We start from the raw sequence: 114,450 nt of genomic DNA, 5'->3' as shown, positions 1-114,450 counted from the left end.
ACGGCCGCCTCGGTGGCGGACTCGATCGCTTGGGTCTTCACGCGGAGCGGCTCGTAGACGCCCTCGGCGTCCATGTCGATGGTGTCACCCGTGTAGGCGTCCAGTCCGGCAGCGGTGTCGCCGCCGTCGTGAGCGCTGCGCAGTTCGACCAGCGAGTCGATGGGATCGAGTCCCGCGTTCTCGGCCAGCGTGCGCGGGATGACCTCGAGGGCGTCGGCGAACGCCTCGACGGCCAGCTGTTCGCGGCCGCCCACGGAGTCGGCGTAGTCGCGAAGCGAGAGCGAAATGTCGATCTCGGGTGCGCCGCCGCCGGCGAGCACCTTGCCGTCCTCGAGGGTCGTGCGGACGACGCCAAGCGAGTCCTCGACGGCGCGGTCGATCTCGTCGATGACGTGCTCGGTGCCACCGCGGAGGATCAGCGTGACGGCCCGTGCGTCTTCGACATCCTCGACGAAGATGCGCTGGTCGCCGGCGATCTCCTTCTGTGCGACGCTGCCCGCGGCACCGAGGTCGTCCTCGGTCAGGTCGTCGACGCTCGAGACGGGCGACGCGCCGGTCGCGCGAGCGAGCTGGGCCTGATCGCTGGATTTGACGCGACGGACGGCGATGATGCCTTCCTGTGCGAGGTAGTGCTGGGCCATGTCGTCGATCCCGCCGTCGACGAAGACGACGTCAGCGCCGACGTCGGCGATCTGCTCGGCCATCTCGCGCAGCTGGGCCTCCTCCTGCTCGAGGAACTGCTCGAGCTGGTCCGGGTCGGTGACGTTGACTTCGGCGTCGATCTCGGTCTCCTTGATCTCGAGGTCGCCGTTGACGATCGCGACGTCGGCATCCTCGGCGAAGTACGGCATGTTCTCGGAGACGCGCTCCTTGTCGACGATGACGCCTTCGACGAGCTCGGAGTTCTCGATGGAGCCGCCGACGACCTTCTCGACTTTGATGTTGTCCGTGTCGACGCCGTCGTCGTCGGCGACCGCGCGAACGGCCTCGACGATGAGTCCGGAGAGCAGGTCCTTGGCGTTCTCCGCACCCTTGCCGGTCATCGCCGTCGCGGCGATCTGCTCGAGGATCTCGGTATCGTCCTCGTCGACATCGATGGCGATCTCCTCGAGGGCCGCGGTGGCTTCCTCGGCGGCCTCTCGGTACCCCTGAGCGAGGGTGGTCGCGTGGATGTCCTGATCCAGGAGGTCCTCGGCCTGGCTGAGGAGTTCCCCGGCGACGACGACGGCGCTGGTGGTGCCGTCACCGACTTCCTCTTCTTGGGTCTCCGCGACTTCGACGATCATGTCGGCCGCGGGATGGTCGATCTCCATCTCCGAGAGCAGGGTGACGCCGTCGTTCGTGACGATGACGTTGCCCGAGGAGTCGACCAGCATCTTGTCCATCCCCTTCGGGCCGAGCGTCGTCCGAACCGATTCGGCGACGGCCTTCCCGGCCTGTACGTTCATCGACTGCGCGTCCTCTCCGGAGGTTCGCTGGCTGTCCTCCGAAAGTACGATAAGGGGCTGGTTGCCCATCTGCTGTTGAGCCATAGTCACTCGAAAGATTGATTGCTATTCTATATAAACCTTTTCCTATCGGATCGGTAGGAACAGTCGAGGTGGCCCCTGTCGTGCGTTTTCGATCGGACGACCGTTCGGGTATTTATACCGACATAGCCCGAGAAACGGCGGATAGATGACTCGTTGCTGGGGATTCAAACGGGAATCAGATAGCGATGAAAAAGCGGTTCGGACGATCGCCTCACTCGAGGACGGTCGCCGGAATCAGCGACCCGACGAGATCGAGACGAGGAGACGGGGTCAGGACTGGCCGCCGGGGAACCGGTGGTACTCCATCCCCTTGTGTTTCATCTCGTTGTGTTTCTCCTCGAGGAAGGAGTAGACCGCGCCGTGGGGCGCACCGTCCAGCAGCATCTCGGCGGCGCTGCGAACGGCGTCGACCTCCTGTGGCGCGCCGATGATACCGAGCGTCGAGCCGTAGATGACGACGTCGGCACCGGTCAGCTCCTCCATCAGTTCGCGGGTCCGGCCGCCCTCGCCGATGAGCCGGCCCTTCTTGCGTTTCATGTCGGTCTTGTTGCGCGAAGCGGCGTCGATATCGACGACGTCGAACAACATCATGTCGTCCTCGAGCAGCCGCAGGGCGTCCTCGGGCGCGAATCCGCGGCCGATTGCGCGAACGATCTCGGGGCCTTTGAGGCCGAGCACGGGATCGCCGACGGTCTCGACGGCGACGGAGCCGTTCTCCGAGTCGATGTCGAGTCGCACTTCGGCTTCCGCCTCGATCTCGCGCATCGTCTCGCCACCTTCACCGATGAGAACGCCGATGCGGTCCTGCGGAATCTTCACGTGCTGCATACTGCCCGATACTGGCTGGGTGAGGTTAAGCGCTTGGTCCGCGAGCACTGGATGGGGCGTGGCACCGACGCACGTGCACGGTTCACGCCGAAGCCGACACTACTCGCGGACCGAACGGAACCGCACCGACTCCGAGCGCGTGTCGACGATTGCGACGGTTCGATCGTCGTCGGACTTCGGCAGAAAGTGCGCACCCGGGTTGAGCACGGTCGTCCGCCCCGAGTCCGAGTGTTCGCGCTGGTGGTGGTGGCCATAGCAGACGAAATCGTACGTCTCGCCGGCCGCGACCGCCTCGACTTCGGCTTTGCTCTCGCCGTGGAGCACTGCAAACGAGAGCCCGTCGAACTCGAGGTCGGCGAACCGCCCGTGAAGCTGACTCTCACTACCGAGTGAGTCGAACGCGGCCTGGAGGTTCGCGACGTCGCCGTCGTTGTTCCCGAGGACCCCGTGGAGTTCGAAGGCCTCGAAGTACGGGACCATCAGCGGAGCGACGAAGTCACCACAGTGGATAACGATTTCGACGCCCTCCTCCTGAAAGATCTCGGTCGCCCGTTCGGTCGCCTCGGCGTTGTCGTGCGTATCCGAGATGATGCCGATGTTCATGTACGTTCCCGCGATGGCGATCCACTAAGGCGTTCGGGGAAGATGGGGAGCGCTCCTGTGTGGATTCGGAACTACGTTTCGAGCGACGGCACGCCGGCTCGCTCGAGTGCGAGTCGCCGCTCTCGGTCGGTCAGCCGGTAGGGCTCGAGGTCGGTCTCGAGCGAGCCCAGTTCCGCGCGCCGGCGCTGGTGTGCGTCGAGGAACTCGGTAATCCGATCGATGGCGATTTCCTTCAGTTCGCCGCTGAGGAGGTCGCCGGACCGGTACTCGGTCGCGATTCGCTCGAGGTCGGCGTCGTGGGGTTCGAAGAAGTATCGGAGGTACTGGAACGGGACGTCGACGGTCGGATCACCGCCCGTCTCGCGGTGGTCCTCGAGGGTCGCCCGGCCACCGGTGTAGGCGTGGGTTCGGATCGTCTCGGCGACCGCGTCGGGACCGGCGGTGAGTTCGATCGACGGCGCATCGCCGGAGGAACTCATCTTCCCGGGCCCCTCGAGACTGGGAAGGAATCGTCCGAGCAGGGCACCGGGTTTGTCGACGGGGAGCGCCTCCTTGGCAGCGATATCGCGACAGACCCGAACGTGGGGATCCTGATCGACGGCGATGGGAACGAGGGTCGGCTGCCGACCGTCGACGAGTTGCGGGAGCAGGAGGTGAGTCGCCTGTACGGCGGGATAGAACTGCAAGCCAACGGTATCCTGCTCGCCGTAGACCGCCTCGACCGTCGCCGGGGTGAGATGCTTCGCGAACCGAACGGCGATCGGGTAGATCACGTCCGCATCGGCGGTGTCGACGACGATCCTCGTCTTTTCGGGATCGAATCCCACGGCGAGCACGTCGCGGAGGTTCTCGCGGGTGTGTTCGCCGATCGCCGCGAACGACTGCTCCTTCGCGAGGAACTTCTCGTCGTCCGAAAGCGGAACGAAGACCGTCGCGCCGGTCTCTTCCTGAAACCGCTTCGCGAGATAGAGCGGTAAGACGTGGCCGAGGTGCATCGGTCCCGACGGCCCCCGCCCGGTGACGATCGCGTGTGGGGCTCCGGTTTCGGCGGCCTCGAGATACCGGTCGACGTCACGGCCCGCGTAGAACGTTCGGCGACGGAGCAGTGGGTGGTCGGGAAAGCGAGCGATCTGCCCGTCGGTGAGCCGATCGGCTCCGAACTGCTCGAGGAGTTTCTCGTAGTCGACCTCACCCTCGACGGCGTAGGGGGTGACGGTGAACTGGTCGGCGGACGGATTCGAGTCGGTACGGTCGGTACTGTCTGTGGGTTCGTCTGGCGCTGTCATTCGTGTCGGTCGGTTGTGGCGGCTGGAAGACGATTCGACGAAAACGAGCGGAGGGAGCATCCGTCGCCGGGGGCGACGGGTTAGGCCGCGTCGCCCGCCGCGACGATACTGTCCGCTCTCGAAGGGGCCTCCCAGCGCCACTGCCACCCGAGAGCGGACGTCACTATCGCGCTCTTTTCAGCCGACAGCAAAGAAGATTTCGGCGGGGCCGTCGCCGGGTCGAATCACTCCCCGGACGGATCCGGCTCCGGACTCGTGACGAACTCGAGGAGATCGTCGTCAGTCACCTCGAGCCCCTGCCGCGAGAAAAAGCCCGCCACGTTCCGGCAGTCCCGCTCTAAGAACTCGCGGCTGTTGGGGTGGTGTACCGTGACGGCCTGGCCGAGATCGATGAACACGAGTTGCCCCTCGGTCTCGTCGAAGACGACGTTGTACTCGCTCAGGTCGCCGTGGATCAGGCCCGCCGAGTAGAGCCGGCGCATGTACTCGCGCATGACCTCGTAGGCGGTTTGCGGGTTCTCGATGTGGACCTCGCCGAGCCGTTTCGCGCGACCCTCGGCGTTCCCGATGTACTCCATGACCAACACGTTGCGCTCGGTCGCGAGTGGCTCCGGAACCCGAACCCCGGCAGCCTGTGCCCGTCGAAGATTCGCCAGTTCCTTTTTCGTCCACGCGAGCACGACGTCTTTCTTCTGTCCGCCGAGCCCCTCGAATCGGGGATCCCCCTCGAGGTAGTCCCGCATCTGCCGGAAGTTCGACGCGTTGATCCGGTAGATCTTGACCGCGACCTCGCGGTCGTCGCCCAAGGCGTGGTAGACGTTGGCCTCCTTGCCCGTCGAGAGCGGCCCGCCAAAGGCCTCGACGTAGCCGTCCTGGACCAGCTTGTACAGCGCCGCGAAGGTCGCGTCGTCGAACACCGACTGCTCGACTTTGAACTGGTCTGCGTCCTTGATGCGTTCCTCGAACTGTTCGAACTCGCGGTCGCGCTTGCGGGCGATCCGATCCGCTTCGGTATCCGAGACGTCGATCTCCTCCCACTCGTCCCCCGGGGTATCGACTTCCTCGAGGTCGACCAATCCGAACTCCGTTCCCTGTCCCATCTACGACGCCATAGGTGGCCTGACGGGTAAAGTGCTGGGTGTCGACGGACGGTAGTAGTTGTCGACGATCTCGAGGACTTCGTCCTTGGTGACGTACTCGGCCTCGCCTTTGGCCGATCGCTGGATCTGCATCTCCGACCCCATCCGATTGATCGTCACCGGGCCGTCGGCCATCGCCTGCTGGGCTGCCTCTTTGGCTTCCCGCTCGAGTCGCGGATCGGGATCGATCTCCAACTCGGCGTCCGCTTGTGGCATCATGCTGACAACGGTCCTGTTCTGGTGATGGACACGAGGAAGACCGACCATTCTAACCGATTCTACGTATGTTGCAACGTGTGAATACAAAGAATTACTGGAACGCCTTGGCGTTCGGGTTATGCAATTCGGGATAGAAGTCGATATAGTCGTAACCGCGAGCAGCCATGAATCGGCCCATCCCGATCACCTGAAACTCCTCTGGTGGGTGAACACCCATCTCGACGAACGAATCTCGAATCTGACAGCGCAGGTAATGATCCATGAAGGACTTGAAATACTCGAGATCCTGCGGATCGATCGGCAGCAGTTCGATAACAGTGTCCGGGTCGCGCGCCGCCGGTGCGAGGTGGTCGTCGACGACCGCTAACTGTGCACCGTCGGGATACTTGACGTAGAGATCCGATGTCTCGTCGATGTAGGCTGCATCGCTGAGATTAAGGCCCGAATCAGCGGCCTGAGCCGCGAACTCACCCGAGAACTCTCCCCACGACTCGAGTTCGTGTTCGGATACGTCGGCGAGGTCGATCTCGGCAGCCGACTTCGTAACGTCGAGGTCGTGTTTCGACGCGAGTTGCGTTCCAAGGTCAGTTTCCAGCGGGTCTATTCCGAGATAGATATTCTTGCAGTAGATGCACGGATCGGTCGCTCCTGAGGGGACAGTCATCGCCGGCGAGGTCCCGCTTCCTTCCTCGAACTCGAGTTGCTGATAGAGGTCGCCGAATAGGTCCTCGAATTCGGCACTGTCCATCTCGTTGATTGCTTGGCGAACGGCGTCGATTCGAACCGGGTTCTCGGAAGCCGGGACAGTGTCATAGCCACGTTCGACGAAGACATAATACTGGGCGAATCGACATGCCTGATTTATCCGCTCTTCTTGTTCATCCGTCGCTTGTTTTGGTTCTGGGTAGTCCGACTCGTGATACTTGATTTCACCGTCGAATTCGAGCTCGATTACGTGCTCCACATCATCGTTATCAATAACACTCAGGCCAACACGCTCATCATTTTCACCGGTGATTAATCCATCCATGTACAATTACCTCCGACTTGCACCAACATTTTGTGATTGACCCTCATCTGGTCGGCGTCCCTGTTTCTTCAGTTCGTTTATTTCTTCTTCGAGTTTCTGATATTTCTGATGAAGATCTGCAACAGACTCAGCGTGTTCTTTCGGGAGCGCATAATCGGTTACCTGTTTAGCCATGTCGCTGGCCGCCCCGCCAAGGAGTTCGCCGCCGAGGGTTTCGCCGATCTGGTAGCCAGTGGCAACGCCTGCACCCGCCCCAATTGGCCCGGCGAGACTCCCGACGGCTCCCCCAAGGAGAGCACCGAGGCTTCCACCGCCGACCTTCCCGACGATTTTTCCACCTGCACCGGCCAGCGAGCCGATCGCACCCTTGGTCATCGCCTGGGAGAGATCGCTCCCGACCGATTTGGTGTTCTCCCAAGCGTCCCTCATCTTGCCCAGGAATCCACTGCTCTCAGCCGAGCTGCTAGACTGCTCGAGCGATCCACGCGCAGTATCGCGTTCGGGACCGGCCGCAGTCGGATCGGATTCGGCCTGCTCTTCGACGTGGCCGCGATAGTAGTTGTCGACAATCTCGAGGACCTCGTCCTTGGTGACGTACTCAGTTTCGCCTTTGGCCGATCGCTGAATGTGCATCTCCGATCCCATCCGGTTAATGGTCACCGGGCCGTCGGCCATCGCCTGCTGAGCGGCTTCTTCGGCTTCCCGCTCGAGTCGTGGGTCGGGATCGATCTCCAACTCGGCATCCGCTTGTGGCATTATGCTGCCCTCCTTACTGCAGTTTTGCTGCGTGACATGGGCCAAGTCGTGTGTGAGCGGATGCCGTCTCGACTGGCAGACAGGGATCATTCTTATCCCAGTAGCTGCTGTTCTTCGGGGTCGTGATATCGGGGATATATATCCAGAAGTTTGTAGGCGGCTGTCGCTTCAAGTCGGCCGTTACCGAGCACACGGAATGTCTCGGGCGGTTCAACACCCATTCGGACGAAGCAATCTCGAATTTGGCATTTGAGATGGTGATCGAGGTACTTGCGGAACTCCGCGAGTGGGCCCGGATCGATCGGCGGTAATTCGATTAGTGTGTCAGGTTCGCGCTCGAACGGATCAGTGTCCGGCTCGGCAGTATGTTGCTCGCCACCATTGTCGAGATACGACGTATAGAGCGTTGAGACGGCGTCGATATACGCGCCGTCGGCGAGATCGATCTCTTCCTCGTCGGCCTCATCGACGAGATCTGCGGCGAATGATTTCCAGTCAGCGATCGCGCTCGGAGACAGTGCGTCCAGCGCTTGCTCTTTGACCGATGTCTCCGATAGCTCCAGTCCGTAGACCGTTGCCATATCCTCGGCCTCGGCGGCTACGTCCGTCTCGAGCGGATCGATCCCGAGATAGACGTTCTGGCGGTAGAGAACGCTGTCAGAGTCGGCTGCCAGCGGTGGAACAGGGATCGGTCGTTCGGCGTCGTAGTCGTAGTAACTCCGCAGCTGGCTGTAGAGGTCGCCGAACAATTCCACGAACCGGTCGTCGTTGAGGTCCTGAATAGCGAGCCTGACAGCGTTAATGCGCTCCGGATGGTCCGTCGACGGCACCGTATCGTATCCCTGCTCTGCGTAGACGTAATATTGAGCGAACTTTCGAGCTTGCTCATTGTATTCGTTTTCCTCAGAAGTCCGGTTTTGGGGATTATCAGCATAGGATTCGCAGTGGTGAGCATAGATTTCACCGCTGTTTTTATGCAGTTCTATATGATGTGATGCGCCATTGTTATCAACAACCTCCACGCCAATATCAACGTCATCTTCACCAAGGAATTCTGCGTTCATACTTATCAATCCCTAAACTTTGTATTTCCGCCGTGTTCAGACTCCCCAAGGAGTTCGTCGACCTTCTCCTCAATGAGTTGTTCAAGGAAGTCTCTGGCTTGGTTGCCTTTCTCGGCGACGAAATTCGTTCCCTTGTCGTAGGCCTTGGCAGTGAGCGTCTTGGTTACGTCACCGGCCATCCCCTTAGCCATTTCTTGCCCCACTGCAGCACCACCGACAGTACCGAGGCCAGGTGAGACCATAGTACCAGCAACGCCTCCAATCAAACCCCCTACCGCACCGACAGCACCCTGTGAGAGCGCTTTGCCGACGCTGTCCATCACCGACTCCTCGCCCGTGACGATTTCCTCGATCGATGACACCCGATCCTCGAGTTGTTCCACCGTCTGTGCGAGTGTCATCTCGTCATTTCGGGACGCAGCCTGCTCACGGCCATTCTGGAGTTGCTCCGCGTCGGGCATTCGCTGGATGTGCATCTCCGACCCCATCCGGTTGATCGTCACTGGCCCGTCAGCCATCGCCTGCTGGGCTGCCTCTTTGGCTTCCCGCTCGAGGGAGGGATCAGGATCGATTTCCAGTCCACTGTCTTCCTGGGGCATCATGCTGACATCCGCGCCGGTCTGCTGGCGGACGTGAGTCAGTTCGTGCGCGAGGATGTGCTGGCCCTCCAGCGATTCAGGGTCGTACTCGCCGTGATTGAACGCGATGTGATTCCCGACGGTGAACGCTCGCGCGTTGATCTCTTCGCAGGCCTTCGCGGCGGTCGCGTCGGCGTGAATGCGTACATCGCCGAACGAATCGCCCATCCGGTCTTCCATCGCCCGCTGGATTCCGCCCTCCAGTGGCTGGCCTTTCGACTGAATTACCTCCCGAACCGGATCTGGAACGCCCGCGTTCCCGGCCGGGCTGGTATCGCTGGCGGCTTTCTCGCTGCGCAGGACCGAACGCCGGTTCTGGCGTTCGATGTTTCGAGGTACTTCCGCGGGCCGCTCGGCCTGACGCTGTCGGAACGCCTCCATCGTCTGCGGATTCCCCATGTCCTCGGTAGTCATCCCTTCGTCGACCCACTGCTGGACCTGGGCGAGCCCGTTCATCTTCTCCTGGCGCAGGAGCTCCGTTTTCGTCTCCTGATCTTCGATCGCCATCCCGAACCTGTCTTCGGCCGCTTCGTCCGTCGGCCCCGACGACCACGCTCCGGTTCCCGAGCCACCCGACGCAGCCCTCTCCGATCGCTGTGCGATCTGGGCGTGCGTCGTGGCACTCGAGGAGTCGGACTCGGCCTCTGCTCGAGTATTGGTTCTCTCGCACGAAAGAGGGGGTTGCGTGAGCAGGACGGTATCGAGACTAGCCTCGATCATCAGACCCGATTATGAAAGGAGTGGAGTGTGATTACCGTCCTGTTTGTGGAGCTCTGGATACATCTCGAAGTGGTCGTAACTACGGGCATCGTGGAACTTGCCGAAGCCGAGTACTTGGTACTCTTCCGGTGGGACGAGACCCATCTTGATGAAGCAATCCCGTACTTGGCAACGGAGGTGATAATCGAGATGATCCCGCAACTCGTCGAGATTGCTCGGAGCGTATGGGAGCAGTTCCAATCGCGTGTCGGCTTGGCGGTTCATCGGGTCGTTTGCCTTCTGAACCTGATGCTTGCCACGAGCATCGGGATAGCCGACGTGAATCCCAGAGACGGCACTGATCGTCAGGTCGGGATCAAGCCCCTCACGGTCGACGATATCCACGAGGTCGTCACCGACAGCTTTCCAGCGGTCGATATCCGAATCGGATAGCTCCGACACGGGTTGCACGTCGCTGTGGTTCTCGAGACTCAGCCCGTGAGCATTTGCCAGCTCCTGAACGCGATCACCGACTCGTTCGTCGTCCAAGTCGATCCCGAGGTAGATGTCTTGTTCGTAAACCACCGCGTCGGGGCTACGGACATCGGCAGGGAGATCGACCGGGCGCTCGACGTTTTCCTGATGACTTTGTAGTTGCTTGTGCAGCGCTCCAAAGTATCGCTCGAACTCAGCGTCCGAGAGGTCGCCGATCGCTCGTCGAACAGCGTCGATGTAGGTCGGATTATCTACGTGTTCGACTGTATCGTAGCCCCGTTCGGCAAACACGTAATATTTGGCGAATCGCCGTACCTGGTTGTTATGCTCGTTCTCTTCAGATGTCCGCTTGCTGGCTCTAGCCGCGTACTCATCACACTGGTGATGTTTGATTTCACCATCGAATTCCATTTCGATGCCGTGCTCAGCACCGTTATTATCAAGAAGATTAACACCAACGCGCTCATCATTTTCGCCAGTGATGACAGCCTTCATTGTGTAACCTCACCCATATTCAACACACCCTCTGAGCTGTCGGCGTGATCTTTCCTTTCCTCAATGAATTCCTCGTACATTTTGGCCATGTCGAGGTACATATCCTCGATCATCTCGGCTTTTCCACCGGGACGACCGTCCGCCAGGGTGCCAACGGTTTCCTTGGCAACGTCTCCAGCTACTGCACTCGCCATGCCAATGAATGCGCCTCCGGCTCCAGTTATGGCTGCGCCGGGGCCCAAAATTGATCCCACAGATGCGCCAGCCGCAAAGCCAGCCACTCCCTTGGCCGCAGCACCCTTCAGATCAAAGCCTTCGGGAGCACCTGGGGTTGCTTCAAGCATCGTTTCCATGATTTGTGATTGGCGATTTTCCAACCCCTCGACCTGATTTTGTAGGTCTTCGACGGCTTCGTACAACATTCCGTCGCCCTTGGCAGACCGCTGGATATGCGTGTCTATCCCCTTTCGGTTGACCACGACAGGCCCGTCTTCGAGCGCGTTCGTCGCTGCGTCGTCGGCCTCCCGCTCGAGTCGCGGATCAGGATCGATCTCCAACTCGGCCTCTTCCTGCGGCATCATGCTGACCTCGGCCCCGCCGTTTTGCTGTTTGACGTGGGCGAGTTCGTGCGCAAGCAGATACTGGCCCTCGGGCGAATCGGGCTCGTACTCGCCGGAGTTGAACACGATGTCAGACCCACACGTGAAGGCTCGAGCGTCGATCGCGTCACAGGCCGCCGCCGCTTCCGAGCCCGTGTGAATCCGCACGTCCCAGAAGTCAGCATCCATCCGCTCGTTGAGTTGCGTGGTCAGGTCGGGATCGATCGGGTGGCCCGATTTCTCGAGAACCTGCTGCACTGCAGCCTGAGCACCATCCGAGGCTCCCGACGCGGGGGCGCTCGAGCTCCGTTGCACAGCCGCGCTATCTGCGCTAGCCGTTGCAGTCGCGCCACCTTCCTGCCGGTACTGGGCCATTGCCTCGGGGTCGCCCATCGCCTCTCGAGGGATTCCCTCGTCGACCCACTGCTGGAACTGCTGGCCGTGGCGTTCCTCTAGGCGCTGGAGGTGAAGCAGTTGATCGTGGCTGGTGATGTCACGGTTGTACCGTTGCTCGGCCTCTTCCTGCTTGAGGCTAGCCCCGCTGGCGGCGGACTCGCTCTCGGAGTCCATCCCCTGTTGTGCGAGTGCCGCCGCGGACGACGTCTCGTCAGTCTCTGATCGACTTGACCAAATTGCCACGAATCGTTCTTGTATGATATTCCTATATAAGTATTATAAATCTTGATAGAGATGGTACAAAAGAAGACCGCAGGGACCGAGAATGGAGAGTCGTATCGATCTCTAGAATGGCGATTCAACGGGACAGTGGACTCCAATCTCCTCGTTTTCCATTAGATATAAGTCACAACCACCGGAATATTTGGCTGGAAGTCAGGCTCCAGCGGGGGCATACGAAAGTGCCCCGGGTGCGGGAACACCCGAGACTGGCTTCCAATCCCCGACACGGGATTTGAAAGCCATGTTTCGTTTACTCCTACCGAGACATAAACGTCTCGCACGACGACAGTATCGTACACGACGAGCCGCCGCGCTCGAGTGGCCACATCGACAGCAGTGGTACGTCCGGAGAAACCAATGAGCGAGGACGATACCGACGAATCGTCCGGACTCGGCGATCTGACGGTCGACGCGGATTCGATTGCCGCCAGCAACTCGCCGGCCGGACGAGAGCCACTTCGGTGTCCCCACTGTGACACCCTCATCGGGCTGATCGTTAGCTACGGCCCGCTCACGCACAAAGCGACACCCTGTGGCTGTCCCGTCTCTGCGGAGTTCATCCCGGGGAAAAGGAGCGACTCGAGGTAAGGGATTGAGGGTGGCGACACCCGTTTTGTGTCGTGAGCCGAACTCGAGGCAGCGAGTCAGCCGTGTCTTAGACCTACACAGAAGGTGAGATGGCATTTCTCTAGAAATCAGTGGAACGCCTCGGCGTCCGGATTGTGAAATTCGGGATAGAACTCAATATTGTCGTACCGCCAGGTAGACATGAACCGACCCATCCCGATCACCTGAAACTCATCTGGTGGATGGACACCCATCTCAACGAACGAATCCCGAATCTGACAGCGAAGGTAGTGATCCATGAAGGATTTGAAATACTCGAGATCCTGCGGGTCAATCGGCAACAGTTCGATGACCGTGTCTGCGTCGCGCGCTGCCGGCTCGAGATGGTCGTCGACAGCTGTCAGATTTGGTCCGTTCGGATACTTGATGTAGAGTTGAGAAGTCTCATCAATATACGTGGCCTCACTCAGGTCGAGGTCAGTCTCTTCTACACGACCAGTGAATTCGCCGGCATATTCTGCCCACGTATCAAGCTCATCCGCCGAGACGTCAGTAAGATCGATATTGGCGGCCGATTGGTCGATAGCAAGGCCGTACTCGTCGGCAAGTTGCCCACCAATATCTGTCTCGAAGGGATCAACTCCAAGATAGATGTTCTGACAGAAGATACTTGAGTCAGTAGCTTCCGGTGGAACAGTAATTGCAGGTGAGGTGGCGTTGCCCTCCTCGTAAGCGAGTTGCTGATAGAGGTCGCCGAAGTGGCGTTCAAATTCATCAGCGGTCATCTCGTTGATCGCCTTCCGGACAGCGTTAATTCGAATGGGGTTTTCAGCCGCTGGAACCGTATCGTATCCTCGTTCAGCCAAGACGAAATATTTTGCAAATCGACGGGCCTGATTTACTCGCTCATTTCCTTCCTCTGTTCGATCAGTTGGATCGTCGGGATAGCCATCTTGGTCATGATAATATATTTCACCGTCTCTCTCCAACTCGATGAGATGCTCGACACCATCGTTATCAATTACGCACAGGCCGACCGCAACATCGTCTTCCCCAGTTATTGACACCTCCATTTTCAATTACCTCCCGAGATACTTTGGGAAAGACCACGTGAGCGACCCCCTCCAGTCGCCATCTGTTCATTCTCCAATTGTTTGACTTTCTCTTCAAGTGCTTGGTATTTTTGCTGAAGATCAGCAACAGACGCAGCGTGTTCGTTTGGTAAGGAGTAGTCGGTGAGCTGTTTGGCCACGTCGCCGGCGGCTCCGCCGAGTATCTCGCCGCCCAGCGTTCCGCCGATCTGGTAGCCAACAGCAGCGCCCGCACCGGTCCCAACCGGCCCGGCGAGACTCCCGACGGCTCCCCCGAGGAGAGCACCGAGGCTTCCACCGCCGACCTTCCCGACGATTTTTCCACCTGCACCGGCCAGCGAGCCGATCGCACCCTTGGTCATCGCCTGGGAGAGATCGCTTCCGACCGATTTGGTGTTCTCCCAGGCTTCCCTCATCTTTCCAAAGAATCCACTACTCTCTGCCGAGCTGCTAGACTGCTCGAGCGATCCACGCGCAGTATCGCGTTCGGGACCGGCCGCAGTCGGATCGGATTCGGCCTGCTCTTCGACGTGGCCGCGATAGTAGTTGTCGACAATCTCGAGGACCTCGTCCTTGGTGACGTACTCAGTTTCGCCTTTGGCCGATCGCTGAATGTGCATCTCCGATCCCATCCGGTTAATGGTCACCGGGCCGTCGGCCATCGCCTGCTGAGCGGCTTCCTCGGCTTCCCGCTCGAGTCGTGGGTCGGGATCGATCTCCAACTCGGCATCCGCTTGTGGCATTATGCTGCCCTCCTTACTGCAGTTTTGCTGCGTGACATGGGCCAAGTCGTGTGTGAGCGGATGCCGTCTCGACTGGCAGACAGGGATCATTCTTATCCCAGTAGCTGCTGTTCTTCGGGGTCGTGATATCGGGGATATATATCCAGAAGTTTGTAGGCGGCTGTCGCTTCAAGTCGGCCGTTACCGAGCACACGGAATGTCTCGGGCGGTTCAACACCCATTCGGACGAAGCAATCTCGAATTTGGCATTTGAGATGGTGATCGAGGTACTCGCGGAACTCCGCGAGTGGGCCCGGATCGATCGGCGGTAATTCGATTAGTGTGTCAGGTTCGCGCTCGAACGGATCAGTGTCCGGCTCGGCAGTATGTTGCTCGCCACCATTGTCGAGATACGACGTATAGAGCGTTGAGACGGCGTCGATATACGCGCCGTCGGCGAGATCGATCTCTTCCTCGTCGGCCTCATCGACGAGATCTGCGGCGAATGATTTCCAGTCAGCGATCGCGCTCGGAGACAGTGCGTCCAGCGCTTGCTCTTTGACCGATGTCTCCGATAGCTCCAGTCCGTAGACCGTTGCCATATCCTCGGCCTCGGCGGCTACGTCCGTCTCGAGCGGATCGATCCCGAGATAGACGTTCTGGCGGTAGAGAACGCTGTCAGAGTCGGCTGCCAGCGGTGGAACAGGGATCGGTCGTTCGGCGTCGTAGTCGTAGTAACTCCGCAACTGGCTGTAGAGGTCGCCAAACAAGTCGTCAAACCGGTCGTCGCCGAGATCCTGAATAGCGAGCCTGACAGCGTTAATGCGTTCTGGATGGTCCGTCGACGGCACCGTATCGTATCCCTGCTCCGTGTAGACGTAATACTGGGCGAACTTTCGTGCTTGTTCGTTGTATTCGTTTTCTTCTGGAGTGCGGTCAGCTGCTTTGGTAGCGTACGCATCACATTGATGGAATCTTATGTCACCATTAAATTCCATCTCAATCCGATGTTTCTCACCGTTCTGGTCGGTCACATGAAGGCCAACACGGACATCATCTTCGCCAGTGATTTTAGCGTCCATAGTTAGCTAAGCCCCCGTGAGTCACCGCCATAGTCAGATCCATCGAGAGCGTTACTAACCTTTTCCTCGATAAGTTGTTCAAGGAAGTCTCTGGCTTGGTTGCCTTTCTCGGCGACGAAATTCGTTCCCTTGTCGTAGGCCTTGGCAGTGAGCGTCTTGGTTACGTCACCGGCCATCCCCTTAGCCATTTCTTGCCCCACTGCAGCACCACCGACAGTACCGAGGCCAGGTGAGACCATAGTACCAGCAACGCCTCCAATCAAACCCCCTACCGCACCGACAGCACCCTGTGAGAGCGCTTTGCCGACGCTGTCCATCACCGACTCCTCGCCCGTGACGATTTCCTCGATCGATGACACCCGATCCTCGAGTTGTTCCACCGTCTGTGCGAGTGTCATCTCGTCATTTCGGGACGCAGCCTGCTCACGGCCATTCTGGAGTTGCTCCGCGTCGGGCATTCGCTGGATGTGCATCTCCGACCCCATCCGGTTGATCGTCACTGGCCCGTCAGCCATCGCCTGCTGGGCTGCCTCTTTGGCTTCCCGCTCGAGGGAGGGATCGGGATCGATTTCCAGCCTGCTGTCCTCCTGGGGCATCATGCTGACATCGGCCCCGGTCTGCTGGCGGACGTGAGTCAGTTCGTGCGCGAGGATGTGCTGGCCTTCCGGCGATTCAGGGTCGTACTCGCCGTGATTGAACGCGATGTGATTTCCGACGGTGAACGCTCGCGCGTTGATCTCTTCGCAGGCCTTCGCGGCGGTCGCGTCGGCGTGAATGCGTACATCGCCGAACGAATCGCCCATCCGGTCTTCCATCGCCCGCTGGATTCCGCCCTCCAGTGGCTGGCCTTTCGACTGAATTACCTCCCGAACCGGATCTGGAACGCCCGCGTTCCCGGCCGGGCTGGTATCGCTGGCGGCTTTCTCGCTGCGCAGGACCGAACGCCGGTTCTGGCGTTCGATGTTTCGAGGTACTTCCGCGGGCCGCTCGGCCTGACGCTGTCGGAACGCCTCCATCGTCTGCGGATTCCCCATGTCCTCGGTAGTCATCCCTTCGTCGACCCACTGCTGGACCTGGGCGAGCCCGTTCATCTTCTCCTGGCGCAGGAGTTCGGTCTTCGTCTCCTGATCTTCGATCGCCATCCCGAACCTGTCTTCGGCCGCTTCGTCCGTCGGCCCCGACGACCACGCTCCGGTTCCCGAGCCACCCGACGCAGCCCTCCCCGATCGCTGTGCGATCTGGGCATGCGTCGTGGCACTCGAGGAGTCGGACTCGGCCGACCGTGATGATCGATATCCCATGCGTGTTGTTCTTGCTGTTGCATTTCTCCACCACCACCATAAATATTGTGCGTGGGTATATTCATACAAAACAAGCTTCGATCAACTGGTTCTGCTCGCTCGACCAAAAATAGCTATTAGCCTATACCGGAATTAATATACTCTTCAGAGCGGAGACGGATTCATGGGCTACGCGACGACACAGGAACACCTTCTCGCGGAACTCGAGCGGATCGATATGATTCTCGATCGCTACGAGAGGACGATGGAGTCCGGGGACCCAAGGAAGTCTGCACCCGATGACGAGGAACCCAACGCGGCGACCATGGCGACGGAGCCAAAGAGCCTCCAGCTTGCATTACCCGAGGGCGACCGCCGTGAGATCGACGAATTGACCCAGACCATCGAGCAAAACTGCGAGGACACTGGTGCCGACATCACGTTGCGCCTACGAGTTCTCGAAGAGCGGTTCGATCTCTCGCGTCGCCACCTCGACGTACTCCTACTCGCACTCGCTCCGCGACTCGACGACACCGTCGCAGCCCAGTACCAGCATATCCAGGAACACTCGGCTCTCCCCAGCCTGACGGTAATTCTTCTCGAGAAACTCTTCGGTCGGACCCCCGAAGAACGCCTCGCGGCCGGCGCGCTCGTCGCCAGTAATTCACCCCTTCAGGAACACGGGCTACTCACCGTCAACTCACCGCCCGAGGGGTTTCCCTCGGAACGCGGCCGCCAGTACACCGTCGACGACCGCATCCTCGAGTATCTCAAAGGTTACGACGGCATCGATCCGACACTTGAGGCGGCCATCGACGCCCACAGCCCGGCTGATCTCGACGAGCACCTGACCGAGACGGCCGCCGAGGCCACGCTCGAGGACCTGCTGATCGACGACGACGGTCGCGCAGCGCTGGCATCGCTGCCCGACGGCGAGGACGGGACCGGCCGCCGGTTTTACTTCTGTGGCCCGCCCGGGTCCGGCGTCGACCGGGCCGTCGAGGCCTGCTGTCGGGCCGAACGCTATCTGCAGGCGGATCTCCGGGCCGTCCTCGCCGCCGACGCCCTCGAGGCGCTCGTCCGCGAAGCGACGATTCAGGACGTCCCGGTCCAGCTCGTCAACGCCGACGAGGCTACCGTCGCCGACCGGCAGTCCGACCACTCCCTCGAGGGGGTCCTCGCTCGCTTCCGCGCGTTCGACAACGACCTGTTCGTCACGGGCGAGCAGTCGTGGACGCCCGCCGAGAGCCGGCGGGCCAGCGTCGACGCCATCCACGAGTTCGACCGTCCCTCGATCGCCCTGCGCCGCCAGTTCTGGGCGGCCCGTGCCGACGACCTTCCAGCCGACCTCGAGCCCGAGACGATGGCCAGCACGTTCGATCTCACGCAGGGCCAACTCGAGGCGGCGCTTGCGACCGCCGATTCGCTCGCCGGCGGCGACGACCCCACCCTCGAGGACGTTCGGGCGGGCTGTCGCGCCCAGTCCAGCAGCGAACTCGCGGAGCTCGCCCAGCACGTCGACCCCTCGAAGACCTGGGCCGACATCGAGGTCGACGAACGGACCGAGCGCCAGCTGGGGAAACTCGAGACACACGTTACGAATCGGGGCCTGATCTACGACGACTGGGGGTTCAGGGAGGCCGACGGCAACGCGGGCATCGTCTCGCTGTTCAAGGGCCACCCTGGAACCGGCAAGACGCTGGCGGCCGAGGTGCTCGCCAACGCCGTCGGCATGGCGCTGTACAAGATCGACCTCTCCACGGTCGTCTCGAAGTACATCGGCGAGACCGAGGAGAATTTAGAACGGATCTTCCGGGCCGCCGAGCAGTCAAACGCCATCCTGCTGTTCGACGAGGCGGACTCGATCTTTGGCGACCGGGCGGAGGTCAGCGACGCGACCGACCGCTACGCCAACGTCGAAGTGAACTACCTGCTCCAGCGAGTCGAAACCTACGACGGCGTCATCTTCCTGACGACGAATTACGCACAGAACATCGACACGGCCTTTACTCGCCGTATCACCCACTCGATTCGGTTCGACGAGCCCGACGACGACACGCGCGAGGAGATCTGGAAGGGGATCTTCCCCGACGACTGCCCCCTCGAGGGGATCGACTGGGAGTGGCTCGCGGCGTTCGATTACAGCGGCGGCACCATCGAGAAACTCGCCAAACACGTCGCCATCTACGTCGCCGATCGGGGTGAGGACACCATCACCATGCGCCACGTCGTCGAAGCCCTCGAGGAGTACAAACGGGATCGAAACAGCCGCATCCGCGAGCAGGACTTCGAACCCTACCTCGAGTACCTCCAGGGACCGACCGAGCGGGAAGCCAAAGAGCGACTCCACCGGGAGCGACACGGCAACTAGGGACCACAGACTAGAGTCGCAACTGACAGTCATTGCACACCCGATCGCACGACAGCATTGCGATCAGTGTGTAAATCGTTTCATACGGTTTGCTGTCCCGATTGACCGGTGGGACCGTAGGGCGGTCCCGGTCCCACCGGCACTGACGGACAGGAGACCGTTTCAGTTGCGACTAGAGCCGCTTGGCAACAACCCGTTCGAATATATCTTCCGAGTGGTAAAATTAATAGCACAGCGCCATCATTGCAGTAGCACTCAGCCGATGACATACAGCGCCATCGCGGACGTCAGCAACGTGTTGGTCGAACTCATCAAGACGAACGCCGGCGCACGGAGTCCGCTCGATCCGAACGGGATCGAAGTGGCCTCCCCCGCCGATATCGACTCCCTCTCGAGCGTCGATGTCGTGCTCTACCCGTATCAGATCGAAACGGACGCCGCGATGGGATCGGTTAGCCGAACGACCGACGGGCAGTCGCGTCAGGATCGCCCGCTGGCGCTGTCGGTCCGGTATCTCGTGACCACGTATGCCGTCGACGACGGCGGCGAGGACGACGACGAGGGGCAGACCGATCCCGTCGAACGCCAGCTCCTCCTCGGAGCGGTCCTCCAGTTGTTTCACGACAACAGTCGCATCGACCCCGGCGACGCGCCCGCACCGCTCCTCCAGGAGCAGCCGCTTTCGATCTCGATTACCGACGAACCGCTCGAGGAACTGCTGTCGCTGTGGTCGCAGTTTCCCGACGCGACCCACCAGCCGTCGGCGACGATCGAAGTGAGTCCGGTCGTCATTCAGTCGCTAAACGAGGAGGAGTTCGTCCGCGTCGAGGAGCGTGAAACCAGCGTCGGCTGGCGATCGGAGGAGTCGGACGACGACTCGGCCTGACCGGGGAGTGATCCAAACGGGGAGGAAGCCGACGACCGCGAGCTGACAAACAGGTCGCCTACAGCAACTGTACGTCGTCGATCTCGAAGTGTCGGTTCGCGAGGGTCCGAGCAGCGTCGATCGTTCGGCCGTCCGTTCCGATCGCGACGCCGTGGTCGTCTTCCGCGACCTCGACGTAGGCGACGGTGTCGTTGTTCTCGCTGATCGTGACGTTGTACACCGCCGCCGGCGCGAGCGCGTTCGCGACGAACGTCTCCGGTTCGTCCGCGCCTTCGACGAGACGGACCTGTGCGTCGACCCGGTCCTCGAACCGCTGTACCGTCCGACCGCCGGGACCGATCGCTTCGCCCATCCCGCCGCGCTCGACGACGATCAGGAGCCTGTCACCGTCCTCGGTGACGAGGCAATCGCGGCCGTCGACTCCCGTCACGTCCTCGAACGCAGCGAGATACTGGCGGGCGTCGTCGTCGAGGGTAACGCCCATCGATCAGTCAGCCTGACTGCTTCCGGAGGTAGTCGACCCCATCCGGAGGTCGACGTCACCGGTACCGAGCTTGATCGGCTTGCCGACGATGACGTTCTCCGTCACACCATCCAGATCGTCGATCTCGCCGTGGATCGCAGCATTGAGCAGGTGGTTGACGGTCACCTCGAACGCAGCCCGGGCGAGGACGGAGTCTTTCGACCCCGAGATGCCGTGGCGGCCGATCGACTCGATCTCGCCGCGGTTGGTCATGATGTCCGCGACCAACATCAGGTGGCGGACGTTGACGTCGTCCAACCCCTGCTCGGCAAGCGTATTGTTCGTCTCCTCGATGATCGCTTCGCGGGCCGCCTCGATACCGAGGTTCCGGTGGATCTCGTGGATGTTGTTACACGTCGTCCGCGAGGCGTCGACGCCCTCGATCTCGAGGACGTCGCCGAAGGCCGATCCTTCGGTGTAGAGGACGAACTCCTCGCCGTCCTCGAGTTCTTCGCGGCGGATGACGACCCGCGAGACTTCCTCGATCCCCTTGAAGGTGATCTCACGAAGCTCCTCGACGAGCTGGAGCAGATCCCGGTAGGAGGGTTCCTCGGGACCGAACTCGATTCGGGTCCCCTGCCGGGTCGTGTTGACGCCCAGCGAGTCCTCGATGATCTCCGCGACTTCCTCGGCGGTGATCATTCGCTCTTCGAGGGTGTCCTCGTTGAGCGCGATCTGGACGCGCATATCCGCGACGTTCGTCGACACGTCGCCAAGCGCGAGGATCTTGGTCGCCTCGATGTTCCAGACGACCTCGTGGGCCTTCTCGCGCTCGGTGGCGTACTCGCCCTCGAGGTGGACGGTCATCATCGGCGTATCCGGGGTCTTCCGGGCGTCGACCAGTTCGATGAGCCGGGGCAGCCCCTGGGTCACGTCGATCTCCGCGACACCGGCGTAGTGGAACGTGTTCATCGTCAGCTGCGTTCCGGGTTCGCCGATCGACTGGGCCGAAACCGTCCCGACGGGGTCGAGCGGGTCGACGCGCGTGTCGAGATAGCGAGTCTCGACGGCCTTCGCGAGTTCGTCGGCCTCTTCGACCGTCGCACCCGCACGCGCCTCGAGCGTCTCGTAGACCTCGTTTTTGAGCCGGCGGGGCAGGTCGGTGTCCTCGACGACCGCGATCGTGTCGTCGTCGACGTCGTACTCGACTTCAGTCATCGGAGCTCACCCCCGTGCCCTCGGCGAGACGATCGTCGGCGTGTTCGGAGAGGTTCGTCGGCCGCGGCTTGGAGCCGAGGAACTCCTGGCGTTCCTCCTCGGACTCGAACTCGGAGTCGAGCACGCGGCTGGCGATGTGCTCGACGTCGATGTCGTTGTCCTCGTCGGAAGAGACCTTGACCGGCGAGGTGCCGTCCTCGCCGAACTCGAACTGGACGATCGTGTCCGAGGTGTCCCGAACCGTGCCGTCGTACTGGGTCTCGAGTTCCGAGAGGGCGTTGATCAGCCGACGCTGCAGGTAGCCGGACTTCGACGTCCGGACTGCCGTGTCGACCAGGCCCTCGCGGCCGCCCATCGCGTGGAAGAAGAACTCCCGCGGGGTCAGGCCGCTCGTGTAGGAGTTCTCGACGAAGCCGTGTGCCTCCGCCGAGAGGTCGTTGGGTTCGTAGTGAGAGAGGGTCCGATCCTCGTAGCCGCGATTGATACGCTCGCCACGAACTGCCTGCTGGCCGACCGCGCCGGCCATCTGGGTCAGGTTGAGCATCGACCCACGGGCACCGGAGTTGGCCATGACGACGGCGGGGTTGTCGTCCTGGAAGTGCTCGTCGGCGATGTTACCGGCGTTGTCACGCGCACGCGAGAGCGTTTGCATGATCTTCATCTCGAGGGTCTCGTCGATCGTCCGGCCGGGGAGGCTCTCGAGTTCGCCGCGTTCGTAGGCTTCGATCAGTTCTTCGACGCGGTCGTTGGCGTCGTCGATCGTCTCGTCGATGCGGGCCTGGGCCTCCTCGGGGATGGTCTCGTCGTCGATCCCGATCGAGAAGCCAAAGTGCATGATCGCCCGCATCGCCAGCGTCGAGACCTCGTTGACGAAGATCCGGGCGCGGGTGTTGCCGTAGACCTTCGTGATCGTGTCGACGATCTCGCCGCCGAACTCGCCGACCTCGTCCTCGGCGATCGTTCCCTGGAGGAGCTGGCCGTCCTCGACGACGACCTCGTCGCCGACCGTCCCCGTGAACTCGAGGTTGAGATCGTCGGGTAACAGTTCGGAGAAGACGTCGTAGCCGGTCCAGAACGGCTCGCCTTCGTCGTCGATGCCGCTGGGTTCGGGGAGTTCGTCGATCCGGGTCGCTCGCAGCAGGTCCAGTGCCTGCGTTTCGTTGAATCGGGGGTTGTCGTGGGTCAGGAGGTACATCCCGGAGATGTGGTCCTGAATGGCCCCGATGATGTTCTCACCGAAGCGGGGCGAGAGCATCTGTTCCTGGACGCGCATGAGGACGCGCGCTTCGGCGCGGGCCTCCTCGTTTTGCAGCGCGTGCATGTTCATCTCGTCGCCGTCGAAGTCGGCGTTGTACGGCGGACAGACGACGGTGTTCAGCCGGAACGTCTTGTAGGGCATGACCACGACCTCGTGGGCCATGATCGACATCCGGTGGAGCGACGGCTGGCGGTTGAAGATGACGATATCGCCGTCGATCATGTGGCGGTTGACCTCCCACCCGGCTTCGACCTTCTCGGCGAGTTGTTCGCAGTTCTTCTCCGTCACCTTCAGCCGACGGCCGTCCGGCCGCCGGACGTAGTTCGCGCCGGGATGACCCTCGGGACCGTTCGAGACGAATCGGCGAGCGTCCTCGAGGTTGCGCTCGGTGACGTTCATCGTCTGGGTCATCTCCTTGGCCACGCGGTCGGGGACGCCGACCTCGTTCAGGCTGAGGGTCGGGTCCGGCGAGATGACGGTCCGAGCCGAGAAGTTCACGCGCTTCCCGGACAGCGAGCCACGGAAGCGGCCCTCCTTGCCTTTCAGGCGCTGGGAGAGGGTCTTGAGCGGCCGTCCGGAACGGTGTCGCGCCGGCGGCGTGCCCGAAATCTCGTTGTCCATGAACGTCGTGACGTGGTACTGGAGGAGTTCCCAGAGGTCCTCGATGATCAGCTGGGGCGCGCCCGCTTCGCGGTTCTCCATGAACCGCTGGTTGATCCGGATAATGTCGACCAGCTTGTGCGTGAGGTCGTCCTCGGAGCGTTGGCCGTTGTCCAGCGTGATCGACGGCCGCGCGGTGACCGGCGGGACGGGGAGGACGGTGAGGATCATCCACTCCGGCCGGGAGCGTTCGGGGTTGATCCCCAGTACCTCGATGTCCTCGTCGGGAATGTTCTCGAACCAGTCCCGGATGTCGCTTGGCATCAGCTTGTTCGTGTCCTCCTCGGTGAGATCGATGTCTAAGGCCTTCTCGATGGCCTTGCGCTGACTCTCCCGCGGCCGGAAGGAGCCCGAGAGGATCTCGTTGACTCGAGTGAGTTCGATCTCGGTCTGCTCGGCGAGTTCGTCCGGCGTCGTCCGCTCGATGCCTTCCTCCTCGTCTCCCTGCATCGCGCCGGCGATGCGCTGGGAGTACTCGCTGGTGAGGACCTGCTGCACCTCGTAATAGGTGGTCGGCTTCTCGTGGTCGATGTCGTACTGGATCTCGCCACAGAACGGACACCGATCCTTCTTGCGGGCCTGCCGGATCGCGGCCTTGGTCACGTCGTTGAGATCCCGGCTCAGCTTCCGGGACTCCTCGAGTTGGTCGTGGAACTCGCCGCGCTCGTCTTCGGTCAGGAGCAGTCGCGAACACTCCCGGCAGGTTCCTCGCAGGAGTCGCCGAATGAGCTTCGTGAAGCCGACGTGGATGACGGGGGCGGCCAGTTCGATGTGACCGAAGTGGCCGTTACAGGAACCCGAGTGCTTCCCGCAGGTCTTGCACTCGAGGCCGGGGTCGATCACGCCCAGCCGCGGGTCCATCAGCCCCATGTCGATGGGGAACCCGTCGTCGTCGTAGGTGTCGGCGGTGATGATCTTCGTCGCGCTCATCTCCCGGTACTCCTCGGGCTCCATGAGCCCGAAGGAGATCCGTCCGATGTCTTTTGGTGTCGTATCTTGCATGGGTTAGACGGCGTCCTCCAGTTCGAGTCGCGGTGCGATACCCAGCGCCTTCATCTCGTCCAAGAGGAGCTTGAACGCGTAGCTCATCTCGATCTCGTGGATATCGGTCTCCTCGTCGCAGTTCGGACAGTAGACACGCCGTTGTTCGACGTTTTCGACCGCGCTCATCCCACAGTTCGCACAGATGTGGATGAACTCGCGGTCGGACTCGTCGAGGAGTCGTTCTTTCAGCGTCATGGCCGCCCCGTGGCCGATGAACACGTCGCGTTCCATCTCCCCGATACGGAGCCCACCCTCGCGGGCGCGCCCCTCCGTCGGCTGTCGGGTCAGCACCTGCACCGGCCCGCGCGAACGGGCGTGCAGCTTGTTCGAGACCATGTGGTAGAGCTTCTGGTAGAAAATGACCCCGACGAAGATCTCGGCGTCGATCTTCTCGCCGGAGATGCCCGAGTACATGGTCTCCTTGCCGGCGGAGTTGAAGCCGGCGTCCTCGAGCCCCTGGCGGAGTTCGTCCTCGTCCTCGCCGAGGAACGGCGTCCCGTCGACGCGTCGTCCCTCCATCGAACCGAGTTTGCCGCCGATCATCTCGAGAATGTGACCGACGGTCATCCGCGACGGCAAGGCGTGGGGATTCAAGACGAGGTCGGGGACGACGCCCTCCTCGGTGAAGGGCATGTCCTCCTGTGGCGCGAGGTGGCCGACGACCCCCTTCTGACCGTGTCGCGATGCGAACTTGTCCCCGAGTTCGGGGATCCGCTCGTCACGTACCGAGACCTTCGAGAGCTTCGAGCCGTCCTCGCCCTCCATGAGGGTGACGGTGTCGACGATCCCGGATTCGCCCGAGCGCATGGTGACGGAGGTCTCCCGTCGCTTCTGGGGCGAGAGGCCACCCATATCGTCGGGCTCCTCGAGGAAGCGCGGCGGGCTCGTCTTGCCGAGCAGGACGGAGTTCTCGTCGACTTTCGTCTCGGGGTTGACGAGACCGTCCTCGTCTAAGTGGTTGTAGGCTTCCTCGCCGCGGGCACCGCGAACGTCCTGGCTCGGAATCTCGAAGCGGTCCTCCTGTCCACCGGGGTAGCGGCGTTCCTCGCCCTCGTAGGTCCGGAAGAAATGCGAGCGTGCGAGCGCGCGCTCGACGCTGGCCTTGTTCATGACCAGCGCGTCCTCGATGTTGAACCCCTCGTAGCTCATCACGGCGACGACGAAGTTCTGGGCCGCCGGCCGCTCGTCGTAGCCGATCTGCTCGGTGGTCTGGGTCTTGACCATCGAGAGCTGGGGGTAGTGCAGCAGGTGCTGGCGTGTGTCCGGCCGGATCCGGTAGTTCGCGCTCGGCAGCCCCAGCGACTGCTTGATCATCCCTGCCCCCATCGTAATGCGGGGGCTGGCGTTGTGCTCGGGGTAGGGGATCATCCCCGCACCGATCGAGAAGATCAGCGACGGGTCGATCTCGAGGTGGGTGTGGTTCTCGGTCAGATCGTCCTCGTCGACGGCGACGAGGATGTCCTCTTCCTCCTCGGCGTCGATAAACTCGATGTAGCCGTGATCGACGAGATCCTCGAACTCGAGGTCGCCCTCGTGGAGCGCCTCGATCTCCTGATCGGCGATGCGGGGTTCGCCGTCCTCGACGACCAGCAGGGGTCGTCGGGCCCGTCCCGCGTCGGCGTTGACGATCACTTCGCGGGTGCGATCTTTGACCGAGACGTTGACCATCTCGCTGACGTCGCCGATGCGTCGTGCTTCGCGGATCTGTTCTGCGAGTTCGTGTGGATCGGGGTGTGTCCCCACCAACGACCCGTTGACGTAGACTTTCGCCTCTCGTTGTTGGCTGCTCATGATTTAGTCGTCCCCTGACGCTGCCGTTCGTTCGATCCCTTCGAGGCCGGGAATGCCCTCGACCCCCATCGATGCGAGTTCGCGTTTGAGTTCCTGTTCGTCCTCGACGTTCTGTGAGAGCTCCATCGACTGCGCGAAGTTCTTCACGAGACCACAGTTCGGTCCCTCCGGCGTCTCCGATGGCCCGATGCGACCCCACTGGGTCGCGTGCAGGTCCCGCGCTTCGAAGTGGGGCTGGCTCCGCGAGAGCGGGCTGCGAAGACGGCGCAGGTGTGAGAGGACGCCCATGAAGTCCGTTCGGTCGACCAGCTGGCTCACGCCCGAGCGGCCGCCGACCCAGTTGCCCGTCGCGATCGGGTGCTCGAGTCGCTCGGTCAGGACGTCCGATCGGACGACCGTGTTGACCGAGAGCTGGCGATTTCGCATGTTCGCGCGCTCGAGTTGGTACTTGACGTCCCGGGCTAGTTTGTTCAGCGCGGTCCGGAACAGGTCTTTCATCAGGTCGCCGCTGACCTTGAGCCGCTTGTTCGCGTAGTGGTCCTTGTCGTCGGATTCCCGCCGCCCGAGCGCGAGTTCGAAACAGGCCTCGGCCATCCGACAGAGGTAGTGGGCCTTGTTGATGCGGACGTCTTCCTCCTCGACGCCGTCCTCGTGGAGATGGGGGAGGAGGTAGCGGTCGATGACGTAATTCGCACGCTTGAGCTGGTAGTTCTTCCCCTGGCCGGAGGCGACGCGTTTGCCCAGTTCCTCGATGGCCTCTTCCTCGCTCTGGACCTCCGCTTCCTCCAAGTTCTCGAGCATGTACTTGACGACCTCGGGGTCGTTCGAGACCTTGTGGACGATCTCCTCGTCCGACTCGAGTCCCAGCGCACGCACGAGCGTCACGAAGTTGATCGAGCCCGACACCGAGGGGAACGACACCTCGAGCAGTCCCTCGCGGTTCCGTTCGCACAACACGAGAGCGCGGTAGCCCCGGCGCTGGGAGAAGGTCTTGGCGACCTGAATCTCGTCGCCGTACTTGCTGTCGTATTCGGCGAGGATCTTGTTCGGCGCGAGGTCCTCGCTGGTCATCAGCACCCGCTCGGAGCCGTTGACGATGAAGTAGCCGCCGGGATCGGCGGGGTCCTCGCCGATCTCGATCAGTTCCTCGTCGGAGAAGCCGGCGATGTTACACTTGTCGGAGCCGACCATGATCGGCATCCGGCCGATCTTCGTCTCGGTCGAGTCGACGACCCGCTGGTCGCCCTCTTCGCCCTTGACGATCGACATCTCCATGAAGACGGGCGCGGAGTAGGTGATGTTCCGGAGGCGGGCCTCCTGCGGGTACAGCAGTTCCTCGGAACCGTCGGCCTCGCGGACGCGGGGCGTGACCACGCGAACGTCGCCCAGTTCGACGTGGACCGGTTCCTCGCCTTCCTTGTCCCCGATGTCCGTGTCGATCGTCGCCTTCTCGTCGACGACCTCCTGCATGCCTCGATTGAGGAAGGCGTTGAACGAGCGGTAGTGGTGTTCGGCGATCCGTTCCTTCGAGAAGTATTCGCGCGAGATCTCTCGTCGTTTGTCGCGATTGAGTTCCGTTGCCATTTATTCCACCACGAGTCGATAGATGATTGATTGGTCGGTCGTCCGCGAGTCCCGGACGATCTTGATAACGTCGCCGATTTCCGCCTCGTCCGGCAGGGCGGGATCGGTACGCTTGATCTTCGGTAAATCTGTACGATCGATGTTGTATTCCTCGAGCACGCCCTCGAGCGTCTCCTCCTCGAGGATGGTGTGCTCCGGAACGAGTTCGTGTTGGCTTACGTCTACCATGTATTGGGATGGGTGTGCGTGTCGGCTATTGGGAGAGAAGCGGCTGTCACGGGATACTACAGGCAGGTAGCGTCGGGAGGCATTTAACGGTTACTAACTCGAGGCACAAGCGGAGCTATCCGGCCGGGCGGACCTGACCGGAACCGTCGATCACACTCGAGAGTATCCGGTTCTCCGTTATATTCCTTGTGGGCCATGTGATCTGATGACATAGATGACGGGCGAGCGGGCTCGAGACGGCGATCGTGGCGCGGCTGCCCGTACCACACGGTGTCCAATTGAAAAGCCTTAATACCACTACCGGGTAACGATGTGTTGAAGCCCGGGTGGTGTAGTGGCCCATCATACAACCCTGTCACGGTTGTGACGCGGGTTCAAATCCCGCCTCGGGCGCTTTTTCGAGGAGCAAACCGACGAGCGAAGCGAGTCGCCGGTCCTCGAAACCCGAACACGGGATTTGAACGACGGAACGAACGAGCGAAGCGAGTGCGTTCAGGTCGGTCAAATCTCGCTTCGAGCATACAGCTATAAGATGTCTGATAGAGAGTCGTATTCGACGCAATCGATCGACGCTGGCGGATTCTTCGTTCGGTGGGGAGAGAATATGTCACGGGACGATAAGAACGGTCGCGGAGCAAAACCCTTAATACCATCAGCGGGAAACGAAGAGTTGCAAGCCCGGGTGGTGTAGTGGCCCATCATACAACCCTGTCACGGTTGTGACGCGGGTTCAAATCCCGCCTCGGGCGCTTTTTCGAGGAGCAAACCGACGAGCGAAGCGAGTCGCCGGTCCTCGAAACCCGAACACGGGATTTGAACGACGGAACGAACGAGCGGAGCGAGTGCGTTCAGGTCGGTCAAATCCCGCCTCGGGCGTCTTCTTCAGCGAACAAGTCGACGAGTGCCGCGTGGCGCGTACTCGGCACCGTGAGCGCCCTCGAGGGCGGGACCGGGAGACGAGAGCGGTCGCCGATCGGAGGATCGAAACCGGCGGGTTTTACGCCCGCGAGCGCAACGTGACGAGCATGAGCCACGAGGAGTTTCCGACGGACGAACCCGCCGTCGTGACCTGTGGGTTGCCATACGCCAACGGCGACTTGCACATCGGTCACCTGCGGGGGTATATCGGTGCAGATGCGTTCAACCGCGCGCTGGGGACGCTGGGCCAGGACTCGATCTACGTCTGTGGATCGGACATGCACGGCACGCCGGTCGCGGTCAACGCCGAACAGCAGGGCGTCGATCCCGAAGACTTCGCGCTGGACTGGCACCGCCAGTACGAGGAGACGTTCCCCAAGTTCAACGTCGACTTCGATAACTACGGCCACACCCACGACGAGACCAACGTCGAGACGACCCAGGAGATCGTCCGCACGCTGGACGAGGAGGGTCACATTTACGAAAAGGAGATCCAGGTCGCCTACGACCCGGATGCGGACCAGTATCTCCCGGACCGCTACGTCGAGGGGACCTGTCCCTACTGCGGCGAGAAGGCCCGCGGCGACGAGTGCGACGAGGGCTGTCAGCGCCACCTCGAGCCGGGCGAAGTCGAGGACCCCACGAGCACGATCACGGGCAATCCGGCCGAATACCGCGAGCGGACCCACAAGTTCTTCGAGGTTTCCGAGTTCGCCGACTTCCTCACCGAGTTCCTCGACGGCCTCGAGGGAACGTCGAACGCGCGCAACCAGCCCCGGCAGTGGATCGAAGACGGCCTGCAGGACTGGTGTATTACGCGGGATATGGACTGGGGGATCGACTATCCCGGAGACGATGACGATGGCGACGACCTCGTCCTCTACGTCTGGGTCGACGCCCCGATCGAGTACATCTCGAGTTCGAAGCAGTACTCCGAACGCGTCGGCACCGACGAGTTCGACTGGGAGCAGGTCTGGACGGGCGACGGCGAGATCATGCACGTCATCGGCCGGGACATCATCCAGCATCACGCGATCTTCTGGCCGGCGATGCTCGAGGGTGCAGGCTACAACAAACCCCGCGGAATCGCCGCGACCGGGTTTATAACGATCAACGGCAAGGGGCTCTCGACGAGCCGGAACCGAGCGATCTGGGCGAAGGAGTACCTGGACGAAGGCTTCCATCCGGACTTGCTGCGGTACTACCTGACGACGACGGGCGGGCTCCAGCAGGACGTCGACTTCTCCTGGGATGCCTTCCAGGAGACGGTCAACGGCGAACTCGTCGGCACCGTGGGCAACTTCTGGTACCGCTCGCTGCTCTTTGCCTACCGCAACTACGAGGGGACGCCGGAGGCGGACGTCTCCGCGGAAGTCCGAGAGCGAATCGAGGGCGCGATCGGCGACGTCCGCGAGAGCGTCAACGACTACTCCATGCGCGGCGTGGGCCAAGCGGCGACCGGGCTCGCGCAGTTCGGCAACGAGTACATCCAGCGCAACGAGCCCTGGAAACTCACCGACGACGACCCCGAGCGGGCCGCGCAGGTCATCCGCGACTGCGTCCAGATCGCCAAGGCTGTCGCCGTCCTGCTCGAGCCGATCACCCCCGACAAGGCCCAGGCGCTGTGGGCACAGATCGGCGAGGACGGCGACGTTGCGGACGCCCACCTCGAGGACGCGCTCGCGGCTCCGCCGCGGAGCTTCGAGGAACCCGGCGAACTCTTCGAGAAGATCGAGGACGACCGCGTCGCGGAACTCACCGCAAAGCTCGAGGACCGCGTCGAAGCGGCCTCCGACGACGCGGAAACCGAAAGCGACGACACCGGCGGGGACGAATCCGACGGTATGACGGACACGGAGGATCTCGAGGCGCTGACCGAGGATCGAATCGGTTTCGACGAGTTCCAGGAGCTGGACATTCGTGTCGGCCGGGTCGAATCGGCCGAAGGGATCGAGGGCGCGGACGACCTCGCGCGCCTCGAGGTCGACATCGGCTTCGAGACCCGCCAGGTCGTCGCCGGGATCAAACAGCTCCACGATCTCGACGACCTGCCGGGGACGAAGTGCGTGTTGCTCGCGAACATGGAACCGGCGGAGCTGTTCGGCGTCGAGTCCAACGGCATGATCCTCGCTGCGGGCGAGGAGGCGGACCTGCTGACGACACACGGTGACGCGAACGTCGGCGAGAAGATCAAATAGCCGCCTCTGCGACTCGAGGATCGGACGTGTACCTCACATCCAGGTCGTTGTACCGCTCTCAACTCGAGTAATCGGCCGGTTTTGCGTCGGACGCTGGCACCGATCAGTGTCTTCGCCGCGATCGTCGTCGAGGGAATCGGAGGCGTTGCGCTGCTCGGGGCCGTCGGACTCGTGGAGACGGCGTTCCAGGTAGTCGATCTCACGAGCATCGACCTGCACTTTCAGGAGTCCGACGGCCCCGAGCGGGCGACCAGGGCCTACGCGGTCCTGATGACGGCCGGACTCGTCCTCTCGGGGTTGTGGATCGGCGAGACGGACGACGGGACGAGCGGCCGGGCCCGAGACAGGAACTCGAAGACGAGTAAGTGATCATCTTTTAGAGGCTGCTGGCGCTAGTCTTCGACATGAGAAACGCAAAAGTCGTCTGCACGCTGGGGCCTGCCTCGAGCGACCGGGAGACGATCCGGGAGCTCGCCGCGGCCGGCATGTCCGTCGCGCGGCTGAACGCGAGTCACGGCAGCCGCGAGGATCGTGCGGCACTCATCGATCGGGTCCGCTCGGTCGACGAGGAGCGAACGGAGCCCGTCGCGGTCATGCTCGACACGAAGGGGCCGGAGATCCGGACCGCGCCGTTGCCCGAGGGGGAGACAGTATCGCTCGAGGCCGGCTCCGAGATCCGGTTCGTCGAGGGCGAGGAGGCGACGCCCGAGACGGTCGGCCTCTCGGTGTCGATCGACGCCGTCGAGCCGGGAGATCGCGTCCTGCTCGACGACGGACTGATCGAGGCGACCGTCGTGGGACACGAGGGCGACGCGGTCCGGGCGCGAATCGATACCGGCGGCGAGTTGAGCGGGCGCAAGGGCGTCAACGTCCCCGGCGTCGAACTCGATCTCGACGTCGTCACCGAGCAGGACCGGCTGGACCTCGAACTCGCCGCCGAGAAGGGCGTCGACTTCGTCGCCGCGAGCTTCGTCCGGGACGCCGAGGACGTCTACGAGGTCGGTGAGGTCCTCGAGGAGCAGGGCGTGGATATCCCGATCATCGCGAAGATCGAACGCGCCGGCGCAGTCGAGAACCTGGACGAGATCATCGACGCCGCCTACGGCGTGATGGTCGCTCGCGGCGATCTCGGCGTCGAGTGTCCCATGGAGGACGTCCCGATGATTCAAAAGCGGATCATCCGCAAGTGTCGCGATGCGGGTCGGCCGGTCATCACGGCGACGGAAATGCTCGACTCGATGGTCCACGCCCGCAGACCGACGCGGGCCGAGGCTTCGGACGTCGCCAACGCCGTTCTCGACGGTACCGACGCGGTCATGCTGTCGGCCGAAACCGCCGTCGGCGATCATCCCATCGAGGTCGTCGACGCGATGGACAGCATCATTCGCCAGGTCGAAGGCTCCAACGAGCACGCCGAGTTGCTCGAGCAGCGCGTCCCGGCATCGGGCGAGGCACGAACCGACGCACTGGCTCGGTCGGCACGATTCCTGGCGCGGGATATCGATGCGGACGCCGTCGTCGCGGCGACGGAATCCGGGTATACGGCGCTGAAAACGGCGAAGTATCGCCCGGGCGTGCCGGTCGTCGCCTCGACGCCGAATCAGTCGGTTCGCCGCCAGCTCGCCCTGACCTGGGGCGTGACGCCGCTGTATGCCAACGTCTCGGGGCAGGGGGCCGGCGCAGTCGTCGAGAACGCAGTGCAGGCAGCCCTGAACGCCGGCGTCGCCGCAAGCGGGGACACCGTCGTCGTCCTCTGTGGGATGATGACCGAACTCGAGGGAGCGAACACGACGAACATGCTGAAGGTCCACGTCGCGGCCGACGCGCTGACGACCGGGCAGGTCGTCGTCGAGGGACGGACAACGGGCCCCGTGGTTCGGATCACGGACGGCGATCTCACGGCCGTTCCCGAGGGTGCCATCGTCGCGGTGCCCGCCGATTTCGACGCGGAGTTTACGGGCGACACGAGTCGGATCGGCGGCATCGTCAACGCCGAACGGGGCATGACCGGCTATCCGGCGCTGGTCGCCCGCGAACTGGGGATCCCCATGATCAGCGATGCGGACGTGACCGAACTGGCCGACGGCGAAACGGTCACGGTCGACGCCGAACGCGGCGTCGTCTACGGCGGGAGGATCGACGACCGCACCGAACGAGCCTGAACCGCCGCGATCGGACCGCGGGTTTTTGATCGCGGGCCGAGTACGACCTGCTATGACGGACGACCCGTCCGAGAACGATACCAGCGCCGACTCGAGGGGAAACGAGTGGGGCGTGGCCGACGACGATCGGATCCCGCTCGATCTCTCCGGTTCTGACGACGACGTCGGGACGGCCGACGACGGACCGATCGAGGACGACTACGCGCCAGAGGCCAGTTCGACGCCGATCGAGTCCGGCGATCCGGACCTCGAGAACGCGCTGTTCGTCGTGTTGGGTGTGCTCAGTATGGTGCTCGTTATCGTGCGGCTGATCACGATTCCGCTGTAGCAGTTCTTCGTCACCGAGGTGAGACATGACGGCAGCGAGCACCTGCTATGGGGAATCGCCACGCCTTCTTCAGGCGGTTCGTTCCGAAGCCCTCGGGCATAGTCGTGGCGCGGCTCACGGGTCCCTTCGGTCACCGCTCGCACAAAAATCCGGCCCAAAAACGCTGTTCGCTCGTCGCACTCGCCCACAGCCCTCAATCGTGTCGGAAGGATCGCTGACCCGTAAACGCCATCGCCATGCCGTGTTCGTCCGCAGCCTCGATCACGTCCTCGTCGTTGACCGAGCCGCCGGGCTGGATCACCGCGTCGATGCCGGCCTCGGCAGCCTCCTCGATGCCGTCCGGGAACGGGAAGAACGCGTCCGAAGCCATAACCGCGCCCTCGGCGTCTTTCCCCTCCGCGTGCTCGTCGGCCTTCATCGCTGCCAGTCGGACCGCGTCCACGCGGGAGACCTGCCCCATCCCGATGCCGACCGTCTCGGTGCCCGTCGCGAAGAGGATCCCGTTCGATTTGACGTGCTTGAGCGTCTGCCACGCGAAGACCATCGACTCGAGTTCCTCGTCGGTCGGTTCGCGCTCGGTGACGATCTCGAGGTCGTCGGCCGAGATCGACTGCAGGTCACGCTCCTGTACGAGTCGGCCGCCGACGAGGGGCTTCTCGGTGAAGCGCTCCGTCCGTTCACCGATTTCGCCGACGTCGAGGACGCGCAGGTTGTCCTTCTCGAAGAGGACCTCGAGGGCGTCGTCGGTGTAGCCGGGTGCGACGACGACCTCCTTGAAGGAGTCGATGACCTGCTCGGCGGTCTCGACGTCGCACTCCCGGTTCAACGCGACGATCCCGCCGAAGGCGCTCATCGGGTCCGTCGAGAGGGCCTTCTCGTAGGCCTCGGCCAGCGAGTCGGCGGTCGCACAGCCCGCCGGGTTGGTGTGTTTGATGACCGCTGCGGCGGGCTCGTCGAACTCCTTGATCAGGTTCAACGCACCGTCGGCGTCGTTGTAGTTGTTGTAGCTGAGTGCCTTCGCACCCTCGTTCAACTGGTCGGCGTGGACGACGCTTGCCTCGTCCGTCGTGTAGTCGGCGTAGACCGCGGCGTCCTGGTGGGGGTTTTCCCCGTAGCGAAGCGTGTCCGCGCGGTCGTCGGAGACGAGTCTGCGGGCGGGCAGACCGTCGTGATCGTCTCCGTCGGTGCTCGCCACGTCGGCATCGACCGATACCTCGCCCGCCTCGAGGTCGACATCCAGCGCACCCTCGGCGAACCACCTCACGGCTCGTGGGTAGGCGCGGAACTCGCACTCGTAGAGAACCCGATCCTTCAGGGTCTCCTCGTCGTCGCTTTCGTAGACCGGGATCGGCTCCTGCGTGACGATCGGACCGGCGTCGACTCGTTCTTCGACGACCGCCCCGTCCTCGTCGGTCGCGTCCGTGACGACGTGGACCGTACAGCCCGTCACCGAGACGCCCGCCTCGAGCGCGTCGCCCCAGGCGTCCATGCCGGGGAAGGCGGGCAGCAGCGCGGGGTGGACGTTCAGCGTCGTGGGTGCCGCGTCGAGGAACGTGTCCGAGAGGATCCGCATGTAGCCGTCCAGGCAGACGAGGTCGAACTCGTAGCCCGAGAGGGCCTCGAGCACCCGCTGCTCGTGCTCGCGGCGACTCAGATCGTCCGCGAGCGGGACGACTTCGGTCGCGATTCCGCGCTCGGCGGCGGCCTCGAGCACCGGTGCGTCCGCGTCGGTCGCGAGTATCACGACGAACTCGGCTCCCCCCGGCTCGCGGTCGGCGATGTTCAACAGGTTGCGCCCTCGGTTGCCGGCCATCCCGGCGATTCGCGTCATGGTCGTACCCCCGCCCGCGAGGGGCAAAGTGGTTGCGGTCTCGGCCACCATAATGTGCACGACCGTGTATAATTACAGCAATATTCGAGACCTGATTCGGAGAGGTATGCACGCTCGTGGCGTCGAACGCTCTCCGTTTCGATACGCTTTTGCAACGGCCCGGACGAACGACCAGTATGACCGAGATCGACGCCCTGTACGCCGTCTCGCCGCTGGACGGTCGGTACGGCGGCCGGACAGCGCCGCTGTCGCCGTACGCGAGCGAGGCCGCGCTCATGCGCGCCCGCGTTCGCGTCGAAGTCGAATATCTGATCGCGCTGGCCGACCTCGAGGCGACGCCCCTCGAGTTCGACCTCGACGAGCGCACCCACCTGCGGGGACTCTATCAGCACTTCGCCGAGGAAGACGCCCAGTTGATCAAGAAACTCGAGACCGAGGGCCACGCCGAGTTCGAGGCGACGAACCACGACGTCAAGGCCGTCGAGTACTTCGTCCGCCACCGGCTGCCCGACGACAGCGACGCGTCGGCCTGGATCCACTTCGGGCTGACCAGCGAGGACGTGAACAACCTCGCCCATCGGCTGCTGGTCCGCGACGCCGTCGACGAGGTGTTGCTACCGGAGCTGTACGACGTCCGCGACACGCTCGCCGAGATGGCTCGGGAGTATCGGGACCTTCCGATGCTCGCCCGCACCCACGGCCAGCCCGCGACGCCGACGACCTTCGGGAAGGAGATGGCCGTCTACGCCGCGCGACTGGCCCGCGCGACGGGCCGCATTCGGCGGGCGACCGACGACCTCCGGGGAAAGCTCGGCGGCGCGTCCGGCACCTACGCGGCCCACCACGCCGCCTACCCCGACGTGGAGTGGCAGGCGTTCGCTCGAGCGTTCGTCGAGGACGGTCTCGATCTCGAGTTCGAACGCCTCACCACGCAGGTCAACCCCTGTGACGATCTCGCGGCGCTGTTCGACGCCGTCCGCGGGGCCAACACCGTCCTGCTCGACCTCGATCTGGACGTGTGGCTCTACGTCTCCGACCGCTATCTCGGCCAGGAGGCCGTCGAGGGCGAGACGGGGTCGTCGACGATGCCCCACAAGGTCAACCCGATCGACTTCGAGAACAGCGAGGGCAACCTCTCGAAGGCGAACTCGGATCTGACCTTCCTCGCCGATTACGTCACGACCTCGCGGCTCCAGCGGGACCTCTCGGATTCGACGGTCAAGCGAAATATCGGGGGGGCCTTCGCCCACTGCCTGATCGGCTACGGCAAGACGGCGTCGGGGCTCTCGAAGGTCGTTCCAAACGAACGGGTCATGCGCGAGGACCTCGAGAACACGCCGGAGATCATCGGCGAGGCCGTCCAGACCATCCTCCGACGCGAGGGACAGGCCGACGCCTACGAGCGCGTCAAGGCCGTCACCCGCGGCAAGGACGTCACGCTCGCGGACTTCCGCGAGCTGTTCGACGACCTCGAGGTCGACGAGGGCGTTCGCGAGGAACTCAACGCGCTGACGCCGGCGGGCTACACCGGCGTCGCGAGCGATCTGGTCGACGACCTCGAGTAGACGGGTTCCGGCGCGATCCGCGCCGTCCGCCGCGTCGACGAAACCGGTAGCAAAATCACGTTTCAGGGCCAATATCGGCCGCTATCGGCGGTTTCGAAGTCGAACATCGTACTCACACGCGGTCGAGATTCGATCCAGGGCCTCCCTGACGGATTCCATCGTTTCTGCGTCGGGAAACCGTAGTTCGGACGGCCGGCGACGACCGAGCAATCCTCCGAGTTGTCGGCGTATTCGCGTCGATATCGATCCGTCCGGGGTCGACCAGGTGAAGACGGCGCTCAGGTTTGTCTCGTCGAACTCGATAGCCGCGACAGCGTCGAGATCGTACGCCCGAGACCGCGTGGACCCATCGATGACGAGCTCGACGCCGGTCGTGCCTGCCCGCAACTCGTACCGTCGTTCGCCGGCGTTCCAGGAAATCATGTCCGATCGGGCGACCAGGCACGCCTCGTCGAGCGAACGAACGGCTCCTCGTAACTCGGCTTTCGTGGTGGCATCGATGCGCCGGAGGTTGACGTTTCTGACGTGCACCTCGTCCGGCGTCGAGTGATACCGCCACTCGTCGTCGTCGACGACCAAAATCTGTTTGACGTCGTAGAGACGCCACGCCGGCTCCGATTCGGGCGAAATCGAGAACGGGGCCATCGCCGCCCATCCGTCGCCCTCGAGCGATCGGTGGAACTCGGTTCCGAGGTTCGGATCCCACAGCCGACGTTCGTCTGACACCCGCCGGAAGTCGGTTCGAAGCGCCTCGAGCGCCGCTGGGGCGCGAGCGTCGAGTTCGTCTTCCCACACGAGGACGCGAAGCGCCGTTCCGTGCTCGAGGGCCCACTCGAGGACCGCGTTTTCGGCCTCGATCAGTCGAACGTTGTAGCTCCGATCGGTCGGTCCCCTCTTTCGCACGAGGAGTCTGTGTGTCCAGTTCGACGGATACGGATCGAATTCGGATGTCATTGTGTCGAGGAGAAACGGCCGTTCGTCATGTCGCCTGCTCGTCGCTGTTCGGTCGTCATGTTCCTACCGCCATACGTGTAATTCTTAAGGGGCCGAAATGCAATCTCACCACGGTTCGAGCGTGTACGTTCCTGCCGAGATCCGTCCGGGAGAACCGGTTCGGGGACCACACCGACGGCCGGCGTGGTCAGTCGGTCGTGTCGATACCTGTGGCCTCGTTGACCGGACACTTCTGGGTCGTCCCGATCACGAGAAAGACGACGCCGGTGAGGAACGCGATACCGCCGATCACGAGGCCGACGGGGTAGCCAGTCAGCGCAGCGACACCGGCGAGAACGGCCACGATACCGACGACGAGACGCCCGAGACGGTCGATTCCGCCGTCGTTCTTTTGCATCCCGTTCACCCCACGTCGAGTTGGACGGTTATTGACAAAAACAGTTCGTTCGTCGTCGTGTGATCTATCGGGATCGCAACCGTACCAGATCCACCGGAACGGAAGTCGGTCCGTCTCACTCGAGCAGGTCCGCGAGCGTCGCCTCGAGCGCTCGTGCCGCCTCACGAACCGCTTCGACCTGTACGTACTCCCGCGGTGCGTGTGCGACGGCCCCGTCCTCGTCCGCGAGGACGCCGGGACCGAAGACGACCGTCGGGGCGTCGGCCGCGAAGTAGGAGGCTTCCGTCGCCGCCGTGAACGGACGCACCTCTCCGCCGGACGCGTCCGCGAGGGCGTCGACGACCGGTGCGTCGGGATCGGTATCCCACGCCTCGAGGAACGGCGTCGGCCGGTCGGTAAACCGGAACTCGAGGGCCACGTCGTCGGGAACGGCGGCCCGCAGGTGTGCGGTCAGTGCCTCGTGGAATTCCTCGGCCGTCTCCGGCGGCACGCTCCGGCGGTCGACGGTCAGTGCGGCGTCGGCTGGCACCTGATTCGTCGCGTCACCGCCTTCGACGACGGTCGGGGTCAGCGTCGCCGCGCCGAGTTGCGGGTGGGCCGGCGGCGCGTCCGCGCGCTCGCCGAAGGTCCGGACCGCCTCGAGCACCCCTTCGAGGGCGGCGACGGCGTTCGTCCCGGTCTCGGGTTCGGCGGCGTGAGCGTTCGCTCCCGACAGGTGGATCGTTCCCTGGAATCGGCCCTTCGCAGCCGTGCAAACGTCGAGACCGGTGGGTTCGCCGACGATTATTGCGTCCGCGCCTCGAGTGGGTGGGTCGTCGCTCGAGGCCAGCGCGTAGGCACCCGTCGAGAGCACTTCCTCGTCGGGCGTGATCGCGAGCGTGACGCGGCCGTCGGTCGGCTCGACCGCGAAAAACGCCGAGAGCAGGGCCGCGAGCGGTCCCTTCGCGTCACAGGAGCCGCGACCGCGGATGACGGGCCCCCCGTCGGCTTCGGGCGCGTCTTCGTCACGCTCGGAGGGAACGTGCGGCGAGACCGTGTCGATGTGTGTATTCAAAACGACGTGCGTTTCAGCCTCGTCCGTTGGGACGCCACGGCTCGCCACCACGTTTCCGGCGTCGTCGGCCTGTGGGTCGATGCCGCGGGCCTCGAGCGTCTCACAGAGGAACTCCCGCATCGGCCCGATGTCCTCGTGGGAGGGGTACTGGACGGCGGTCTCGAGGAAGGTGATCAGGTCGAACGCGTCGGCGCTCCCGGCGTCGGTGGCGGAATCGGCGTCCGTCACGGCTCGACTGGTGATCGGACGACCACTTCGCCGTCGAACTCGTGTTCGACGGGGCCGGCGAGCGTCGGCCGCCCGCGGTCGTTGAAGCTCACCCGGAGGTCACCGCCCGGCGGGCTGACGGCGACCGGATCGGCGTCGGTGAGGCCGAGACGACGCGCCACCACGGCGATGGCGACCGCGCCGGTGCCACAGGAGTCGGTCTCGCCCTCGACGCCGCGTTCGTAGGTTCGCTGGCGGAAGCCGCCGTTTCCGTCGGGACTCGCCACGCAGACGTTCGTTCCCTTCGGGAAGGCGTCCGCGTAGCGGACCGGCGGCGCGATTTCCTCGAGGTCGACGTCGTCGACGTCGTCGACGAAACTCACCGCGTGAGGGACGCCGGTGTTGACGACCGAGACCTCGAGGCCCTCGATTTCCTCGCGGAGGACCGGCTCGTCGGCGTCGACCGGAACCGCTTCGGGATCGAACGTGAGGTCGGTCATCTCGACGACGACGTCCTCGCCGTCGTGTTCGGCGCGTAAGGTGCCCGCCTGCGTATCGATCATCACGCTGTCGGTGCCGGTTCGTTCCATCGCCCACTCGGCGGCACAGCGAGCGCCGTTACCGCACATGGGTGCCGTCGCGCCGTCGGGCTGGAACAGCGTCATCACGACGCGTGGCGGGTCGAACTGCTCCTCGAGGGCGAGAAAGAGGATCCCGTCGGCACCGACGCCGTCGTCGCGGTCGCACTCGCGTTCGGCGAGTGCCCCCCGATCGGGGACGTGTTCGTCCGCGTGGATGATTAGAAAGTCGTTGCCGGTGCCGTGGTACTTCTGGAATGGGACAGTCATCGTACTATCGTACTAGGTCGTTGTCGGAATCGCTCGCTCGGGGGTCGTCGGTCTTTCGGTCCGCAGCGGAGATCCGTCGTGCCTCGCGTTCCGGTCGCGTCACGTCCGCGACCGTTTCGCGGCGGCGAGCGAGTCGAACGTCGCCGTCCCCGCGGACGACGGACGCGGGTCGGGGTCGGGAGTTGTACTGGTTCGCCATCTCGTAGCCGTAGGCCCCCGCGTTGCCGATCGCGAGGATATCCCCACGTTCGCTTACTGGTAGTTCACGGTCAGCACAGAAAACGTCGCCGCTCTCGCAGATCGGACCGGCCACCGTCTGCGGGACGGTCTCGCGCCCGCCTTCGCCGCTCGAGGCGGCCGCATCGGCCGCCAGGTTCCGGATCGGATGGTACGCGTCGTACATCGCCGGCCGGATCAGCGTCGTCATCCCCGCGTCGACGCCGACGACGGTCGTCTCGCGGGCGTCCTTGACGGTGTTCACCTCGGTGAGGAGCACGCCCGCGTCCGCGACGACGTAGCGGCCGGGTTCGATCGTCAGTCGGGCGTCGACCGCGCCGAGAGCGTCCCGGATGGCGTCCGCGACCGACTCGAGGACCAGTGGCTCCTCGTCCTCGCGGTAGGGCACGCCGAAGCCGCCGCCGACGTCGACGAACTCGAGGTCGCCGACTGCCCCTGCGACGTCTCTTGCGAGGTCGCCCATCCGCGCGACGAACTCCCGGTGTGCGTCGAGTTGGTCGCTCGAGACGCCCGACCCGACGTGGGCGTGGATCCCGACGACATCGAAGCCGCGGTCGGCGGCGTCTTCGAGCACGTCGACCGCGCGCTCTGCCGGGACGCCGAACTTGGCGGCCGCGCCCGTCCGCACTTTCTCGTGGTGGCCGGCACCGATCCCCGGATTCACGCGGAGACAGAGTCGACCGTCGTAGCCGCGGTCGGCGAGGCGATCGATCGTGTCCGCAGAGCCCGCAGTGACCGTCAGCGCCGGGTGGTCCCCCCAGGCGTCGACGATCCAGTCGAGGTCACCCGCGGGCGGATTCACGGCGGTGTAGTGGATCTCCGAACCCGACGCGCCGGCCTCGAGCGCCCGCTTTACTTCCCCGGCGGAAGCACACTCGAGGCCGGCTCCCGCCTCGCGTAGCGTCGAGAGCACGTCGCCCAGCGCGTTCGCCTTCACGGCGTAGAGAACGTCGGCGTCCGGGAACGCGGCCACGAGTCGCCGGTAGTTCTGGCGGACGCGCTCGAGGTCGAGGACGTACAGCGGCGAGCCGTACTCCTCGGTGAGGGTCCGTAGTTCGGCCGCGTCCCACTCGGAGAGGCGGCGGATGGACGATGAATCCGCAACGTCAGTCATTATCATGTCCAACTCACCGTGAGGATTCAAGGGTTTGGGTTCGTGACCGTCCTTCCGACGACGTGTGGACTCGAGCCACTGAACCAGCCACGACAGCCGCGTTCGAGGGTGGCAGAGAAGTCTTCCGACGATGCTGGTGACACCCCACGTCCACGGTGAACCGGTCGGTCAGTGTAGTGATAATCGAACCGAGTCACACGCCGATTGCACAGCCGTTGTCCGATCGGGTGTGCAGTGACTTTCGGTGGCGATAGGTCTGTAAGTGTCCTGTCGAGAGGTCTATCACACCGCGGTGAGTCCACACGGATTCTCGCCTTCAACGCCCCTGTCCGCGATCGAGAATACGATCAGTCCGGATATGAAACGATCCGATCGGATTTGGCTTCCATGCATTATACGGGCGTCGGACTATCCCTGTGAGAACCTTAGTTAGTTCGATGACACAGGATGAGCGCGTCTCCCGACGGCGAATACTCGAGCTAACAGGTGTCGCGACATCGACAGCGTTCGTCGCCGGCTGCGGTGGCGGCGGTAATGGCGGCAACGGTGGGAACGGCGGCAACGGTGGGAACGGTGGCACTGACGGTGGCGGCGTGGAGATCGATCCCGGCACGCAGATCGAGTTCGACGGGCAGACGGCCGGCTGGCTCGGCATCGCACCCGACTCGATCGCGGACGCGGAGAACCCGACGCTCATCCTTCAAGAGGGTGAAACCTACGAGATCGGCTGGACGACCGGCGATGGTGCCCAGCACAACATCGAAATCCGCGACGAAAACGACGAGGTCATCGACGATCTTCAGACGGAGGTCGTCACCGAACCCGAAGACCAGTGGCTCGAGTTCGAGGCCAGCAGCGAGATGGTCACGTACATCTGCGAAATCCACCCGACGACGATGATCGGCGACATTCAAGTCGGAAGTGACGGCGATGCCGGCGACACCACTGGCGGGAACACGACTGGAAACGAGACCGGAAACGAGACCGGAAACGAGACCGGAAACCAAACCGGCTAACAACGGCTACATCGACAGATCGCGGCAGTTGTCGGGGTGAAGTTGTAGCAGAAGAACTCGCTTCTATGAGGGTGGCGTTCGTTACTCTTGGCGGCAGATTTGCTACCGAGGTGCTGGTAAGCGCTACGCTACTATACTCGTCACTGTCGAGAGGGCCGGGGCAGGCTGTAGTGACACGAGAGATGATGATGGCGGTTTCCCAGTGTGCCCCGGCAGAGGGCGTACGTCGTTACCAGCTATGGCTCTGGTACTTACAAGGACATGGTCGGTTCCCCAGCACCGGTTGTAATCCGGTGGCGTTCTCACATCCCGAGTAAAATCGGCATCCGGGCGTTCGATCGCTACACGCCGCTTTCGGCTGGAAACGTCTACTCGCGCAGCGCGTCCTCGCGTTCGGTCGCCTCGAGCGTCTCCGTCTCCAGATCCGTGGCGACGACGGCGGGCTTGTACGCGCCGCCCTCGAAGAGGTCGTGATCGCTGATCGAGGACTCGACGAAGCGGGTGAAGGCGCGGCGGTCGGCGGGCAGTTCCCCATAGAGGACCTCCTCTTCGACGAGGTCGTAGACCGGGATACGGGGCGTCAGGAGCGTGTTCTCGCCGACGACGCTGTTCTCGCCGACGACGAACCCGCTGGTGACGCGACAGCCCGCGCCCAGCGAGACGTCGTCCTCGACGATGACCGGCGCGTCCTCGACGGGCTCGAGCACGCCGCCGATGAGGGTGTTCGCGCCGAGTTTGACGTTGTCGCCGATCTGGGCACAGGAGCCGACCGTATCACAGGAGTCGACGAGCGTGCCGTCGCCGATGCGAGCGCCGATGTTGACGAAGGCGGGGCTCATCAGGATGCAATCGGAGCCGATGTTCGCGCCGCGGCGGACGACCGTGCCGTCGGGCGTGTTGCGGCTCCCGCGAGTGCCGTAGTCGCTCGAGTCCGCCAGCGGCAGGACGTCGTTGTACGTGACGCCGCCGTACTCGCGGGGCTCGGTCGCACGGAGGCCGAAGTTGAGCAGGATGCCCTGCTTGACCCACTCGTTTGCCTCCCACTCGCCGCCCCGTTTCTCGGCGGCGCGGACCTCGCCGGACTCGAGGGCGTCGAGGAAGGCCTCGAGGGTCGCGTACGCGTCCTCACCCGCGGTGTCGGCGCTGATCTCGTCGTTTCGCTTGCGCTCCCACAGCTCGTCGATTTCGGTTTCGAGTGCGCTCATTCGCTGATCACGTCCGCGAAGTCGTACCAGCCTGCCTTCTGTCCAGCGATCCAGACCGCCGCATCGACCGCGCCAGCGGCGAACACGCCGCGATCCTCGGCGCGGTGCGTGAGACGAACTTCCTCGTGGTTCCCCGCGAGGACGATCTCGTGTTCACCGGTAACGTCGCCCGCCCGCAGCGCGTGGACGCCGATCTCGCCCGACTCGCGGGGAGCCTCGCCCTCGCGGCCGTGCGTGCGCTCGGTGAACTCCCCGTTCGCCTCGATCTCCTCGAGTAGCCGGTTTGCGGTGCCACTCGGGGCGTCGCGTTTGGCGTTGTGGTGGGTCTCGACGAGCTCCACGTCGTAGCCCTGCAGGTTCCGGACCGCCTCGCCGACGACGTTGACCAGCGCCTGCACGCCGCGGGCGAAGTTGGGCGCGTGGAGAGCGGCGATATCCTCGCTGGCGTCCTGGAGGGCTTCGAACTCGTCGTCGTCGAAGCCGGTGGTGCCGGTGACGAACGCGACGCCGGCGTCGGCACAGGCCAGCGCGTAGTCGGCGGCCGACTCCGGCCCGGTAAAGTCGATCACGACGGTCGGCTCGCGATCGACGAGCAGCGAGTCGAACTCGGCTGCGGGCTCGATTTCGATACCTGCGACGGTCTCGCCGTCGGGCTCGCGGTTGACCGCGAAGACGACCTCGCAGTCCGCCCGCCCCGTCGCGGCGGCGATCACTTCTCGGCCCATCCGACCCGTTGCACCGGTGACGCCGATCCGCGTCGTCATCGATCACCCTCCGCATCCGCGAGTTCCGTCGCGTCGCGCTCGAGGTCGGCGAGGACTGCCTCGAGGTCCGCGCGGTACTCCTCGGCGAGTCGGGAAAGCGGCGAGCGCATCCGAGCGGGGCCGTAGCCGCGGATCTGCATGGCCTCTTTGACCGGGATCGGGTTGGTTTCGACGAAGAGTTCGCGAACCAGCGGTCCGAGTTCGTGATGGATCTCGCGGGCGCGGGCGTAGTCGCCGTCGAGTGCCGCACCGACCATCGCACAGGTTCGCTCGGGCTCGATGTTCGCGACGACGCTGATCGTGCCGGTGCCGCCGACCGAGACGGTCGGCAGCGTGAGCGGGTCGTCGCCCGAGAGGACGGCGAACTCCTCGTCGGTCGTTCGCTCGACGATCTCGCCGATCTGCCCCAGGTCACCGCTGGCGGCCTTGTAGCCCGCGATGGTCTCGTGGCTCGCGAGTTCGACGACCGTGTCGGGCTCGATGTTTCGACCCGTTCTCGAAGGCACGTTGTAGACGATCTGGGGCAGATCGACGGCGTCCGCGATCGTCCGGTAGTGGTCGATCAGTCCGCGCTGCTCGGGCTTGTTGTAGTACGGCGAGATGAGCAACAGGCCGTCCGCGCCCGCGTCGGCGGCGCGTTCGGAGAGTTCGAGCGCCTCGCGGGTGTTGTTCGAACCACTGCCGGCGATAACCGGGACGTCGTCGACGGCCTCGATGACCGCCTCGACGACCTGGACGTGTTCGTCGTGGGTCAGGGTCGCCGATTCGCCGGTCGAGCCGACGGGGACGAGCCCGTCGACGCCAGCCGCCTCGAGGCGCTGGGCGTCCGCTTGCAGTGTTTCGAAGTCGATTCGTTCGTCCTCGTCGAAGGGCGTACACATCGCCGGGAAGACGCCCGAAAGGTCGATAGCAGTCATGTGTTTGGTATGCGTTGGGTCGTGTGTTGGTCCCCAATCGGTAGGGTGTATCGGTTCCGATCGGTGGCCGATCAGTGGTCAGCCACGTGGTGAGAGTCGTGTGCGGTCGAACCGTACCCGGGACGGGGTGCCACGCCCGCCGCGAGCACACTCACACACGTTTGCGTTTGGTAAAACGAGGGCAGACGTCGCTCACGACGGAGCCGACGGACGGGTGAGCGACGTGGCGCATACCCGATACAGGGAACCGAACTGACTTATCCGTTATGTCTTCGACCGAGCCGACCGGCGTCCGTGTGAATCGACCGCACTGATTGCTACCATTCGACATACGATGTCGCGTCATTTATCCCGGCTCGTTACCTACAAGTATCTATGACAGATTTCGGACTGAAAATACGGATGGTCGTCGTCGGAACCATTCTGTTTGCCTTCTACGTCGGGGCGGCGACGGTTCTCGCCCTGATGTTCGGCGTCAGCCCGCTCCTGATTCTCCCCGCCGGCATCGTAATCCTCCCTGCGATCCAGTACAAACTCGGGAAGTGGATGGCGCTTCGCGGTGCCGAGGAGATGCCAGCGGAGGGCCAGTATCGAGACGTCCACCAGATGACCGAATCGCTCTCTCGTGACATGGGCGTCGACAAGCCGACGCTGATGGTCATGGACATGGGCGTCCCCAACGCCTTCGCCGTCGGCCGAAAGGGTGCCGGCGTCGTCTGCGTCTCGACAGAACTCATGCAGTTGCTCGAGCGCGACGAACTCGAGGGCGTCATCGCCCACGAGATCGCCCACATCAAGAACCGTGACGTGATCACGATGGTCATCGGCCAATCCATCGGGATGATGGTCGGCTACGTGGCCTACTTCGCGGTCCTGATGGGTGGCGAGCGGAACATCGGCACCTGGATCCTCGCGATGGTCGCCTCCTCGCTGGCGAACATGCTCGTGATGGTCTTCGTCCTCGCGATCTCGCGGTACCGCGAGTACGTCGCCGACGACGACGCCCGGCAGTACATCGGGAGCGGCGATCCCCTCGCCCGCGCACTCGAGAAGATCTCCAGCGGGTCCCAGGGCCGCGAGTCGACGGTCAACGACAACATGAACGCGCTGTGTATCTTCAACGCCGACAAGAGCCTCATGGCACAGCTGTTCGCGACGCATCCGCCGACCGAAAAGCGCATCGAGAAGCTCCGAAGCTAACGCCGTCTGACACGGTAAACGACGACGATCCGAACGCCGCGATTTTTTACGGTCGCCCGCGACACGCTAGTACGTGACCGAAATTCACCCGGGTCAGCGCGTCGCCGTTCTCGTCGACGCCCAGAACCTCTATCACACCGCACAGAGCATTCACAGCCGGAATATCGACTACTCCGCGTTGCTCGAGAAGGCTGTTCAGGACCGCCAGCTCACGCGCGCGATCGCCTACGTCATCCGCGCGGAGTCACCCGAAGAGGAGAGCTTCTTCGAGGCGCTGGTCGACATCGGCTTCGAGCCGAAGATCAAGGATATCAAGACGTTCGCCGACGGGACGAAGAAGGCAGACTGGGACGTCGGCATGAGCCTCGACGCGGTGACCCTCGCGAACCACGTCGATACGATCGTCCTCTGTACGGGCGATGGCGACTTCTCGCGGCTCTGCTCGCACCTGCGCCACGAGGGCGTCCGCGTGGAGGTGATGGCCTTCAAATCGTCGACGGCCGAGGAGCTCATCGCTGCCTCCGATTCGTTCTTGGACCTCGGCGACCGACACGAAACGTTCCTCCTCTAAGGTGCGAGCCGGGACTCGGTGTCGAACGGTCCGGGAAATCGCGCTGATCGATCCCGAAGTGCGTCTCGAAAACTGGACACCGCTGTTGTCCGGAAACCACGCGACCACAATTGTTGCCGTCGGACACGGTGGAATCCGGGGCACGATGCAGGACTGCTCGCGTCCCGTCTCGGACGGGGGAGATCCCGGCCCAGCCGAGACATATCAATTCGGACCGGACGCAACTTATGATCCTGCTCGAGGTACGACGGACCCATGGTCGGGCAGAGAACGCACAACGAACGGGAGACGGGAAACGGACAATAGATGTGCACGCGCTTGGTGTATCTCGGCCCCGAAGAGATCGTCCTCACGGGTCGGTCGATGGACTGGCACAGCGAGATCGGGACCAATATCTGGGTCTTCCCACGCGGACTGGAGCGAACGGGCGAAGTCGGTCCGGCCTCGATGGAGTGGACTGCCGAGTACGGCAGTGTCATCGCTTCCGCGTACGATATCGCGACGACCGACGGGATGAACGAGGCGGGGCTGGTCGCGAACGTCCTGTGGCTCACCGAATCCGACTACCCCGAGTGGGACGGCGACACACCCGGACTGTCGATCTCGCTGTGGGCACAGTACGTCCTCGACAACTTCGCGACGGTTGCGGAAGTGGTCGAGAACCACCGAAACGAGGAGTTCGTCGTCGTATCCGACGAAATTCCGGACGAAGGCCGGTTCGCGACCCTGCATCTCTCCATCTCGGACGCCACGGGTGACAGCGCCGTCCTCGAGTACGTCGACGGCGAGTTAACGATCTATCACGATCGGGAGTATCAGGTGCTGACGAACTCCCCGCCGTTCGACCAGCAACTCGCACTCGACGCGTACTGGTCGGAGATCGGTGGCACGGTCATGTTGCCGGGAACGAATCGCCCGGCCGATCGGTTCGCCCGTGCGAGTTTCTACGTGGACGCGATCCCACAGACCCAGGACCGTCGAACCGCAACGGCGAGCGTCTTCGGCGCGATCCGCAACGTCTCCGTGCCCTACGGGATCAGGACGCCGGACGAACCGCACATCTCCTCGACGCGCTGGCGCACGGTCGCCGATCATCGGGACCGACGCTACTACTTCGAGTCGGCGCTCTCGCCGAACGTCTTCTGGCTGGACCTCGACGGAATCGACTTCCATACCGATACCGGCGTTCGATCGCTGTCGCTCGGTGAGAACCAGACGAACGTCTTCGCTGGCGACGTCGCCGACGAACTCGTCGAAACCGAACCGTTCGAGTTCCTCGGCGTCCCCGCTCCCTCGAGTTGATCCTATCGGAGCTACTGCAAGTCACTGCACACCTGATCGCACGACAGCTGTCCGACCAGTGTGTGAATCGTTTCAGCGCCTCCGATAGCAGTCACGGCGGCCTCTACCGATCTTGCAGTCGGGACAGCGCTGGCGGGCCCACCGGAACTCACTCCCGTTGACTGCGCACCGTTCCGTCGCAGAGGAACGGGCCCAGAACTCCTGCCCTCGTTCGCCGAAGGACTCCCCCGACAGCACCGCGGCGGTGAACTCAGAAGTCGGCCGGCTGGCGGCGCTGCCAGAGCCCGATCACCAGCGCGTACCCCGTGACGAGCAGCGTCCCACCGGTCAGAAGATAGACGAACGGCCCCGAGACGGACATGGCCGGGCCGGCGAGGGTCAGGGCGCCGAGAGCGAGCAGGGCAACCCCGAGACCGATTTGCGTGACATCCATGCGATGTCGGTACTACCGAATCGATTCCTATAACGTTCACCATCTCCGTCCGTTCAATTGAATGAGAGGTATCCGCTTCGCCAGCGGTCCCGTGCTGACGCCTGCTCAGCCGGGACGGAACGTCCGTTCGGCTCGTCGCTCAGGCCGAAAGAGAGCGGGCGCGCCTCGAGGGTATCGATGGAACGCCCCTCGAGCGACGGCCCATCGCCGGGCGAACTACTCGATGTCGATCCGTTTCGAGTCCTCGCCGCTCGAGGCTTTCGGCAATCGCACCGTCAGGACGCCGTTCTCGAAGCCGGCGGCCACCGCCTCCTCGTCGACCGGTTCGGGCAGACGAATCCGCCGACTCGCCGACGTTTCCGTTCGTTCACGGCGGATATATCGACCCTCGGCGTACTCGGCATCCCCGGTCCGGGTGGCCTCGAGTCGTAGCGTGCCGTTCGAAAGCGTCAGGTCGATGTCGTCGGTCTCGTAGCCGGGCAGGTCGGCCATGACGACGTACTCCTCGTCCCTGTCGGCGACGTCGACCGGCACGGATCCCGGTACTTGCAGCCCGCCGGCGGTCATTCCCTCCTCGACCTGGCGACTGACGCGGTCGAGCATCTCCTCGATATTGTCGAACGGATTCCGTCGCATATCCGACTGTAGGTTCCCGAGGGGGATAAATTCTGCCCGCCGAACAACGACAGAAGCCAAGCGTCAGTCGGGAAGCGTCACGACGCCGTCCTCGAGCGCGTCGAGCAAGAGGTCGCGCGCGTGACCGTCCGGGTCGACGCCCTCGTAGACGGCCTCGACCTCGCCGTCGACGAGCAAAAAGGTCGTCCGCGCCGTCTTGCCGTCCCGCAGTTCGACGCCGAAGGCCTCGGCGATCTCCGCGGTGGGGTCTGCGAGCAGATCGAACTCGAGGCCCGCCGAGTCACAAAAGGACCGGTGGGAGTCGACGTCGTCGGTCGAGACGCCGTAGACGTCGACGCCGGCCTCTCGGTACGTCTCGTACTCGTGCTGGAACTGATTCGCTTCGATCGTACAGCCCGGAGTATCGTCTTTCGGATAGAAGTAGAGGACCGTCGGTTCCTCGAAGGCAGGCGTTACGTCCTCGCCGTCCTGATTCCGTGCAGTCACAGTCGGTGCGTCGTCGCCTGGGGCGAGTGGCATACTCGTGCTACTGGGAGCGCGGAAAAACGGTTTGTGGTCCGCTGTGGGCGGTCGCCCCCCGTCGCATCGCCTCACAGGTGGAACGGTCCGTAAGTATCCCGCCGTGAGTTACAGCGCGTGAAGAATCTCCGGACGTATTAGAGGAGGGGCGTGGTAGCCGTGCCTGCAGTGTGCTCGTGTCCGGGTTGGGGTAGTGGGTATCCTTCAGCCTGTGCAGGCTGAGACGCGTAGTTCGATTCTCGCACCCGGACTGTTCCGCCGCCGGAGTCGTCAGCCGCGGAGTTCCTCGAGTGGACAGTTACAGGGACGACGCCGTAGCAACGTTTCGATCCAGCACAGGTCACGGTCATTTCTGCCAACATCGGTCGTATTATGCCGGCGTTTGCCCATGATCGCGTATGGAAGATATCGTGCTTCACACTGGTACAGAACATCCCGACCTCCTGTGGATCCTCGTTCCGGCGTTCCTCTCGTTCGTGGCGGGGCTGGGCGTCGTCGCCTACGCCGACCGGCTCCGCGAGTGGGTCCGTCCCGAGAGCAGTCCGACGACCGAATAAGCCCGCCGGATTCACGCTCGAACGACGGTCGGACGCTACACTACCGGTTTCCGATTCGCGGCTGATCCGGTCCGAAGAACGACTCGTCTCGTTCCCTGTCGCTATTCGACGACGTGCTCGGTATCGTACGAGCCCAGCCGCCGAACCCACCCCTTCTCGGCGAGGTCTTCGAGTTCCGCGATCGCCTCGTTCGTTCGCGACTCGTAGAGCCCGGCCTCGAAGTCGATGTGGAAGACGTAATCCCCCAGTCGCTGGCCGCTCGGGCGTGACTCGACGCGGGTCAGGTTGATATCCCGATCCGCGAAGGGCTCGAGCAACTCGAGCAACAGGCCGGGGTAGTTCGCGTTCGGATAGACCACGAGCGAGGTCTTGCCGCCGCCTTTCGACCGCTCCTCGGCGGGTGCGATGGCGAAGAACCGCGTCGCGTTCGAGTCCTGATCCTGGATGTCCTCGGCCAGCACCTCGAGGTCGCCGTCCGCGTTCGCGGGGTGGCCGATCCCCGCGACGGCGGCATCGTCGCGGGCGAACTCGACGCCCTGCGCCGTGCTCGCGACGGCCTCGAGGGTCGCGTCGGGGTACTCGCGGTCGAGGTAGGACCGACACTGGGCCAGCGCCTGGGAGTGGCTGGCGATCGTCTCGAACGTCGGCCCCTGTGCCAGCAGGGCGTGTCTGATCGGGGTGACGATCTCCCGGACGACGGCGACGTCGTAGTCGGCGATCGCGTCGAGGCTCTCGGTGACGCTGCCCTCGATGCTGTTCTCGATCGGGATGACGCCACGGTCGTACTCGCCGCCGGCGACGGCGTCGACGATCGCCGTCACCGACTGCCGGAAATCGATCTCCTCGTCGTCGGCGATCGCGCCCGCCGCTCTGTGGGAGTAAGTTCCTTCGGGTCCGAGGGTAACTGCAGCCATTACCCTCCGATAGCAGGGTACGAGTCAAAAGACCGTCGGGTCTCGGACCGCTCGAGTCGATGGAGACCGATCAGTCGTCGGTCGGCGCGCCGGCCCCGCGCCCGCTCGAGACGAGGAAGCCGTCGTCGGTCGCGCGAGCGGCGACGTGGGGCTGGAACACCCACGCACACAGCACGACGATCGGGACCATCGTCGCCGCGACGGCGGAGTAGCCGGTATGGAGGGTCGGCATCACCGGGGCGGCGTAGACCAGCGGATAGACGATTCCGCCGACCGTCCCGACCCCGCCGACGACGCCGGCGACGCTTCCCGAACTGTCGGGGAACATGGCCGGCACCTGTGCGAAGATGGCTCCCTCGGCGAACGCACAACTCATCCCGACGACGAAGCCAGCCCCGACGGCCAACAGGACCTCGCCGGTCGATCCGGCCAGACTCATCCCGATCATCGCGAGCACGATGAAACACAGCGTGAGGAAGGTCCACTGTTCACGGTACTGGCCCGTAAAGACGGGCAAGACGTTCTTCTCTTTGCGGGCCAGCAGGTCACTGACGTAGCCGCCGATCGGTCGCAGGAGCCCGGCCGCGACGGAGAACGTCGCCGCGAACGTACTCGCGAGGACGAGGTTGTCGGTGTTGAACCCCTCGCGGTAGTAGGTCGCGAGCCAGCCGTTCATCGAGAGCTCGAGGCCGAAGCTCATCACGTACGCCAGTGCGAGCACGACCGTCCCGTAGCGCGTGGCAGTGTGGAGCCACTGTTTGAGCGTCGCGCTCTCGGCGGTCGCCTGTCGGCGCTCCTCGGACTTGGCGGCTTCACCGATCGTGTAGTAGACGATCGCCAGCAGGATCGAGACGATCCCGGTGTAGAAGAAGGCTGCTCGCCAACTCGTGTCGAAGATCGGGCCGCTCCAGCCCTCGGTAAACACGCGCGGGAGAACGAGCGCACCCCCGGCAGCACCGGCGTTGCCGACGCCGGCGTAGATCCCCTCGGCCGTTCCCAGTTGTTCCTCGTCGAACCACTCCGAGACGTGTTGAATACCGATGACGAAGGTGATACCCGCCGTCGCGACGATCAGTCGCGTGACGAAGAAGACGGAATACGACTGGGCGAAAGCGCTCGCGATGGAAAACACGCCCACGTAGGTCAAAACGATGGCGAACACCGTCGGCGCACCCCAGCGATCGGAGAGCCACCCGGTCAGGATCCGGCCGAACGGCGCGAGCCAGATCGCCGCACTCGCCAGGATCCCGATCTCCGCCAGCGAGAGACCGAACTCGTCGGCCATCGGCCCCGTGAAGGGTGCAAAGGAAAACCAGATCAGGAACGAGAAGTTGAACCCGATCGTCGCCAGCACCAGCGTCCGCCACTTGGTCATCTCGATCACGGCTGGTCACCACCGGTCGGCCGTAAAATAGAGAAACACGTTTCTAAACCTGTTTGCGCAAATCTCGATTCGAATGTTTTGGTACTTTGGAATATAGACTCGATTACAAACCCTAGATCGGCCTCTACTTCGACGTTCTCCCACATATTTCACTCGAGTGATCCGCCGACTACCGTATAAACCTACTTATTAACACCCTCCCAACCAGTAGGAAGGATCATCACAAATACACCCAATATTATGGCCTTTATCTTCCGTACAAATACCCCAATACCGCGTATAAAATCAAGAGATCGAATCGAATCCCAGTATATAGAAATATTCGGTCGGTTCTACCCAGCACCACCCGATCACGACACCGAGTCCGGCCACAGTGTTTCCGACCGAACGGACTCATCCGGACCGCTGTCAGTCAGCGCCGGTCACTCGGGGCAGAGGATCGCCTCACGCCTCGAGGAGGCGCACTGCCATCGCTCGCGGGTGACTGCGCGCCGGAGAAATCTACCGATCGGACGACTTACTCTTCGAGGTGTTCGATCCCTTTCTTCGAGACGTTCGCCTCCGTGATTTCGCCGGGCATCCAGTCGGGCTTGTCGTCGGGAGCCGTCTCCTCCCACGCCCAGCCGTCGTAGATGTGGACCTTGTCCGTCCCTTTCTCTCGTAACCGGAGCTCGACGCGGTCGGCATCGTCCTCGCTCGAGCCCGGCTCGAGGCGTCGGGCCGCCTTGAGCGCCGCCTGTCGGGGCGTGTTGCCCGAGAAGACGCTCGACTCGTCACCGCCCGATTCGCGCAGTGCAAAGTTTCGTTTTCCGTCTTCACGTACCATGATCGTGGCCTCCGTGTCAGACCAGCACACGATCCGACATAAAGATATCCCCGAAAACCGACCGACTGCGCCGGTATCTTTAAGTGTGGTGCGACCGGCGTTTTCTCGGAGTACGCACAGTCAGTGGTCGCCGCCCTCCCGGAATCATCGGGCGATCGGCGGCTGACGGCATGCGTTCGCTACGGCGTCGAAAACACTTAAGTATATCCTACGGCGAAGTTCGGAATAGAATCCCGCGATGGTACGGAAAAAGAAGCTGAGTCCAAGCGGTGCGAAAGACGACGACGGTAACTACCACAACGTCCACCTCAACCTCCACGAGGACGAACTCGAGGTCGCGGGCATGGATATCGGCGACGAGGTATTCGTCCGGGTCCGGGACGGCAAAATAATCATCCAGAAAGCGGACGAAGACGACGTCGAACACGAATTCTAACCACTCCCAGCACACGGTTCTGACTTCTTCTCCGTCTCGTATTGGCTGCCATCACTGCGTACCGGCACGGTCCCACAACGGGTCGTGAGTGCGCCGGACATTCCACACTACGGGATCGAGAATCAGCCCTGCGGCCGAGATCTCCACGTGGACGGGTCCTCGAGACGCGCTACTGCTCGTGGCCCCGATCCGTCGCGCTTTTGGCCCGCCGGACCCGATAGTCGATCGACGAATGGCCCGGTATCACATCGAAACGTACGGCTGTACGTCCAATCGCGGAGAGAGTCGCGAGATCGAGCGGCGACTCCGCGATGCGGGTCACCACCGGGTCGACGGCCCGGACGAAGCGGACGTCGCGATCCTCAACACCTGCACCGTTGTCGAGAAGACCGAACGCAACATGCTCCGGCGGGCCGAGGAACTGGCCGACGAGACGGCCGACCTCTTCATCACGGGCTGTATGGCCCTCGCACAGGGCGAGGAGTTCGCCCGAGCGGACGTCGACGGGCAGGTGCTCCACTGGGACGAAGTGCCCGAAGCGGTCACCAACGGCGAGTGTCCGACGACGACGCCCGACGCCGACCCCATCCTCGACGGCGTCATCGGCATCCTCCCCATCGCGCGGGGCTGTATGTCCGACTGTTCGTACTGCATCACCAAGCAGGCGACCGGCAAGATCGACTCGCCCTCCATCGAGGAAAACGTCGACAAGGCGCGCGCGCTGATCCACGCCGGCGCGAAGGAGATCCGGATCACCGGCCAGGACACCGGCGTCTACGGCTGGGACGAGGGCGAGCGCAAGCTCCATCGCCTGCTCGAGGAGATCTGTGCGATCGACGGCGAGTTCCGCGTCCGCGTCGGGATGGCCAACCCGAAGGGCGTCCACGGCATCCGCGAGGAGCTGGCCGACGTCTTCGCCGCCAACGACGAACTCTACGACTTCCTGCACGCGCCAGTCCAGTCCGGAAGCGACGACGTGCTCGGCGACATGCGCCGCCAGCACCAGGTCGAGGAGTACGTCGAAGTCGTCGAGACCTTCGACGACGCGCTCGACTACTGGACGCTCTCGACGGACTTCATCGTCGGCTTCCCCACGGAGACCGACCACGACCACGCGCAGTCGATGGCCCTGCTTCGCGAGACCCGTCCGGAGAAGATCAACGTCACTCGCTTCTCGAAGCGGCCCGGCACCGACGCCGCCGAGATGAAGGGGCTGGGTGGGACGATCAAGAAGGAACGCTCGAAGGAGATGAGCGAGGTCAAACGCGAGATCGTCGCCGACGCCTACGCGGACATGGTCGGCGAGGTCCGCGAGGACTGTCTCGTCGTCGAGGACGGCACCGCCGACTCGGTGAAGTGTCGCGACGCCGCATACCGCCAGCTCATCGTCCAGAACGCGAGCGACTACGGTCTCGAGCCCGGCGATTTCGTCGATCTCGAAGTGACTGCCCACGAGACGATGTACGCGTTCGGCGAGCCGGTGTAGGGTCGCGCCGTCGGCACTATATCGGTGGAGATCGATCCTCAGTTCCCGGGAATAGGGTGAGATAGCAAAGTAAGAGCACATCGAATCGTGACGTATGTGCGAGACAGCCGATCAACCGACCCGGTGTCCGCGGATCGAACGGGATGGAGAGATCGGGTGTAACCCCCATCGGATCATGGAGTTGCTCAACGACGACGACGCGCGAGCGGTGTATCTGTTCGTCGAGGAGCCGGCGACGGTCCGTGACATCTCCGAGGCGCTCGACATCCCGCAATCGACGACGTACAGAAAGGTCGAGAGCCTCACGGAGGCCGGCCTCATCTCACAGCTCAACGACCGCTCGCGGACCGGTACCCCTGGCCACTACGTTCAGGCTATGGATCGCGTGTCGGTGACCTACGACGACCCGCTACGCATCGAGTGTACGTGCAACGGAAACGTCCTGTACTGTGAGCCCTGACGACCGCCTCGTCGGGGTTTCGGTGGCGAGCAACTCGAGCGGACGGCACCCAAAGCGGTCGTCCCCCGGATTACAGGTCCGCGACGGCGTCTTCGATCTCCTCGCGTGGAAGCGGCGAGATCCAGTCGTCCGCGACGAAGACGTACTGTACCTCCCGGTCGGCATCGAGGACGAACGCGGACCGCCAGGGGGTCGAGACGTTCGCCATGTGTGATCGGTCGGCGAGCAGGTCGAGTGATTCGCTCACGTCGCCGTCGACGTCGGCGAAAAACCGGAAATCGGGTCGGTCCAACCAGCGAAGGAACTCGTTTTGCGCGTAGGGGCCATCGCGGCTCACGCCGAGTATCGGAACGTCCTCGAACTCGTCCCAGCCGGCCCGAACGAACTGCTTCCACCAGTTCTGTGCGATCGCGCTGAACGCGAATCCGGTACAGATGACGACGCCCCCTCGAGCGCCGAGCGCGTCGGAGAACGCCGTGGAACGAAACGTCTCGCCGTCACACAAGAGCGCCTCGAAGTCGGCAACGGTCTCACCCTCTGTCGGTGGCATACGCGAGGATGCGCCCGCGGGGACAAAAAACTCCGTTCCGCGGCCGAACCGACCGCCGAGAGAGTGCCCGCGGCGGCACATACCCTTTTGACGGCTGGGCCACTACCCATAGCCATGTTCACGCTCTACCGCCTAGAAGGCTGTCCGTACTGCGAACACGTCGTGGATCGACTCGAGGAACTCGACGTCGACTACGAGAGTGTCTGGGTCGAGGGACTCCACTCGAAACGCAACGAGGTCAAACGCGTCTCGGGCCAGCGGCAGGTGCCGGTCGTCGTCGACGAGGACAGCGGCGTGACGATGGCCGAATCCGAGCGGATCCTCGATTACCTCGAGACGACGTACGCCTGAGACGGTTTGCTGTAACGATGTCCCCGGTGACCCCACAGCCGGGTCGTGGAGCCGCCAACACTGACTGACAGCGGTCCGTCCGAGCGGCAGTTACTCGTCGCCGTCCTCGAGACTGTGCGGATCGAGTCCCGGATCCTCGACCGCGGGTGCGCCGATCGCGAGGACGACGCCCTCCTCGTCACCGACGTTTCGATGGCCGTGGCCGATCTCCGGTTTGGCGATCCAGAACGTCCCCGGTCCGGCCTCGACGTACTCTTCGTCCCCCGAGCGACCGAGCTTCAGCGAGAATTCGCCCTCGAGGACGTAGTACAGTTCCTCCTGATCGGCGTGGGCGTGATACTGGATCTCGTCGCCGGGCTCGAAGTACCAGAGTTTGAGGTTGAGCGCGTCGGTTTCGAAGAACTCGTCGAGCGCGCGGATGCGTAGATCCGGCGGAATTTCGTCGACATCGGAGAGGTCGGTCATCGGTACGTCCTCCGTCTGCACCACTTCGTACTCCATGCTATCTTACCACACGAAAACGATCACCAAAAACCTCCCGTTGCCCGCTCGACAGACCGGACCGACGATTCGTCACTCGAAGACGACGGCACTAGTCTCGTCGGGGACGGTCGCGCCCACCTGGGCGGCGAACGCCTCGTGGACGTGGTCGTACGTCGCTTCGAGCGCCTCGACGATCACCGTCGTCTCACCGAGGACCGGCATGAAGTTGGTATCTCCCTGCCACCGCGGGACGATGTGCGTGTGGAGGTGGTCGTCGATCGAACCACCGGCCCCATCACCGAGGTTCAAGCCTGCATTGAAGCCGTCCGGCTCGAGTGCAGCGTCAAGTGCATCGAACGTTCGTTGTTTCAAGCGGGCATGATCGAGCAGGACATCGTCGTCGAGCGCTCCGTACTCGCCGGTGTGAGTGTTGGGTATCACCATAAGGTGGCCAGGATTGTACGGATAGTTGTTCAACATGACGAACGCGTGTTCGCTTCGTGCGACGATCAGGTTCTCCCGATCGGCATCCCGCTCGGGCAGTTCACAGAAGACACACTCCTCGATGTCGGAATTCTTTTCCTCACGCCGGATCCACTCGATTCGCCACGGTGCGAACACTTGCTCCATGTATACTCCCTCTCGAGGGCGTCCTAAAGCGTTTCAGTCCGCTATCGACCGTCACCAGTAATGGTAATATCATCCATAAAACTATGACACAGTACCCCATAATTCCGACGAGAAGACACCAAAAAGCCATCTAAACGGTATAGAGCCATCTCAGTCCGTTTCGCGGATAAGTTAACGCCGTATTGCGATTTTGGCGACCACGAGGAAAAACGAAACGGGGATTTAATAGAGGGATACCGCGAGTAATACAGCAATGGCAACGACTGACGACTCTGTTAACGGGATGACCGAGCACTGCGAGGAATGCGACTTGGAAACGCTCCACGAAGTCTCGGTCCAGATCAGGACCGAGAGCCTCAAACAGGAGAACGCACAGTTCTCCCGCGAACCCTACCGCGTGAGCGAGTGCCAGCGGTGTGGCAACCGTTCGAGCCAACGGATGAACAACGCTTGAGTCTTCCGCGTGACGGCCGTCGACAACCAGGATCGTCCTCGTTGCTCGGTCTTCCGTTCTTTCGAACGATAGTAGCGGTTCGACACTCTCGCCAGTACTGTGAAAATCGGGATCAATACGGCCCCGAAGAGTCGCCGAAACGCCGCGTCGGATTACAGGTATCGACGAGTAAAACGCCGGTCAGTCGCGACGATGATCACTCAGTCGTGACTTCACAGCCACTCTCGGTAATGATGATCGTGTGCTCTTTCTGACTGACGAGGTAGCCGTCGTCTTCTTTGAGCACCGGATAGCCGTGGACGATGTCGTTGCGCTTGAGCCGACGCAGGGCCATTTCGGGACGATCCGTCTCGAGCCATCGGGTCGCGAACGGCAGCGTACGGAACTCCTCGGTGATCTGGTCGAGGGCATCGCGGGCCTGTCTGTTGCGGACGGTTCCCTCGCGCTCGAGCGAGAAGATCTCCTCGCTGGCACCCTCGGTGACCTTGCCGCCGCCGTCGGTCGCGAACGGCTCGATCGCGACGACGTCGCCGACTTCGAGCGTCGTCCCCTGTGAGACGGCGCGATTCGGGATGTTCGGGCTCGTGTGTTGTTCCCAGTGGCCCAGCCCGTGACCGGTGAGGTTGACGACGGGGTTGTAGCCGTAGCCGTCGATCACGTCCTCGATTTCCGCGCCGATCTCACCGGTGTCGATGCCGGGCTCGATGATATCGAGCGCTGCCTCGAGGGCCTGTTCGGAGGCTTCCGCGAGTTCGGGATTGCCCGAGAGATCGACCGTGATCGCGGTGTCGGCCAGCCAGCCGTCGACGTGGACGCCGATGTCGAGGTTGATCATCTCCTCGCCGAAGGTCGTCTCGTCGTCGATCGACGGCGTCGCGTGGGCGGCCTCCTCGTCGATCGAGATATTGACGGGGAACGCGGGTTTCGCGCCGAGTTCCCGGATCCGGTCTTCGGCGTACTCGGCGACCTCGAGGTGGCTCGCGCCGACCTCGACGCGTTCGGCGGTTTCTTCGCGCACCTGCGCGAGGATCGCCCCCGCTTCGCGGTGTTTCTCGTACTGCTCGGACTCGAGGTCCACCTCGGATTCGGCCATGCCCGGAGGTTAGATAGGTCGACAAAAAGAGGTTCCGTCTCTCCGTCGACCGGTGTCTGTCGGTCGGTTCTCGGGGTCAGTGGCTCTCGGACCGTCCGTCGACCCAGTTACACTCGGGGCAGGCAGCGACTCCCTGGACGTTCGACAGCGTCACGGTACAGCGTGGACACTGGCTGGCAGCGTGCTGTGGCGCTCGAAGCATGATCGATGAAACGGGTACGTCAATAATAAATATACTCCACGACGATCGTCGAACACCAACGGACGGCCGGTGTTCGTCGAGCTTCGAAAGCGCAAGCAGTGAACGAAGAGTCGCTGCGACGGCGCGACCACCGGGCCCGTACCTCAAGGAGTGTATGATCCGTTTCAACGCGTCCTATACGGACGGGTGACGCCCGACCGTTCACGAACGAAACGGCACGAGGGTCCGTGAAACGGTCGACACGAGTTATACTCACTCCGGTCCGACGTCGGATCGGCGTGAGAAACGCCACTGATCCGGGTCTCGAGAGCCGCGATCGCGACACGCGAGACCGAGGACGCGACCGACATCCCGGCGGGTAGATCACCCCGGTCTCGAGTCGCGGTCAGCGGCGGTTTGTCGCGCCGAACGTGCCGTGTTCGGCGCTCCGGAAACTGCCGATTTTGCGACGAACCATCCCCTTATTTGACGGTTTTTATATGGCCCCGGAAGAGCTTTTCCCCGAATTCGCCGCGTCTACCGGCTGTTTTCGGCGTTCGACGAGGAAACGGCCCGAATGGGTATCGTTCAATTTTTGCCGAGCCGCGAAGGAAATGGTAGACCTTTTACCCCCGTCGAAGAACCGTACAGACGAGATGAGCTACGACAAGATCGAGGTCCCCGACGAGGGGGAGCAGATCACGCTGAAAGCGGGTACCGAGGACGAACTCGAGGTGCCTGACAACCCGATTATTCCGATTATCTACGGTGACGGTGTCGGGAGCGACGTCGGTCCCGCCGCACAGAAGGTCCTGGAAGCCGCCGCGGAAGCGACCGGCCGCGACATCAACTGGATGCGACTGTACGCCGGCGAATCCGCTCGGGAGAAGTACGACGAGAACCTGCCACAGGAAACCGTTGAAGCGATCAAGGAACACCGTGTCGCGATCAAGGGTCCCCTGACGACCCCCGTCGGTGCCGGATTCCGTTCGCTGAACGTCGCCCTGCGGAAGAAACTCGACCTCTACGCGAACGTCCGACCGACCTACCACCTCGACGGCGTTCCGTCGCCGGTCAAGAACCCCGGCGAGATGGACATGGTCACCTTCCGTGAGAACACGGAAGACGTCTATGCCGGCATCGAGTGGGAGGCCGGCACCGACGACGTCCAGGAGGTCAAGGAGTTCGTCGAGGACGACATGGGCTTCGACAGCACCATCCACGACGGCCCCGTCGGCATCGGCGTCAAGCCGATCACGGAGTTCGGGACGAAGCGCCTCGTCCGCCGCGCCATCGACTACGCCTTAGAGCACGACCGCGACTCGGTCACGCTGGTCCACAAGGGCAACATCATGAAGTTCACCGAGGGCCAGTTCCGCGACTGGGGCTACGAGGTCGCCGAAGAAGAGTACGGTGAGGAAGTCATCACCGAGGACACGCTCTGGGAGGAGAAAGACGGCGAAGCGCCCGACGACGCGGTCGTCGTCAACGACCGCATCGCGGACAACATGCTCCAGCAGATCCTGACCCGGACCGACGAGTACGACGTCGTCGCGACGATGAACCTCAACGGGGACTACATGTCCGACGCCTGTGGCGCACAGATCGGTGGCCTCGGCATCGCCCCCGGTTCCAACTTCGGCGACGGCCTCCTGCTGGCCGAGCCCGTCCACGGCTCCGCGCCCAAGTACGAAGGCCAGGACAAGGTCAACCCGACCGCCATGATCCTCTCGGGCCGCATGATGCTCGAGTACCTCGGCTGGTCCGACGCCGCCGACCTCGTCCGCGACGCCGTCGAGGAGACCATCTCCTCGGGCAAGGTCACCTACGACCTCGAGCGCCAGCTCGAGGACGCCGAGAAACTCGCCACCAGCGAGTTCGCCGAGGAAGTCGTCGACAACATCGAGAAGTTGGCGTAAGCCGGCTTCTCGCCCGCTTGCGGTTTCGCCGCAAGAACATCGAGATGCTCCCGTAGAGATTGATCGTTCTTTCTATTCGGCCTCGAGCGAGTCGTCTACCGAGTCCCGTTCGAAAGGGACGCCGTGTTCCGTCGGGTGTCGAGACGCTGTCGAAGTCGTGGCCGTCGTGCTCGTGCCGAACCGCGGCGTTCAAACCGCTGGCTCGCGGATACGAGGATATGAGCGACGAGCACGATCACGGTGGCGACGGCGGCGACGAGGACGGTCACCACGGCCACGATCGAGAGACGTTCGCACACGACCCGATCGGCCACGCCGAGGTTCGGGCCGGAATGACGGTCGGCGAACTCGCCGACGAGTACGGTTCGGCCGGCGTCGGCGCGGCGAACCTCCACGAGGCCGTCGACGTGACCGAAGCGATGTTCGACGACGACGTGACCGTCTTCTTCGGCCTCGCGGGCGCGATGGTGCCGACGGGAATGCGGGCGATCGTCGCCGACCTGATCCGGGACGGCTACATCGACGTCCTCGTCACCACGGGTGCGAACCTCACGCACGATTCCATCGAGGCCATCGGCGGCAAACACCACCACGGTGCCGTCCACGCCGAAGGCAAGACCGAACGCGAACACGACGAGACGCTCCGTGACGAGGGCGTCGACCGCATCTACAACGTCTACCTCCCACAGGAGTTCTTCGCGACCTTCGAATCGCACCTCCGCGAGGAGGTCTTCCCGGTGCTCGAGGAGGAAGGCGTCGTCCCCATTCAGCGACTCACGGCGGAACTCGGCCGCGCCAACGCCGAGATCAACGAGCGCGAGGGCATCGACGAGGACGCTGGCATCGCCGCTGCAGCCTACGAGAACGACGTGCCGATCTACTGTCCCGCGATTCAGGACTCCGTGCTCGGCCTGCAGGCGTGGATGTACTCCCAGACCTCGGGCTTCTCGCTCGACGCGCTGGCGGACATGACCGGCCTGACCGACATCGCCTACGACACCGACGAAGCCGGCGCGTTCGTCGTCGGCGGCGGCGTCCCCAAGAACTTCACCCTCCAGACGATGCTCGTCACCCCCGGCGCGTACGACTACGCCGTCCAGTTGACCATGGACCCCAAACAGACCGGCGGCCTCTCCGGCGCGACGCTGGACGAGGCCCGCTCGTGGGGCAAACTCGAGAAAGACGCCGACAACGTCTCCGTCTACGCCGACGCGACGATCACGCTGCCGCTCGTGGTCGCAGCGGCTCGGGACCGACTCGAGGAGTAGTGCGCCAATCGTATCACCCAAACTACTTTTTACGCGCCGACAGGAACGTCCGTCCATGACGGCGATCGTCTTCGATCTGGACGGAACGGTACTTCACACCGACCGGGAGTACCGGGACCTGCTGGCGAACGCGATCGCGGACGTCCGAGGTGACGCCCCCGCGGAGTGGCTCGAGACCTACGACGAGGCCTTCTTCGAGCTCTTTTCGGCGTGCGACCCCGACCCGATACGGCGGGCGTTCGCCCGGATAGATGGCTGTACGGATCCCGAGCCATACGTGCGGGCGCTCCACGAGCGGGAAATCGAGTCGCTGTCCCCACCGGAGAACGCTCACACCGACCTCGAACGGCTGGCCGAGTCGTTCGAACTCGGCGTGCTCACGAACGGGCTCCGCGAGTGGCAACTGGCGAAACTTCGGGCACACGACCTTGAGGCGTATTTCGACGCGGTGGTCGCCTCCTACGAGGTGGGGGCACACAAGCCGGACGCGGCACCGTACCGGACACTCGAGGAGCGACTGCCGGCGGCTCGGTACGGAATGGTCGGAGATAGCGAGAGCGACGTCGACGGCGCGAAGAACGCCGGCTGGTCCGCACACCGGTACGAGGGCGGCGAGTTCGGAGCTCTTGCCGCGGATCTCTTCCAGCGGTGATCCACGACGGGGCCCCACCGTTCCGGGCCGGCGTCAGTACGTCTGATAGGATGCCGACCCGATATCGATCCGGACCAGCGTGTTGTCGGCGTGGGCGTCGGGGTCCGCGTCGTACTTCTCGTTGATCCGGCGACGAGCCGACGCGGTCTCGGTTGCGTCGTCGACGGCCGTTGCCGTCCCGAGCAGCGTCACCATCCACTGAGTCTGCCCGGCCTCGTCTTTCTGTACCGACAGCGCAACCCGCGGGTTCTGCCTGATATTCGCCAGCTTCCGGCCCGTCGTCACGATCTCGACGCACCCATCCGCGTACCGATACCAGACCGGCGCGACGTGCGGGCGTCCCTCCACGCTGGTCGCCAGATGGGCCATCAGGGGTTCACTCTCGAGAAGTCGCTCCGCCGTCCGTGGTATCGTCGACACGCTCGTGGTACCGTGGGGCAGGAGTAAAAACAGCCGCCGTGACGATGCCAGTGGGCCAACACGACGGGATTTCGACGGACGAGCTGCCATACCGTTTATCACTATGCAGTGCCTGTACGTCACGTATTCGAGACTCCGCGCATGACTAAGCAGTCCGCCGCTTCGGGGCCACCCTCGACGGACGGAATCAGTGTCGGCTACGTCAGTGACGACCCGACAGCGACCGAGATTCCGGAGGCACTCGAGGGGGCCAACGACCGGCTCACAGTCGAATCGATCAGTGACGATACAGCCCTCGAGGGCGTCCGGACGAATCGAATCGAGTGCCTCGTCGGTCGGACCACGGCCGACGATGCCCATCGGTATCCGTTGCTGGACCGCGTTCGCGAGGAAGATTCGCGGCTCCCCGTCTTCCTCGTCACCGACGACTGGGACGAGGCCGCTGCCAGCGCCGCACTCGAGGCCGGAGCGACCGGGTGTCTGGCCGAATCGAGCGCCGTTCAGGGGAGCCGACTCGCGACGCGGATCGAACGGGCGGTCGAGCGGGTGACCCGAGGGAACGAACGCGAGGCCACGCTCGAGCGAATCACCGGTGCCTTCGTCTCGATCGACGCCGACTGGGAGTACACTTACGTCAACGAACAGGCCAGCGACCTGCTCGAACGGCCAGGGGACGCACTCATCGGAGCGTCGGTACGGTCGGTGTTTCCCGACATCGTCGACAGCGAGATCGAGCACCAACTCGATCTCGCCCTCGAGGAGCAACTCCCAGTCACGTTCACCGAGTATTTCACACCCCTCGAGCGCTGGCTGGAGATCCGAGCCTTTCCCTCCGAAGACGGCCTCTCGATCTTCTTTACCGACGTCACCGATCGAATCCGGGCCGAAGCGGAACTCGAGGCGAACGTCGCCACACTACAGACGCTCTACGATATCTCGACCAGAACCGACGCCTCGCTCGGGGAGAAGCTCCCGGCCCTGCTCGACCTCGGCTGTGACTACCTCGAGCTTCCTTACGGGTTCCTGACCAGGATCAACCTCGACGAGCGGACACAGACGGTCGTCGAATCGCGGAGCGATCACCCGCTCTTACAGACGGGGGAATCCTGCCCGCTCGCCGAGGCCTACTGCCGGAAGACGATCAAGACCCACGAACTCGTCACCGTCGCGAACGCACCTGACGAGGGCTGGACCGGCGATCCAGCCTACGAGCTGTTCGAACTCGGGAGCTACGTCGGCGCGAAGGTGACCGTCGACGGGGCCATCTGGGGGACCCTCTGTTTCGCCTCGAGGGACCCCCGCGACGGGAGCGGCTTCTCCGAGGCCGAACGGTCGCTGGTCAAACTGATGGCCAAGTGGGTCAGCTACGAGACCGAGCGCGAACAGTCACGGGAGACGCTCGAGCGCCAGAACGACCGGTTACAGGCGTTTACCAGCGTCGTCTCCCACGACCTGCGGAATCCGTTGAACGTCGCACAGGGCTCGCTGGCACTGGCACGGGAGGGCGATCGGTCGCAACTGGCGGAGTGTGAAGCGGCACTCGAGCGGATGGAACAGCTGATCGACGAACTCCTGTCGCTGGCCGAGCAAGGGGCGACGACCGCCGATCTCGAGCCGGTGTCGGTCCGGGACTGCGCGACGAAGGCCTGGTCGATGGTCGACACCGACGAGGCTGCCCTGGACCTCGAGGCAGCGCCCTGGATTCGGGCCGATCCAGACCGGCTCCAACAGTTGCTCGAGAACCTGTTCCGGAACGCGCTCGATCACGGCGTCCCCGAAGGCGAGACCAGCGCCGAACTAACGGTCTCGGTCGGCCCCTGCGAGAACGGGTTCTACGTCGCCGACACCGGAGCAGGGATCCCCGACGACGTCCGCGAGACGATCTTCGACATCGGCGTGACGACCGACGAGGACGGGACCGGGTTCGGTCTCGGCATCGTCAAGCGGGTCGCCGACGCCCACGACTGGGATCTCGAGGCGACGGCGAGCGAGGCAGGGGGCGCTCGCTTCGAACTGACCGGCGTTGCCCGGCCACGCGACGAGCGCTGATACGGTTTGCTGTCCCGATGTCCCGGTGGGACCGCAGGCGGTCCCGGTCCCACCGGCACTGACGGACAGGAGACCGCATGCGGGAACTCCCCCAGCCCCCGCTCTCGTGACGCGAACTTTTTCACCACACCATCCATACCCCCGGCCATGTCACTGACTGCGGGCGTCGTCGCGGTCCAGGGCGACGTCGAGGAACACGCAGCCGCCATCGAACGTGCCGCCCAGGACCACGACCGCGAGGTTACGGTCCGCGAGATCCGCGACGGCGGGATCGTCCCCGACTGCGACCTGCTGGCGATGCCCGGCGGCGAATCGACGACCATCTCCAGGCTGGTCCACAGCGAGGGGATCGCCCCCGAGATTCGGGATCACGTCGCCGCCGGCAAACCGCTGCTCGCCACCTGTGCCGGCCTGATCGTCGCCTCGAGCGATGCCGGGGACGACCGGGTCGACGAACTCGAAGTGCTCGACGTGAGCGTCGAGCGCAACGCCTTCGGCCGGCAGAAGGACAGCTTCGAAGCACCGCTCGCGGTCGACGGGCTCGCGGACCCCTACCCTGCAGTGTTCATTCGTGCGCCCGCCATCGACGCGGTCGGCGACGCCGACGTACTGGCGTCGTGGGACGGCCGCCCGGTCGCGGTCCGTGATGGCCCGGTCGTCGGCACCTCGTTTCACCCCGAACTGACCGCCGACAGCCGGATTCACGGCCTAGCCTTCTTCGAAAACGAGGCCGCAGCGGTGCCGGCGCTCGAGGACGCGCAGTAGTCGGCCCGGCGCGCAAGGGTGGGGCGAGACGGCGACTGATTTATACCGGCACGCGATGTGCTGCAGGAACATGTCGAGCGGACACGACGCCCCAGCGTACGAGATAGCTGCCGACGACGAGACGGTTCACAGCGCGTGGGACAACGACCTCGATCCGGTGCGGACGATCGAGCCCGGCGACGTTGTCCGCTTCACGTGCAGGGACTCGACCGGCGGACAGTTCGGCCCCGACTCGACGGTCGCCGACGTCGCCGACCTCGACGTCGACCGGGTCCACACACTGACTGGCCCCGTCGCGATCGACGGTGCCCGCACGGGCGACGTCCTCGAGATCGAACTGCTCGCGGTCGACCACCGGGGCTGGGGGTACACGGTGGTCCTCCCGAGCGAGGCGGAGCTCGGGCTTTTGGCCGACGAATTCCCGGACCCGTCGCTGTACGTCTGGGAGTTCGACGGTGATGTCGCTCGGTTCGCGAACGACATCGCGGTCCCGCTCGATCCGTTTCCCGGCGTTCTCGGCGTCGCACCCGCCGAGGACGGCACTCACGAGACGTTCCCGCCGCGGTCGGTCGGGGGGAACATGGACATCAAACAACTCACGGCGGGCTCGACACTGTACCTCCCCGTCGCGGTCGACGATGCCCTGTTCAGCGTCGGCGATGGACACGCTGCCCAGGGGGACGGCGAAGTCTGCGGGACCGGAATCGAGGCTCCGATGGACGTCACCTGTCGGTTCGACCTCCGGTCGGACCTGTCGATCGACCAGCCCCAGTTCGAAACCTCGGGCCCGTTCACCTCGAGCGGCCGGGACGAGCCGATGTACGGGACGACGGGGATCGCGGACGACCTGCAGGAGGCCGCCAGAGACGCCGTCCGCCAGATGATCGACCACCTCGAGACCGAACGCGGCCTCGAGCGCAACGAGGCCTACATGCTGTGCTCGGTGGCCGTCGACCTGAAGATCAACGAGGTGGTCAACGCCCCGAACTGGGTCGTCTCCGCGTACCTTCCGGACGGGATCTTCCCCGAGGACCGCCGCGGGTCGGCGTGACGACCGGTGGTACACATTTATCCGTCGGGGCCGTACCGACGATATGCGTGGGTATCGACACCCCGAAAGAGCGAACGACCGAGACACCGGGACGCAAAGCGAGCGACTCGAGGCGGCTCCCCCGTGCCTCGGGCGGACGAGAGCGTGATGACGGACTCGTCGGCGGGCGGATTTCGCGACGGTGAGCCGGTCGAACGCGACTCGGACGAGAGCGAGTCGCGGCGGCCGCTTCCGGCCGACCTCGCGAGACGGTTCTTCGACGCGTGTCCGGTCAGCGCCGTCTTAATCGATGCGACGGGCGAAATCGTCCACGCGACCGACCGCGCCGCGGAGACGCTCGGACTCGCACACGAGGACCTCGTCGGCCGACCGTACGATCCGTCCGAGTGGGGCCTTTACTACGACGACGGAACGCCCGTTCCCGTCGACGACCACCCCGTCACGCGCGTCTTCGAAACGGGCGAACCGGTCGTCGGGTTCGAACACTGGATCGAACGCACGGACGGCGGCGAGCGGTGGTTCTCGAGCAACGCCGCGCCCCTGTTCGACGAGGACGGCACCGTCGAGTACGTCGCCATCGCGTTCGAGGACGTGACCGCGCTGAAGCGAGGCGAGAAGCGCCTGACCAGCGACCACGTCCGGCTGCTTGAGTTCCGTGCGGACGAATCGGCGGTCCCGCCTTCGCTGCGGGTCGAGGACGAACCGACGTGGATCGACATCGATTCCGTCGTCTCACTCCCCGACGGGACCACCGTCCAGTATATGGGGACGGCGGATCTCACCGCGAGCGACTTCGTCACCGCCACCGAAGAAGTGCCCCACTACCTCGACGCGCGGCTGCTCAGTTCGGTCGACGGCTACAATCGCATCGAAGCCCACTCGGAATCGGAGACGGTCGCCCACGTGTTCTCCGCGCTCGGCGGCCGTCCCCGCGAGATCGTCATTGCGTCCGACGAGGTCAGGTTCCGCGGCGAACTTCCCGGCGACGTGGATCACCGACAGGCCGGCGACGAGATCCGGCGGTTCCACCCCGATGCCGAACTGGTCGCCGAGACACTCGTCTACTCGCCCCAACTACTCTCCGACATCGTCGCGGACGCGCTCACCGACCGACAGCTGGCCGCGCTCGACGCCGCGTACTTCAGCGGCTACTTCGCCACGCCGCGGACCAGCACCGGCGACGAGTTGGCGGATCGGTTCGGCGTCACCCGCCAGACGTTCAACCAGCACCTCCGCAAGGCGGAGCAGACCGTCTTCCAGCACCTCTTCGAGAAGTCCGGCGCGGAGGGCCACTGACTAGTCAGCGTCATCCCTTAGGACGACATCTGTGCTACTAGAGTTCAATGAGTAACGATACAGCCCGCTCCAGCCCTTCTCCGTCTCGACCGGCCGGTGATGACAGTTCGGAGTTTGACGGTCGACTCGACGACGGTTCCGACACGATCATCCTCGAGATCGTCGAAGCCGTGGCGGCCGTGACGAACCAGGAACTCGTCGCGATGTCGCCCCTCTACGACACGGTCGATCCCGAAGCGCTCACCGACCTCGTAACGTCCGCTCGAGACCAGTCCGTCGACGTTTCCTTCTCCTACGAAGGCTGTCGGGTGACCGTCTCGAGCGACGAGTGCGTCGTCGTCGAACCGACGGAGCGCTGAACCCGTCAGCACCCCCGGCTCGACCCAAGCACCCAGGGGCTCGCATCCGCGCCTGTCCCGATTACTCGGTCTGGCCGAACCGATACGACAGTCGCGCGGGGCGGTTGCACTCCGGGAGAGTTGTGGCACCATGGGTCGAAACCACACCGGTGTGGCAGCCACGTCTCGGGTGTGCCATCACCCAGGGCATTTCAGCGGATACTCCCTGCAGCGGCGTGGATCAGGATTTCCGTTCCCCGCGTCGACGATCTATCACACCGCCGTTTGTTGGACGAAAACCGTGCTGATTGGCTCGAGGACTGGGATCCACTACTCCCGAACAGCGAACCACCTCCAGCCGCTGGACGCGCACGCCCGTCTTTCTCATCCGCTGAATCCCCAGTTCGTCGCCCGCTATCACGCGCTGGGCGGTCTCCTGGGCTTCGCGCTCTAACTGTGGATCCGGATCGATCTCGAGACCTAAATGCTCCTGTGGAAGCATCGACACCGCGCCGCCAGTTTGCTGGCGCACGTGAGCTAACTCGTGAGCCAGTACGTGCTGGCCCTCCGGCGACGACGGATCGTACTCACCGGAATTGAACGCGACGTGATTCCCGACGGTGAACGCTCGAGCGTTGATCTCATTACACGCCTGCGCGGCTCTCGGGCCGGTGTGAATACGCACGTCGCCCAGCGAGTCGCCCATGCGGTCTTCCACTGCCCGCTGAATGGACGTATCCAGCGAGCGACCGGGCGAGGAAATCACGTCCCGAACGCCCTCCGGAACCCGTGTCTCACCTGCCCTCCCCGTCTGTGCCCCACCTTCGGCGCTGCGCTGAAGTGCGCCCGAGGTTCCTCGACTCGAGTGGGTGCCGAACCGAGGACCGCTGGCTGTCCGAGACGCCCCCGTTCCGGTCGTTTCTTTGAGTCGCTGAACGCGCTCCGAAGCGCCCAATCCGCCGGTCGACTTCGGCCCGAGACTCGAGTCGGTTTGTTGTTTCAGACGCTGGAGGCGTGCCGCACCATCCAGCGCCCCAAGCGAGCCCGAAGCGTGCTCCGACTGTGAGGAGTCGCGGTGGTCTTTCAGCCGCTGCACTCGCTCCGCCGTCGACCCGAGCGAGCCCATCGACGCGGGCATCTCTACCGAGCCCGCCGCTGTCGTCCCGTCGTCGCTCGTTCGGTGCACTGGCACCCTCGAGTCAGTGGACTGCTGTCGCCAGCTCGAGGGTATCCTCGTCTTGGTATCCGATATTAAACGAGAGTGTTTCGGCGGATATCCCATCGGGTTCCTTCCTTCTCAAATGAACTGTAGTATAATGTAAATATTGTGCGATATTGATTTGAAGGAGTTTGCATCCATTTATCGTAAAAATAGGCCCGCCAGAGATCCTCAGTTGCTACTATAGTCAGGGAGAATAGCGGCTTACGTAGATCACTCGAGTGCCAACCAGAAACCCCCGAGCCGGTCACCTGCTGAAGAGCGCGCCCTTGATCTGATCGTACAGAGACGTCTCGCTGGTCGGATCGACTAATCCCCCGAGTTCCGCTTCCGAGACCGGTAGTTCGGGCACGAAATCGTGGCTGTAGCCGGGGATAGCAGCGTCTTTGTCGTAGTATTTCGGATAGCAATCGAAGTGCTGATATTTCCCGGTAAAGCGGTACTGGCCGGGACCCAGGATTTTGTACGCTTCAGGCGGTTCCAGCCCCATCCCGACGTAGCAATCCCGAATCTGACAGCGGAGATTGTAGACGAGGTAATCCCGGAACGGTTCGGGGGCCACGAACGGCGCAGGCGACACTTCCACGCACGCATCGGGGTCGCGGTCGGGAGCCTCGCCGTGACGAACGGTCGTTCGCTCACCTCTCGCGACGTAGTAGGTGATCAGTACGCCCGAGACTGCCTCAATTTTGCCAGCCTCGTCCAGATAGATCTCCTGCTTGTACAGGACCGCATCGTCCGTTCCGATCTTGTCCGCGGGCAGGTCGAACGGGCGGGAGATTCCGGCGGTATCCACGTTCGGATCGTTACGGTAGTGGCTCAGGCTCTGAGCTAACAAGTCGCCGAATAGCTCGTCTATTTCGTCACTCGAGAGGGCCATGAGAGCCTGACGGACGTCCTCGAATCGGTCGGGGTTCAGATCCCACGAAGCAGTGTCGTACCCTGTTTCTTGGGCGACATAATATTTCGCATAGCGGCGGGCTCTGGAGAATGCCTCATTTTGTTCTCTGGTTCTATCTGAGGGATCATCGGGTATTTGATCTACTAAGTGGTGGATAATTTTGCCTTCAATATTCAGGCCAAGCTCATGTTCTCGTCCTCCACTATCCGTTAATAGCACTCCAATTCCTTCTTCGTCTTCCCCGAGAATGGTGGCGTTCATGTGTTATCTCAACCCGTTGAACCAACCGCTCTTATCTTGCATTTCTTGCTGCGTTTCGAATTCCTGATCGGTATTAAGATCGAGTAAGTCTCGGAGACGCTTTTGTATTTCGCTGGCAGTGGTATCACCGAATTTCTTCGCAAAAACATAGCCGATAGGCATTCCGGCAAGTCCGCCGACGATGGTCCCGGTCGGCCCAGCGAACGATCCCGCCATCGATCCCGCTTTCCAGCCTTTGGTAGCGCCCTTGAAGCCACTACTCATCGAATCCTGTAGCAGACTTGCGGCGTCGATATCGTTCGCCTCGATGTAGGCCGGTAATTCTTCCGCACTGTCAACTTGCTCGACCAGATCAGCCAGTTGGTCGCGCGTCAGTCTGTAGGTCTTGGTTGTGAGGTCGTCGACTGTCCCCTCGACGAAACCCGACCCCTCGTCCCTCGACAACCGCTCCACGTTCGATGGCCCCGAGTTCCAATCCTTTCGCTGGACGTGGACGTCAGTAGTGGCCATCCGCTGAATGCCCAATTCGCCACCCTCCATGACCCGCTGGGCCGTTTCCTCGGCCTCACGCTCTAACTAGGGATCCGGGTCGATCTCGAGGTCGAGATTCTCCTGGGGGAGCATCGACACTGCCCCGCCGGTCTGCTGGCGCACGTGCGCTAACTCGTGGGCCAGCACGTGTTGGCCCTCTGGTGAACTCGGATCGTACTCGCCGGCGTTGAACGCGACGTGATTCCCGACGGTGAACGCTCGAGCGTTGATCTCATCACACGCCTGTGCGGCTTTCGGGCCGGTGTGAATCCGTACGTCGCCGAGCGAGTCACCCATCCGATCCTCTACTGCGCGCTGAATAGACGTATCCAACGAGCGGCCACGCGAGGAAATGACGTCCCGAACCGAATCGGGAACCTGCGTCTCACCGGCTGGGTTCGTGTCCCGACCAGCTGTTGCACTCCGTTGCAGCGATTTCGGAGTGCTTCGCTCGGCTTCCCGGCGTTCACCGAGAGGACGATCGCCGATAATCGGACCGGAAACCGGTCCGGTTCCCTCTCTCACCCGCTGAAGCAACTCCGTCGACGAGTCCATCGCACCCATCGATTTCGGGGTGGTCGTCGGCTCCGCCGACGCCGTTTCCTCGGCGCTCGTCCGCTGTATAGAAGCGTCTGAGGGACCCAGTGTCCCTGTCGCCTGGTCAATATGGTTCAGGTGTGACAGATCCGACTCGACCTCGTCGTCGGATCGCCCCGCCCGCGAGGAGTTCCGTCCCATCGTTTTGATTTACCAGTACTTTCGCTACCTCGATGATAATATTTCCCATCTATTGGCCTAGTAAATTTTATCTCGTCTCGCCGTCTTGGCTCGGGTACTCGCTCGAATGTCCTACGCGAATACACGTGCGCATCTCATAGCCGAACTCGAGCGGATCGAGTCGCTGCTCCGGGCGTACGACACGATCACCGAAACGGTCCCTGCGAGTGACGATCCGCCTGCTGTTGGCGAGGTCGAGTTAGCACACGAACCCGCCCGACTGTCGGTTGGGCTCCCGACCGACGCGGCGGAACGCCTCGCCGAACGTGCGGCCGAGATCGACCGCCGGTGTTCGGAGACGGCCACAGAGAATTCGTTCCGACTCAAAATCCTAGCGGAGCGCTTCGATCTCTCTCGTCCTCATCTCGACGTGTTTCTGCTGGCGGTTGCGGCCGAAATAGACGCTACCTACCAGACGATGTTCCGGGAACTACACGACGATAGTGACATTACCCATCCCACAGTCGAGTTGATCGCCGATCTATTCTCTCGAACGACCGACCAGCAACTCGCGGCTACTGCACTCGTCGCCCCCAGTTCCCCACTCCGCCAGCACGACCTCGTAACCCTCTCCGAACCCGTCGGCAACAGCCGCTCCCATCAGCATCGCCTCGTGACCGTCGATCCGCGACTGGTGTCGTATCTCGAGGGTCACGTCGACCTCGACCCCGCCCTCGAGCGGGTAGCCGACCTCCCTCCGCCCGATCGCACTCTCGAGGACCTCCAGCTCGAGCCACCACTCCACGACCGACTCGAGCGCATCGAATCGGAACCCAGCGGCCGCTACTATTTCCACGGGCCGGACGCCGACGAGCGCGACGCGGCGATCGAGGCGCTGGCGGACGACCGGCTGCTGCGTGCCTCGCTGCCGGCCGTGCTCGAGGCCGACGCGCTCGAGGGATTCCACCGGGAGGCACTCCTGCAGGACTGTCCCGTCCACCTCACCGACGCCGACGCGCTCGCCGAGCGGGGCGTCGAGTACTCGCTCGAGGACGTGTTCGACCGGTTCGACGACCTCCAGGCGGACCTGTTCGTCACCGGGACCGAGGAGTGGCACCCGACGGGGACGACCGTCGGGATCGATTTTATCGTGGAGTTTCCCCGCCCATCGATCGACGCACGTCATGCGTTCTGGGAGGAACGAGCGGACGAGCTACCCGCGGACGTCGATCCGGCGGTACTGGCAGGAACGTTCGAGCTGACCCGGAGCCAACTCGAGGCGGCGCTGGCGACGGCCCGGTCGCTGGCCGACGGGGAGCCGACCGCTGGGGACGTCTACGAGGGCTGTCGCGCACAGTCTGCGGACGGGCTCGACGAGCTCGCCCAGCGGATCGAGCCTGCATACGACTGGACGGACATCCAGCTTCGCGAGAAGACCGAGCGCGAGCTCCGGCTGATCCGCGATCACGTTACGGGGCAGGCACGCATCTACGGCGAGTGGGGGTTCGCGGAGGGTGGATCGCGCACCGGCGGCGTCGTCGCGCTCTTCAAAGGGCCGTCGGGGACGGGAAAGACGATGGCCGCGGAGGTGCTCGCCAACGACGTCGGGATGGCGCTGTACAAGATCGACCTCTCGACGGTCGTCTCGAAGTACATCGGCGAGACCGAGGAAAATTTAGAACGGATCTTTCAGGCCGCCGCCCAGTCGAACGCGATCTTGCTGTTCGACGAGGCGGACGCGGTCTTTGGCGACCGCGCCGAGGTCGCCGACGCAACCGATCGCTACGCCAACGCCGAGGTCAACTACCTCCTCCAGCGCCTCGAGCGCTACGACGGCGTCGTCGTGTTGACGACCAACTACGCCTCGAACATTGACGACGCGTTCGGGCGTCGGATCGACCACTCGGTGTGGTTTCCAAACCCCGAACCGCCGGTCCGCGAGGCGATCTGGCGGGCCGCGGTCCCCGACGACGCCCCGACCGGCGACCTCGAGTACGACCTCCTCGCGGAGGTCGAGCTGACGGGCGGTCAGATCTCGAAGATCGGGCGGCTGGCGGCGATCATGGCCGACGACCGTATCGGAATGGAACAGATCGTGCATGCGATCGAAGACGAGGTTACCTCGCGGCTCCTGTACCCGATCGAGACGAGCGAGTACCGCCACCACCTCCGAAGCGTCGACGTCGAGGAGGAGTCCGACGACGACGAGGCGTTCGACGAGAAGGCAGGTGAGCGCTCGCCCGAAGCGGTCGTCCGGCTGTTTTTCGACCTGCTCGCCGACGGCGACGGCGACCGCGCCCACGAGCTGTACCACTCCCGGACGCTAGCCGAGGAGTTCTCGCCCAAAGAACAGCTGATTCTCTCGCATGGCGAGCTCTCGATCGTCGGTGAGATCGACCGCGTCCGGGACGACCACGACCGCGTCGTGGTGGAACTCGAGCAGGAGCTCAACGGCGAACGAACGGCACAATCCTACGAACTACGGCCCGAAGAGGGTGCCTGGCGGATCTTCAACGTGCAGCGTGCACGCGAGGATATCGTCGTCGATCGATGAGTCGTAGCGTCGACGGTGGAGTCGATCGATCCGTCGTGGAATCGACGAGTCACTGACGCTCTCGTCGGCTCCGACCCGACGGGACCGCGAGCGGGCCGTGCATGCATTCGCGACCGGACATGTTTTCTCCCTCCTTCCCAACGGTATGGGTATGCAGGCATCCATCGACGCGGTTCGGGTCGCAGGGACGCCCCAGGGCCCGGTTCCGGTGGTCGTCCTCGCCGTCGAGGGGGAAGACGACGTCGTACCGATCTTCATCGGCTTCAACGAGGCGACCAGCATCGCCCGTGGACTCGAGGCCGAAGATATCGGACGGCCGCTGACTCACGACCTCCTGCTCGACGTCATGGAGGAACTGGGGAGCCGGATCGACCGCGTCGTCGTCACCGAGATCGAGGAACGCGACGCCGGCCAGGGTGGGACCTACATCGCCGACATCCACCTCGAGACGCCCCGCGGCGAGACGGTCGTCGACGCCCGGCCCAGCGATTCGCTCGCCCTGGCTGCCCGAACCAACGCCCCGATCGAGGTCAGCGAAGCGGTTTTCGCGGACAGCCGAGACGACAGCGAGAAGTTCGACGAACTCGAAGACATCCGCAACGTGTCGGGTGACATCTAGATGGACGAGACGCTCGCAGAACTGTTCGCCGTGATCGAGGATCGGAAGGAACGGTTGCCTGAAGATTCCTACACCGCCTCGCTGTTTACCCACGAGAAAGGCGAGAACGAAGTACTGGAGAAACTCGGCGAGGAGACGACCGAACTCGTGCTGGCCGCGAAAGACGACGACCGCGAGGAGATCGCCCACGAGAGCGCCGACATCGTCTACCACTTGCTCGTCTTGCTCGCGATGAAGGACGTGGAGCTGTCGGATCTCGAGGCGGAACTCGAGGCGCGACGCTGACGCGAAGGGACGCTCAGACGGTCTCCTGTCCGTCAGTGCCGGTGGGACCGGAACCGCCCTGCGGTCCCACCGCGACAGCAAACCGTCTCAGTCGAAGCCACTGATCAACGTCACCAGCCACTGGGCTGGATCCGGCCGGTCACGCACCTCGACGCGGTCGACCCACTTCACCCACTGAAATCCCCTGCGGCCGGGTGCGACGAGGCGGAGCGGCCCGCCATGGCCGTGGCTCAACCGCTCGCCGCCGACGTGGGTCGCCAACACGGCGTCGCGGGCCTCCTCGATCGGTAGCGTCCACCGGTAGCCGGTCACGGAGACGAACCGGACGTGCGTGGCGTCCGCCTCGGCGTCGACTCGCTCGAGCAGGTCTCCGACTCGAATCCCGCTCCACCGCTGGACCGTGTACCAGCCGCTCGTACAGTCCAGTAGCGCTTCGCGCTCCGCGTCGGGTTCGAGCGCGCCGAACTCGAGGTCGATCGGCGACGCGACCAGTCCGTCGACGGACAGTGCCCAGGCGTCGCGGTCGATCGGATCGGGGTCGTCGGCCACCCACGAGGTGACCGGGAACGCGGCGTTCCCCGCCCCCTCCCGTGGTTGCGAACCGGTGAATCGGCGGTCGCTACCGCCGGTCTCGAGGACCGCGTTCGCGAGGCGCTGCAGACGAAGGACGACGGCACTGGCGACGACCAACCCGGCAAAGCGGACGGCCGTCCGCCGCCCCTCGAAGTCGACCCGTCGCGGGGGCCGGAAGCGAGTGGACAGGTGTGCGATCAGGAGGGGAACGAGTGCGAGACCGAAGCCGACGTGGACGGAGAGGAGCGTCCAGTAGGCGATCCGGACGTCGAGCCCGGCAACCCAGAGGAATCCCGTCGACAGCGCCCCGAGGGCCGCGACGGCGGTGAGTACGGAGACAGCGGTCGACGGCATCCAACGGTCACGATCGAGTATCCGACGCCGAACGCGGTACAGCTTGAACGCGAGCAAGGCGACGATGGTCACCCCCGCGATGCGGTGGAACTCGAAGACCGGCCACCCCGACGGTCGGCCGACGGTAAAGGAAAGCAGCCCGCTCGCGACCTCGAGGCCGACGAGGACGAACAGCGACCAGTCGACGAGCCGCGGTGCCGGCTGGACGCGGGCGAACACCGTGCGGAGTCGCTTCCCGCTCATCGGTCGACGTACGGTCCGCGGACAGAGAAACCCCTCGGAGACGCCGTCGAACTCCGTGCGCTCCGCGATCGCGGTCGACTTACCGGCCGTCGACACTCCCAGAGACGGAGTGGTGAACGTGGCGCTCGCGGACCTCGAGAGATGGCGCTGCCGTAACCGAGACAAGAACGCGCCAAAACGGCCGGCGACGGGTTACGTGTTCGCGCGAGGACGGCCGAGTGCGAACGTGTACTTTCATTGTGGGGTAGGTTCCATACTCACTCATTGTGATAGCGACAGGTCGGTGGCCGAGCCGACCGCGAACGGAGTGACGGCACGTGTCCGACGATTCCACCACCGACGACGCCGGCGGCGGGGCCGACTACCGGCAGGTCTCGTTCGTCGCACTCGCGGTACTCGCACTCGTACTGGCTGCCGCGTTCGCACCCGGAATGACCGGCGGAACCACCTCCGGGTCGGAACCGGGGTTCGATTTCGACTTCGATTTCGATTTCGACCCCAGTACCGACGGCGGCGGGGACGACGTCGACGGCGGTGGCGGCGGTGAGAGTGACGACTCCGATGACGAGCCCGGCGAGGGGTTCGACTGGCGGCGATTGCTCGAGTTGCTCGACATCGGCGGCGACGAGGGCAACGGAAACGGCGAGACGGAGACGGAAGTGGATCCCCAGTGTGTCATCACGCTGGACCGGAAGCCGGTCCCCGGACGGGAGGTCACGGCGACGATCTACGACGACGGCGAGGCGCTCACCGACGCGCCGGTCTGGTTCGAGGACCGAAAGGTAGGCGAGACTGACGGAAACGGACGGGTGACCGGCGAGGTTCCGTACGTCGAAGAGCTGGTCATCCGCGTCGGAGGGACGACCGATCCGACGTGTCGAGCCGGAACGGGCACGTCGATGCGATCGACAGTGGCTTCCGGAGTCGGCAGCCAGCAGCCGGCCAGCGTGAGCGGACGTTCGAGCGAACTGACGGCGATGGCAACACCAGCGAGTGCGGGTTCGGGAGCGGCGGCCGCAGCCTCGGCAGCGTCGACGACGGGTTCGATGGCCACGCCGGACCAACCCAGCGTCCAAAGCGAGACGGAGACGAACGCCACCAGCACCTACGAGGTCGAGGGGGAGGTCGACCTCGAGGTCGAGGGCGATCCCTATCCCGGGGAGCCGATCACCGTCGAGGCCACCATCGAGGGGGAACCGATGAGCCAGGCGGCCGTCTCCGTCGACGGGACCGGCGTCGGCGAGACGGACGAAGACGGGCGGGCCACGGTGACGGTCCCCGACGACGGGGCCGACGCGTTCGAAATCGAGGTCGCCCGCGGCGAGTTCGCAGGGACGACGACCGTCGACGTGTTGGTACTCGAGGCGACGCTCGTCTCCGACGGACTCCTGCCGGTGCCCGGGAGCGACGGCGCAGTCGAAGCCACGGTCGGCGGCGAGCCGGTCGACGGGGCGACGGTAACCGTCGACGGCGAGTCCGACGGAACGACGGGGGCAGACGGCCGATTGGCGATCGAACTCCCGCGGGATCCGACGACGACCGTGACGGTCACCACGGAGCGACAGACTGCACGCACGTCGGTGGTCGGAACGTACGGCGTGAACGCGCTGTCGATCGCGCTCGTCCTCACCGTGCTGGCAGCGCTCTCGTTCCGGATTTACGGCCGTCGCGGCCCCGTCGCGGTCGTCGGAGTCACGGCGGCGCTGCTGACGGTGCTCGTCGTCGAGGCGGTTTACGGGGCGACGGCTGCGCTCGCGGTACTCGGCATCGGCCTCCTGCTCGGCCTCGGCGTCGTCGTGGGTCGGGCCGGCTGGAGTCGGCCGAGCCGCCGGGATCTGCCATCGATCCGCGACCGGCTGGAGCGGCTGACGTCGTGGCTCGTCGGGTTCACAGTCGGCGTTGTCGAACGGCTCGAGGCCGCCCTCGAGTGGGGGTACTCGCTGGCCGGGGCCGTCCGGGAGTGGCTCGAGTCGCTGCCCCGGTCGGGACGAGCCCTCTGGGCACGGTTCACCGCCTGGCTTCGGGGGCTCCCCACTCGGACGGTTGCAGCCGGCTTCGGGGCCCTCGTCCTCGTCGCGGGCGGCTACGTCGTCGACGGCGGGCGGGGGGCGGCTCTCGTCGCTGTCGCGCTCGCCGTCGCCGGTGTGGTGGTGCGCCGACGCGACGAGACGGAAACGGAAGCCGAACCGACGACAGCGGACGAGGAGACGGCCGATTCCACGGCGACGGAGACGGCTCCCGATCACTCGGGAGACGAACGGCGCTCGTTCCGCGAGCTGTGGCGGGCCTTCGCACGCCGGGTCGAACCGGGGCGCTGGCGAACCCGGACGCCCGGCGAGATCGAGCGCCGTGCCCTCTCGAAGGGGTATCCACGGCAGCCGGTTCGCGAGCTGACGACGCTCTTTCGCGAGGTTGAGTACGGCGGTCGGCCGCGCTCGAGCGGTCGTCGCGAACGGGCGGCCGACGCCTACGACGCGGTCGAGCGGGCTCGAATCGGGGACGAATCCACGGAATCGGACGCCGAAGACCGGCCGGAGTCTGCGACCGAACCGGCGTCGGCCACGGAGGGAGAGCCGTGAACCGACGATACCAGCTCGTCGTCGCCCTCTTGGGGCTGACGGTCGTCGGGATCGGGACGGTACTGGGCGTCGGCGGGGCCGGCGGATCGAGCGCTGCCGGGGCCCTCGTCGTCGTGCTCGCGCTGGTCGCGCTGGGCATCGGTCTTTGGAAGCTCCGTGGGACGCCCGGATCGGGCGGGGACGCGCCGACGGTTCCCTGGGCGGCCGACGATCGGTTCGCGAGTCCGGCACCCGAGCGGACCACTCGCGATCCCGCCCTCTCGAGCGACGCGCTGGCGGGAGTGATCGAGGCAGCCGGCGAGGAAGCCCGCAACGCGGGGGCCGTCGCCGACGGCCTCGAGGTCGTTCGGCCCCCGCTCCGGGAAGCACTACTGGACGCGCTCGAGCACGGGGGGTGGTCGCGGTCGGAGGCAGCAGCGGCGATCGCGGACGGGAGCTGGACCGACGACGAGGTCGCCGCCAGCGTCCTCGCGACGGAGGTCGCCCCGCCGACCCGGCCGTTCCGTGAGCGCGTGCGTGCGTGGCTCTACCCCGAACGCGTCGTCCGACGGCGAGCACATCGGGCGACGAGTGCGGTCGCCGAGGTCGCCGACGAGGCCCTGCCGACGGTGCCGGGCCAGACCGCACCCCGGAACGTCCCCGTGTTGCAACCACGGCTCGAGGAACTCCAGCGCGGGGCCGACGGGCGACTGCAGCGGGCCATCGAGCCGCGGGCGATCGCTCGCGGCCCACGGCCGATCCGACCCCGAATCGACGACGACCTCGAGCATGCGAGTGAGAGACCGGCCGATACCGAACGGGACGGAGACGGCCCGGCTGAGGATCGGGAGGTGACCGACGCGTGATCGACCGACAGGTACGCTGGCGAGGGGCCATCGCGGCGACGGTCGCGCTCGCCATCGCCGGGGTCGCCGACGGAAACCCCGTTCTCCTGTTGGGTGCGGTCATCCCGCTGGTCTTCGTCGCCGCCGGCTCGCTGTCCCGCGTTCGAGTCCCCGAGGGGCTCGTCGCGACCAGGACGGTAACGCCGACGCCCGCACCCCCTGGCCAGCCCGTCACCGTCACGCTCGAGGTAACCAACGACTCCGATCGGACGATCACGGACCTCCGAGTCGTCGACGGCGTTCCCGGGGAGCTGGCCGTTCTCGAGGGATCGCCCCGGGCCGGCGGGACGCTCGAGCCCGGTGATCGGATTCGCGTGGAGTACCTCGTGGTGGCCCGCCGCGGCGAGTACGCGTTCGAGCGGCCACAGTGTCGCGTTCGCGGACTCGGGGCGAGCGCGATGGCGACGACGGCGCTGCCAGTGTCGGGCGATCGGTCGGTCGTCTGCCGACTCGACGCCGACGCGCCGCCGATCGAAGAGGACGGCACACAGCGCGTCGGACAGCTCACCGTCGACGATCCCGGCGAGGGGCTCTCGTTTCACTCGACCCGCGAGTACCACCCCGACGACCCCGCGAACCGCATCGACTGGCGTCAGTACGCGAAACGAGGGACGCTCGCAACGGTCAGGTACGAACGGCAGGTCTCGGCGACCGTCGTGTTGGTCCTCGATGCACGCGCACCCAACCGCGTCGTCGCCGGCCGCGGACGACCGACGGCCATCGAATACGGTGCCTACGCGGCGACCCGTGCGCTGACCGATCTGCTCGGCCACGGCCACGACGTCGGCGTCGCCGTCATCGGGCTGGACGGCCCCGGGCCGGCCGGCTGTTACTGGCTCGAGCCCGCAAACGGCCCCGAACAGCGGACCCGCGCGCTCGCGCTCCTTCGTCAGGTGATCGACGAGGAGCCCCCGTCCGCCCGCGATGCAGGCACACGCCGCTCCGGTGGCGGTCGGCGCGGACACACCGGCGAGCAGGTTCGCAAGGTGCTCGAGCTCGCACCGACGAGCGCACAGCTCGCGTTGTTCTCGCCGCTCCTCGACGATCCGCCGGTGAACGCGGTCGAGACCTGGCGGGGCGCGGGACTGCCCGTCGTCGTGCTCTCGCCCGACGTCGTCCCGGCGAACACCGTCAGCGGCCAATACGAGCAGACGCGACGACGAACGCGGCTGGCCCGCTGTCAGGCCGCCGGTGTGCGGACGGTCGACTGGCGACGCGGGACGCCGCTGCCCCTCGTCATCGAGCGCGCCTTCGCCGCCGACACGCGGCTCTCGAGTGCGCGACTCACCGGGGGCACCGCGAGCGGAAACGGACCGTCGGATACCGATCAGCCGGCCCCGGAGGGGGGAGCCGCCGGCCAATCGAGCGACCACACCCGGTCGGAACGGACCGCCGATCCGCCGATGCGGTCGGGAGGTGACGACTAGATGTCCCTGGCCGGCCCCCGCCTCGATCGGCCGTCCGCGATCGGCGACGAGGGACGACCGCGGGCGGCGAGCCTCTGGATCGCCAGCCTGGCCGTCATCGTCGTCGTCGGCGTCGTCGGCGTCGCGATCGACCTGGCCTCGCTGTTGCCGACCCTCGGACTGGTCGTCGGCATGACCGTCGCGGGCGTGGGCCTGCTCGAGCGCGACGGGTTCGTCAATCAGGTCGTGGCCCACCTGTTCTTGCTGACGTTTGGCTCGGCGTTCGCACTGGCGGTGCTCGCGGCCCCGTTCGTCTCCCGCGTCGGACTCGCAGTGAGCGGGTCCGCGCTCGCGCTGGCCGGGATCGCGGCGGCCTGGGCCGACGTCGGCGGCGACACGCTCAAACCCGCCGCGATCGGAAGCGCGATCAGCTACGTGTCGATGCTGTGTGCGGCCGTACTGGCGGCAGTGCTGGCCGTGATCGTCTTCTTCGGATGGACGGTGCTGACCGGAATCGTCGGCGTTTCGACGCCGGTCGCCTCCCTCACCGGGTTCCTCATGATCGTGGCCGCCATCGGCGGTGCCATTGGGCTGGCGCTGCGATGGCTTCCGATTCGACAGTTGACCCGGCGGGACCGCCGCCCCGCGGTCGAACGCCGACTCGCGATCGTCCGGCGACGCCTGCTGTATACGGTCGCCGGGTCGGTCGCTGCGATCGCCGGGATCGCGGTCCTCGTGATCGCCGGCGTCTTCGAGGGAGCGATACGCAGCGTTCCGGGACTTGCAGTCGCCCTCGAGGCGTTGTCCTCGCCGTTCGTCGTCTGGCCGATCGTCGCGGTCGGCGTGGGAGCCGTCGGCCTCGGCGTGGTCGCCGTCGGGTTGCGACGGTTCACGCGGCAGGTCACCGCGGAAACGACGCGCCGGACCGCCGCGATTACCGTCGGCGTCGTCCTGTCGCTGCCCTTCCTCCTCGGACTGGCGCTCCTGATCGCGAGCAGCGGTGCCGTCGTCGGTCCCTTCCTGCTCGGGAGCGTGCTTCTCGTCCCGCTGTTGCTGGGACCGCTGGCGTTCCTGGCCGTGATCGGTGGCAGCGTCGCCGCCGTGGGACTGGGGCTGCTCCCCGCGCGGGCGACCGGACCGGCGATCGCCGCAACGGGGCTGGTCGTCGCTGCCATCGGCCTGGGGCGGGCGAGCCCGCTCGTCGTCTTCGCCTGCATCGCCACAGCGGTCCTCGTCTGGGATACCGCGACGTTCGGCCTCGGCGTCACCGCCGAACTCGGCCACCTCCCTGATACCCGCCGGCTCGAGCTGTTCCACGGAACCGTCGCCGTCGGGATCGCCGTCGCCGCCGTGGTCCTCGTGACCGGGCTCGAGTTGCTCCGGGCCGGCCTCTTCGGCAGCGCCAGCGCGGCCGGCGCTGCGGTCGTCGTTCTGGGTGCGTTGCTCCTGTTGGTGCCGTTGCGCGGCTAGCCCCGTTCCAGCCGTCGACTGCAGGGCCGGCGGGGAGCAGACCGCCGGGTTCGACCCCCCAGTGCAGGCGTTGACAGCCACTAGCACTGCCACGCGGCATCGACACCGGATCGGCTCGGACCGAGACGCCGGCGCGGGTCGAGGGGAGGGTTCTTGGGATTCTAGGGGAACTATCGGGTATGGAGGAAACGAACGTGACGCCCGACGAGGCCGCTCGCACCGTCGAGCACGTCGTCGAACGGATCGAAGAGGCCGCAGTCGTCGACCGGCAGGTGCTCCACGCCATGCTGTCGGCGGTGTTGGCCCGCGGGCACGTCCTGCTCGAGGACGTCCCGGGAACGGGGAAAACGGTCACCGCGCGGGTGATCGCCGAATCGATGGGGTTGGCGTTCAAACGGATCCAGTTTACGCCGGATCTGTTGCCCTCGGACGTGACCGGCTCGACGATCTACGACGATTCGACCGGCGAGTTCGAGTTCGCGAAGGGGCCGGTCTTTACGAACGTCGTGCTCGCCGACGAGATTAATCGCGCGCCGCCGAAAACCCAGGCCGCCCTGCTCGAGGCCATGGAGGAACGGCAGGTCAGCGTCGACGGGACGACCTACGACTTGCCCGACCCGTTCGTGGTCGTCGCGACCCAGAACCCGATCGAACAGGAGGGGACCTTCCGCCTGCCCGAGGCCCAGCGCGACCGATTCAGCGTCAAGACCTCGCTTGGCTATCCGGATTTCGACGGCGAGATGGGGCTGCTCGAGCGGCGGGCGAACCGCCGGTCGCTCTCGCCGAGCGTCGATCCGGTCGTCCGCTCGGACGCGGTCCGCCTCTTACAGGGGCTCACGGAGGAGGTGACCGTCGACGAGAAGGTCCGCCGCTACATCGTGGAAATCGCACGGAAGACGCGGTCGGACCAGCGGGCCGAGATCGGCGTCTCCCCCCGCGGCGTCCAGCGCGTCTTCGAAGCGGCCCGCGCCGCGGCGCTCATCGACGGCCGCTCGTACGTGACACCGGACGACGTCAAACGGCTCGCACAACCCACGATGGCCCACCGGATCGTGCTCACGACCGAGGCGACCGTCGAGGGCGTCGACGAGAGCGCCGTCGTCCGTCACGCAGTAACCGCCGTCGACGTGCCGGCCGTCGCGCCGGGTGGGGACGACCCCGAGCCGCCGACCGAATCCGAAACCACGGCCGATGACCCACGGAACGAGACTCCGTCAGCGGACCCACGTGACGAGCCGTCGTCGAACGACTCACGGGACGATCCCGACTCGAGTTCCGAACGACAGGGCGATCCGCGGATGGGCGATTGATTCACCAGCAGCGACCGCGACAGCCGTGTGTGCTTGCAGCCGCTCGTAGTAGCTTGATGTCGGTCACCGGCGTCCGTACGATGCCATGGCGTTCCAACAGCTCGAACACGCGGACGATCACATGCAGGACTGTATCGACAACTGCCTCGAGGCCGCCCAGGTCTGTGAGTGGTGTGCCGACGCCTGTGCGGAGGAGGGCGAATCGATGGCGCGGTGTATTCGGCTCTGTCGGGACGTGGCCGATATCGCCTCACTGCACGCGCGGTTTATGGCCCGCAACTCGGGGTATCACGCGGAACTAGGCGAACTCTGTGCGGACCTCTGTGAGGAGTGTGCCGAGGAGTGCGACCAACACGACCACGACCACTGTCAGGCCTGCGCCGAAGTGTTGCCCAAGTGTGCCGAGAGCTGTCGTGAGATGGCCTCGGCCTGATACGGTTTGCCGTATCGATGTCCCGGTGGGACCGCAGGGCGGTCCCGGTCCCACCGGGACTGACGGACAGGAGACCGTCTGAGACCGAACGCCGATCGATCCAGGTCGCGTCGACATCGGGGACTCGTCGAACGGAGACGAACCGCGACACGGGAGACCTCGTTCGATTCGAAAACGGTCGATTCGGTGGTGACACGGCGAAAACCGTCTCCGAACGAGTCGGGACGACGCTCCGGGAGACGCTTACGTCCCGTGGTCCCAGCTGTCCATGTACTCGTGCTGGGTGTCGGTCAGCGAATCGAAGTCGACGCCTTCGGCCTCGAGTTTGATCTCGGCGATCTCTTTGTCGAGTTCGTCGGGGACGTCGTGGACGCCGGCGTCGTATTCGTCGCCGTTCTCGAGCATCTCGCGCACGCAGACGGCCTGAATACCGAACGACTGGTCCATGACCTCGACGGGGTGGCCAAGCGAGACGGGCGCGGCGAGGTTGACGAGCCGTCCCTCGGCGATGACGTTCAGTTTGCGACCGTCGGCCAGCTCGTAGGCCTCGACGCCGTCGCGTGCTTCGTAGCGGTCGACCGCGAGGTCGCCGAGGGCCTCGAGATCGATCTCGATGTCGAAGTGGCCGGCGTTGGCCAGCAAGACGCCGTCTTTCATCTCCTCGAAGTGCTCCTCGACGATGACGTCCCGGTTGCCCGTCGTCGTCAGGAAGACGTCGCCGACCTCGGCGGCCTCGGCCATCGGCATGACCTCGTAACCCTCCATGTGGGCCTCGAGGGCGCGCCGGGGTTCGACTTCGGTGACGATGACGTTGGCGTTCTGACCGGCGGCCTTCTTCGCGACGCCCTTCCCGCAGTAGCCGTAGCCGGCGACGACGACGTTCTTGCCGGCCCACGAGAGGTTCGTGGTCATGGCGATCGACGCCAGCGAGGACTCGCCGGTGCCGTGGACGTTGTCGAACAGGCGCTTCATCGGCGTGTCGTTGACCGCGAAGACGGGATACTCGAGCGCGTCGTCGTCGTCCATCGCGCGCAGGCGGTGGACGCCCGTGGTCGTCTCCTCCGCGCCGCCGACGATGCCGTCGATCAGTTCGGGGTAGTCCTCGTGGATCGCGGCCACGAGATCCATCCCGTCGTCGACGGTGATCGTCGGTTCGTGTGCGATGACGGCCTCGATCGCGGCGTAGTACTCCTCGTCGTCGACGCCGCGTTTGGCGTAGCTGGTGATGTTCTCGTGCGTATCGAGCGCCGCGCTCACGTCGTCGTGGGTCGACAGGGGGTTACAGCCCGTGACGGCGACCTCCGCGCCGCCCTCCGCGAGCGTCTCGACGAGGATCGCCGTCTTCGCCTCGACGTGCATCGCCATCCCGATGCGCTCGCCCGCGAACGGCTGCTCGGCGACGAACTCCTCGCGGACGTGCTCGCAGATCGGCATGTGTTGGGCGGCCCAGTCCATCTTCCGGCGTCCCTCCTCGCGAGCCGACTCGAGGTCGTCTAGCTGCTCGCTGATCGGGGGATACTCGGTGTCGGTCATGGATCGATTGAGTGCGAGCGTGGCAAAAACCCTACCGAAGCGACCGCGGGAGTCGAAACGGAGGGGTCGAAAGAACAGTACCGAAGTCGTGGTGGTCGCTGGCGCGGATCGGGATCCAAACGCCGCGGCACACCCGTCTTCGACGCCGGCGAAGACCGTGCCTCTGACAAGCGCGGTGTCGTCGCCCGGCGTCGTCGAACGCGGGTGGACGCGGCGATCAGCGGTCGTTAGTTGGGTCCGGCGTGGTCCGGCGGGCCGCCGCCGTTTCCGTTGTTGCCGTTGTTGCCGTCGTCTTCGTCGTCATCGTCGGCCTCATCGTCTTCCTCTGCCTCGTCATCATCGTCGGCCTCATCGTCTTCCTCTGCCTCGTCATCATCGTCGGCCTCGTCGTCTTCCTCTGCCTCGTCATCATCGTCGGCCTCATCGTCTTCCTCTGCCTCGTCGTCATCGTCGGCCCCATCGTCATCCTCTGCCTCGTCGTCTTCCTCTGCTTCGTCGTCATCGCTGGGCGGACCAGCGTGGGATGGTGGACCGCGTTCGTCATCGTCTTCGTCGTCCTCGACATCGTCGCCGTCCTCGTCGTCATCGCTCGGCGGGCCAGCGTGGGACGGTGGACCGCGTTCGTCATCGTCTTCGTCGTCCTCGACATCGTCGCTGTCCTCGTCGTCATCGCTCGGCGGGCCAGCGTGGGACGGTGGACCACGTTCGTCGTCTTCGTCAGCCTCGTCATCGTCGTCGCTGTCCGTTTCGTCGTCGCTCGTCGAGTCCTCCTCGTCGGTCACGTTCTCGTCGGAGTCGTCGTCGGTTTCGTTGTCGACGAGATCGTCGTCGGTTTCGTTGTCGTCATCGATCGGCGGGCCGGCGTGATCCGGTGGACCCGCGTGGTCGGGTGCGTTACCCGGGTTGTTCGCAACGACGAAATTCGCGACGGCTATTCCGCGCGGCCCGTCGGATTCGTTGTCGGCATCCTCGACGAACGACGAAACGAGCGAGCCGAAGTTCGACGCGTCGTCGGTCTCGTTCCCGTCGTCGGTCTCGTTCCCGTCGTCCGTTTCGTTCCCGTCGAGTACGTCGTCAGTCTCGTTCCCGTCGTCCGTTTCGTTCCCGTCGAGTACGTCGTCAGTCTCGTTCCCGTCGTCCGTTTCGTTACCGTCGAGTTCGCCGTCGGTCTCGTTCCCGTCGTCCGTTTCGTTACCGTCGAGTTCGCCGTCGGTCTCGTTCCCGTCGATCTCCTCCTCAGCGGGCTCCGTTTCCTCGATGGAATCCTCGTCGATCGTGACTGCCGTATCGGTCACGTTACCGTCGTCGGTCGACGCGGTGATCGTCACGTTGACCGACTCGTTTGGCGCTGACAGGACGACCGTTCCGTTTTCGTCCGTCGAGTAGCTCCCCTCGTCCACGTACGACTCGTTCTCGAACGCGGTTACGTCGACGGTCGCGTTCTCGATCGCGGTTTCGTTCGTTTCAACCGTGACCACGATCGCGTCGCCATCGTGGTCGAACTCCGTTGTGAGGTCGCCGTCGCCCGTCTGCGCTGCCACTGTTCCCAGTGGCGCGAGCGCGGACAGGACCATCGCGGCAACCAGTGCCATTGCGAGTAGTCGGTGATGCTTCATCCGGTCGAGACATTCACGGAATCTTGAATAAACCCCCACGGATGTTCTCGCCGTTCGCGCCGCCACAAAACGATCCGAGAATAGTTTAAAGCGTTTATCGACGGTCCTGAGTGTTTATATCGATTCGAACAGTCGATCATTCAGAGCGGCACCTGCTTAGGTGTCGACCCGTTCGACCAGCGACGTCGCCGCCTCGAGCGCTCGCTCCCGAACCGCCGCTTCCTCGAGCGTCAGCACCTCGCGGTCGCGCATGAGCACCTGCCCGTCGCAGACAGTGTGGCGGACGTCGGCCGCTGTGGCCGCGTACGCGAGGTGACTCACGAGGTCGTGGCGCGGCGTCAGGTGGGGTGCCTCGAGGTCGATCACCGCGAGATCGGCCGGCGCTCCCGCCTCGAGGCGGCCGGACGCGAGGCCGATCGCGTCGGCGCTCCCCCGGGTCACCATGTCGACGGTCGCCTCGGCGGAGACTGCACTCGCATCGTCGGCGGCGAGTTTCCCGAGCATGGCCGCGTCGCGGGCCTCGTCGAGCATCGAAAGGTCGTTGTTCGAGGCCGCGCCGTCGGTCCCGAGGCCGACGGTGACGCCCGCGTCGAGCATCCGTTGAACGGGGGCCATCCCGCTTCCCAGCTTCATGTTCGAGGCCGGGCAGTGGATCACGCCGGTCCCGGCTTCGGCGAGCAGTTCGATCTCCCGGTCATCGACGTGGACGCCGTGAGCGATGAAGTCCTCGGGCTCGAGCATCCCCCGATCGGCGGCGTACTCGAGGGGGCGCTGGCCGTGTTCCTCGACGATCGGCGCGACCTCGTTTTCGGTCTCGTTGGCGTGGTAGTGGATCGGAACGCCCGCCTCTCGGGCTTTGGGAACGAACTCCTCGAGATACTCGCTCCCGACGGTCGTCAACGAGTGGGGTTTGAACGCCGTCGAGATCCGGCCATCGGCCGCGCCGTCGTACTCGCGGGCGATCTCGAGGCTCGTGTTCGCGTCCTCGCGGGCGACCTCGTCGTCCTTCCCGACGGTGACGATGCCGTGGCCGAGCCGCGCCCGGATGCCGGCCGTCTCGACCGCGTCGGCGACCTCGGGCACGTGGAAGTACATGTCCGCAACGGCAGTCGTCCCCGACTTGATCAACTCGAGTAGGCCCAGTTGGGCACCCGCGTGGACGTCGTCGGCCGTTAGTTCCCCTTCCGCCGGCCAGATGTCCTCCTGGAGCCACGCCTCGAGGGGTTTGTCGTCGGCGTACCCCCGCAGGAGCGTCATGGCGACGTGACAGTGGCCGTTGACGAACCCCGGCATCACGAGCGAGTTCGCGGCCTCGAGCGTCTCGTCGGCGTCGTCCGCGAGGTCGGGCCCGATATCGCGGATCTCGCCGGCGTCCTGATCGACCAGTACGTCCGCAGCCGTCACCGTCAGGTCAGGTCGGAGGACCTGCCCACCGGTGATCGCAAGCGTGGTCATTGGCACACAGTTCTCGTCGGGCGGCCTTATGGTGTCGATTCACGGGCGGGCGAGGCGGGTGTCACGGGGTGTGACTCGAGGGGGGTCACCGGGACGTGTGCCGAGACGAGTCACTGGATTTATATCTTCTGTCGGAGACGTATCCGTATGGACTCAGGGTTAGAGCGCGAGGGGAAGCGCCGCGAGGGAGGGTATCCTCCCCAGGTCGCCCTCGCAGACGCCTGGAGCGAGCACAGGCGGTACGTCGGGTTCGCCGCCGGCCTGTTCGCGTTCGGGATCGTGATCGGCGTCGTCCTCATGCTCGCCGGCTACAACCTGCTCGAGATCATCCAAGAGCTGGTCGGGGAGCCGCTCTTCCCGGATATCGGCGGTCAGAGCCGGCTCGAGCTGGCGCAATTCTTGCTCGTGAACAACACCCGCGCGTTCCTGCTGTCGATTCTGGGCGTGGTGACGCTTGGCCTCCTGACGGTCTGGGCGATGGTATTCAACGGGGTCATCGTCGGAAATATCGGCGCGTTCATCACCAGGGACGTTGGCCTCGATTACATCCTCGTCGGGTTGCTCCCCCACGGAATCTTCGAGCTGCCGGCCCTCTTCATCGCCGCCGGCGTCGGGTTCCGGTTGCTGTATCGGTTCGGCCAGCGGATTCGCGGCAGCCGAAACGCGGTCTTCACGAAGCCCTACCTCTACCGGACCGGGATCCTCGTTCTCGTCGGCTGGCTGCTGCTGGTCGTGGCCGCCTTCGTCGAAGCCTTCGTCACGCCCGCGCTGCTCGAGACCCTGTTCGCCGAACGGCTCGAGCAACTCGGCACGTCGTCCTGAGACGGTTTGCTGTCCCGATTCCCGGTGGGACCGCAGGGCGGTCCCGGCCCCACCGGCACTGACGGACAGGAGACCGTCTGACTCACCGCGCAGCAGTCGACCCACCGTTTTGCCGACTTTCGGAACCGCTGAACGATACGAACGGATCCAATCATCCGACCCCTTTTTCGCCTCATACTGACTGTCGCCGGATATGAACGGACGGACGATCCAACTGATACTCGTTGCGACCCTCGTCGCCATCGCCGGCTGTGCCGGTGGCATGGGTGGGGGCCTGAGAACCGATTCGGCAGACGACTCGTCCGTGACGGACTCGAGCGCGGGAACGGGGACGGCCGCGTTCTACGTCAGCGACGAGCCGAACGCAATCGACGATTTCGAACACCTCAACGTGACGATCACGGAAGTCGGCTTCAAGAAGGGCGGCGAGTTGTCCGACGGTTCCGACGGGGACGCCGAAACCGAATCCGAAGCCGACGACGCTGAAAACGAGACCGACGGCGAGCGGGAAGAACGGACGGAAGGCGACCAGAAAGCGGACGATGAGAGAGACGAGGAAGGGGACGAGTGGACCGAGTACGACGTCGACGAACGGACGGTCGACCTCACCGAACTGAAGGGCTCGAACGCGTCGATGATCGACGAATTCGAACTCCCGGCCGGCGACTACGAGACGGTCTTCATCTACGTCAGCGACACCGAAGGCGTCCTGACCGACGGGAGCACGACGAGGGTGAAACTGCCGAGCAGCAAACTCCAGCTGGACAGGAAATTCACCATCGGCGACAACGAATCGGTCGACTTCGTCTACGACATCGCGCCCCATAAGGCCGGTAAGAGCGGGAAGTACATCCTCAAGCCGGTGATCAGCCAGAGCGGAACGGGCGACGACGTCGAGATCGACGATGTTGGCGAGGAAACGAAAGACGAGGACGACGAGAAAGGCGACGGCGACGGTGACGGAACCGGTGAGGCCAAAGCGGACTCGCGAGACGACTAACGCGACCACCGTCGCTTCGATCGACGCCGCGGCGACGACCTCACCATAGCGGCGACCGACAGACACCGAGTCCCACGATGCGATCGAACGCTGGTTTTCGAGCGGATCGACGGACTGCCGGACGCCCGATCAGCGCCGGAGCCGACCGAACAGTTCGTAGTCGTGATCCGGCGTGTACCGGCGGAACAGCAGGCTGTTCGAGAGCACCGACACCGAGGACAACGCCATCGCGCCGGCCGCGAGGACCGGCTGGAGCAAGCCAAGCGAAGCCAGTGGAATCAGCGTCGTGTTGTAACCAAGCGCCCAGACGAGGTTCTGCTTGATCTTCGCCAGCGTCGCCTCGGAGATCCGAATCGCCTTCACCACGTCGAGCGGATCGTCTCGCATCAGGGTCACGTCGGCGGCCTCGATGGCCACGTCCGTCCCCGAGCCGATCGCCGTGCCGACGTGTGCGACGGCCAGCGCCGGCGCGTCGTTGACGCCGTCACCGACCATCATCGCCTTGCGGCCCGTCGACTGAATGTCCTCGACGGCGTCGGCCTTGTCTTCGGGGAGAACGCCCGCCCGAACGTCGTTCGGATCGATTCCGACCCGCTCGGCGACGGCACGGGCCGTCCGCTCGTTGTCGCCGGTGATCAGCATGACGTCGAGATCGCGTTCTCGCAGGGCCGCGACCGCCTTGGCCGAACTCTCCTTGACGGTGTCGGCGTCCGCGACCACGCCCGCGACCGCGCCGTCGACCGCGACCAGCATCGCCGTCTTGCCCTCCCGCTCGAGGCGTTCCATCTCCGCTTCGGCGGGCGCGGGATCGACGCCGTTGGATTCCAGCAGCCGCCGGTTGCCGACCAGCACCTCGCGGCCTGCGACGGTCGTCCGGACGCCCTGTCCGGGGACGTTCTCGAAGTCGTCGGGGTCGGTGAGCTCGAGGCCCCGCTCTTCAGCGCCCTCGACGATGGCCTGCGCGAGCGGGTGTTCGCTGTCGCGCTCGGCGCTGGCAGCGAAGCGGAGGACCTCGCTCTCGTCGAGCGACTCGCGGGTCACTACCGCCCCGCCGTCGGCCGCCGTCTCGCCGCCGTCCGCCGCGGCCGCCTCGCCCTCGAGCGCGACGACGTCGGTCAGCGTCATCTCGCCGGTCGTCAGGGTGCCGGTCTTGTCGAAGACGACGGTGTCGATGTCCTTCGCGCGCTCCAGGATGTCACCGCCCTTGAACAGGACGCCGTTTTGCGCGCCGAGGGTGCTGCCGACCATCGTCGCGGCGGGCGTCGCCAGCCCGAGCGCACAGGGACAGGCGATGAGGACTGCGGACGCGAAGACGACGACGGCGAACTCGAACGTCGAGAGGGTCACCGGACCGCCGCCGACCAGCCCCCACAGCGGGAGCGCGCCGACGATGCCGGCCAGCACCTCGGGGAAGAGGTACCAGACCAGCGCCCAGAACGCCGCGTTCAGGATGACCGCGGGGACGAAGTACGCCGAGATGCGGTCCGCGAGGTTCTGGATCTCCGGCTGCCGCGACTGGGCTTCCTTGACCGTCTGGACGATCCCCTGCAGTGCCGTGTCCTCGCCGACCTTCGTCGCCTCGACGACCAGCACGCCGTTCTCGTTGATCGTCGAGCCGATCACCTCGTCGCCGCCCTCCTTCTCGACGGGGACGGACTCGCCGGTCACCATCGACTCGTCGACCGCGGACTGGCCGTCCACGACGACGCCGTCGGTCGGCACCTTCTCGCCCGGCCGAACCTTCATCCGGTCGCCGACCGCGACGTCCTCGAGTGGCACCTCCTCTTCGATACCGTCCTCGTCGACCAGCGTCGCCGTCTCGGCCTCCATCTCGAGGAGCTTTCGGAGGGCGTCGCCGGCCTGGCCCTTCGAGCGGGCCTCGAGGTAGTTGCCAAGCGTGATGAACACGAGGATCAGGGCGGCGGTGTCGAAGTAAACGTCCCCCGCGATCACGTCCAGCAAGACGACGAGGCTGTAGACGTACGCCGTCGAGGAGCCAAGCGCGATCAGGACGTCCATATTGGCGGTCCGGTTTTTGGCGAGCGCCGTATACGAGTTCGTGAGGAACTCGCGCCCGAGCACGACGTAGACGGGCGTGGCGAGCAGGAACTCGATCCAGCCGAACCTGACGCCGAAGACGTCCTCGGGAACGTACGCACCTCCGAGCAGGAACTTGTCGGCGAGGAAGAACAGGAACGGGGCCGACAGGACGGCACCGAAGATCGTCAGCCGGAGTTGCTTGCGGATTTCGGCCTGCCGGGCCGCGTCGCGACGGTCCTGGTCGGACTCCTCGCCGCCGTCGTCGCGGACGGGCGTGTAGCCGGCCTCCTCGATCGCATCGTAGAGCGACTCGAGCGAGACGGCTCCGGGATTGTACGCGACGGTTGCCTCGTCGGTCGCGTAGTTGACTTCCGCGTCGATGACGCCCGGCACGGACTCCAGTGCCGACTCGTTCGTCTCGGCACAGTTCGCACAGCTCATGTCCGTGATCCCGATCGAGCGACTCGCGCGGTCGGCGCTGTAGCCGGCGTCTTCGATCGTGTCGTAGATCTCGGCGAGCGACACCACCTCGGGGTCGTACTCGACCGTTCCCTCGTCGGTGGCGAAGTTGGCGGTCGCCTCCGTCACGCCGTCGAGGGACTCCAGGGCATCGCTGATCGTCTGCGAACAGTTCGCACAGCTCATGCCCCGAATGTCCAGCCGTGCAGTTCGGGTACTCATTACTGGCTAGTAGGGGCTCCCGTCTTACCCCCTTTACTGGTCACAAGTCAAAGCTCATCGAGCGTCTTTCTTTGGAATCGAAACTCAGGCACCCTCCTCGAGTCGATCGTATCGGCTCTCGAAGCGACTCTCGCAGGACGAACAGCAGAAGTGATATACCTCGCCGTCGATGCGGGTCGATTCGCCCTCGTTGTCGACGGTGTTGCCACACTCCGCGCAGGTGAGCGCGAACGCCGTTCCGTCGAGCGAGGGCGTCCACTCGGCGTCGTCGACCAGCGTCACGTCGTACTCGACGGCCTCGGCGGGAAAGAGTCCCTCGAGCCACTCGTGAACCCGCTGGATCTGTGCGCGAGCGTAGAACCAGACATCGCCGTCGGCCGTGACGAACACGTGTTCGACCGCGTCGGCGTCCATGACGGCCGTTTTGCAGTCGCTGACCGTCTCCGCGGGTACAGTCGCTTGCACGAATATTGGGACACCCGCCCGAAGTTGAGACTGGTCGACGGCGACGGTAAAGCGCTCGATGATCCCGGTCTCCTCGAGGCGCTCGACGCGGTCGGAGACCGCCGGCCCGGAGAGGTCGACCGCCTCGGCGAGCTCGCTGTACGGTCGCCGCGCGTCGTCGCCCAGCAGTCGCAGGATTTCCATGTCGGTTTCGTCGAGATCGCGCATAGCGCCCCGTTGTGCCCGACGATCAAAGAGCGTGGCGGAAATTTCTTTGGAAGTCAAAGCACATCCCGCAGTTGATATAGCGTCGAAAGCAGTAACGCACAAAGAACGGGCTCTCGTATACTCTCGTATGAGTCAGACCATTACCGTGGAAGGAATGTCCTGTGAACACTGCGAGCAGACCGTCGGCGACGCACTCGAGGACGTCGCGGGCGTCGAGTCGGTCGAGGTCGACCGCGAGGCGGACCGGGCCATCGTCGAGGGCGACGTGAAGACTCAGACGCTCGTCAGCGCGGTCGACGACGCCGGCTACGACGCGTCGGCGTAGAGAGCACTCGAGTCGCGGGGACGTTCGTATCGCGACGGCGACGGACACTGCCGCCCGATCCGTGGGTCCGGGATCGATGCCGGAACCCGTCGGAAAACGCCCGTGTTACAGCGACTGACTGCCAGCGGCGTCAGTGATGATCGTGCGACGAGTCGGCATCCGAAACGCGTGGCGAGTGCGCCGCGAAGTCCGCCGGAGCGTCCTCGAACGCCCGCTTACAGGAATTCGAACAGAAGTGATAGGTCTCGCCGTCGTGCGTGGCCGTCGGGCCGTCGTCGTCGGTGCGCATCCCACAGACCGGATCACGGTACCCGCCGGGGGCACCGAGGCCGCGACGGTACACGTACAGGAGGAACCCGGAGAGCCCGAACGCGACGAGATTGAGGTAGAAGGTGTAGTTCACCTCGAAGTACCGCTGCTCGGTCGCCGTCTCGCCGCCGGCCAGGTTCGGGACGATACCGAGCGCGTCGAAGAGCAGTTCCATGAGAAAGCCAGTGAAGGCCATCGTCACGAAGAAGACGCCGAGGATGTACAGCATGACCGTCCAGCCGTAGTACTTCCGGTAGACGTTCAACACCGGAATCGTGATGAGATCGGCGTAGACGAACGCGATGACGCCGGCGAAACTGATCCCGCCACCCCAGAGGGCGACCGCGAAGGGGACGTTCCCCATGCTCCCGACGAAGCTGATGACGGCGATCGCGACGCCCATGACCGCGTTCTCGGCGGTCACGAGCAGGCCATCGCCTTCGAGAAAGAGCGCGTTCCAGACCCACTGCGGGACGAAGACGATGACAAAGCCCGAGACGAGAAACCCCGCGACGACGTCCGTCCAGATCATCGACCACTCCTTGCGGTACTGATTCCCGAGTTTGTACCAGCCGCCCCACGACCGGAGGTCGTCGTGCCACGCGCCGCTGCTTGCCGTCTGCTGCCGATAGGTTTCGAGACAGCCCTCGGAGCAGAACCGCAACGTTTCGCCGCCGTCGGTCACGATCGCGTGTTCGTCCGATCCCTCCATGCCGCAGGTCGGGTCCGTCATCCCGCCGCTCTCGCGGTCCTCGCGCTCGAGTTCCGCGCGGACCTCTTCGAACAGCGTCTCCGGAAGGGTCAGGCGGACGATGACGGCCATGACCGCGATGAGGACGAGTCCGCCGAGGAGTTCCGCGACGAGGAACTCCCACCCCAGCAGGAGCAGGATCATCAATCCGAGTTCGACGATGAGGTTCGTCGACGCGAACATGAACGCGAGGAAATTGACCGCGTGCGCGCCCTTCGCGAACAGTCCCTTGCCGATTGCGACGGCACCGAAGCTACAGCCGCTGCTCGCCGCGCCGAACGCCGTCGCCTTCGTCAGACTCGAGAGGTCGCTCTCCCCGAGCACGCGTGCCATTCGCTCCTTCGAGACGTAGACCTGCACGAGACTCGTAATCGCGAGCCCCATGATGATCGCCCACGCGGCCGTCCAGAGGAAGCCGACGCCGATCCGGAGCGACTCGAGGACGCCCTGGACGAGTGCTGGTTCCATGTGTAAGACGTCGTGGGAATCGGCTATTGCGATTTCCCTTGGAAAACCGGTGGGGTTCCCGGTCCGAAACGACGGAGTCGAAAGCGGTCGCCGAACCGCGCTTCGGTGGCACGGTACCGACCGCCCGTCGGCGTCTCAGCGCCCCGTTTCGGGGATCTAAGCGGTGATTCCGGATTTCCAGCATCGTCCCTTTGTGGCCGCCTCGCTTCGAAACCCCGATCGGGCGGTGAACGCCACACTGTGACATCGACGAATCGCGGTTCGATAACACCAGTTTCCGGGAATAGAACTGTGAAATTCGAAGTGGGGTCGACGCTCAAACATTGGATTCCAAGTGATAATCGCATTGAGTCACGAGCCCCTATCTCTAGCCGGAGGCGGACCGTTCCGTCACCGGTGAGAACTCATGGCAACTGACACACGCAACACGCGACTCGCCACGATCGTCCTCGTCGCCATCGGTGCCCTCGTGGTACTGCCGATGGCGTTCATGGGGTTCGGAACGATGGGATTCGGCCCGATGATGGGCGGCATGTGGGGCCACGGCATGTGGGGCGGCGGAACGGCACCCGGCTGGCTGCCGCTCGCAGCCGGTCTGGTGCAGCTCCTGTTCGTCGCCGCCGTCGTCGGCGGCGGCTACCTCGTCTACCGGGCGATCGCCGGGACGGACGGCACCGACCGGGCGCTCGAGGAACTGCGGGCGGCGTACGCTCGCGGCGAACTGAGCGACGAGGAGTACGAACAGCGGCGAAACGTGCTCGAACGAAACGAGTAAGCGGGGGCCGATGTCCAGCACTAGCACGGCGGTCGCTGGTCCCGAAGGACCCGCGGTCCCGCGGTGGCTCGAGCGGTATACGGCGGTCGGACTCGTCGGGCTCGTCGTCGGGACGGGGCTCTGTCTCGCGGCGCTCGTGACGAACCCGGTCCCCGACCCGTCGTTTCCGTGGCTGACGCTGCCGCCCTCGCTCCGGCTCCCGATCGAACAGCCCCGCATCGAACACTGGCCGGTCAGCTACACGGTCGGGATCTGGCTGTGGATCGGCTGTTTCCCGGCGCTATTTTTGGCCGGCTACCGGCGGTGGGGCTCGCGGTTCCGGCGCGGGGCCGACCTGTGGCTCGTCGGCCTCCCGGCGCTCGCGATGCTCGGGTGGACGACCTACTGCCGGTTCTTCTGGCCGACACTCGAGCCCGCGACGTGGAACGCGCCGTCGTACACGCTGGTCTGTTGGCTGTACTGTTCGTCCTACGATCCGCTCTGGAGCAACGCCGCCTACGCCGTGGCACTGCTCGGGCTCGGGGCGACGGCGCTCGCGGTTCGACGCCACGGGCTCGCACCGCCCGCAATCGTCGCGTTCGGACTGCTCGCGTTCCCGCTCGGACTGCCCGCGCTCGCCGCGGGGTATCGACGAACGACCACCACACCGCACTGACGACGCATGACGGACATCGCCATTCGCGACGCGATCGTACTCACGGCCGACGAGGAGAACCGACTGTTCGAACGCGGCACGATCGAGATCGAAGACAGCGTCATCACGGCCGTGCGCGCCGCTCGAGCCGACGACACCGCGATCGACGCCGACCGGGTCATCGACGGCAGCGGCTCCCTGGCGCTACCGGGACTGATCAACGCCCACACGCACCTCGAGCTGACGCCGCTGATCGGCGCGTTCAGTGACCTCGAACTGACCGAGCTACTGGCGGCCATGACGGCCGTCTACGAGCGCATCGCCGAGGGCGAGTTCGACTACCTGCTCGAGGCGGGGTACGAACTCGCCGCGTACAACTTCCTCGCGGGCGGTGTCACGACCGTCAACGCGATGGACGTCCGGCCGCGCGTCGGCGCGGACACGTTCGGCGAGGCCGGCCTCCGTGGATTCTTCGGCCCGGCGCTGAGCGACCTCTTCTGGGACCGGTCGGTCGACGAGCAATTCGCCCGCGCCCGGCGATTCATCGAGGAGTATCACGGGACCTACGACGGCCGGATCCGGGCGGCGATCTGCCCGCACGACGACTGGTCGTGTACCCGCGACCTCTGGGAGCGGACCGCCTCCCTCGCCGCGGAGTACCCCGAGTTGCCCGTCCACACGCACCTGCTCGAACTCGAGGCGAGCAACGCGATGGCGCGGGCGAACGGGGCCGCGGACTCGCTGTCGCTGCTCGAGGAGGTCGGACTGCTCGACGACCGATTAGTGGCCGCCCACTTCCGGGTCGCCGACCGGGACGACGTCCGTCGGACCGCCGCGGCCGACGCCGGCGTGGTCCACTGTCCGTCGGTCTTCGCCTACTGGAACCCCGACCCGGAGCTCCAGTGGACCCCGGTTCCCGAACTCCGGGCGGCCGGCGTCGACGTCGGGCTGGGGATCGACGACCACTACTGGCACGACTCCTACGACCTGTTCGGCGAGGCCCGGCAGGCCCGTCTCGTGGCGTCCCTCGAGGGGACGGGGCGGCTCTCGTCGATGGAGTTGGTCCGGCTGCTGACGATCGAGGGCGCGCGTGCGCTGGGCGTCGGCGACGAACTCGGCAGCCTCGCGGTCGGAAAGCGGGCCGACGTCGTCCTGCTCGCGGTCGACACGCCGAAGTTCGCGCCCCTGACGAACGTCCCCGCCCGCGTCGCCAACAGCGCCGGTGCCGGCGACGTCGAGACGGTTCTCGTCGACGGCGAGGTGGTCGTCGAGGACGGCCGCGTCGCGACGATGGACGCCGACGGCGTCCGGTCCCGGGTCGAACGCGCGGTCGAGCGGTTCGCCGACGAGACCGGCTGGAACCTCCACGCCGGCGGCGGCGAGCCGCCGGGCCCCCTGGAACTGGCTCGCGACCTGCCCAAACGGGGACCGGCGCGGCTGTTGAGCCGGCTCGCGCTCGAGTCGATTCGAGCGGAGTTCCCGGGCTGAGCGCGCTCGTTCGAACCCGGTAGAACCGCCCCGGACGCGAGAGCGACCCGTCGAGCGCGAGCAGCCGAGGTCCGCGGCCTCGAACCGCCGGGAGTGAACCAGTTCGATCGGCGAGTCAGTCCGCCGGGCGCGGTTCCCCGGACACGGAGACTCCCGGCAGACTCGGCACCGAGAGATCCACGCGGCGGAGGAACTGCGCGTTGATCGCGACGATTACCGTGCTGAGCGACATGAGCAGCGCGCCGACGGCCGGCGAGAGGAGGATGCCGATCGGTGCGAGGATCCCGGCCGCCAGCGGAAGCGCGAAGACGTTGTAGCCCGCGGCCCAGACGAGGTTCTGTTGCATCTTCCGGTAGCTCGCGCGGCTCAGTTTCACGAGTCGGACCACGTCCATCGGGTTGTTCTGGACGAGGATGATGTCCGCCGACTGGACGGCGACGTCCGTCCCGCTGCCGATCGCGATGCCGATGTCGGCTCTGGTGAGCGCCGGCGCGTCGTTGACGCCGTCGCCGACCATCGCGACCGACTTGCCCTGCTCCCGTAATTCGGTGATCTTCTCGTCTTTGTCTTCGGGCAACACCTCGGCGAAGACGGTGTCGATCCCGAGGTCGGCCGCCACCGCGTGGGCCACATCCTCGGAGTCGCCGGTCAGCATCGCCACCTCGAGTCCCAACTCGTGGAGCGCGTCGACGACCCGATAGCTCTCCTCGCGAATCACGTCCGCGAGCGCGAACGCGGCGATCGGGTCGCCCTCGCGAACGAGATAGACGACGGTTTGCGCGTTCTCGCCGGCCCGATCGGCGAAGCGCTCGAGAGCCGCGGGTACGTCCCCCTCGAGCTCCGAGAGCAGGTTCGGGCCGCCGACGTGGATCCGCTCGCCATCGACCGTCGCCCGAGCCCCGCGTCCCTTCAGCGCCTCGAACTCCGTAGCAGCCCCCCTCGAGACGTCGCGTTCGTCGGCCGCCTCGCGAACGGCTTGGGCGATCATGTGCTCCGAGTCGCCTTCGACGGTCGCAGCGAGCCGCAGGGCCGTTTCGTCGGAGACGCCGTCGACGGTCTCGATATCGACCACGCCCTGCTCGCCCTCGGTGAGCGTCCCGGTCTTGTCGAAGACGACGGTGTCGAGGGTTCGAGCCCGCTCCATGGCGATCCGATCCCGGACGAGCATCCCGTTACGCGCGGCCAGCGAGGTGTTGATCGCGACCACCAGCGGAATCGCCAGCCCGAGCGCGTGCGGACAGGCGATGACGAGGACGGTGACGACGCGCTCGATCACCGCCGAATCGAACCCCGTCGCGATCGTCCACGCGATCGCCGTGACGACGGCCGCGCCGAGAGCGACGTAGAACAACCAGCCCGCAGCGCGGTCGGCGAGGGCCTGCGTCCGCGACTCGCTTTCCTGAGCTTCCTCGACGAGGCGCATGATGCCCGCCAGCGTCGTCTCCTCGCCCGTCGCACTGATGCGCACGCGGAGGCTGCCGTCGCCGTTGACCGTCCCGCCGATCACCTCGTCGCCGGACTCCTTCGAGACCGGCGTCGACTCGCCGGTAATCATCGATTCGTCGACGTCCGAGTCGCCCTCCTCGATGACGCCGTCGGCGGGCACGCTCGCGCCGGGCCGGACCAGGACGAGATCCCCCGCCTCGAGTTCGCTCGCCTGGATTTCTTCGGTCTCCCCGCCGTCAGTGATCCGTTCGGCAGTGTCCGGCATGAGCTGGGCCAGCTCGTCTAGCGCGCTCGAGGCCCGGCGGACGCTGCGCATCTCGATCCAGTGGCCAAGCAGCATGATGTCGATCAGCGTCACCAGTTCCCAGAAGAACGCGGACTCGGTGGGGACCGCGAGGCTCGCGAGGCTGTAGACGAACGCGACGGTGATGGCCATCGAGATGAGCGTCATCATCCCCGGCGCGCGATCGCGCAGTTCCGGAACGGCCATCCGGAGGAATGGAACGCCCCCGTAGGCGAAGACGATCACCGCGAAGACGGGAGTGAGCCACTCGCTGCCGGGAAACGCCGGCACGGAAAAGCCGAGCCACGCCTGGAGCGTCTCGCTGTAGAGGAGGACGGGAATCGAGAGCCCCGTCGAGACGAAAAACCGCCGCCGGAACATCGTTTCGTGGCCGGCGTGCATGCCGCCGCCGTGGTCGCCACCGTTACCGTGATCACCGCCAGCCTCGTGGCCGCCGTGATCGTGACCGCCCGCTTCGGCGTGGTCTCCGCCGTTCTCCTGCCGGTCGCGGATCTCGTCGCGTCCTCGTTCGGCGTCGGCGGCCTCGTCCTCGAACAGGGATTCCTCGACCCGGTCCGACCGGTCACCGTCGGCTCGAGCGGTATCCGCTGGCTCCGGATCGTCCTCGGTTCGGCGGTCGTGGTTGTCCATCGATCGGGTCCCGCTCGAGTGCTATGCGGTCGTGAACCAAGGAAGTGCGGCAAGCCACTCCCGGGGACGCGCCTACCTCACGAGGCGACCGTTTACCATTCGCTTATTCTCCTAATATCCGTCTAAATTCGCCTCGTAACTCGTGGTAAGGAGTTCTGCGAGTATCTTAATCAATACACTCAACGACCAGCTCGGTCCTCAAATTAGCTCAACTCGACACTACTGCAATATCTATAGACAATACCCTATACAAATTCTTAACATTTATATAGAAATTACATTAACACCGAATTAGATGACAAGAAACACAGTAACTGTTCGATCGGCTGCGTTGAATCACTAGACGGCGTCGGGGAAGGTCAGTAAATCGAAGGAGTTGAAGCGGGAAAATTTGGTTGTCCATGACACAAATCTCCCGCTTCACCGAGCGTTGCGTCTCGATTGCACAAAGAGTTACGGGTGAACGAGGCGAATCCGCTGCCCCAACTGGTGGCGGCGGATTCGCCGACTATGCCCTCATTTCGCTGCATTGCCTCCGGATTTACCTCGATACGTCCTACCGGATGACGATCGATCTGTTGAAGGAAATGCCGCAAATAACAGGGGAGATCGGCCTTGACGTGGCCGATCTCCCCGCTCCATCTACGCTGTGTAAGGCGTTTGATCGGATCGAAATGGGTGTCTGTCGAGTGCTACTGCGCCAGTCGGCGCAGTTGCACGACACCTCTGAACACGCTGCTATCGACGCAACATTCTACGAACGTGATCGTGCGAGCCGCCACTACTGCCACCGAACAAATTACCGCGTTCAAACGCTCAAAGTCACAAAACTCGTCGATACAGCAACGCAAGCTGTTCTCGATCTTCACTGCTCGACGACGTTAGAAGGAAGCGACGCAGACCTCGCCGAGCAGATCGCCCGCCGGAACGCGGGCGATCTGCGATCCCTTGCCGCTGACAAGGGCTACGATAAGCAAGCGCTCCGCGACCAGCTCCGCAAACTCGACATTCGCCCGCTGATCAAACACCGGATCTTCGCTCCCTACGATCACGCTCACAACGCCCGTATTGACGACGATCGGTACGCTCAGCGGTCAATGACTGAAACAGTGAACTCCGCAATCAAGCGCTCGCTCGGCTACGCCGTGCGAGCGCGTACTTGGTATCGAGAGTTCCGTGAAATTACCCTGATGTGTGTCGTCTATAACATCAAGCGGGCCGTCAAACAGTGAAATCCACCGCTGTATGGCGATTCAACACAGCCGTTCGATCAATGTCTGGTCAGAAAATAACGGATTACGGAGCAGGACTACAGAATATATCAAAACGGAAATTCCTCCGATCAACAGCAACAGCCGGTCTTGGATTCGCTGGTCTTGCCCATACTGGACTCGTCGCTGCTGATGAACCACACACATCTATTAGTGATCGCGAACAGTCAGATGTGATTGAGGTCGTTAAGAAATCCGAACAATATGATGCGTTAGATAATCCAGTTGTTGACGGTGGATTCCAGCCACAATTCAACCAAGCAGAAGTGTCCAAATTCGAACCGTCGGAAGACGACAGAGAGAGTTCCGGTCTTGTCGTTATAATCCCCACAAAAAATGCACAGAACGATGATGCAAGCGTTGAATTGACTGCCTTCGTACCGGACGATAATCCTGATGAATTGAAGCTACAAGCCGAAGCTAAGGTTGACGACGTCGTAGTTGGTTTCTTATATACGGATAGTGATTTGATTGAGACATCAGAGGGATTCACCAGTAGTCACACTGCCTTAGGACACCACGACAGTGATTTGGTTACTCCTAGTTCTATCTTTGATCCTCTTCCCGACTTTGATGATGTCCGTGACCTAATTGACGACGCTATTGAGGAAGGAAGAGAATTAAAAGAGCACGGCGAAGACAAATTCAGCGATCTATCTGACTGGGCATACAATGAAGCAGACGATAAGGTTGATACAGTTCGTGAACTCAGCGACGACGCGTATGACTTCGGTGTTGATGTTTTTAGCCCCGTTAACGGACGTGAACCGCCGGAAGAACTCGAGGAGGCGATGAATAACCAGGGACAAGAGCATATCGCAACGGTCGATCTGACGAAATCCTGTGTTTATGTAAGCCTTGGATCATTATCAGGAGTCGGAGCTCTCATACTTAGCGGAGTAGGTGTCGCTGCATCTCCGATAGCGGTTGCGTTCGCAGGTGTAGTTACGGCAGGATGCACGATCTACGGTGCTATCAACCACTTTGTTAAGGATGCTGTGGATTGTAGTGTCCGCTATGCATACATATTTGCTAATACTGATCTTGACGATCCAGAGGAGGTCACAGCAACTGCGTTCCCTTGGTGTGAGTGATTTTGTATCTCTGTGATCGAATAGTTCCTAACTACAAAATTTCATAAATTATCTTAAAATAGATATGAATTATGCTATTGTGTTTGGGATTGCAATAGTTGCTCCACTTCTGATTATTATAGCCCGATATACAATAGGGGTCACAACGTCAGAATATCAACTACTCAGTTGGCTTGGAATCATGGTCCTCTCACAGTTCCATGTCTTTGCCTCGCTGTCAACCACTGTGACGACAATACTCATCTCGATCGGGCTCGGAGCGACAGTTCTTTTAATCTACGATATGGTTTTTCTTTTGAGATAACGAGTGAGCACCCAAAATATACTCATACTATCTCCGTGAAAAACACGGTACCGTGTTCGTGGTCCAGGTCTCGTGTATCGCCAAATCGAGCAAAAACCTCGATAACAGTATTCTTCTGGCTACTTCTCGGCACCGTTCAAAACCAGTGACGTGACGACGATTTTCACCACTTTTTGGGCAGCCGGAACATCCGACACCACGCTATACCGCCGTACCGCCGCCGAGTATCCCCCTGCAGCCGTACGATACGGCGAATCCAATGCGGCGGGGAGGAATCCCCGGGATGAAAAGACAATTGCCCGCCGATACCGAAGACTGGCCATATGCGAATCGCCGTTCCCAACAAGGGCCGCCTGCACGAGCCGACGATCGACCTTCTCGAGCGGGCGGGGCTCCACCTCGAGAACGGTGCCGACCGAAAGCTCTACGCGGATACCGTCGACCCCGACGTGACCGTGCTGTTCGCCCGCGCGGCCGACATCCCGGAATACGTCGCCGACGGCGCGGCCGATCTCGGGATTACGGGGTTCGACCAGGTACAGGAGGCCCGCGTCGACAACGTCTCCGAACTGCTCGACCTCGAGTTCGGCCGGTGCCGACTCGTGCTGGCAGCACCCGAAGACGGTGACATCACGACCCTCGAGGATCTGGCGGGGAAAACGGTCGCGACCGAGTTCCCGAACATCACCGCGGACTTCTTCGCGGATACCGGCGTCGAGCCCGACATCGTCGAGGTTTCGGGGGCGACGGAGCTCACGCCCCACGTCGAGATGGCCGACGCCATCGTCGACATCACGAGCACCGGGACCACGCTGAAGATGAACCGGCTGGCCGTCGTCGAGGAGGTCCTCGCGAGTTCCGTCCGACTGTTCGGGCGGGAGGACGTGCTCGACGACCCCAAGGTCGGCGAGGTTCGAACCGCTCTCTCCTCGGTCAAGCAGGCCGAAGGCAAGCGCTATCTGATGATGAACGTTCCGCGGGATCGACTCGAGGAGGTCCGCGACGTCATTCCGGGCCTCGGTGGCCCGACGATCATGGATATCGCCGACGAAACCGACGCGGAGTCCAAAGTCGCGGTTCACGCCGTCGTCAACGAACGGGACGTCTTCGAGACGATCACCGAAGTGAAAGCGGCCGGCGCGAGCGACATTTTGGTGACCGAGATCGAGCGGCTCGTCGAATAGCCGGTTCGGTCGGTCGCTCGAGGGAGGGAACAAGACCCGGAGACGCGGATCGAGGGGATTCGGATTACTCGAGTCGAGCAGCGATCGGTCGCTCGAGGGAGTCGAACTCGAGGAGCGAGTCGAACGCGCTACAGTTCGCTGCCGGGGCGACGAGGTTCCGGACGCGATCGTAGAGAACGATCTCGTGTTCCTCGAGCAACGGGAGATGGGTTTCACACAGCGAGGTGTGGATTCGCTGGCGCAGCTGGTGGATCGTCGTTCCGACGGTCGGATCGTGCTCGGCATCGGCGAGTCGAGCGACCAGCGTCCGCACCGCGATCGGATCGTCCGCGGCGAGCACGCACCGGAGCACTTCCCGCCGACGATCGCTGTCCAGTACCTGAGTGATCGTCTCGCGTGCGAGTGGTCGCCGACCGGGCGCGCCGTCGCCGCCGAGGTGAAACCGATCCGAAGCGGGTGTCGTTCGATCTGGGTGGATCGTCATGGGCACGTGAGAGTCAGGGCCGCGATCCCGAATAAACGCGAGCGGTCGTTTCGTCGAGTCACAGTCGATTCAGTCGAATCAGCCCTGCTCGGATGGGATTGAACGATCGATAACTCGCTCGAAGAGACCGTAATCCGGGCAGTGTGTAGGGACGCTGGTGGAGATCCACGGCCGCTCCGGCGGCTCGAAAACGCGTAAGTTTAGCTTACCAGCGAGTCGTCAGGAACGGCGGTGAGATGGAAGACGGCTGAAGTGCTGTCGGTCGATCCACCACCGGAGATGCGTCGGTGAGCGGACGGTGGCGGTAACCGGGCAGTGGCGGCGTGGGCACCGCTCGAGTCGGTCGAGCACGAACGAAACGGGCCGGACGGCGTTACTCGAGGAGGCCCAGATCCTCGAGTCGGGAGACGATCTTGTCGACGGCGTGTTCGGCGTCGACGGGCTGTTTGCCGCCGGTAATAACGAGTTTCCCGGAGCCAAACAGCAGGGCGACGACCTCGGGATCGTCGAGTCGATAGACGAGGCCGGGGAACTGCTCGGGTTCGTACTCGATGTTCTCCAGTCCCAGCCCGATGGCGATCGCGTTCAGGTTGAGGTTGCGGCCCAGATCGGCCGAGGTGACGATGTTCTGGACGACGATCTCGGGGTCCTCGTTGACCTGGATCTGGAGTTCACGGAGCTTGTCGAAGACGATGCGCAGGCTCTCGTGGACGTCGTCGGTGCTTTTCGCGCCGGTACAGACGATCTTCCCCGAGCGGAAGATCAGGGCGGCGGATTTGGGATTCTGGGTTCGGTAGACGAGACCGGGGAACTGCTCGGGGTCGTAGTCGGCCCCCTCGAGGTCCATCGCGACACTCTGGAGGTCGAGTTCCTGCCCGATGCCGGTCGACGCCACCACGTTTTCGATGTTGATGGTGTCCTTCGGATCCGTCATTAGTCGCTTAAAAAGACGTATTTAAGGTTTATAAAGGTTAGTACCGCCACCTGATATATCCGGTTTATACGATCCGCGGCGATTCCGGGATGCGCGGTTTTCGGGCGTTTGACGGGTCACAGGTGTGATATTTGGTATCGAACCGATCGGCCCGATTCGTGAAAAACGGTAGGCTCATAGCCGCCCCGAAGCGACCATCCACCGTGTATCTGCTCGAGCTCGGCGGCGAGGACGACGCGTTCGCAGCCCGCGAGGCGGCCAGCGCGGCGACCGGACTCCGCCGAATCGCGCCCGGACTCGCCGTTGCAGGGGGAATCGTCCCCCGGCGCATTCGCGGCCTCGCCTACACCCACCGCGCGAGCGAGTTGCTGGGGCGGGGCGCGGCCGATCTCGCGAGCGCCCGGGCCGTCCTCGAGGCCGCATCGATCGACCGCGAGGGGTCGATCGCGGTGCGGGCGACGGATGTCCACGGCTCGAGCGGCGTGAGCACGGAACGGGCGGAACGCGAACTCGGTGGAATCCTGGTTGATCGCGGGTTGTCGGTGGATCTCGACGATCCCGATCACCTCCTGCGGGTCGTCTTTTCGGCGGGGAATCTCGAGGCCGATGCGGGGGGACCCGTCCTCGAGCGCGCCGGGGGAGACGGGCCCGAGAAGCCGACGGGCGAGCGCGTCTCCGTCTGTGCGCTGGGCTGGCTTGCAGCCGAGAGCGTCCGCGATTTCGGGACCCGGGCACCGACGGACAAACCCTTCTTCCAGCCCGGCAGCATGGATCCCCTGCTCGCGCGCGCCGTCGCGAACATGGCGGGCGCTCGAGCGGGGGCGACGATCCTCGATCCGATGTGTGGGACCGGCGGCGGCCTCGTCGAGGCCGGGCTGGTCGGCGCGGACGTGATCGGCACCGACGCGCAGGCGAAGATGGTCCGGGGCGCGCGCGAGAACCTGACCCACTTCCTCGAGCGCGACGCGCCCTCGCCGACCGGTCTCGAGCGGGGGTCGTGGCACGTCGGCCGCGGTGACGCGACGCGGTTGCCCCTGGCGGACGACGCCGTCGACGGCGTCGTCTTCGACGCGCCCTACGGCCGCCAGTCGAAGATCGAGACGCATCGCCTCGAGGATCTCGTTTCGGGTGCGCTCGCCGAGGCCTGTCGGGTCGCGCCGCGGGCGGTCGTCGTCGCCGATCGCTCGTGGGCTGGCGAAGCGCGGGCCGCGGGCTGGGAGGTCGAGTCGGCCTTCGAACGCCGCGTGCATCGGTCGCTGACGCGGTACGTGCTGGTCCTCGAGCGGCGATCGTCGTAGTTTCCGTTCGTATCGAAGCGACTAGTTGGGTTACTGATGCGGTGAGTGCGCTGCTACCGTGGCAGCACGGAATCGCCACGCCCTCCCCAACCGATTCGTTCGTTCACTTCGTTCACTCACTCATCCCTCGCGATATCGCGTCGCGGTTCGTCGACGACGAACCGCGACCCAGCGCGCCAGCATCGGCATCGGACAGTCAGCCGCCCGCCGAGGCGATTCGAGACGCTGGTGATTCGACCGTCCGCGGGTCATCACTCCTCGATCTCGTGGACGCGATCCCGAAGGCGCTCCCCGTCCTCGGTCTCGACGGAGAGGTCCGGAACGGGGACCGTCTCGCCGGTCTCGTCGATCGCGACGAACGTGAACGTCGACTCGGTCGTCTTCTCGGTCTCGCCGCTGCGGGGTTCCTCGCGCCAGGCCCGCAGCGCGACGTGGACGCTCGTCCGGCCCGAATCGTAGACGTAGGCCTCCACGAGGGCGGTGTCGCCGATCCGGATCGGGCGCTCGAAGTCGAGTTCGTTCACGCGGGCGGTGACGCAGGTCTCGCCGGCGAATCGCATCGCCGACATCGCGCTCACCTCGTCGAGCCACTTCATCAGATTGCCGCCGTGGAGCGTGTCGTTGTTGTTCGCGTGATTGGGCTGGACGCGAAACCGGTTCTTGATCCGTGTCTCGAGAAGCGTTGGCATACCCACCCTTCGGCCGGCGATCGGATAACGGTCCGTACCGGCCCCATATTGGCCGGTGAATGCGGCAGCGTCGTGATCGCCGCCTCGAAACCGGGCCGCCCGATCTCACGCCGTCGACGGTGTTAGCCGAGTCCCCGGCCGCTCGAACCGGTGGACGGTGACGACGGCGCTGACGACGAGGAATCCCAGACCGGATACACCGTCTGGAGGAGACGAACCGGTAGCGATCGTCCACAGCAAAACGGTTCCCATAACTACCAGGATCGCAGTGACGGTCCCGTCCCAGAGCGCCGACGTGAGGCCCGGTCCGAACCATCGAAGGAGGACTTCGGCGACGACGACACTGCCGACCAGCGAGGCGAGAAGCACGGATCGGTCCGTGGGAAACTCGCCGGTACCAGGCGCGATCGAGAGTGAAACACCAACGTGTGCCACGAGCGTGGACGCGGCCCAGAAGCGGGTCCACACCGAGATCGATGTCGAAGGCTCGCTCGAGTCGACCGACGAGCCCTCGCCGACCGGTGGCGGTTCCGCCGCTTCCTCCGTCTCGAGGTCGGCGAGCCGTTCGTCGATCGGATCGTCCGTCATCTGTGAATTGCGACAGGAGACAGTTCTCAGGCGTCTCGACCGAGTTCCGCCAGCAGGTGCGAGACGTGGATCCGATCGCTCGTTCCCTCGTGCATCTCGAAGTCGATGTCCGCGGCTAGCTGGTGGATCTGGGCGAGCCGCTCGCCCTGATACCGCTTGCGAGCGATCCGGAGGATCGCCTCGAGCACCTCGTTGCCGTCCAGTCCTTCGTCGACGAGCAGGTCGTCCAGCGTCGACCGGGCGTCCGTAAAGTCGCCGGCTTCGGCGTCGTCGAGCATCGACTCGATTTCGTCCTCGAGGCCGACCTCGCCGATCGTCTCGTAGGCCGCGCTCATCGTGAGTTCGCCCGCGTCCTCGACGGTCGTCTGGGCCGCCAGGATCGCCTGCCGGAGGTTGCCGTTCGCGTAGCCCGCGACGAACTCGAGGCCGTCGGCGTCGTAGTCGACCCCCTCGGCCTCGACGATGCGCTCGAGGACGGTCACGATCTGCTCGCTGGTCGGCGAGGGCAGGGAGACGGGGAAACACCGCGAGCGGATCGGCGGAATGAGCTTGGTCGGCTGGCGCGTGGCGACGACGAACTGGGTCGTCCGGTGGTGTTGCTCCATGATCCGGCGCAGGGCCTGCTGGAAGTCCTCGCGGACGTCCTCGGCGTTGTCGAGCAAGATCGTGGTATAGCCGCCCGAGACGGGCGCGTAGCTGGCGGACTCCTTGAGGACGTGGTTGATCATGTCCCGTTTCGACATCGACGAGCGACCGACGAGGAAGTGCTCGAAGCGGGGATCGTTCTTGATCTCGGTCTTGGTTCGGCCGAAGAAGTCGGCGACGTTGATCTCGACGAAATCGTTGTCCGGATCGTCGTGTGCCTCGCGGGCCAGTGCGCGTGCCGCCGCGGTCTTCCCGCTCCCGGGCGGGCCCTGCAGGAGGAGGTTGATCGGCTCCTCGACCGCTCGCTGTAAGTACTCGCGAGCGTCGTCCTGTGGCAACTCGGCCAGCTCCGGGGCGTGGGTTTCGGTCCACAGCGGCGCGTCCATCGCCAGCGGCTAGGTGTGGGGCGGGTAAGAATCGGTCGGTTGAGCGACCGGCTACTCGTCGGACGACTCGTTCCCACCACCGGTCGCGCCATCGTCCGAGTCCCCGTCGGTGACCGTTCCCGTCGTTCGGACGGGCTCGCCCTGGTGTTCGATCGGCGACGCCGAATCGACGTCGCCCGGATCACCGGCGTAAAGCGCCGCCGTCAGTTCGTCGCCCTCGTCGACGGCGGCGTCGTCGGAAAGGTCGATGGTGACGTTCTCGTGCTCGCCGGCCTCGAGCCCGCCGCTGGTCCCGAGCACCGTGTCGTTGCGCTCGACGGCGACGAATCCCGCCTCGGGAATCGCCGCGGAGACCGTGACGCGATCCGTGCTCACGTCGTCGATCGTGACGCCGGGATCGGTGTGGAACGCGAGATCGATATCGGCGACCGCGCCGTCGCCGTCGGTGTAGACGCCGATCGTCCGGTTGCCGGGTGGCGCGCCGCTCGTGTCCGTCTCGAAGCTCACGGTCCGGGATTCGCCGCCCTCGAGCTCCAGTACCTGTCGCTCGAAGACGGCCCCGTCGATGCGAACCGTGACGGATTGTTGGGTCTGGAACTCGGTCGGATTGCGGATCGTCGCGTTGACCGCGATCGTCTCGTTGGTCGTCGCCGTCGCGGGCGCATCGATCGATTCGACGCGGAACGAGTCACCGATGGCGTCCGTCTCGGTCGTCGTCACCGTCGCGGTGTCGCTGACCGGGAACCCGTCCTCGAGGTAGGGCCGGTCCTCCTCGCCGTCGGTCGCGCCGTACGCGTATCCTTCGTCGTCGGAGGTATCTCGATGGACTGTCGCCGTGAGCTGGCCCACGAGTTCGCGGTTCGCGTCGTCGTCGCGCTCGACGGTGACGTTCTCGTGGCTGCCGGCCTCGAGGCGATCGGAGACGGCCAGCGGTTCGTCGCCACCGTCGGTAACGACGACGTAGCCGCCGTCCGAAAGCGAGACCTCGCGGATCGTGACGTTCGTCCCCTCGCCGTGCTGGTCCTCGAAGGTGATCGACGCCTCGGGGTCTTCCTCGACGCCGAATATGGCGGGTGCCTGACCGACCACGATACCGGCGGCGAGCACGATCGCGATCGCGATCAGGATGCCGGCGATTCGCTTGAGCGTGCCGAACGTCAGTCTCGAACTCATTGGGGGGTCGTCGTCTTCGCTTTCGTACTCGAGGGACGTAAAACGCGCAGTCCGTTCGCAGGCTGGCGAGTCGAGCCACCCCGGTTCACTCGAATCGCCGCCAGTTGGGTTCGTCTCTGGCCCCGTTCACCGAATCGAACGGACAGCGTCGAACCGGATCGCTCCCCGAGTGGCCGGTCTTCCCGTCCAACAGCCCGGTGCCCCAGACCGCGAGCAACCGACGGAAAGATCGACTCGAGGGGCCACCAGCGACCGATCGAACGCCAGCAACGGCGACTTCCACGTGCGATAGGAGGCACCGAAACCGGGACGAGCGCTCGAGCGATCCGAAGCCGGTTTAGTCGCGGCCCGCCGAAGAGCTACCGATGCCACTGCGCGTGACGTTTCTAGGGACGGCCGGGGCGATTCCGACGACCGAGCGGAACCCGAGTAGCGTCTTCGTCGCCCGCGAAGGAGAGGGGTTGCTGTTCGACGCCGGCGAGGGGACGCAGCGCCAGATGATGCGGTTTGGCACTGGGTTTGCCGTCTCCCACCTGTTCGTCACGCACCTCCACGGCGACCACGTCCTCGGGATTCCGGGCTTGCTCCAGACGATGGCGTTCAACGACCGCGAGGAGCCGCTCGCGATCCACACGCCCCACGGCACGCGCCGACAGCTGAAATCGCTCGTGAACGCCCTCGGGAACCGACCCTCGTTTCCCGTCCGGATCAGCGAGATCGGCGACGGCGACGTCGCCTATCGGGCCGAGGAGTACGAGGTCCGTGCGTTCGAGACCGACCACGACACCCGCTCGGTCGGCTACGCGCTCGTCGAGGACGACCGCAAGGGCCGGTTCGACCGCGAGCGCGCCGAAGAGCTGGGCGTTC

105 protein-coding genes, 2 tRNA genes and 2 pseudogenes (2 of these 109 cut by a window edge) are annotated in these 114,450 nt (G+C 64.2%); 48 read left to right on the top strand and 61 right to left on the bottom strand.

Annotation, left to right across the window (positions count from 1 at the left end):
• The 12 genes from thsA to J0X27_RS10190 all read right to left on the bottom strand — a co-directional run.
• Window positions 1–1,517: the 5' portion of a thermosome subunit alpha gene (gene thsA / locus J0X27_RS10245; protein WP_207272070.1), read on the bottom strand. Its footprint begins 148 nt before the window's first position; only the first 1,517 of its 1,665 coding nucleotides appear in the window; its start codon is at window positions 1,515–1,517; its stop codon lies beyond the left edge, outside the window.
• A 285-nt stretch (window positions 1,518–1,802) separates the two neighbouring features.
• The gene (locus tag J0X27_RS10240) at window positions 1,803–2,360 is read right to left on the bottom strand and encodes a KH domain-containing protein (protein ID WP_097380716.1); all 558 of its coding nucleotides are present in this window, start codon (window positions 2,358–2,360) and stop codon (window positions 1,803–1,805) included.
• A gap of 99 nt (window positions 2,361–2,459) precedes the next feature.
• Window positions 2,460–2,963, bottom strand: a complete 504-nt coding sequence (locus J0X27_RS10235; protein ID WP_207269087.1) for a metallophosphoesterase family protein — start codon at window positions 2,961–2,963, stop codon at window positions 2,460–2,462.
• Window positions 2,964–3,034: 71 nt separating this feature from the next.
• The gene (locus J0X27_RS10230) at window positions 3,035–4,249 is read right to left on the bottom strand and encodes a tryptophan--tRNA ligase (protein ID WP_207269085.1); all 1,215 of its coding nucleotides are present in this window, start codon (window positions 4,247–4,249) and stop codon (window positions 3,035–3,037) included.
• Between the two features lie 224 nt (window positions 4,250–4,473).
• Window positions 4,474–5,349 carry a serine/threonine-protein kinase Rio1 gene (gene rio1 / locus J0X27_RS10225; RefSeq protein WP_207269083.1) on the bottom strand — a complete coding sequence of 292 codons (876 nt, stop codon included), beginning with the start codon at window positions 5,347–5,349 and terminating at the stop codon, window positions 4,474–4,476.
• Window positions 5,350–5,607, bottom strand: coding sequence for a hypothetical protein (locus J0X27_RS10220; RefSeq protein WP_338088555.1), 258 nt, complete (start codon window positions 5,605–5,607; stop codon window positions 5,350–5,352).
• A gap of 91 nt (window positions 5,608–5,698) precedes the next feature.
• On the bottom strand, window positions 5,699–6,637 hold the full coding sequence (locus J0X27_RS10215; RefSeq protein WP_207272069.1) for a DUF7958 family protein: 939 nt from the start codon (window positions 6,635–6,637) through the stop codon (window positions 5,699–5,701).
• A 6-nt stretch (window positions 6,638–6,643) separates the two neighbouring features.
• Complete coding sequence (locus J0X27_RS10210) at window positions 6,644–7,393, bottom strand: transposase (protein ID WP_207269081.1); 750 nt, start codon at window positions 7,391–7,393, stop codon at window positions 6,644–6,646.
• 92 nt (window positions 7,394–7,485) lie between these two features.
• The gene (locus tag J0X27_RS10205; RefSeq protein ID WP_207269079.1) at window positions 7,486–8,457 is read right to left on the bottom strand and encodes a DUF7958 family protein; all 972 of its coding nucleotides are present in this window, start codon (window positions 8,455–8,457) and stop codon (window positions 7,486–7,488) included.
• A 5-nt stretch (window positions 8,458–8,462) separates the two neighbouring features.
• Window positions 8,463–9,815, bottom strand: a complete 1,353-nt coding sequence (locus J0X27_RS10200; RefSeq protein ID WP_224214601.1) for an eCIS core domain-containing protein — start codon at window positions 9,813–9,815, stop codon at window positions 8,463–8,465.
• 9 nt (window positions 9,816–9,824) lie between these two features.
• Window positions 9,825–10,784 (bottom strand): DUF7958 family protein, encoded by a 960-nt coding sequence (locus J0X27_RS10195; protein WP_207269078.1) that lies wholly within the window; start codon window positions 10,782–10,784, stop codon window positions 9,825–9,827.
• Window positions 10,781–11,953: an eCIS core domain-containing protein gene (locus J0X27_RS10190; protein ID WP_207269076.1), complete on the bottom strand. Its 1,173-nt coding sequence runs from the start codon at window positions 11,951–11,953 to the stop codon at window positions 10,781–10,783. The genes J0X27_RS10195 and J0X27_RS10190 overlap by 4 nt, the downstream gene beginning before the upstream one ends.
• A gap of 465 nt (window positions 11,954–12,418) precedes the next feature.
• On the opposite strand from J0X27_RS10190, the gene J0X27_RS10185 reads away from it, so the two are divergent.
• Window positions 12,419–12,649, top strand: coding sequence for a hypothetical protein (locus J0X27_RS10185; RefSeq protein ID WP_207272110.1), 231 nt, complete (start codon window positions 12,419–12,421; stop codon window positions 12,647–12,649).
• A 107-nt stretch (window positions 12,650–12,756) separates the two neighbouring features.
• On the opposite strand, the gene J0X27_RS10180 is transcribed toward J0X27_RS10185, so the two are convergent.
• The 4 genes from J0X27_RS10180 to J0X27_RS10165 form a co-directional block, all read right to left on the bottom strand.
• Window positions 12,757–13,701 carry a DUF7958 family protein gene (locus tag J0X27_RS10180; protein WP_207269075.1) on the bottom strand — a complete coding sequence of 315 codons (945 nt, stop codon included), beginning with the start codon at window positions 13,699–13,701 and terminating at the stop codon, window positions 12,757–12,759.
• A gap of 2 nt (window positions 13,702–13,703) precedes the next feature.
• Window positions 13,704–14,462 (bottom strand): transposase, encoded by a 759-nt coding sequence (locus J0X27_RS10175; RefSeq protein ID WP_207269074.1) that lies wholly within the window; start codon window positions 14,460–14,462, stop codon window positions 13,704–13,706.
• Between the two features lie 92 nt (window positions 14,463–14,554).
• Window positions 14,555–15,523 carry a DUF7958 family protein gene (locus J0X27_RS10170; protein ID WP_207269073.1) on the bottom strand — a complete coding sequence of 323 codons (969 nt, stop codon included), beginning with the start codon at window positions 15,521–15,523 and terminating at the stop codon, window positions 14,555–14,557.
• Between the two features lie 2 nt (window positions 15,524–15,525).
• On the bottom strand, window positions 15,526–16,824 hold the full coding sequence (locus J0X27_RS10165) for an eCIS core domain-containing protein (protein ID WP_224214602.1): 1,299 nt from the start codon (window positions 16,822–16,824) through the stop codon (window positions 15,526–15,528).
• A 163-nt stretch (window positions 16,825–16,987) separates the two neighbouring features.
• On the opposite strand from J0X27_RS10165, the gene J0X27_RS10160 reads away from it, so the two are divergent.
• Complete coding sequence (locus tag J0X27_RS10160) at window positions 16,988–19,174, top strand: ATP-binding protein (RefSeq protein WP_207269072.1); 2,187 nt, start codon at window positions 16,988–16,990, stop codon at window positions 19,172–19,174.
• Between the two features lie 262 nt (window positions 19,175–19,436).
• Window positions 19,437–20,060 (top strand): Pvc16 family protein, encoded by a 624-nt coding sequence (locus tag J0X27_RS10155; protein ID WP_207269071.1) that lies wholly within the window; start codon window positions 19,437–19,439, stop codon window positions 20,058–20,060.
• Window positions 20,061–20,118: 58 nt separating this feature from the next.
• Here J0X27_RS10155 and J0X27_RS10150 read toward each other — a convergent pair whose 3' ends face one another.
• Genes J0X27_RS10150 through J0X27_RS10125 form a run of 6 tightly spaced genes read right to left on the bottom strand, consistent with a single transcriptional unit; the run spans window position 20,119 to window position 28,306 of the window.
• Complete coding sequence (locus J0X27_RS10150; protein WP_207269070.1) at window positions 20,119–20,544, bottom strand: NusA-like transcription termination signal-binding factor; 426 nt, start codon at window positions 20,542–20,544, stop codon at window positions 20,119–20,121.
• Window positions 20,545–20,547: 3 nt separating this feature from the next.
• Window positions 20,548–21,741 carry a DNA-directed RNA polymerase subunit A'' gene (gene rpoA2 / locus J0X27_RS10145; RefSeq protein ID WP_207269069.1) on the bottom strand — a complete coding sequence of 398 codons (1,194 nt, stop codon included), beginning with the start codon at window positions 21,739–21,741 and terminating at the stop codon, window positions 20,548–20,550.
• Entirely contained in the window at window positions 21,734–24,661 is a 2,928-nt protein-coding gene (locus tag J0X27_RS10140; protein WP_207269068.1) for a DNA-directed RNA polymerase subunit A', read from the bottom strand. The genes rpoA2 and J0X27_RS10140 overlap by 8 nt, the downstream gene beginning before the upstream one ends.
• 3 nt (window positions 24,662–24,664) lie before the next feature.
• Entirely contained in the window at window positions 24,665–26,494 is a 1,830-nt protein-coding gene (rpoB, locus tag J0X27_RS10135) for a DNA-directed RNA polymerase subunit B (RefSeq protein WP_207269067.1), read from the bottom strand.
• Window positions 26,495–26,497: 3 nt separating this feature from the next.
• Window positions 26,498–28,078, bottom strand: coding sequence for a DNA-directed RNA polymerase subunit B'' (locus J0X27_RS10130; RefSeq protein WP_207269056.1), 1,581 nt, complete (start codon window positions 28,076–28,078; stop codon window positions 26,498–26,500).
• Window positions 28,079–28,306: a DNA-directed RNA polymerase subunit H gene (locus J0X27_RS10125; protein WP_207269048.1), complete on the bottom strand. Its 228-nt coding sequence runs from the start codon at window positions 28,304–28,306 to the stop codon at window positions 28,079–28,081.
• Window positions 28,307–28,626: 320 nt separating this feature from the next.
• On the opposite strand from J0X27_RS10125, the gene J0X27_RS10120 reads away from it, so the two are divergent.
• The 6 genes from J0X27_RS10120 to J0X27_RS10095 all read left to right on the top strand — a co-directional run bounded on the left by J0X27_RS10120 (window position 28,627) and on the right by J0X27_RS10095 (window position 33,912).
• A tRNA-Asp gene (locus J0X27_RS10120) sits at window positions 28,627–28,699 on the top strand.
• A 283-nt stretch (window positions 28,700–28,982) separates the two neighbouring features.
• Window positions 28,983–29,055, top strand: a tRNA-Asp gene (locus tag J0X27_RS10115).
• 276 nt (window positions 29,056–29,331) lie between these two features.
• On the top strand, window positions 29,332–31,422 hold the full coding sequence (gene metG, locus J0X27_RS10110; protein WP_207269043.1) for a methionine--tRNA ligase: 2,091 nt from the start codon (window positions 29,332–29,334) through the stop codon (window positions 31,420–31,422).
• Between the two features lie 81 nt (window positions 31,423–31,503).
• Complete coding sequence (locus tag J0X27_RS10105) at window positions 31,504–31,791, top strand: hypothetical protein (protein WP_207269036.1); 288 nt, start codon at window positions 31,504–31,506, stop codon at window positions 31,789–31,791.
• A 35-nt stretch (window positions 31,792–31,826) separates the two neighbouring features.
• Window positions 31,827–33,584, top strand: a complete 1,758-nt coding sequence (pyk, locus tag J0X27_RS10100; protein WP_207269035.1) for a pyruvate kinase — start codon at window positions 31,827–31,829, stop codon at window positions 33,582–33,584.
• 52 nt (window positions 33,585–33,636) lie between these two features.
• Window positions 33,637–33,912, top strand: a complete 276-nt coding sequence (locus tag J0X27_RS10095) for a DUF7312 domain-containing protein (RefSeq protein ID WP_207269034.1) — start codon at window positions 33,637–33,639, stop codon at window positions 33,910–33,912.
• Window positions 33,913–34,105: 193 nt separating this feature from the next.
• On the opposite strand, the gene purH is transcribed toward J0X27_RS10095, so the two are convergent.
• Entirely contained in the window at window positions 34,106–35,743 is a 1,638-nt protein-coding gene (gene purH / locus J0X27_RS10090; RefSeq protein ID WP_207269033.1) for a bifunctional phosphoribosylaminoimidazolecarboxamide formyltransferase/IMP cyclohydrolase, read from the bottom strand.
• Window positions 35,744–35,919: 176 nt separating this feature from the next.
• On the opposite strand from purH, the gene purB reads away from it, so the two are divergent.
• Window positions 35,920–37,308 carry an adenylosuccinate lyase gene (gene purB / locus J0X27_RS10085; protein ID WP_207269032.1) on the top strand — a complete coding sequence of 463 codons (1,389 nt, stop codon included), beginning with the start codon at window positions 35,920–35,922 and terminating at the stop codon, window positions 37,306–37,308.
• A gap of 81 nt (window positions 37,309–37,389) precedes the next feature.
• On the opposite strand, the gene J0X27_RS10080 is transcribed toward purB, so the two are convergent.
• The 5 genes from J0X27_RS10080 to lysA form a co-directional block, all read right to left on the bottom strand.
• Window positions 37,390–38,262: a hypothetical protein gene (locus J0X27_RS10080; protein ID WP_207269031.1), complete on the bottom strand. Its 873-nt coding sequence runs from the start codon at window positions 38,260–38,262 to the stop codon at window positions 37,390–37,392.
• Window positions 38,263–38,449: 187 nt separating this feature from the next.
• Entirely contained in the window at window positions 38,450–38,659 is a 210-nt protein-coding gene (locus J0X27_RS10075) for a YgaP family membrane protein (protein WP_207269030.1), read from the bottom strand.
• A 115-nt stretch (window positions 38,660–38,774) separates the two neighbouring features.
• Window positions 38,775–39,941 (bottom strand): M20 family metallopeptidase, encoded by a 1,167-nt coding sequence (locus tag J0X27_RS10070; RefSeq protein WP_207269028.1) that lies wholly within the window; start codon window positions 39,939–39,941, stop codon window positions 38,775–38,777.
• Window positions 39,938–40,768 carry a diaminopimelate epimerase gene (dapF, locus tag J0X27_RS10065; RefSeq protein ID WP_207269026.1) on the bottom strand — a complete coding sequence of 277 codons (831 nt, stop codon included), beginning with the start codon at window positions 40,766–40,768 and terminating at the stop codon, window positions 39,938–39,940. Before dapF ends, J0X27_RS10070 begins: the two co-directional genes overlap by 4 nt.
• Window positions 40,769–40,772: 4 nt before the next feature.
• On the bottom strand, window positions 40,773–42,119 hold the full coding sequence (gene lysA, locus J0X27_RS10060; protein WP_207269025.1) for a diaminopimelate decarboxylase: 1,347 nt from the start codon (window positions 42,117–42,119) through the stop codon (window positions 40,773–40,775).
• Between the two features lie 470 nt (window positions 42,120–42,589).
• Between lysA and J0X27_RS10055 the strand changes: the two genes are divergently transcribed.
• Window positions 42,590–43,135, top strand: coding sequence for a cupredoxin domain-containing protein (locus J0X27_RS10055; protein WP_224214709.1), 546 nt, complete (start codon window positions 42,590–42,592; stop codon window positions 43,133–43,135).
• Window positions 43,136–43,503: 368 nt separating this feature from the next.
• Here J0X27_RS10055 and J0X27_RS10050 read toward each other — a convergent pair whose 3' ends face one another.
• The 3 genes from J0X27_RS10050 to dapA are packed head-to-tail and all read right to left on the bottom strand — an operon-like array spanning window position 43,504 to window position 46,021.
• Window positions 43,504–44,340 (bottom strand): 2,3,4,5-tetrahydropyridine-2,6-dicarboxylate N-succinyltransferase, encoded by an 837-nt coding sequence (locus J0X27_RS10050; RefSeq protein WP_207269022.1) that lies wholly within the window; start codon window positions 44,338–44,340, stop codon window positions 43,504–43,506.
• Complete coding sequence (gene dapB / locus J0X27_RS10045; protein ID WP_207269020.1) at window positions 44,337–45,104, bottom strand: 4-hydroxy-tetrahydrodipicolinate reductase; 768 nt, start codon at window positions 45,102–45,104, stop codon at window positions 44,337–44,339. Before dapB ends, J0X27_RS10050 begins: the two co-directional genes overlap by 4 nt.
• Window positions 45,101–46,021, bottom strand: a complete 921-nt coding sequence (gene dapA / locus J0X27_RS10040; RefSeq protein ID WP_207269019.1) for a 4-hydroxy-tetrahydrodipicolinate synthase — start codon at window positions 46,019–46,021, stop codon at window positions 45,101–45,103. The genes dapB and dapA overlap by 4 nt, the downstream gene beginning before the upstream one ends.
• Window positions 46,022–46,396: 375 nt before the next feature.
• Here dapA and J0X27_RS10035 point away from each other — a divergent pair, with 375 nt between their 5' ends.
• The 3 genes from J0X27_RS10035 to J0X27_RS10025 all read left to right on the top strand — a co-directional run bounded on the left by J0X27_RS10035 (window position 46,397) and on the right by J0X27_RS10025 (window position 49,094).
• Window positions 46,397–47,221, top strand: coding sequence for a M48 family metallopeptidase (locus J0X27_RS10035; RefSeq protein ID WP_207269018.1), 825 nt, complete (start codon window positions 46,397–46,399; stop codon window positions 47,219–47,221).
• A gap of 73 nt (window positions 47,222–47,294) precedes the next feature.
• Window positions 47,295–47,792, top strand: a complete 498-nt coding sequence (locus J0X27_RS10030) for a LabA-like NYN domain-containing protein (protein ID WP_207269016.1) — start codon at window positions 47,295–47,297, stop codon at window positions 47,790–47,792.
• 306 nt (window positions 47,793–48,098) lie between these two features.
• The gene (locus J0X27_RS10025) at window positions 48,099–49,094 is read left to right on the top strand and encodes a linear amide C-N hydrolase (protein WP_207269014.1); all 996 of its coding nucleotides are present in this window, start codon (window positions 48,099–48,101) and stop codon (window positions 49,092–49,094) included.
• Between the two features lie 250 nt (window positions 49,095–49,344).
• Here the strand turns inward: J0X27_RS10025 and J0X27_RS10020 are convergent, their stop codons facing one another.
• From J0X27_RS10020 to J0X27_RS10010, 3 genes are all read right to left on the bottom strand, one after another.
• The gene (locus J0X27_RS10020) at window positions 49,345–49,527 is read right to left on the bottom strand and encodes a hypothetical protein (RefSeq protein ID WP_207269013.1); all 183 of its coding nucleotides are present in this window, start codon (window positions 49,525–49,527) and stop codon (window positions 49,345–49,347) included.
• Window positions 49,528–49,743: 216 nt separating this feature from the next.
• Complete coding sequence (locus tag J0X27_RS10015) at window positions 49,744–50,163, bottom strand: Hsp20/alpha crystallin family protein (RefSeq protein WP_207269012.1); 420 nt, start codon at window positions 50,161–50,163, stop codon at window positions 49,744–49,746.
• Window positions 50,164–50,226: 63 nt separating this feature from the next.
• A complete protein-coding gene (locus J0X27_RS10010; RefSeq protein ID WP_207269011.1) occupies window positions 50,227–50,682 on the bottom strand; it encodes a peroxiredoxin in 456 nt (151 codons plus the stop codon).
• 398 nt (window positions 50,683–51,080) lie between these two features.
• On the opposite strand from J0X27_RS10010, the gene J0X27_RS10005 reads away from it, so the two are divergent.
• Entirely contained in the window at window positions 51,081–51,239 is a 159-nt protein-coding gene (locus J0X27_RS10005; protein ID WP_207269010.1) for a hypothetical protein, read from the top strand.
• Window positions 51,240–51,340: 101 nt separating this feature from the next.
• Here J0X27_RS10005 and pheA read toward each other — a convergent pair whose 3' ends face one another.
• The 3 genes from pheA to J0X27_RS09990 all read right to left on the bottom strand — a co-directional run bounded on the left by pheA (window position 51,341) and on the right by J0X27_RS09990 (window position 54,363).
• The gene (gene pheA / locus J0X27_RS10000) at window positions 51,341–52,153 is read right to left on the bottom strand and encodes a prephenate dehydratase (protein ID WP_207269008.1); all 813 of its coding nucleotides are present in this window, start codon (window positions 52,151–52,153) and stop codon (window positions 51,341–51,343) included.
• Window positions 52,154–52,223: 70 nt separating this feature from the next.
• The gene (locus J0X27_RS09995) at window positions 52,224–53,528 is read right to left on the bottom strand and encodes an MFS transporter (RefSeq protein ID WP_277410139.1); all 1,305 of its coding nucleotides are present in this window, start codon (window positions 53,526–53,528) and stop codon (window positions 52,224–52,226) included.
• 526 nt (window positions 53,529–54,054) lie between these two features.
• Window positions 54,055–54,363, bottom strand: coding sequence for a non-histone chromosomal MC1 family protein (locus tag J0X27_RS09990; protein WP_097380746.1), 309 nt, complete (start codon window positions 54,361–54,363; stop codon window positions 54,055–54,057).
• Window positions 54,364–54,601: 238 nt separating this feature from the next.
• On the opposite strand from J0X27_RS09990, the gene J0X27_RS09985 reads away from it, so the two are divergent.
• From J0X27_RS09985 to J0X27_RS09975, 3 genes are all read left to right on the top strand, one after another.
• The gene (locus J0X27_RS09985) at window positions 54,602–54,799 is read left to right on the top strand and encodes a SymE family type I addiction module toxin (protein ID WP_006185211.1); all 198 of its coding nucleotides are present in this window, start codon (window positions 54,602–54,604) and stop codon (window positions 54,797–54,799) included.
• 232 nt (window positions 54,800–55,031) lie between these two features.
• On the top strand, window positions 55,032–56,285 hold the full coding sequence (locus J0X27_RS09980; protein WP_207269006.1) for a tRNA (N(6)-L-threonylcarbamoyladenosine(37)-C(2))-methylthiotransferase: 1,254 nt from the start codon (window positions 55,032–55,034) through the stop codon (window positions 56,283–56,285).
• A 94-nt stretch (window positions 56,286–56,379) separates the two neighbouring features.
• Window positions 56,380–56,745: a helix-turn-helix domain-containing protein gene (locus J0X27_RS09975; RefSeq protein ID WP_207269004.1), complete on the top strand. Its 366-nt coding sequence runs from the start codon at window positions 56,380–56,382 to the stop codon at window positions 56,743–56,745.
• 70 nt (window positions 56,746–56,815) lie between these two features.
• Here the strand turns inward: J0X27_RS09975 and J0X27_RS09970 are convergent, their stop codons facing one another.
• The gene (locus J0X27_RS09970; RefSeq protein ID WP_207269002.1) at window positions 56,816–57,295 is read right to left on the bottom strand and encodes a redoxin domain-containing protein; all 480 of its coding nucleotides are present in this window, start codon (window positions 57,293–57,295) and stop codon (window positions 56,816–56,818) included.
• 114 nt (window positions 57,296–57,409) lie between these two features.
• Here J0X27_RS09970 and J0X27_RS09965 point away from each other — a divergent pair, with 114 nt between their 5' ends.
• A complete protein-coding gene (locus tag J0X27_RS09965; protein ID WP_207269001.1) occupies window positions 57,410–57,646 on the top strand; it encodes a glutathione S-transferase N-terminal domain-containing protein in 237 nt (78 codons plus the stop codon).
• A gap of 90 nt (window positions 57,647–57,736) precedes the next feature.
• Here J0X27_RS09965 and J0X27_RS09960 read toward each other — a convergent pair whose 3' ends face one another.
• Together J0X27_RS09960 and J0X27_RS09955 are read right to left on the bottom strand one after the other, a co-directional pair.
• The gene (locus J0X27_RS09960) at window positions 57,737–58,147 is read right to left on the bottom strand and encodes a cupin domain-containing protein (protein WP_207269000.1); all 411 of its coding nucleotides are present in this window, start codon (window positions 58,145–58,147) and stop codon (window positions 57,737–57,739) included.
• A gap of 72 nt (window positions 58,148–58,219) precedes the next feature.
• The gene (locus J0X27_RS09955; RefSeq protein WP_207268999.1) at window positions 58,220–58,759 is read right to left on the bottom strand and encodes an HIT family protein; all 540 of its coding nucleotides are present in this window, start codon (window positions 58,757–58,759) and stop codon (window positions 58,220–58,222) included.
• Between the two features lie 253 nt (window positions 58,760–59,012).
• Between J0X27_RS09955 and J0X27_RS09950 the strand changes: the two genes are divergently transcribed.
• Window positions 59,013–59,213: a DUF7835 family putative zinc beta-ribbon protein gene (locus J0X27_RS09950; protein ID WP_097380753.1), complete on the top strand. Its 201-nt coding sequence runs from the start codon at window positions 59,013–59,015 to the stop codon at window positions 59,211–59,213.
• A 196-nt stretch (window positions 59,214–59,409) separates the two neighbouring features.
• Here the strand turns inward: J0X27_RS09950 and map are convergent, their stop codons facing one another.
• Together map and J0X27_RS18080 are read right to left on the bottom strand one after the other, a co-directional pair.
• Complete coding sequence (gene map / locus J0X27_RS09945) at window positions 59,410–60,306, bottom strand: type II methionyl aminopeptidase (RefSeq protein ID WP_207268998.1); 897 nt, start codon at window positions 60,304–60,306, stop codon at window positions 59,410–59,412.
• Between the two features lie 76 nt (window positions 60,307–60,382).
• Window positions 60,383–60,508, bottom strand: a complete 126-nt coding sequence (locus J0X27_RS18080; protein WP_277410060.1) for a hypothetical protein — start codon at window positions 60,506–60,508, stop codon at window positions 60,383–60,385.
• Between the two features lie 635 nt (window positions 60,509–61,143).
• Between J0X27_RS18080 and icd the strand changes: the two genes are divergently transcribed.
• The 3 genes from icd to J0X27_RS09930 all read left to right on the top strand — a co-directional run bounded on the left by icd (window position 61,144) and on the right by J0X27_RS09930 (window position 64,326).
• Window positions 61,144–62,406, top strand: coding sequence for an isocitrate dehydrogenase (NADP(+)) (gene icd, locus J0X27_RS09940; protein WP_207268997.1), 1,263 nt, complete (start codon window positions 61,144–61,146; stop codon window positions 62,404–62,406).
• 218 nt (window positions 62,407–62,624) lie between these two features.
• A complete protein-coding gene (locus tag J0X27_RS09935; protein WP_207268996.1) occupies window positions 62,625–63,674 on the top strand; it encodes a deoxyhypusine synthase in 1,050 nt (349 codons plus the stop codon).
• Window positions 63,675–63,729: 55 nt separating this feature from the next.
• A complete protein-coding gene (locus J0X27_RS09930) occupies window positions 63,730–64,326 on the top strand; it encodes an HAD family hydrolase (RefSeq protein WP_207268994.1) in 597 nt (198 codons plus the stop codon).
• Window positions 64,327–64,359: 33 nt separating this feature from the next.
• On the opposite strand, the gene J0X27_RS09925 is transcribed toward J0X27_RS09930, so the two are convergent.
• Window positions 64,360–64,746, bottom strand: a complete 387-nt coding sequence (locus J0X27_RS09925; RefSeq protein ID WP_224214603.1) for a pyridoxamine 5'-phosphate oxidase family protein — start codon at window positions 64,744–64,746, stop codon at window positions 64,360–64,362.
• Between the two features lie 141 nt (window positions 64,747–64,887).
• Here J0X27_RS09925 and J0X27_RS09920 point away from each other — a divergent pair, with 141 nt between their 5' ends.
• From J0X27_RS09920 to J0X27_RS09900, 5 genes are all read left to right on the top strand, one after another.
• The gene (locus J0X27_RS09920) at window positions 64,888–66,795 is read left to right on the top strand and encodes a sensor histidine kinase (protein ID WP_207268992.1); all 1,908 of its coding nucleotides are present in this window, start codon (window positions 64,888–64,890) and stop codon (window positions 66,793–66,795) included.
• Window positions 66,796–66,942: 147 nt separating this feature from the next.
• The gene (gene pdxT / locus J0X27_RS09915; RefSeq protein ID WP_207268990.1) at window positions 66,943–67,560 is read left to right on the top strand and encodes a pyridoxal 5'-phosphate synthase glutaminase subunit PdxT; all 618 of its coding nucleotides are present in this window, start codon (window positions 66,943–66,945) and stop codon (window positions 67,558–67,560) included.
• A 70-nt stretch (window positions 67,561–67,630) separates the two neighbouring features.
• On the top strand, window positions 67,631–68,611 hold the full coding sequence (locus J0X27_RS09910; RefSeq protein ID WP_207268989.1) for an acetamidase/formamidase family protein: 981 nt from the start codon (window positions 67,631–67,633) through the stop codon (window positions 68,609–68,611).
• Between the two features lie 147 nt (window positions 68,612–68,758).
• A complete protein-coding gene (locus J0X27_RS09905) occupies window positions 68,759–69,907 on the top strand; it encodes a bacterio-opsin activator domain-containing protein (RefSeq protein ID WP_207268987.1) in 1,149 nt (382 codons plus the stop codon).
• A 47-nt stretch (window positions 69,908–69,954) separates the two neighbouring features.
• Entirely contained in the window at window positions 69,955–70,266 is a 312-nt protein-coding gene (locus tag J0X27_RS09900; protein WP_207268986.1) for a HalOD1 output domain-containing protein, read from the top strand.
• 334 nt (window positions 70,267–70,600) lie between these two features.
• Here J0X27_RS09900 and J0X27_RS09895 read toward each other — a convergent pair.
• The 3 genes and pseudogenes from J0X27_RS09895 to J0X27_RS09885 form a co-directional block, all read right to left on the bottom strand.
• Window positions 70,601–71,053, bottom strand: a pseudogene (locus J0X27_RS09895) (eCIS core domain-containing protein); the annotation flags it as partial.
• Window positions 71,054–71,711: 658 nt separating this feature from the next.
• Window positions 71,712–72,626: a DUF7958 family protein gene (locus J0X27_RS09890; RefSeq protein ID WP_207268985.1), complete on the bottom strand. Its 915-nt coding sequence runs from the start codon at window positions 72,624–72,626 to the stop codon at window positions 71,712–71,714.
• A 3-nt stretch (window positions 72,627–72,629) separates the two neighbouring features.
• Window positions 72,630–73,592 (bottom strand): annotated as a pseudogene (locus tag J0X27_RS09885) (eCIS core domain-containing protein); the annotation flags it as partial.
• A 409-nt stretch (window positions 73,593–74,001) separates the two neighbouring features.
• Here J0X27_RS09885 and J0X27_RS09880 point away from each other — a divergent pair.
• The 3 genes from J0X27_RS09880 to hisE all read left to right on the top strand — a co-directional run bounded on the left by J0X27_RS09880 (window position 74,002) and on the right by hisE (window position 77,332).
• Window positions 74,002–76,428: an ATP-binding protein gene (locus J0X27_RS09880; RefSeq protein WP_207268984.1), complete on the top strand. Its 2,427-nt coding sequence runs from the start codon at window positions 74,002–74,004 to the stop codon at window positions 76,426–76,428.
• Between the two features lie 151 nt (window positions 76,429–76,579).
• A complete protein-coding gene (locus J0X27_RS09875) occupies window positions 76,580–77,047 on the top strand; it encodes a bifunctional nuclease family protein (RefSeq protein WP_097380767.1) in 468 nt (155 codons plus the stop codon).
• Window positions 77,048–77,332 (top strand): phosphoribosyl-ATP diphosphatase, encoded by a 285-nt coding sequence (gene hisE / locus J0X27_RS09870; protein WP_207268983.1) that lies wholly within the window; start codon window positions 77,048–77,050, stop codon window positions 77,330–77,332. It begins immediately after the preceding gene.
• 87 nt (window positions 77,333–77,419) lie between these two features.
• Here the strand turns inward: hisE and J0X27_RS09865 are convergent, their stop codons facing one another.
• The gene (locus J0X27_RS09865; protein ID WP_207268982.1) at window positions 77,420–78,502 is read right to left on the bottom strand and encodes a molybdopterin-dependent oxidoreductase; all 1,083 of its coding nucleotides are present in this window, start codon (window positions 78,500–78,502) and stop codon (window positions 77,420–77,422) included.
• A gap of 317 nt (window positions 78,503–78,819) precedes the next feature.
• On the opposite strand from J0X27_RS09865, the gene J0X27_RS09860 reads away from it, so the two are divergent.
• From J0X27_RS09860 to J0X27_RS09835, 6 genes are all read left to right on the top strand, one after another.
• The gene (locus J0X27_RS09860; RefSeq protein WP_207268981.1) at window positions 78,820–81,081 is read left to right on the top strand and encodes a DUF4129 domain-containing protein; all 2,262 of its coding nucleotides are present in this window, start codon (window positions 78,820–78,822) and stop codon (window positions 81,079–81,081) included.
• On the top strand, window positions 81,078–81,926 hold the full coding sequence (locus J0X27_RS09855) for a DUF7269 family protein (RefSeq protein WP_224214604.1): 849 nt from the start codon (window positions 81,078–81,080) through the stop codon (window positions 81,924–81,926). The genes J0X27_RS09860 and J0X27_RS09855 overlap by 4 nt, the downstream gene beginning before the upstream one ends.
• Entirely contained in the window at window positions 81,923–83,392 is a 1,470-nt protein-coding gene (locus J0X27_RS09850; protein ID WP_207268980.1) for a DUF58 domain-containing protein, read from the top strand. Before J0X27_RS09855 ends, J0X27_RS09850 begins: the two co-directional genes overlap by 4 nt.
• A complete protein-coding gene (locus tag J0X27_RS09845; RefSeq protein ID WP_207268979.1) occupies window positions 83,393–84,841 on the top strand; it encodes a hypothetical protein in 1,449 nt (482 codons plus the stop codon).
• A 179-nt stretch (window positions 84,842–85,020) separates the two neighbouring features.
• Window positions 85,021–86,151: an AAA family ATPase gene (locus tag J0X27_RS09840; RefSeq protein WP_207268978.1), complete on the top strand. Its 1,131-nt coding sequence runs from the start codon at window positions 85,021–85,023 to the stop codon at window positions 86,149–86,151.
• Window positions 86,152–86,236: 85 nt separating this feature from the next.
• Window positions 86,237–86,584, top strand: coding sequence for a four-helix bundle copper-binding protein (locus J0X27_RS09835; RefSeq protein ID WP_207268977.1), 348 nt, complete (start codon window positions 86,237–86,239; stop codon window positions 86,582–86,584).
• Between the two features lie 243 nt (window positions 86,585–86,827).
• On the opposite strand, the gene J0X27_RS09830 is transcribed toward J0X27_RS09835, so the two are convergent.
• The 3 genes from J0X27_RS09830 to J0X27_RS09820 all read right to left on the bottom strand — a co-directional run bounded on the left by J0X27_RS09830 (window position 86,828) and on the right by J0X27_RS09820 (window position 91,188).
• The gene (locus J0X27_RS09830) at window positions 86,828–88,117 is read right to left on the bottom strand and encodes an adenosylhomocysteinase (RefSeq protein ID WP_207268975.1); all 1,290 of its coding nucleotides are present in this window, start codon (window positions 88,115–88,117) and stop codon (window positions 86,828–86,830) included.
• Between the two features lie 227 nt (window positions 88,118–88,344).
• Window positions 88,345–89,709: an ICP22 family protein gene (locus tag J0X27_RS09825; RefSeq protein WP_224214605.1), complete on the bottom strand. Its 1,365-nt coding sequence runs from the start codon at window positions 89,707–89,709 to the stop codon at window positions 88,345–88,347.
• Window positions 89,710–89,889: 180 nt separating this feature from the next.
• Window positions 89,890–91,188: an amidohydrolase gene (locus tag J0X27_RS09820; protein ID WP_207268972.1), complete on the bottom strand. Its 1,299-nt coding sequence runs from the start codon at window positions 91,186–91,188 to the stop codon at window positions 89,890–89,892.
• Between the two features lie 147 nt (window positions 91,189–91,335).
• Here J0X27_RS09820 and J0X27_RS09815 point away from each other — a divergent pair, with 147 nt between their 5' ends.
• Window positions 91,336–92,010 carry a stage II sporulation protein M gene (locus tag J0X27_RS09815; RefSeq protein ID WP_207268970.1) on the top strand — a complete coding sequence of 225 codons (675 nt, stop codon included), beginning with the start codon at window positions 91,336–91,338 and terminating at the stop codon, window positions 92,008–92,010.
• Between the two features lie 193 nt (window positions 92,011–92,203).
• Window positions 92,204–93,010 (top strand): DUF4382 domain-containing protein, encoded by an 807-nt coding sequence (locus tag J0X27_RS09810; protein WP_207268969.1) that lies wholly within the window; start codon window positions 92,204–92,206, stop codon window positions 93,008–93,010.
• Window positions 93,011–93,139: 129 nt separating this feature from the next.
• Here the strand turns inward: J0X27_RS09810 and J0X27_RS09805 are convergent, their stop codons facing one another.
• Together J0X27_RS09805 and J0X27_RS09800 are read right to left on the bottom strand one after the other, a co-directional pair.
• Window positions 93,140–95,731 carry a heavy metal translocating P-type ATPase gene (locus J0X27_RS09805; RefSeq protein WP_207268968.1) on the bottom strand — a complete coding sequence of 864 codons (2,592 nt, stop codon included), beginning with the start codon at window positions 95,729–95,731 and terminating at the stop codon, window positions 93,140–93,142.
• An 84-nt stretch (window positions 95,732–95,815) separates the two neighbouring features.
• Window positions 95,816–96,403: a winged helix-turn-helix transcriptional regulator gene (locus J0X27_RS09800; protein WP_207268966.1), complete on the bottom strand. Its 588-nt coding sequence runs from the start codon at window positions 96,401–96,403 to the stop codon at window positions 95,816–95,818.
• A gap of 127 nt (window positions 96,404–96,530) precedes the next feature.
• Between J0X27_RS09800 and J0X27_RS09795 the strand changes: the two genes are divergently transcribed.
• The gene (locus J0X27_RS09795; protein ID WP_207268965.1) at window positions 96,531–96,728 is read left to right on the top strand and encodes a heavy-metal-associated domain-containing protein; all 198 of its coding nucleotides are present in this window, start codon (window positions 96,531–96,533) and stop codon (window positions 96,726–96,728) included.
• A gap of 130 nt (window positions 96,729–96,858) precedes the next feature.
• On the opposite strand, the gene J0X27_RS09790 is transcribed toward J0X27_RS09795, so the two are convergent.
• Window positions 96,859–98,256, bottom strand: coding sequence for a permease (locus J0X27_RS09790; RefSeq protein ID WP_207268964.1), 1,398 nt, complete (start codon window positions 98,254–98,256; stop codon window positions 96,859–96,861).
• Window positions 98,257–98,662: 406 nt separating this feature from the next.
• Between J0X27_RS09790 and J0X27_RS09785 the strand changes: the two genes are divergently transcribed.
• From J0X27_RS09785 to J0X27_RS09775, 3 genes are read left to right on the top strand one after another with little or no spacing between them, the layout of a single operon-like run.
• Window positions 98,663–99,031, top strand: coding sequence for an SHOCT domain-containing protein (locus J0X27_RS09785; RefSeq protein ID WP_207268963.1), 369 nt, complete (start codon window positions 98,663–98,665; stop codon window positions 99,029–99,031).
• 10 nt (window positions 99,032–99,041) lie between these two features.
• Window positions 99,042–99,686, top strand: coding sequence for a hypothetical protein (locus J0X27_RS09780; protein ID WP_207268961.1), 645 nt, complete (start codon window positions 99,042–99,044; stop codon window positions 99,684–99,686).
• 6 nt (window positions 99,687–99,692) lie between these two features.
• Window positions 99,693–101,153 (top strand): amidohydrolase family protein, encoded by a 1,461-nt coding sequence (locus J0X27_RS09775; protein WP_207268960.1) that lies wholly within the window; start codon window positions 99,693–99,695, stop codon window positions 101,151–101,153.
• Window positions 101,154–101,268: 115 nt separating this feature from the next.
• Here J0X27_RS09775 and J0X27_RS09770 read toward each other — a convergent pair whose 3' ends face one another.
• Entirely contained in the window at window positions 101,269–103,533 is a 2,265-nt protein-coding gene (locus J0X27_RS09770) for a copper-translocating P-type ATPase (RefSeq protein WP_425491898.1), read from the bottom strand.
• 401 nt (window positions 103,534–103,934) lie between these two features.
• Between J0X27_RS09770 and J0X27_RS09765 the strand changes: the two genes are divergently transcribed.
• The 3 genes from J0X27_RS09765 (at window position 103,935) to hisG (ending at window position 107,386) form a co-directional block, all read left to right on the top strand.
• Window positions 103,935–104,765, top strand: a complete 831-nt coding sequence (locus tag J0X27_RS09765) for an IS5 family transposase (RefSeq protein ID WP_207268959.1) — start codon at window positions 103,935–103,937, stop codon at window positions 104,763–104,765.
• A gap of 41 nt (window positions 104,766–104,806) precedes the next feature.
• Window positions 104,807–105,898, top strand: coding sequence for a hypothetical protein (locus tag J0X27_RS09760; protein ID WP_207268958.1), 1,092 nt, complete (start codon window positions 104,807–104,809; stop codon window positions 105,896–105,898).
• A gap of 627 nt (window positions 105,899–106,525) precedes the next feature.
• Window positions 106,526–107,386: an ATP phosphoribosyltransferase gene (gene hisG / locus J0X27_RS09755; protein ID WP_207268956.1), complete on the top strand. Its 861-nt coding sequence runs from the start codon at window positions 106,526–106,528 to the stop codon at window positions 107,384–107,386.
• Between the two features lie 64 nt (window positions 107,387–107,450).
• Here hisG and J0X27_RS09750 read toward each other — a convergent pair whose 3' ends face one another.
• Window positions 107,451–107,870, bottom strand: a complete 420-nt coding sequence (locus tag J0X27_RS09750) for a DUF7344 domain-containing protein (RefSeq protein WP_207268955.1) — start codon at window positions 107,868–107,870, stop codon at window positions 107,451–107,453.
• 373 nt (window positions 107,871–108,243) lie between these two features.
• On the bottom strand, window positions 108,244–108,804 hold the full coding sequence (locus J0X27_RS09745) for a TATA-box-binding protein (RefSeq protein ID WP_097380787.1): 561 nt from the start codon (window positions 108,802–108,804) through the stop codon (window positions 108,244–108,246).
• A gap of 203 nt (window positions 108,805–109,007) precedes the next feature.
• Between J0X27_RS09745 and J0X27_RS09740 the strand changes: the two genes are divergently transcribed.
• Window positions 109,008–110,102, top strand: a complete 1,095-nt coding sequence (locus J0X27_RS09740; RefSeq protein WP_207268953.1) for a THUMP domain-containing protein — start codon at window positions 109,008–109,010, stop codon at window positions 110,100–110,102.
• A gap of 251 nt (window positions 110,103–110,353) precedes the next feature.
• Here J0X27_RS09740 and J0X27_RS09735 read toward each other — a convergent pair whose 3' ends face one another.
• The 5 genes from J0X27_RS09735 to J0X27_RS09715 form a co-directional block, all read right to left on the bottom strand.
• Complete coding sequence (locus J0X27_RS09735; protein ID WP_207268952.1) at window positions 110,354–110,791, bottom strand: acyl-CoA thioesterase; 438 nt, start codon at window positions 110,789–110,791, stop codon at window positions 110,354–110,356.
• Between the two features lie 105 nt (window positions 110,792–110,896).
• Complete coding sequence (locus J0X27_RS09730; RefSeq protein ID WP_207268951.1) at window positions 110,897–111,379, bottom strand: hypothetical protein; 483 nt, start codon at window positions 111,377–111,379, stop codon at window positions 110,897–110,899.
• Window positions 111,380–111,405: 26 nt separating this feature from the next.
• On the bottom strand, window positions 111,406–112,410 hold the full coding sequence (locus J0X27_RS09725) for an AAA family ATPase (RefSeq protein WP_207268950.1): 1,005 nt from the start codon (window positions 112,408–112,410) through the stop codon (window positions 111,406–111,408).
• Between the two features lie 51 nt (window positions 112,411–112,461).
• Entirely contained in the window at window positions 112,462–113,583 is a 1,122-nt protein-coding gene (locus J0X27_RS09720; protein ID WP_207268948.1) for a DUF7282 domain-containing protein, read from the bottom strand.
• Window positions 113,584–113,668: 85 nt separating this feature from the next.
• Window positions 113,669–113,866 (bottom strand): hypothetical protein, encoded by a 198-nt coding sequence (locus tag J0X27_RS09715; protein ID WP_207268947.1) that lies wholly within the window; start codon window positions 113,864–113,866, stop codon window positions 113,669–113,671.
• 82 nt (window positions 113,867–113,948) lie between these two features.
• Here J0X27_RS09715 and rnz point away from each other — a divergent pair, with 82 nt between their 5' ends.
• Window positions 113,949–114,450, top strand: partial view of a ribonuclease Z gene (rnz, locus tag J0X27_RS09710; protein WP_207268946.1) — the 5' portion only. 425 nt of this gene lie beyond the right edge of the window; the window shows 502 of its 927 coding nt (coding positions 1–502); its start codon is at window positions 113,949–113,951; its stop codon lies off the right edge, out of view.

The organism is Natrinema longum (assembly GCF_017352095.1).
Lineage (GTDB): Archaea > Halobacteriota > Halobacteria > Halobacteriales > Natrialbaceae > Natrinema > Natrinema longum.
The sequence above is the reverse complement of the archived record's forward strand: the minus strand, read 5'-3'. Positions and strand labels throughout refer to the sequence as shown.

Coding starts and splice junctions, on each gene's coding strand:
- J0X27_RS09810 (WP_207268969.1), top strand. CDS start 92,204: ATGAACGGACGGACGATCCAACTGATACTCGTTGCGACCCTCGTCGCC.
- J0X27_RS10195 (WP_207269078.1), bottom strand. CDS start 10,784: ATGAAGGCTGTCATCACTGGCGAAAATGATGAGCGCGTTGGTGTTAAT.
- J0X27_RS09760 (WP_207268958.1), top strand. CDS start 104,807: ATGTCTGGTCAGAAAATAACGGATTACGGAGCAGGACTACAGAATATA.
- J0X27_RS10240 (WP_097380716.1), bottom strand. CDS start 2,360: ATGCAGCACGTGAAGATTCCGCAGGACCGCATCGGCGTTCTCATCGGT.
- pdxT (WP_207268990.1), top strand. CDS start 66,943: ATGTCACTGACTGCGGGCGTCGTCGCGGTCCAGGGCGACGTCGAGGAA.
- J0X27_RS09975 (WP_207269004.1), top strand. CDS start 56,380: ATGTGCGAGACAGCCGATCAACCGACCCGGTGTCCGCGGATCGAACGG.
- J0X27_RS09955 (WP_207268999.1), bottom strand. CDS start 58,759: ATGGAGCAAGTGTTCGCACCGTGGCGAATCGAGTGGATCCGGCGTGAG.
- J0X27_RS10010 (WP_207269011.1), bottom strand. CDS start 50,682: ATGCCACTCGCCCCAGGCGACGACGCACCGACTGTGACTGCACGGAAT.
- J0X27_RS09720 (WP_207268948.1), bottom strand. CDS start 113,583: ATGAGTTCGAGACTGACGTTCGGCACGCTCAAGCGAATCGCCGGCATC.
- J0X27_RS18080 (WP_277410060.1), bottom strand. CDS start 60,508: ATGCTTCGAGCGCCACAGCACGCTGCCAGCCAGTGTCCACGCTGTACC.
- J0X27_RS09910 (WP_207268989.1), top strand. CDS start 67,631: ATGTCGAGCGGACACGACGCCCCAGCGTACGAGATAGCTGCCGACGAC.
- J0X27_RS10025 (WP_207269014.1), top strand. CDS start 48,099: ATGTGCACGCGCTTGGTGTATCTCGGCCCCGAAGAGATCGTCCTCACG.
- J0X27_RS09830 (WP_207268975.1), bottom strand. CDS start 88,117: ATGACCGACACCGAGTATCCCCCGATCAGCGAGCAGCTAGACGACCTC.
- J0X27_RS10095 (WP_207269034.1), top strand. CDS start 33,637: ATGACGGACGACCCGTCCGAGAACGATACCAGCGCCGACTCGAGGGGA.
- J0X27_RS10140 (WP_207269068.1), bottom strand. CDS start 24,661: ATGCAAGATACGACACCAAAAGACATCGGACGGATCTCCTTCGGGCTC.
- J0X27_RS09825 (WP_224214605.1), bottom strand. CDS start 89,709: ATGGCACTGGTTGCCGCGATGGTCCTGTCCGCGCTCGCGCCACTGGGA.
- J0X27_RS09735 (WP_207268952.1), bottom strand. CDS start 110,791: ATGCCAACGCTTCTCGAGACACGGATCAAGAACCGGTTTCGCGTCCAG.
- J0X27_RS10020 (WP_207269013.1), bottom strand. CDS start 49,527: ATGGATGTCACGCAAATCGGTCTCGGGGTTGCCCTGCTCGCTCTCGGC.
- J0X27_RS09745 (WP_097380787.1), bottom strand. CDS start 108,804: ATGACGGATCCGAAGGACACCATCAACATCGAAAACGTGGTGGCGTCG.
- J0X27_RS09985 (WP_006185211.1), top strand. CDS start 54,602: ATGGTACGGAAAAAGAAGCTGAGTCCAAGCGGTGCGAAAGACGACGAC.
- purH (WP_207269033.1), bottom strand. CDS start 35,743: ATGACGCGAATCGCCGGGATGGCCGGCAACCGAGGGCGCAACCTGTTG.
- pyk (WP_207269035.1), top strand. CDS start 31,827: ATGAGAAACGCAAAAGTCGTCTGCACGCTGGGGCCTGCCTCGAGCGAC.
- J0X27_RS10175 (WP_207269074.1), bottom strand. CDS start 14,462: ATGCCACAAGCGGATGCCGAGTTGGAGATCGATCCCGACCCACGACTC.
- dapB (WP_207269020.1), bottom strand. CDS start 45,104: ATGACGACGCGGATCGGCGTCACCGGTGCAACGGGTCGGATGGGCCGA.
- rpoB (WP_207269067.1), bottom strand. CDS start 26,494: ATGAGCAGCCAACAACGAGAGGCGAAAGTCTACGTCAACGGGTCGTTG.
- J0X27_RS10160 (WP_207269072.1), top strand. CDS start 16,988: ATGGGCTACGCGACGACACAGGAACACCTTCTCGCGGAACTCGAGCGG.
- J0X27_RS09840 (WP_207268978.1), top strand. CDS start 85,021: ATGGAGGAAACGAACGTGACGCCCGACGAGGCCGCTCGCACCGTCGAG.
- rpoA2 (WP_207269069.1), bottom strand. CDS start 21,741: ATGACTGAAGTCGAGTACGACGTCGACGACGACACGATCGCGGTCGTC.
- J0X27_RS09890 (WP_207268985.1), bottom strand. CDS start 72,626: ATGAACGCCACCATTCTCGGGGAAGACGAAGAAGGAATTGGAGTGCTA.
- J0X27_RS09995 (WP_277410139.1), bottom strand. CDS start 53,528: ATGACCAAGTGGCGGACGCTGGTGCTGGCGACGATCGGGTTCAACTTC.
- J0X27_RS09950 (WP_097380753.1), top strand. CDS start 59,013: ATGGCAACGACTGACGACTCTGTTAACGGGATGACCGAGCACTGCGAG.
- J0X27_RS09780 (WP_207268961.1), top strand. CDS start 99,042: ATGTCCAGCACTAGCACGGCGGTCGCTGGTCCCGAAGGACCCGCGGTC.
- J0X27_RS09790 (WP_207268964.1), bottom strand. CDS start 98,256: ATGGAACCAGCACTCGTCCAGGGCGTCCTCGAGTCGCTCCGGATCGGC.
- J0X27_RS09875 (WP_097380767.1), top strand. CDS start 76,580: ATGCAGGCATCCATCGACGCGGTTCGGGTCGCAGGGACGCCCCAGGGC.
- J0X27_RS10235 (WP_207269087.1), bottom strand. CDS start 2,963: ATGAACATCGGCATCATCTCGGATACGCACGACAACGCCGAGGCGACC.
- J0X27_RS09805 (WP_207268968.1), bottom strand. CDS start 95,731: ATGAGTACCCGAACTGCACGGCTGGACATTCGGGGCATGAGCTGTGCG.
- J0X27_RS09930 (WP_207268994.1), top strand. CDS start 63,730: ATGACGGCGATCGTCTTCGATCTGGACGGAACGGTACTTCACACCGAC.
- J0X27_RS09935 (WP_207268996.1), top strand. CDS start 62,625: ATGAGCGACGAGCACGATCACGGTGGCGACGGCGGCGACGAGGACGGT.
- J0X27_RS10075 (WP_207269030.1), bottom strand. CDS start 38,659: ATGCAAAAGAACGACGGCGGAATCGACCGTCTCGGGCGTCTCGTCGTC.
- J0X27_RS10215 (WP_207272069.1), bottom strand. CDS start 6,637: ATGGATGGATTAATCACCGGTGAAAATGATGAGCGTGTTGGCCTGAGT.
- J0X27_RS10205 (WP_207269079.1), bottom strand. CDS start 8,457: ATGAACGCAGAATTCCTTGGTGAAGATGACGTTGATATTGGCGTGGAG.
- J0X27_RS10035 (WP_207269018.1), top strand. CDS start 46,397: ATGACAGATTTCGGACTGAAAATACGGATGGTCGTCGTCGGAACCATT.
- J0X27_RS09970 (WP_207269002.1), bottom strand. CDS start 57,295: ATGCCACCGACAGAGGGTGAGACCGTTGCCGACTTCGAGGCGCTCTTG.
- hisG (WP_207268956.1), top strand. CDS start 106,526: ATGCGAATCGCCGTTCCCAACAAGGGCCGCCTGCACGAGCCGACGATC.
- J0X27_RS10130 (WP_207269056.1), bottom strand. CDS start 28,078: ATGGCAACGGAACTCAATCGCGACAAACGACGAGAGATCTCGCGCGAA.
- hisE (WP_207268983.1), top strand. CDS start 77,048: ATGGACGAGACGCTCGCAGAACTGTTCGCCGTGATCGAGGATCGGAAG.
- J0X27_RS09765 (WP_207268959.1), top strand. CDS start 103,935: ATGACACAAATCTCCCGCTTCACCGAGCGTTGCGTCTCGATTGCACAA.
- J0X27_RS10190 (WP_207269076.1), bottom strand. CDS start 11,953: ATGGACTCCGAGAGCGAGTCCGCCGCCAGCGGGGCTAGCCTCAAGCAG.
- J0X27_RS09835 (WP_207268977.1), top strand. CDS start 86,237: ATGGCGTTCCAACAGCTCGAACACGCGGACGATCACATGCAGGACTGT.
- dapA (WP_207269019.1), bottom strand. CDS start 46,021: ATGACTGCTATCGACCTTTCGGGCGTCTTCCCGGCGATGTGTACGCCC.
- J0X27_RS10220 (WP_338088555.1), bottom strand. CDS start 5,607: ATGATGCCACAAGCGGACGCCGAGTTGGAGATCGATCCCGATCCGCGA.
- J0X27_RS09725 (WP_207268950.1), bottom strand. CDS start 112,410: ATGGACGCGCCGCTGTGGACCGAAACCCACGCCCCGGAGCTGGCCGAG.
- J0X27_RS09980 (WP_207269006.1), top strand. CDS start 55,032: ATGGCCCGGTATCACATCGAAACGTACGGCTGTACGTCCAATCGCGGA.
- J0X27_RS09865 (WP_207268982.1), bottom strand. CDS start 78,502: ATGAGCGGGAAGCGACTCCGCACGGTGTTCGCCCGCGTCCAGCCGGCA.
- J0X27_RS10125 (WP_207269048.1), bottom strand. CDS start 28,306: ATGGTAGACGTAAGCCAACACGAACTCGTTCCGGAGCACACCATCCTC.
- J0X27_RS09785 (WP_207268963.1), top strand. CDS start 98,663: ATGGCAACTGACACACGCAACACGCGACTCGCCACGATCGTCCTCGTC.
- J0X27_RS10080 (WP_207269031.1), bottom strand. CDS start 38,262: ATGACATCCGAATTCGATCCGTATCCGTCGAACTGGACACACAGACTC.
- J0X27_RS09770 (WP_425491898.1), bottom strand. CDS start 103,533: ATGGACAACCACGACCGCCGAACCGAGGACGATCCGGAGCCAGCGGAT.
- J0X27_RS09920 (WP_207268992.1), top strand. CDS start 64,888: ATGACTAAGCAGTCCGCCGCTTCGGGGCCACCCTCGACGGACGGAATC.
- J0X27_RS09965 (WP_207269001.1), top strand. CDS start 57,410: ATGTTCACGCTCTACCGCCTAGAAGGCTGTCCGTACTGCGAACACGTC.
- J0X27_RS09905 (WP_207268987.1), top strand. CDS start 68,759: ATGACGGACTCGTCGGCGGGCGGATTTCGCGACGGTGAGCCGGTCGAA.
- J0X27_RS09845 (WP_207268979.1), top strand. CDS start 83,393: ATGTCCCTGGCCGGCCCCCGCCTCGATCGGCCGTCCGCGATCGGCGAC.
- metG (WP_207269043.1), top strand. CDS start 29,332: ATGAGCCACGAGGAGTTTCCGACGGACGAACCCGCCGTCGTGACCTGT.
- J0X27_RS09990 (WP_097380746.1), bottom strand. CDS start 54,363: ATGGTACGTGAAGACGGAAAACGAAACTTTGCACTGCGCGAATCGGGC.
- rio1 (WP_207269083.1), bottom strand. CDS start 5,349: ATGGGACAGGGAACGGAGTTCGGATTGGTCGACCTCGAGGAAGTCGAT.
- purB (WP_207269032.1), top strand. CDS start 35,920: ATGACCGAGATCGACGCCCTGTACGCCGTCTCGCCGCTGGACGGTCGG.
- J0X27_RS10200 (WP_224214601.1), bottom strand. CDS start 9,815: ATGATCGAGGCTAGTCTCGATACCGTCCTGCTCACGCAACCCCCTCTT.
- J0X27_RS09800 (WP_207268966.1), bottom strand. CDS start 96,403: ATGCGCGATCTCGACGAAACCGACATGGAAATCCTGCGACTGCTGGGC.
- J0X27_RS10150 (WP_207269070.1), bottom strand. CDS start 20,544: ATGGGCGTTACCCTCGACGACGACGCCCGCCAGTATCTCGCTGCGTTC.
- J0X27_RS09795 (WP_207268965.1), top strand. CDS start 96,531: ATGAGTCAGACCATTACCGTGGAAGGAATGTCCTGTGAACACTGCGAG.
- J0X27_RS09730 (WP_207268951.1), bottom strand. CDS start 111,379: ATGACGGACGATCCGATCGACGAACGGCTCGCCGACCTCGAGACGGAG.
- J0X27_RS10210 (WP_207269081.1), bottom strand. CDS start 7,393: ATGCCACAAGCGGATGCCGAGTTGGAGATCGATCCCGACCCACGACTC.
- J0X27_RS09960 (WP_207269000.1), bottom strand. CDS start 58,147: ATGGAGTACGAAGTGGTGCAGACGGAGGACGTACCGATGACCGACCTC.
- J0X27_RS10185 (WP_207272110.1), top strand. CDS start 12,419: ATGAGCGAGGACGATACCGACGAATCGTCCGGACTCGGCGATCTGACG.
- J0X27_RS09880 (WP_207268984.1), top strand. CDS start 74,002: ATGTCCTACGCGAATACACGTGCGCATCTCATAGCCGAACTCGAGCGG.
- pheA (WP_207269008.1), bottom strand. CDS start 52,153: ATGGCTGCAGTTACCCTCGGACCCGAAGGAACTTACTCCCACAGAGCG.
- J0X27_RS10050 (WP_207269022.1), bottom strand. CDS start 44,340: ATGAGCGCACTCGAAACCGAAATCGACGAGCTGTGGGAGCGCAAGCGA.
- dapF (WP_207269026.1), bottom strand. CDS start 40,768: ATGACTGTCCCATTCCAGAAGTACCACGGCACCGGCAACGACTTTCTA.
- J0X27_RS10005 (WP_207269010.1), top strand. CDS start 51,081: ATGGAAGATATCGTGCTTCACACTGGTACAGAACATCCCGACCTCCTG.
- J0X27_RS10180 (WP_207269075.1), bottom strand. CDS start 13,701: ATGGAGGTGTCAATAACTGGGGAAGACGATGTTGCGGTCGGCCTGTGC.
- J0X27_RS10155 (WP_207269071.1), top strand. CDS start 19,437: ATGACATACAGCGCCATCGCGGACGTCAGCAACGTGTTGGTCGAACTC.
- lysA (WP_207269025.1), bottom strand. CDS start 42,119: ATGACTGACGTTGCGGATTCATCGTCCATCCGCCGCCTCTCCGAGTGG.
- J0X27_RS10230 (WP_207269085.1), bottom strand. CDS start 4,249: ATGACAGCGCCAGACGAACCCACAGACAGTACCGACCGTACCGACTCG.
- J0X27_RS10165 (WP_224214602.1), bottom strand. CDS start 16,824: ATGGGATATCGATCATCACGGTCGGCCGAGTCCGACTCCTCGAGTGCC.
- J0X27_RS10170 (WP_207269073.1), bottom strand. CDS start 15,523: ATGGACGCTAAAATCACTGGCGAAGATGATGTCCGTGTTGGCCTTCAT.
- J0X27_RS09820 (WP_207268972.1), bottom strand. CDS start 91,188: ATGACCACGCTTGCGATCACCGGTGGGCAGGTCCTCCGACCTGACCTG.
- J0X27_RS10015 (WP_207269012.1), bottom strand. CDS start 50,163: ATGCGACGGAATCCGTTCGACAATATCGAGGAGATGCTCGACCGCGTC.
- J0X27_RS09750 (WP_207268955.1), bottom strand. CDS start 107,870: ATGACGATCCACCCAGATCGAACGACACCCGCTTCGGATCGGTTTCAC.
- J0X27_RS09815 (WP_207268970.1), top strand. CDS start 91,336: ATGGACTCAGGGTTAGAGCGCGAGGGGAAGCGCCGCGAGGGAGGGTAT.
- icd (WP_207268997.1), top strand. CDS start 61,144: ATGAGCTACGACAAGATCGAGGTCCCCGACGAGGGGGAGCAGATCACG.
- map (WP_207268998.1), bottom strand. CDS start 60,306: ATGGCCGAATCCGAGGTGGACCTCGAGTCCGAGCAGTACGAGAAACAC.
- J0X27_RS09900 (WP_207268986.1), top strand. CDS start 69,955: ATGAGTAACGATACAGCCCGCTCCAGCCCTTCTCCGTCTCGACCGGCC.
- J0X27_RS09775 (WP_207268960.1), top strand. CDS start 99,693: ATGACGGACATCGCCATTCGCGACGCGATCGTACTCACGGCCGACGAG.